At 49.3% G+C, this 115,343-nt stretch carries 82 protein-coding genes and 1 riboswitch (1 of these 83 running past the window's edge); of the genes, 47 read left to right on the top strand and 35 right to left on the bottom strand.

The features are described from left to right. Nucleotides 1–1,601 carry the 3' portion of a cytochrome P450 gene (locus LCH85_00410; protein ID MCA0350430.1) on the top strand. Its footprint begins 1,561 nt before the window's first position, so 1,601 of the gene's 3,162 nt are visible here — the last part of the coding sequence; the start codon falls outside the window, past its left edge; the stop codon is at nt 1,599–1,601. 1,202 nt (nt 1,602–2,803) lie between these two features. Then, nucleotides 2,804–3,085, top strand: coding sequence for a transposase (locus LCH85_00405; protein ID MCA0350429.1), 282 nt, complete (start codon nt 2,804–2,806; stop codon nt 3,083–3,085). 210 nt (nt 3,086–3,295) lie between these two features. On the opposite strand, the gene LCH85_00400 is transcribed toward LCH85_00405, so the two are convergent. Both LCH85_00400 and LCH85_00395 read right to left on the bottom strand, forming a co-directional pair. Continuing rightward, nucleotides 3,296–3,916 carry a hypothetical protein gene (locus tag LCH85_00400; protein MCA0350428.1) on the bottom strand — a complete coding sequence of 207 codons (621 nt, stop codon included), beginning with the start codon at nt 3,914–3,916 and terminating at the stop codon, nt 3,296–3,298. Between the two features lie 16 nt (nt 3,917–3,932). Beyond that, nucleotides 3,933–5,012, bottom strand: coding sequence for a DUF262 domain-containing protein (locus LCH85_00395; GenBank protein ID MCA0350427.1), 1,080 nt, complete (start codon nt 5,010–5,012; stop codon nt 3,933–3,935). A 224-nt stretch (nt 5,013–5,236) separates the two neighbouring features. Here LCH85_00395 and LCH85_00390 point away from each other — a divergent pair, with 224 nt between their 5' ends. Together LCH85_00390 and LCH85_00385 are read left to right on the top strand one after the other, a co-directional pair. Next, the gene (locus LCH85_00390) at nt 5,237–6,562 is read left to right on the top strand and encodes a cytochrome ubiquinol oxidase subunit I (GenBank protein ID MCA0350426.1); all 1,326 of its coding nucleotides are present in this window, start codon (nt 5,237–5,239) and stop codon (nt 6,560–6,562) included. Further along, complete coding sequence (locus tag LCH85_00385) at nt 6,552–7,562, top strand: cytochrome d ubiquinol oxidase subunit II (protein ID MCA0350425.1); 1,011 nt, start codon at nt 6,552–6,554, stop codon at nt 7,560–7,562. The genes LCH85_00390 and LCH85_00385 overlap by 11 nt, the downstream gene beginning before the upstream one ends. 92 nt (nt 7,563–7,654) lie before the next feature. Here LCH85_00385 and LCH85_00380 read toward each other — a convergent pair whose 3' ends face one another. Then, the gene (locus LCH85_00380; protein MCA0350424.1) at nt 7,655–8,152 is read right to left on the bottom strand and encodes a hypothetical protein; all 498 of its coding nucleotides are present in this window, start codon (nt 8,150–8,152) and stop codon (nt 7,655–7,657) included. Nucleotides 8,153–8,378: 226 nt separating this feature from the next. Between LCH85_00380 and LCH85_00375 the strand changes: the two genes are divergently transcribed. Continuing rightward, nucleotides 8,379–20,078: a hypothetical protein gene (locus LCH85_00375; GenBank protein ID MCA0350423.1), complete on the top strand. Its 11,700-nt coding sequence runs from the start codon at nt 8,379–8,381 to the stop codon at nt 20,076–20,078. Nucleotides 20,079–20,159: 81 nt separating this feature from the next. On the opposite strand, the gene LCH85_00370 is transcribed toward LCH85_00375, so the two are convergent. The 3 genes from LCH85_00370 to fabZ form a co-directional block, all read right to left on the bottom strand. Continuing rightward, on the bottom strand, nt 20,160–20,723 hold the full coding sequence (locus LCH85_00370; GenBank protein ID MCA0350422.1) for a hypothetical protein: 564 nt from the start codon (nt 20,721–20,723) through the stop codon (nt 20,160–20,162). A gap of 65 nt (nt 20,724–20,788) precedes the next feature. Further along, on the bottom strand, nt 20,789–21,520 hold the full coding sequence (locus LCH85_00365) for a response regulator transcription factor (protein MCA0350421.1): 732 nt from the start codon (nt 21,518–21,520) through the stop codon (nt 20,789–20,791). 38 nt (nt 21,521–21,558) lie between these two features. After that, a complete protein-coding gene (gene fabZ, locus LCH85_00360; protein ID MCA0350420.1) occupies nt 21,559–21,984 on the bottom strand; it encodes a 3-hydroxyacyl-ACP dehydratase FabZ in 426 nt (141 codons plus the stop codon). A gap of 174 nt (nt 21,985–22,158) precedes the next feature. Here fabZ and LCH85_00355 point away from each other — a divergent pair, with 174 nt between their 5' ends. The 14 genes from LCH85_00355 (at nt 22,159) to LCH85_00290 (ending at nt 38,137) form a co-directional block, all read left to right on the top strand. Next, a complete protein-coding gene (locus LCH85_00355) occupies nt 22,159–23,139 on the top strand; it encodes a polyprenyl synthetase family protein (GenBank protein ID MCA0350419.1) in 981 nt (326 codons plus the stop codon). A gap of 186 nt (nt 23,140–23,325) precedes the next feature. After that, nucleotides 23,326–23,709 carry a hypothetical protein gene (locus LCH85_00350; GenBank protein ID MCA0350418.1) on the top strand — a complete coding sequence of 128 codons (384 nt, stop codon included), beginning with the start codon at nt 23,326–23,328 and terminating at the stop codon, nt 23,707–23,709. Between the two features lie 425 nt (nt 23,710–24,134). Then, the gene (locus LCH85_00345) at nt 24,135–25,784 is read left to right on the top strand and encodes an FAD-dependent oxidoreductase (GenBank protein MCA0350417.1); all 1,650 of its coding nucleotides are present in this window, start codon (nt 24,135–24,137) and stop codon (nt 25,782–25,784) included. Nucleotides 25,785–25,850: 66 nt separating this feature from the next. Next, nucleotides 25,851–27,056, top strand: a complete 1,206-nt coding sequence (locus LCH85_00340; GenBank protein ID MCA0350416.1) for an FAD-binding oxidoreductase — start codon at nt 25,851–25,853, stop codon at nt 27,054–27,056. 106 nt (nt 27,057–27,162) lie between these two features. Continuing rightward, nucleotides 27,163–27,261: riboswitch (SAM riboswitch) on the top strand. A gap of 48 nt (nt 27,262–27,309) precedes the next feature. Continuing rightward, nucleotides 27,310–28,377, top strand: coding sequence for an S-methyl-5-thioribose-1-phosphate isomerase (gene mtnA, locus LCH85_00335; GenBank protein ID MCA0350415.1), 1,068 nt, complete (start codon nt 27,310–27,312; stop codon nt 28,375–28,377). After that, nucleotides 28,355–29,374, top strand: a complete 1,020-nt coding sequence (locus LCH85_00330) for a hypothetical protein (protein ID MCA0350414.1) — start codon at nt 28,355–28,357, stop codon at nt 29,372–29,374. Before mtnA ends, LCH85_00330 begins: the two co-directional genes overlap by 23 nt. Nucleotides 29,375–29,429: 55 nt before the next feature. Next, entirely contained in the window at nt 29,430–30,386 is a 957-nt protein-coding gene (locus LCH85_00325) for a carbohydrate kinase family protein (protein ID MCA0350413.1), read from the top strand. 113 nt (nt 30,387–30,499) lie between these two features. Next, nucleotides 30,500–31,762, top strand: a complete 1,263-nt coding sequence (gene ahcY / locus LCH85_00320; protein MCA0350412.1) for an adenosylhomocysteinase — start codon at nt 30,500–30,502, stop codon at nt 31,760–31,762. Nucleotides 31,763–31,872: 110 nt separating this feature from the next. After that, nucleotides 31,873–32,022, top strand: coding sequence for a hypothetical protein (locus LCH85_00315; GenBank protein ID MCA0350411.1), 150 nt, complete (start codon nt 31,873–31,875; stop codon nt 32,020–32,022). A gap of 68 nt (nt 32,023–32,090) precedes the next feature. Then, nucleotides 32,091–33,308: a methionine adenosyltransferase gene (gene metK, locus LCH85_00310; protein ID MCA0350410.1), complete on the top strand. Its 1,218-nt coding sequence runs from the start codon at nt 32,091–32,093 to the stop codon at nt 33,306–33,308. A gap of 66 nt (nt 33,309–33,374) precedes the next feature. Continuing rightward, complete coding sequence (locus tag LCH85_00305; GenBank protein ID MCA0350409.1) at nt 33,375–33,812, top strand: N-acetyltransferase; 438 nt, start codon at nt 33,375–33,377, stop codon at nt 33,810–33,812. Nucleotides 33,813–33,934: 122 nt separating this feature from the next. Beyond that, nucleotides 33,935–34,309, top strand: a complete 375-nt coding sequence (locus LCH85_00300) for a hypothetical protein (GenBank protein ID MCA0350408.1) — start codon at nt 33,935–33,937, stop codon at nt 34,307–34,309. A gap of 124 nt (nt 34,310–34,433) precedes the next feature. Beyond that, a complete protein-coding gene (locus LCH85_00295) occupies nt 34,434–36,620 on the top strand; it encodes a M12 family metallo-peptidase (protein ID MCA0350407.1) in 2,187 nt (728 codons plus the stop codon). 56 nt (nt 36,621–36,676) lie between these two features. Next, complete coding sequence (locus tag LCH85_00290; protein ID MCA0350406.1) at nt 36,677–38,137, top strand: DNA photolyase family protein; 1,461 nt, start codon at nt 36,677–36,679, stop codon at nt 38,135–38,137. A gap of 2 nt (nt 38,138–38,139) precedes the next feature. Here LCH85_00290 and LCH85_00285 read toward each other — a convergent pair whose 3' ends face one another. From LCH85_00285 to LCH85_00270, 4 genes are all read right to left on the bottom strand, one after another. Then, the gene (locus tag LCH85_00285; protein MCA0350405.1) at nt 38,140–39,621 is read right to left on the bottom strand and encodes an NAD(P)/FAD-dependent oxidoreductase; all 1,482 of its coding nucleotides are present in this window, start codon (nt 39,619–39,621) and stop codon (nt 38,140–38,142) included. 53 nt (nt 39,622–39,674) lie between these two features. After that, nucleotides 39,675–40,910 (bottom strand): cytochrome P450, encoded by a 1,236-nt coding sequence (locus LCH85_00280; protein ID MCA0350404.1) that lies wholly within the window; start codon nt 40,908–40,910, stop codon nt 39,675–39,677. Beyond that, complete coding sequence (locus LCH85_00275) at nt 40,903–41,523, bottom strand: TetR/AcrR family transcriptional regulator (GenBank protein MCA0350403.1); 621 nt, start codon at nt 41,521–41,523, stop codon at nt 40,903–40,905. Before LCH85_00275 ends, LCH85_00280 begins: the two co-directional genes overlap by 8 nt. Before the next feature lie 138 nt (nt 41,524–41,661). After that, nucleotides 41,662–42,117 (bottom strand): MarR family transcriptional regulator, encoded by a 456-nt coding sequence (locus LCH85_00270; protein MCA0350402.1) that lies wholly within the window; start codon nt 42,115–42,117, stop codon nt 41,662–41,664. Between the two features lie 220 nt (nt 42,118–42,337). On the opposite strand from LCH85_00270, the gene LCH85_00265 reads away from it, so the two are divergent. Continuing rightward, nucleotides 42,338–42,907 (top strand): hypothetical protein, encoded by a 570-nt coding sequence (locus tag LCH85_00265; GenBank protein ID MCA0350401.1) that lies wholly within the window; start codon nt 42,338–42,340, stop codon nt 42,905–42,907. Beyond that, a complete protein-coding gene (locus LCH85_00260) occupies nt 42,897–44,951 on the top strand; it encodes a cation:proton antiporter (GenBank protein ID MCA0350400.1) in 2,055 nt (684 codons plus the stop codon). The genes LCH85_00265 and LCH85_00260 overlap by 11 nt, the downstream gene beginning before the upstream one ends. A gap of 82 nt (nt 44,952–45,033) precedes the next feature. Here LCH85_00260 and LCH85_00255 read toward each other — a convergent pair whose 3' ends face one another. Together LCH85_00255 and LCH85_00250 are read right to left on the bottom strand one after the other, a co-directional pair. Then, nucleotides 45,034–47,238, bottom strand: coding sequence for a coagulation factor 5/8 type domain-containing protein (locus tag LCH85_00255; protein MCA0350399.1), 2,205 nt, complete (start codon nt 47,236–47,238; stop codon nt 45,034–45,036). Nucleotides 47,239–47,447: 209 nt separating this feature from the next. After that, on the bottom strand, nt 47,448–48,104 hold the full coding sequence (locus tag LCH85_00250; GenBank protein MCA0350398.1) for a winged helix-turn-helix transcriptional regulator: 657 nt from the start codon (nt 48,102–48,104) through the stop codon (nt 47,448–47,450). Nucleotides 48,105–48,232: 128 nt separating this feature from the next. On the opposite strand from LCH85_00250, the gene LCH85_00245 reads away from it, so the two are divergent. Together LCH85_00245 and LCH85_00240 are read left to right on the top strand one after the other, a co-directional pair. After that, on the top strand, nt 48,233–48,769 hold the full coding sequence (locus tag LCH85_00245) for a dihydrofolate reductase family protein (GenBank protein ID MCA0350397.1): 537 nt from the start codon (nt 48,233–48,235) through the stop codon (nt 48,767–48,769). Between the two features lie 6 nt (nt 48,770–48,775). Continuing rightward, nucleotides 48,776–49,045: a DUF2277 domain-containing protein gene (locus LCH85_00240; GenBank protein ID MCA0350396.1), complete on the top strand. Its 270-nt coding sequence runs from the start codon at nt 48,776–48,778 to the stop codon at nt 49,043–49,045. A 48-nt stretch (nt 49,046–49,093) separates the two neighbouring features. Here the strand turns inward: LCH85_00240 and LCH85_00235 are convergent, their stop codons facing one another. Further along, nucleotides 49,094–49,654 (bottom strand): SH3 domain-containing protein, encoded by a 561-nt coding sequence (locus LCH85_00235; GenBank protein ID MCA0350395.1) that lies wholly within the window; start codon nt 49,652–49,654, stop codon nt 49,094–49,096. 238 nt (nt 49,655–49,892) lie between these two features. On the opposite strand from LCH85_00235, the gene LCH85_00230 reads away from it, so the two are divergent. From LCH85_00230 to ruvA, 4 genes are all read left to right on the top strand, one after another. Then, entirely contained in the window at nt 49,893–50,951 is a 1,059-nt protein-coding gene (locus tag LCH85_00230; GenBank protein ID MCA0350394.1) for an LLM class flavin-dependent oxidoreductase, read from the top strand. A 150-nt stretch (nt 50,952–51,101) separates the two neighbouring features. Then, a complete protein-coding gene (locus LCH85_00225) occupies nt 51,102–54,305 on the top strand; it encodes a hypothetical protein (protein ID MCA0350393.1) in 3,204 nt (1,067 codons plus the stop codon). A gap of 104 nt (nt 54,306–54,409) precedes the next feature. Next, nucleotides 54,410–55,747 (top strand): hypothetical protein, encoded by a 1,338-nt coding sequence (locus LCH85_00220; protein ID MCA0350392.1) that lies wholly within the window; start codon nt 54,410–54,412, stop codon nt 55,745–55,747. A gap of 100 nt (nt 55,748–55,847) precedes the next feature. Then, nucleotides 55,848–56,441: a Holliday junction branch migration protein RuvA gene (gene ruvA, locus LCH85_00215; protein MCA0350391.1), complete on the top strand. Its 594-nt coding sequence runs from the start codon at nt 55,848–55,850 to the stop codon at nt 56,439–56,441. Between the two features lie 112 nt (nt 56,442–56,553). On the opposite strand, the gene LCH85_00210 is transcribed toward ruvA, so the two are convergent. From LCH85_00210 to LCH85_00180, 7 genes are all read right to left on the bottom strand, one after another. Continuing rightward, complete coding sequence (locus LCH85_00210) at nt 56,554–57,684, bottom strand: SGNH/GDSL hydrolase family protein (GenBank protein MCA0350390.1); 1,131 nt, start codon at nt 57,682–57,684, stop codon at nt 56,554–56,556. Between the two features lie 198 nt (nt 57,685–57,882). Further along, nucleotides 57,883–59,766 carry a hypothetical protein gene (locus LCH85_00205; GenBank protein MCA0350389.1) on the bottom strand — a complete coding sequence of 628 codons (1,884 nt, stop codon included), beginning with the start codon at nt 59,764–59,766 and terminating at the stop codon, nt 57,883–57,885. 17 nt (nt 59,767–59,783) lie between these two features. Then, nucleotides 59,784–64,109 carry a hypothetical protein gene (locus LCH85_00200; GenBank protein ID MCA0350388.1) on the bottom strand — a complete coding sequence of 1,442 codons (4,326 nt, stop codon included), beginning with the start codon at nt 64,107–64,109 and terminating at the stop codon, nt 59,784–59,786. An 11-nt stretch (nt 64,110–64,120) separates the two neighbouring features. Further along, nucleotides 64,121–66,397 (bottom strand): MBL fold metallo-hydrolase, encoded by a 2,277-nt coding sequence (locus LCH85_00195; GenBank protein MCA0350387.1) that lies wholly within the window; start codon nt 66,395–66,397, stop codon nt 64,121–64,123. Nucleotides 66,398–66,408: 11 nt separating this feature from the next. After that, the gene (locus LCH85_00190) at nt 66,409–69,243 is read right to left on the bottom strand and encodes a hypothetical protein (protein ID MCA0350386.1); all 2,835 of its coding nucleotides are present in this window, start codon (nt 69,241–69,243) and stop codon (nt 66,409–66,411) included. A gap of 17 nt (nt 69,244–69,260) precedes the next feature. Continuing rightward, nucleotides 69,261–72,719 (bottom strand): hypothetical protein, encoded by a 3,459-nt coding sequence (locus tag LCH85_00185; protein MCA0350385.1) that lies wholly within the window; start codon nt 72,717–72,719, stop codon nt 69,261–69,263. A 179-nt stretch (nt 72,720–72,898) separates the two neighbouring features. Further along, nucleotides 72,899–73,459 (bottom strand): hypothetical protein, encoded by a 561-nt coding sequence (locus tag LCH85_00180; GenBank protein MCA0350384.1) that lies wholly within the window; start codon nt 73,457–73,459, stop codon nt 72,899–72,901. Nucleotides 73,460–73,510: 51 nt separating this feature from the next. Between LCH85_00180 and LCH85_00175 the strand changes: the two genes are divergently transcribed. From LCH85_00175 to LCH85_00160, 4 genes are all read left to right on the top strand, one after another. Next, nucleotides 73,511–74,170, top strand: coding sequence for a cyclase family protein (locus tag LCH85_00175; protein MCA0350383.1), 660 nt, complete (start codon nt 73,511–73,513; stop codon nt 74,168–74,170). A gap of 14 nt (nt 74,171–74,184) precedes the next feature. Then, on the top strand, nt 74,185–74,622 hold the full coding sequence (locus LCH85_00170) for a gamma-glutamylcyclotransferase (protein MCA0350382.1): 438 nt from the start codon (nt 74,185–74,187) through the stop codon (nt 74,620–74,622). A gap of 401 nt (nt 74,623–75,023) precedes the next feature. After that, complete coding sequence (locus LCH85_00165; protein MCA0350381.1) at nt 75,024–75,824, top strand: hypothetical protein; 801 nt, start codon at nt 75,024–75,026, stop codon at nt 75,822–75,824. Nucleotides 75,825–75,840: 16 nt separating this feature from the next. Next, complete coding sequence (locus tag LCH85_00160) at nt 75,841–76,176, top strand: hypothetical protein (GenBank protein ID MCA0350380.1); 336 nt, start codon at nt 75,841–75,843, stop codon at nt 76,174–76,176. Here LCH85_00160 and LCH85_00155 read toward each other — a convergent pair. The 3 genes from LCH85_00155 to LCH85_00145 are packed head-to-tail and all read right to left on the bottom strand — an operon-like array spanning nt 76,173 to nt 82,343. Next, a complete protein-coding gene (locus tag LCH85_00155; protein MCA0350379.1) occupies nt 76,173–77,870 on the bottom strand; it encodes a cellulase family glycosylhydrolase in 1,698 nt (565 codons plus the stop codon). The genes LCH85_00160 and LCH85_00155 overlap by 4 nt on opposite strands. Before the next feature lie 19 nt (nt 77,871–77,889). After that, entirely contained in the window at nt 77,890–79,110 is a 1,221-nt protein-coding gene (locus LCH85_00150; protein ID MCA0350378.1) for a hypothetical protein, read from the bottom strand. A gap of 2 nt (nt 79,111–79,112) precedes the next feature. Continuing rightward, on the bottom strand, nt 79,113–82,343 hold the full coding sequence (locus tag LCH85_00145) for a hypothetical protein (protein ID MCA0350377.1): 3,231 nt from the start codon (nt 82,341–82,343) through the stop codon (nt 79,113–79,115). 211 nt (nt 82,344–82,554) lie between these two features. Here LCH85_00145 and LCH85_00140 point away from each other — a divergent pair, with 211 nt between their 5' ends. From LCH85_00140 to LCH85_00095, 10 genes are all read left to right on the top strand, one after another. After that, nucleotides 82,555–83,379: a glycosyltransferase family 2 protein gene (locus LCH85_00140; GenBank protein MCA0350376.1), complete on the top strand. Its 825-nt coding sequence runs from the start codon at nt 82,555–82,557 to the stop codon at nt 83,377–83,379. After that, nucleotides 83,312–84,538 (top strand): glycosyltransferase, encoded by a 1,227-nt coding sequence (locus LCH85_00135; protein MCA0350375.1) that lies wholly within the window; start codon nt 83,312–83,314, stop codon nt 84,536–84,538. The genes LCH85_00140 and LCH85_00135 overlap by 68 nt, the downstream gene beginning before the upstream one ends. Continuing rightward, entirely contained in the window at nt 84,535–84,867 is a 333-nt protein-coding gene (locus LCH85_00130) for an STAS domain-containing protein (protein ID MCA0350374.1), read from the top strand. Before LCH85_00135 ends, LCH85_00130 begins: the two co-directional genes overlap by 4 nt. A 15-nt stretch (nt 84,868–84,882) precedes the next feature. After that, the gene (locus tag LCH85_00125; GenBank protein MCA0350373.1) at nt 84,883–86,370 is read left to right on the top strand and encodes a SpoIIE family protein phosphatase; all 1,488 of its coding nucleotides are present in this window, start codon (nt 84,883–84,885) and stop codon (nt 86,368–86,370) included. An 8-nt stretch (nt 86,371–86,378) separates the two neighbouring features. Beyond that, nucleotides 86,379–86,816: an ATP-binding protein gene (locus LCH85_00120; protein ID MCA0350372.1), complete on the top strand. Its 438-nt coding sequence runs from the start codon at nt 86,379–86,381 to the stop codon at nt 86,814–86,816. After that, entirely contained in the window at nt 86,794–87,129 is a 336-nt protein-coding gene (locus tag LCH85_00115; protein MCA0350371.1) for an STAS domain-containing protein, read from the top strand. Before LCH85_00120 ends, LCH85_00115 begins: the two co-directional genes overlap by 23 nt. A gap of 50 nt (nt 87,130–87,179) precedes the next feature. Beyond that, nucleotides 87,180–88,454 (top strand): hypothetical protein, encoded by a 1,275-nt coding sequence (locus LCH85_00110; GenBank protein ID MCA0350370.1) that lies wholly within the window; start codon nt 87,180–87,182, stop codon nt 88,452–88,454. Between the two features lie 351 nt (nt 88,455–88,805). Then, nucleotides 88,806–90,152 (top strand): DUF3344 domain-containing protein, encoded by a 1,347-nt coding sequence (locus LCH85_00105; protein MCA0350369.1) that lies wholly within the window; start codon nt 88,806–88,808, stop codon nt 90,150–90,152. Nucleotides 90,153–90,411: 259 nt separating this feature from the next. Then, a complete protein-coding gene (locus LCH85_00100; protein MCA0350368.1) occupies nt 90,412–90,993 on the top strand; it encodes a dihydrofolate reductase family protein in 582 nt (193 codons plus the stop codon). Nucleotides 90,994–91,041: 48 nt separating this feature from the next. Next, nucleotides 91,042–92,493, top strand: coding sequence for a DHA2 family efflux MFS transporter permease subunit (locus LCH85_00095; protein ID MCA0350367.1), 1,452 nt, complete (start codon nt 91,042–91,044; stop codon nt 92,491–92,493). Between the two features lie 81 nt (nt 92,494–92,574). Here LCH85_00095 and LCH85_00090 read toward each other — a convergent pair whose 3' ends face one another. After that, nucleotides 92,575–96,390 (bottom strand): tetratricopeptide repeat protein, encoded by a 3,816-nt coding sequence (locus LCH85_00090; GenBank protein ID MCA0350366.1) that lies wholly within the window; start codon nt 96,388–96,390, stop codon nt 92,575–92,577. Nucleotides 96,391–96,512: 122 nt separating this feature from the next. Continuing rightward, complete coding sequence (locus LCH85_00085) at nt 96,513–97,172, bottom strand: SOS response-associated peptidase (protein MCA0350365.1); 660 nt, start codon at nt 97,170–97,172, stop codon at nt 96,513–96,515. Nucleotides 97,173–97,368: 196 nt separating this feature from the next. Between LCH85_00085 and LCH85_00080 the strand changes: the two genes are divergently transcribed. Both LCH85_00080 and LCH85_00075 read left to right on the top strand, forming a co-directional pair. Then, nucleotides 97,369–98,094: a glycosyltransferase family 2 protein gene (locus LCH85_00080; protein MCA0350364.1), complete on the top strand. Its 726-nt coding sequence runs from the start codon at nt 97,369–97,371 to the stop codon at nt 98,092–98,094. Between the two features lie 149 nt (nt 98,095–98,243). Continuing rightward, complete coding sequence (locus tag LCH85_00075) at nt 98,244–98,735, top strand: DinB family protein (GenBank protein ID MCA0350363.1); 492 nt, start codon at nt 98,244–98,246, stop codon at nt 98,733–98,735. A 44-nt stretch (nt 98,736–98,779) separates the two neighbouring features. Here the strand turns inward: LCH85_00075 and LCH85_00070 are convergent, their stop codons facing one another. The 7 genes from LCH85_00070 to LCH85_00040 form a co-directional block, all read right to left on the bottom strand. After that, complete coding sequence (locus LCH85_00070) at nt 98,780–99,973, bottom strand: MFS transporter (GenBank protein MCA0350362.1); 1,194 nt, start codon at nt 99,971–99,973, stop codon at nt 98,780–98,782. 16 nt (nt 99,974–99,989) lie between these two features. Beyond that, the gene (locus LCH85_00065) at nt 99,990–100,220 is read right to left on the bottom strand and encodes a hypothetical protein (protein ID MCA0350361.1); all 231 of its coding nucleotides are present in this window, start codon (nt 100,218–100,220) and stop codon (nt 99,990–99,992) included. Beyond that, nucleotides 100,217–100,762 (bottom strand): Rieske (2Fe-2S) protein, encoded by a 546-nt coding sequence (locus tag LCH85_00060; protein ID MCA0350360.1) that lies wholly within the window; start codon nt 100,760–100,762, stop codon nt 100,217–100,219. The genes LCH85_00065 and LCH85_00060 overlap by 4 nt, the downstream gene beginning before the upstream one ends. 50 nt (nt 100,763–100,812) lie before the next feature. Then, nucleotides 100,813–101,433: a 4Fe-4S binding protein gene (locus LCH85_00055; protein ID MCA0350359.1), complete on the bottom strand. Its 621-nt coding sequence runs from the start codon at nt 101,431–101,433 to the stop codon at nt 100,813–100,815. Between the two features lie 9 nt (nt 101,434–101,442). Then, nucleotides 101,443–103,689 (bottom strand): molybdopterin oxidoreductase family protein, encoded by a 2,247-nt coding sequence (locus LCH85_00050; GenBank protein ID MCA0350358.1) that lies wholly within the window; start codon nt 103,687–103,689, stop codon nt 101,443–101,445. 20 nt (nt 103,690–103,709) lie between these two features. After that, a complete protein-coding gene (locus tag LCH85_00045) occupies nt 103,710–104,864 on the bottom strand; it encodes an MFS transporter (GenBank protein MCA0350357.1) in 1,155 nt (384 codons plus the stop codon). A 127-nt stretch (nt 104,865–104,991) separates the two neighbouring features. After that, a complete protein-coding gene (locus tag LCH85_00040) occupies nt 104,992–105,768 on the bottom strand; it encodes a DUF2249 domain-containing protein (GenBank protein MCA0350356.1) in 777 nt (258 codons plus the stop codon). A 166-nt stretch (nt 105,769–105,934) separates the two neighbouring features. On the opposite strand from LCH85_00040, the gene LCH85_00035 reads away from it, so the two are divergent. Beyond that, entirely contained in the window at nt 105,935–107,218 is a 1,284-nt protein-coding gene (locus LCH85_00035; protein MCA0350355.1) for a hypothetical protein, read from the top strand. Between the two features lie 64 nt (nt 107,219–107,282). Here LCH85_00035 and LCH85_00030 read toward each other — a convergent pair whose 3' ends face one another. Then, nucleotides 107,283–108,617, bottom strand: a complete 1,335-nt coding sequence (locus tag LCH85_00030; protein MCA0350354.1) for a cytochrome P450 — start codon at nt 108,615–108,617, stop codon at nt 107,283–107,285. Nucleotides 108,618–108,810: 193 nt separating this feature from the next. On the opposite strand from LCH85_00030, the gene LCH85_00025 reads away from it, so the two are divergent. Continuing rightward, the gene (locus LCH85_00025; protein MCA0350353.1) at nt 108,811–109,794 is read left to right on the top strand and encodes a Gfo/Idh/MocA family oxidoreductase; all 984 of its coding nucleotides are present in this window, start codon (nt 108,811–108,813) and stop codon (nt 109,792–109,794) included. A 90-nt stretch (nt 109,795–109,884) separates the two neighbouring features. On the opposite strand, the gene LCH85_00020 is transcribed toward LCH85_00025, so the two are convergent. Then, nucleotides 109,885–110,814 (bottom strand): hypothetical protein, encoded by a 930-nt coding sequence (locus LCH85_00020; protein ID MCA0350352.1) that lies wholly within the window; start codon nt 110,812–110,814, stop codon nt 109,885–109,887. A gap of 778 nt (nt 110,815–111,592) precedes the next feature. Continuing rightward, entirely contained in the window at nt 111,593–112,849 is a 1,257-nt protein-coding gene (locus tag LCH85_00015) for a GAF domain-containing sensor histidine kinase (GenBank protein MCA0350351.1), read from the bottom strand. 309 nt (nt 112,850–113,158) lie between these two features. On the opposite strand from LCH85_00015, the gene fabF reads away from it, so the two are divergent. After that, nucleotides 113,159–114,427: a beta-ketoacyl-ACP synthase II gene (gene fabF / locus LCH85_00010; protein MCA0350350.1), complete on the top strand. Its 1,269-nt coding sequence runs from the start codon at nt 113,159–113,161 to the stop codon at nt 114,425–114,427. 81 nt (nt 114,428–114,508) lie between these two features. Beyond that, nucleotides 114,509–114,883 (top strand): hypothetical protein, encoded by a 375-nt coding sequence (locus LCH85_00005; protein MCA0350349.1) that lies wholly within the window; start codon nt 114,509–114,511, stop codon nt 114,881–114,883. The last annotated feature ends 460 nt before the right edge of the window (nt 114,884–115,343 follow it).

The raw sequence follows: 115,343 nt of genomic DNA, 5'->3' as shown, positions 1-115,343 counted from the left end.
TCAATGATTATGTCAATAAATTACCAACCACTGGAGCAGTTAGCATCGTAGCCGCCTCATACAACGGCCAGCCTGCCGATAATGCTCAAGCCTTCTGTCAATGGTTGGCTAACGTTGCACCAAACTCGCTCAAAGGCGTGCGCTATAGCGTTTTTGGCTGTGGCAACCGCGATTGGCAGAGCACCTACCAAGCTGTGCCAACTCAAATTGATCAGCACTTGCAGGCCGCTGGAGCCGAACGTTTGCTTGAACGCGGCGCCGCCGATGCCCGCAGTGATTTCTTTGGCGATTTTGAGCGTTGGTATGCGCCGTTTTGGCAAACCCACAACCAAACATTTGCAATCGCAAGCGCTGAAATTAGCAGCAAACCACTGTACCAGGTTGAATTACTGCCATCAAGCAGCGATCAATTGGCCCAACAAACGGGCTTCGGGTTTGCTAGCGTGCTCGAAAATCGTGAATTAGTTGATCTTAGTTCGCCTTTGGGTCGTTCAAAACGCCACATCGAACTGCGTTTGCCAAGCGAGCTGCAATACCAAGCTGGCGATTATTTAGCGATCTTGCCGCAAAATCACCCCAGCCTGATCGAGCGGGCTTGCAAACATTTTGGGCTAAAACCTGAACAAACGGTGATTTTGCACGCTACACGCGGAGCTGCTAACCTGCCAATTGATCGACCAATCAGTTTGGGCGAATTGCTGAGCAGCCACGTCGAATTAGCCACTCCCGCAACCCAACGCGATTTGGAGTTGCTGGCGCAGAAGAATGTTTGTCCACCGCACCAAATTCATTTAGCTGCATTGGCCGCCGATCACGAGCGTTATACTAGCGAGATTTTGCAAAAACGCCTGAGCCTGTTGGATTTGCTTGAGCAATATCCATCATCAGTGCTTGATTTTGGCGAATTTTTAGAGCTATTGCCAGCGATGCGAGTGCGTCAATACTCAATTTCGTCATCGTCGTTGCTCAATTCAAACCAAGCTAGCCTAACCGTGGCGGTGGTCGATGCCCCAGCATGGTCGGGTAAGGGCCAGTTTTATGGCACATGTTCAAGTTATTTGGCCCGTTTGCAGGTTGGCGATCAAATTGCGGTGAGCTTGCGTCAACCACATATTCCGTTTCGCCCACCGAGCGCCAACAGCACACCATTGTTGATGATTTGTGCAGGCACTGGTTTAGCGCCATTCCGTGGTTTTATCCAAGAGCGCGTTGCTCGCCAAGCCCAAGGCGAAGCACTTGGCCCGAATGCCCTGTTTTTTGGCTGCGACCATCCTGAGGTTGATCTACTTTATCACGAGCAGATTCAGGCTTGGCAGCAAGCTGGAGTGCTAAAATTTTCCCCAGCATTCTATCGCCAGCCGATTGGTGAGGTCAGCTTTGTGCAACATCGGCTCTGGCAAGAACGCCAGTATGTGTGGAGCTTAATCGAACAGGGCGCGGTAATAGCTGTTTGTGGCGATGGCCGCTCCATGGCTCCAGCCGTGCGTGAAACTTTGGCGCGAATCTATGCCGAAGCAACTGGGAGCGAACAAGCAGCAGGCATGGCATGGATTGCCGAAATCGAGCAAGCAGGCCGCTACGTCGCCGATGTTTTCGGCTAAAAAGCCCTATTAATGGCAGATAAAAGCCGTTGGAAACAAAACCACGATAACGATCTGCTAGATTGGGGTTTGGCGAAGAATGGAATCACCCTGATCGCACACATCGGCGAAACCGCAAAGTGTCGGCTCAATTGCACCGCTCCGCAGGGCTTTGGCCAGTTGGGCCGCGCTTTATGTGGTTACAGAAAACCTAGAGTGAACCAGTTTCAGTATCCTCTATGCGGATCGAAGTAATGAAATGCGTGACATGAGCGGCGGCTGCGCCGCGCTACCGTATTTCAGTATCCCCTCTGGGTGGATCGAATTCTTGAAATACCCGTGGTTTTGGTGCGCTGCATTTCGATAACGTTTCAGTATCCTCTGGGCGGATCGAAGTATTGAAATTTTATAAAAGCTACAGCGATGTAGCCCCCGACTGTTTCAGTATCCTCTATGCGGATCGAATTGAAATTGAATGTTGTAGATAAAATCAAAGGCTGCCGTCATGTTTCAGTATCCTCTGAGCGGATCGAAGTATTGAAATTCGGTTATTCCCCCAAGAGCCATACAACGGCTGGGAGTTTCAGTATCCTCTGAGCGGATCGAAGTATTGAAATTTTATAAAAGCTACAGCGATGTAGCCCTCGACTGTTTCAGTATCCTCTGGGCGGATCGAATTAGGCTCTATCTGATAATTCTATGGTAGCCTCTGCGGCAGAAGGTGTCTATGGCTCGCCATGAATTGACCGATGCGCAGTTTGCATTAATTGTACCGCTCTTACCGACCGGAACTCGTCGTGGCCGCTCGTGGAATAACCATCGTCGCGTCGTGAACGGCATCGTGTGAAAGCTCAATACCGGCGTTCCTTGGCGCGATATTCCCGATCATTATGGGTCGTGGAAAACCTCTCTGATCGGTTTGTCTTGTGGTGATGCGATGGCATGTGGGAACGCATCCTCGCCACACTGCACGTGACATTGGATACCGATGGTCAGCTCGATTAGCAGCAATGGAACATCGATGGCACGCTCATTCACGCCAGTCGTGCGACAGCGGGCGCACGCAAAAAAGGTTTTGACGACCATGAACCCACCGATCATGCTCTCGGATGCTCCTGCGGCGGATTCGGCACAAACTCCACCTCCTTAGTCGATAATTGCGGCCACCCATTATCCGCCTGTCTTACGCCCGGTAGACCCACGAAAGTACGGCGTTCGAAACCGTGATGCGGCAGATCGTCGTGCCCCAGCAACGCGGTCGTCCGCGCAGCCGACTACGCCAACTGGCTGGTGATCGCGGCTACGATACCCAGCGTATTCGCCAATGGCTGCAGCATCGGTCGGTGATTCCGCCACGCCACCGCCGCAGGATGCGCAAGGCGGGTTGTCCGGTCGGTTACGACCCACGAGCCTATTGTACCCGCACTGTGGTCGAATACACCATTAGGTGGCTTAAGGAGTGCCATTCAGTCGCCATGCGGTTTGAGAAATTAGTGCTGAACTAGCGCGGATTTGTCCATCTGGCGATGATTCAACGATTGGTTCGTACCCTTGCACCATTAATACCGCTATCCTGAATTATCAGACAGAACCTAAATTAATTTAATATGCTTATTGAGGCAATATTCTTGGCGATTTTCATGTCCTTAATTATATTCCAAGCCTTTCTATGAAGGGCTTCAGGCTTATCAGAGAGAACCTAGTCTAATTTGTATTTATTTTTTATATGATACCTTTTCTATGGCATTTAAAATATTTCCAGCTAATTCATCCATCGATTTTATTACTAACTCACTTAATTTTAATATAATTTCATCATTTAAATATGAATTCAATGAATCTCCATGAGCAATAGAGTTCCTTTTCATTAACAATAAATTAAAGTCATTAGACTTACTTTCATCAATGTTCATCACACATAATTTCCGTAATATATTATTCATTATTTTTACTGTTGTATTAGACTTAACATCTATTTGCTTAGGAATTTCGATAAACCCATTATTTATTATTTTCATCAATGATTTCGATAAATCCATATGTTTATTAAAATCTGTTACATTTTTCTCTAATTCCATTGCATTTGATATACAATAAGCAAATAAACAATCATGAAAATCAAAAATCGATATATTAAGGCTATTAATATATTCTATATATAATCCTAGTGATTCACAAAAAAAACCCTCCCATAATGAATAGAACATAACAACACTATATTTTTCCATTAATTTTTTAAGATTATCACTTTTTTGATTATGTATATTCTTTTTAATGATTGCAATTTCATGGACTCTTACATCTACTAATTCATTTAATTTAATTTTTATATTCATAAAATCACCTTAAAAATTAAATATTAAATAATCTTTCAGCAATTTCAATTCTCTTATTGATACGGGCTTTATTATTTGATGCGGTTCCCATTGCAGAAATAAATTCTCTATCATTATAGAGTTCTCTAATTTTATCGTTTATTACATTTATTTCTACTTTCTCATATCCATCGATATACTTTGCTATACCAATAGTTACAACGTCATATATAGACGCTGAAAATCCGCCGTTTTTTCCTTTAAAAACATCAGGTCCTATTTTTGATAGTACATCAACAACTCTCATTAGTAATTTCTCATATTTATCAAAATCAAATTCCGTATTCTCAACAGAATTTTTCATAAACTCTGTCATATGTTCTGATATATTCTTCTTAACTCCTAATTCGTTATCAAAAAGAGATGTAAATCTTAATACTAATTCTTCTAAATATAGTTCAGATTCTTGCTTTTCTGTAGGCTGAATGAGATTGATAAATCTTATATCTTCAGCAATTCTCTTTAGATAGTTATTAAAAGTAACAGATTTCCCTCTAAAAATACAATTTCTAATCTCTTGATCTGTTAAAATTGATCCACCAGTATTTAAACGATTAAATAATTCATACCTCATATCTAATTCACTATTCCATCGTATAATTTCAATACGACACACGGCTCTTTTTAAACTTAATGATAATTTTAGAGGTAAAGTATCAGAAGTAAACCCATCCAATTCTTCAATAAGATCACCCTTCAATAAAGGCCAGTTATTTTTCTCATCATCGGGCTTTGTATCTTTTTTTCTTAATATACCAAAAAATGATAATATAGTGGATACTCTTTGAAGTCCATCGACTAATTCCCACTGTCCTTTTTCATTCTCAGCTACAAATATCGGGGGAATGGGAATGCCCAATAATATCGACTCCACAAATCTGGTCTTTTGTTCATCAGACCAGCGAAAAAGGCGTTGAAACTCTGGATCAATAATTAACTCGTAGTTTGTGTAGAGACTCATAACTTCGCCAAATGACATATCCAATCTATCAGTTGACAAACTATTGCGTTTTTCTTGGATAGCAGCTTCAATATCTTTTTGTGGAGACTTATTCATCTTTGCATGTACCTCATTAAAATCATTCGGTTGACTGTAAACAAAAGTATACCATAATATAGCATTTATCATCGCAATTGAAACCATCCAAAATACCACTATCATCAAACCCATTCTAAGGTTTAGACCTGAGAATCATTCCAATCATGGCCTGATGGCTGATTGACCAATTCTGGGTACGCTTATGGCTAGGGGGTTCTCCAAATTTTTGCGGAGGAATACAGATGGATACCTTGACCGCAGCACGAGCGCAGATGGAGGTCTCGCTCGCGTTTCACATGGTCTTTGCGGCGTTGGGCATTGGATTTCCCTTGCTTATGGTCATTAGCGAAGGCTTGGGCTTGAAAACGGGGCAAGCTCACTATCTTGCGCTAGCCAAAAAATGGGCCAAAGCCACCGCCCTCACCTTTGCAATTGGCGCTGTTTCAGGCACGGCGCTCGCCTTTGAGTTGGGTTTGCTTTGGCCAACATTTATGGGTTTTGCGGGCAGTATTATTGGCTCAGCCTTCACGCTTGAGGGCTTTGCCTTTTTTATTGAGGCGATTTTTCTTGGCCTCTATCTCTATGGTTGGAAACGGCTCTCGCCACTGGCTCACTGGTTGACTGGAATTCCGGTGGCAATCAGCGGGATGCTTTCAGGCGCATTAGTCGTGGCGGCCAATGCTTGGATGCAAACGCCTGTTGGTTTTGATTTGGTGGATGGCAAGGCGGTGAATGTTAATCCGTTGGCCCCGTTTCTCTCACCGGCGTGGCTCGATATGGCCTTGCACTCAACCTTGTCGTGCTATATCGCCACTGGATTTGCCGTCGCAGGCGTGTATGCCATGGGCTTGCTCAAAGGCCGCAACGACCGTTATCATCGCTCGGCCTTGACAATTAGCTTGGGCTTGGCGACCGTAACCGCCTTGTTACAGCCAATTAGCGGCCATATTAGTGCTCAACGCGTCGCCAAAGATCAGCCAGCCAAGTTAGCAGCAATGGAAGCTTTGTTTGAAACTCAGGCTGGTGCACCTTTATTGATCGGCGGGATTCCCGACCCTGAGACTGGCGAAATTCACTTTGGGATCGAAATTCCCAAGGCGCTGAGTTTTATGGCCACCAACGATTTCAACGCCGAATTACGGGGCTTAAATAGCTTTCCACCCGACGAACGCCCAAACGTGGTCATCACCCATATCGCCTTTCAGGTGATGGTTGGCGCTGGCTTTGGCTTGATTGGCTTAGGCTTGTGGTTTTGGTGGCGGCGCTGGCGAGGTAATTTCACTCTGAGTCGCAGACTATTATGGGCATTAGTCCTTGGTTCACCCTTGGGCTTTATTGCCTTGCAAGCAGGTTGGATCGTGACCGAGGTTGGCCGCCAGCCCTGGATTATTTATGGGGTGATGCGGACTCGCGACGCAGTTACCACGGTCGCTGGCGTACCACAGGTGTTTTATCTGTTTAGTTTGCTCTATATTGGCCTTGCAACGGTGCTGATTTATTTGTTACGTCAACTTGCCACAGGCTATCCTGTCGAAGCCAGCGAAAGCGAGGCAACCCATGCCGCTTGAGGTTGTTGTAGCCGCGATTGGCTTATTGGGCGTGATTACCTATACGATTCTGGCAGGCGCTGATTTTGGTGGCGGCATTTGGGATCTATTGGCGTGGGGGCCGCGACGTAGCCAACAACGGGAGGCAATTGCCCATGCAGTTGGCCCAGTCTGGGAGGCCAACCATGTTTGGCTGATTTTTATTATCGTCGTGCTGTTTACCGGCTTTCCGACCGCGTTTGCCGCGTTGAGTGTTGGGCTATTCGCGCCATTCCATCTCGCGCTGTTGGGGATTATTCTGCGCGGCGCGGCTTTTGTGTTTCGGGCCTACAGCCCTCAATCTGAGCAAAAACCTAGTCAAAGCAGCCAGCGTTGGGGCACGATTTTTGGGGCGGCCAGTGTCATCACGCCAGTGATTTTAGGCATGGCGCTCAGTGCAGTTTCGGCAGGCCAATTGCGGGTAATCGATGGAGTTGTGCAAAGCGATGGCATTGTTTGGCTTACACCCTTGGCAATCGCCATGGGGTTATTAGCCTTAGCGTTATGCGCCTACCTCGCCGCCGTCTACATGACGCTTGAAACCCGCGACGAATTACAAGCCGATTTTCGCCAACGGGCCTTGCTGGCGGGTACGGCAGTAGTTGGTTTATCGTTATTAAGCTTGCCATTACTCTATTTCACAGCCCAACATTTGTGGGAAGGTTTGATTAGTGTTCGGGCTGCACCAGTGTTGACAATTGGCGTGCTTGCGGCGCTACTTTCAGGCTGGGCCTTGTTGCGTTGGCGCTTTCAACTTGCGCGAGGCGCAGCAATCGTCCAAATTAGCTGCTTATTAGCAGGCTGGGGCATCGCCCAATACCCATACATCATTTATCCCGATGTGACTTTAGCGGCAGCCGCAGCACCTCGGGCAACGCTGGTGTTCATTTTGGTAGCGTTACCCTTGGGATTGTTAATCCTGTTACCGTCGTTGTGGTTTTTGTTCAAGGTGTTTAAAAGTGCGCCAATCGAAGATCTATAAGCTGTGCTTTATGTCATAGTTTATTTTCAGATTTGGATAGGCAACGCCCTGCGGCTAGGAGCTGTAGGACGTTGCCTATCGCCCATTGCCGCTTAATCGATTGGTTCAATTAATGGATATAGTTCAGGATAGGCTGCCCGAATCGCTGGATCATTCCAGATCTGCGCAAGCGTAGCAGCATTTTGTTGAACATCAGTCACAAATTGCCACAGAAAATCCATATTAAAATCAAATTCTCCATTAGCCTCAAGCAATTCATGTTCAGTTGCATCGAGCGCATATATCACACGAATATCACCCCGTCCGCCAAGTACTTGCAATTTCAAACTAAAATTATTAATTTCTTCATAATCAAAATCGCTGATTAATACCACATCAGTTGTCCGAACCCTCAGCCAAGCACCAACCTGCGCAGCAAACGTTTCCAGGGTTGCTCGCGCAAACCAACACCGAAAATCTTCGACCTGCAACCAGCGATCCTTAACTGTGAGGCTAACCAAAACCCGTTGCTCCCGCAGATCAAGTTCAACAAAATGCAAAACCAGTCGTCGCTCTGTGCCCAAGCCGATCACCAACGGTTTAATCTCCATAGCTGTTCTCCTATCAGGTTGCGCCTGTATCCTAGCATAATGCTGCTTGACAAGCCCACAACTGATCTTTATAATTCGACACACCATGTGTCTTAAATAAAATCAATCTTGTTTCAGCAGGTTGATATTTTCCCATCAAAATAAAGACACACTATGTGTCATAAAACTAATTCTACTAGACCTTTGACGTTGTAATCTGCAATTTATTCCTAGGAAAGGGTGCATTATGCGCTGGTTGAACACGCTTACGCCATGGCGAATCGTCGGTTTATTAACGCTGCTTTGTCTCGGGTTGGCTGGGCTAGCCCGTTCGCCACAAGCTCAACCAACCAGCGCTGATCCCATTCAGCGAGCATGGCAATTGGCGCAAATCAGCGGCAGTTATCGCTATAGCATTGATCTGGCCCAAACGACCACCGCCGCACCCAGCCTCGCCAATGCTGGAGCCAATCCGCAACGCAGCGAGCGTTTAAGCATCAATGGCGCGATCGATCAGGCCGCTGATCGCATGGAAATGACGATTGCTAACAACGCCGAGCAAAATGTCAGCAATAGTTTCGCCCTGAAAATTGAGCAAGGCCGCAGCTTTGGGCGTTATGGCACTGGCAATTGGCAGCCAATCGAGCAATCCAGCGATCTCTTTGCACCAGCTGGCGATCCCTTGGGCTTTTTAGCGGGGCTTGAGCAGGTAACCAGCCTTGGCAAAGAAACTCGTAGCGTTGGTACTCTACGCTTGGAGTTTCAACATTACAGGTTTAATTTCAACGGCGAGCAATTTGCCAATTATTTGCAACCCAAACTCGAAGCCCAATTGCGCCAACGTGGCGAGTTACCAGCTGGCATGAGCCTCGATACCAGCACCAGCTATGCCCAAATGAGTGGCACAGGCGAAGTCTGGCTGGATCAGCATGGCTTGCCCAGCCGTTTGAGCCTGAATTTGAATTTGCCAGCCCAAGCCGATGGTTCAAATGTCAGTGCAACTATTCGCTCCGATTTCTTCGATTTTGATCAGCGTCGTTTGGCTTTAGCGAGTAGCTCGTTTTGGCAACAGCCTGATCGCTGGTTGGGCTATCGCCTTGATCAAGCCCAACGCCAATTGCAACCACTCGCCCAAATTGCCTTGATTCCATGTTTAGAAATATTGCTTTTGGCCTTGGCTGTAGCATTTTGGCGTAAGCGTCGCACCCAAACAATTATGGCTGCCAGCGTGATTAGCGCCATGTTGATCACGCCCATGCTGCAAGCCGAAAATGTTGCTGCCACCCGCAGCAAGCAACTCGCCAAACAGGCCGAACAAACTGAACAACAAGCCCAAGCCGAGTTACAGCAACAGGCAATTACCAAAACTCAAAACCTTTGGCAACCCAACACCAAACCTGAAGCCCAAACGCTCAGCCCCAAGCAACTCGCCAGCAACGGCAGCGATAGCGATGGCGATGGCTTGAGCGATGCCGATGAAGACGATTGGTATAGCTGCGCCACAATTGGCTCAAGCACTGGCTATTGTGCTGGCGTGAGCAACGCCAAAGATTACGATGGCGATGGCTTGAGCGATGGTGCGGAAGTCAATCAACTTGGCACATTGCCACGCAACAGCGATAGCGATGGCGATTCGATTCCCGATGGTTTGGAAGTTAAGGGGTTTCGCTACCAAGGCCAACAATGGTATCTCGACCCACTGAGCAACGATAGCAACCAAGATGGCTTGCTCGATAGCGTCGATTGTGGCATTTGGTCGCAAACCTCAAACGCCTACAATCCCAACGCAACCTGCCCTGATACTGATGGCGACGGCCAACCTGATCTGTTTGATCGCGATAACGACAACGATGGGATTAATGATGATGTTGATCTTTCACCCAATTTGCTGAGCAATGCAGTTTTTGATGATCAAAATCCGCTCAAGTTGCAAATTGATAACCTCAAAACCAATCGCCCAGTTTTTGTTGATTTTCAGTTACGGCCAACCGATCTTGAGCATTTGAGCTATTCTTCGCGCATTTTGGATTGGCCTGCCAACGATAATCAAGGCCAAATTCAGCGGGTGCTGGATACGACCTTTGCCACCAGCACCAACAGCGATATTCGGATCAATGCGATCAACGCCGATTATGGCGATGTGATGATGGTGCCGATGCTGGAAATTACCATGCCCTACAGCACTGGTCATTATGCCAACTTGCCAATTACCACCACCTACCAAAATAATCAGCGCCAACTTGGTGTGGGCGTTGAGCAATGGCTCGATTCAAGCGAGCTTGATCCCTATGGCATTACGGTGCGCGATCTCGATACGAATTCGGGGAATTTGCTCGCCTATGTGCCAGTTGTGCGGGTTAGCAATAGCATGGGTGGTAATCCAGCGGCCTTTGCTGCTCGCATGCTCTATTATCCCGAACAAGGCAGCAACGGCACGGCCAATTGGGGTGCGGCCCAACAAGTGCGTTTGGTTTGGCTGGTGCAGATGATCACCGATGAATGTGTTGACGCTGAAGCCGACCCCAGCACCTGCGCCCGCCAAGAAAACCTGAGTATCGTGCAGATTTACGACGAAACGTGGTCGCTCGCAGGTATGAGCGTCAGCGAAGATCATGGCGCAAAAACCGCAATCATGTACGAGCAACCAAGCAGCGACAGCAATTTACAACTTGACGACGAGCTGTGGATGGTTGCCTGGAATCTTAATAACACGTTTATTCGTGGCCGCGATTGCGATACACTCAACGGAACTACCTGTCAAGGCAACGGCCAACGCGATGTGCGCATCAACAATCTGGCCAGCCAAATCGCAAACTGGTCGAGCAATAGCAGCAACGTAGCAGTGCAAACCAGCAATTTCTTGCACGAAGGCTATGTCTCGCAAGTATCGATGCAGCAAATTAGAGACCTGCTTGAAACTCAATTTAATAGTTATAGCAGCCAAACCAACCCAAGCTTGCTCATTGCCCAAGAAAAAAGCAATCGTAGCCTGAATTTACAAGATGGCGCTGGTTTAAGTAATGGCCTAGCTCGCTTTGATCTTAACCCCAACACAATTAAATTAACCACAATTGCGGGCATGAGTTGGGCCACCTATCAATTTATTAATGGTGCTTGGCAAAATTATGCAGTTGATGATTATCTGACCTTGTTGGAAACGACGCTGCGTACCAACCAAACCTTTATTCAAAATGAAGTTGGCGAAGAATTATCAGGTAAATTAATTTGGGCGCAACTGTTTTATGCCAGCATCAATCAAGGCTTTTTGGGGCTGGCTGAGATCGATAATGTGCCAGTTTGGAAACCAAGCGCCGATGCATTGACCGAACAGGATTATCAAGCAACATGGTTTGTGAACCCTAGCCCCAGCGGTGGACATGGCTTTGCGGCAACCGCGAATCTTTACGCTGAACAATTACAAAAAGTCTATAAAAATCTGCGCAAAGCCCAATCAACCGCCAATAAATGGGCCAAATTCGACCGCACGCTCAGCCACGACAAGATCGATCCGACAACCTTGCAAGGTCTCAAAACAGTTCGCGCCGCCACCAATTATGCGATTGGGGTGTCGATTGGCTTGACTTTGCTGGGCGGAACCTTGCTGCTAATTGGCTTGACCACCAATAACGCCGCACTGATTAAGACCAGCCAAATTATCCTGACCGCAGCATCAATGTTGCTAGTGGTGACTCGCATTACGATGATCGTCAGCCAAATGACGGCGGTTGTGCGGGCTGGTTCAACATTAATTTCCACCTTGAGCATGCTGCAATCGGTGGCCAAGGCCAATCGTTCGCTGGGCACAGTTAATTTGGTGATTGCCCTAACCATGATTTGGGGGGTATTTATCTTCCAACTGGCCAGCGGCCAATTTAGCTGGGGTTCGCATAGCGCCAATTTGGCCTTAGCCCAGGCAATCGCTGCCACAATTATGATTTTTGTGATGTTGGTAATTGCCTTTATTCCGATTATCGGGCCGTTGATTGTGGCAATTATTTCGTTGGTCGATTTGATCTTGCGGCTGTTCAATATTCGTGGCTTTAGCGATTGGATGAGCCAATTTATTGCCGACCAACTCTACGAAGCCAATAATCTGCTCGATAACCTGAGCGATCCCAATCGGCTCAAAATCACCAGCAAAACAATCGATTTGCTATATCCTGAATTGGGTTTTGTGCGCTCGAATGCCTTGAGCATGACCTTCGCCGTCACTAACACGCTTAAATATAATGATCATTTTGACGTAGGCGATGCTCGCCGTTCGACCTTCCGTTATTGGTTGCAAACCAGCGCCACCGATCAACACGCGGCGCTTGATCAAAATCAAATGCGCAACGAATGGGATGCGATCGGCAATCGCCAAATTCAAACCAGCACTGAGATTAGTTTGCCCCAAGCCTTGCCATTTAGCGATGTTGGAACAGGCATCAATCGCTCACTTGATCAGCAGTTATTTATTACCGAAGCTTCGGTCGCACCCTATGAAGGCTGTTGGTTGCTCGTCACCTTTGAAGTCGATTGCACATGGTATGACACCAAGGGTTCGAGCCATTCCAACATTGGCGAATTTCAATATTTCGATATTTTGCCCGATACGATCGAACAATTTGCCAACCTCGATTGGAATATGAACCCCGATCTGCGTTTTAACCAAATTAAAGATGCTGACGGCGATGGCTTGATCAGCCAAGCCTTGGGCGGCGTAGACCCCGATGACACGCGCTTCGATAGTGATAACGATGGCTTATCAGATTATGTTGAGTTGAGCAACGGCACAAATCCCCAGAATGCCGACAGCGATCAAGATCAATTGAGCGATTTTGAGGAGCATGCCTACCATAGCAACCCGCTCAACCGCGATAGCGACAGCGATGGTCTGGTTGATTATGTTGAGTTCAAACAGGGTTGGCTGGTTGCCTACAGCGATCTTAGCAGCACGCAAACCAAGCTCGCGCGGATTTGGTCGGGCAATAGCAGTGATGCTGATAACGACTCGCTCAGCGATTTAGAAGAATATACCTTTGGCTTCAACCCGTGGGTCGCCACCGATCCTTCGTTGATTGATAATTTGGTGGAGATCGAACGACTCACCGTCAACGAGCAAAACGCCCCGCGTTTGTTGGCGCAATTTGGCGAGCGCGAACAAAGCCAAGCCTTTGCCGATAGCTCAGGCGCAAATCACACGCTGCGTTGTAGCCCAAGCCAATGCCCAAGTTTGGCGATTGGGCGCTATGCCAACGGCGTTAAATTCGATGGCACCAACGATCAACTCAATAGCAATGTTGGTATGCTCGAATTAGCCCAAGCTAGCTTTACGTTGGCTGCGTGGGTCAAAACGACCAGCACCAAACAGGCGATCATCACCAAAAACGATGGCGATAGCACGTGGGAACGCGGCGAAAAATCGTTCTACATTAACGCCAACGGTCAACCAACCTTTGTCGGTTTTGGCAACAACTACATCACCAGCAACCAAAGTGTCAACGACGATCGCTGGCATCATGTGGCAGTCGAATGGGATTACCCCAATTTGACTGGCACGATCTACATCGACGGCGTTGACCGCACCAATCGAGCTAGCACCAACTATCGCAGCAACAACCGCGATAACGCCAACGATACATTAAAAGTTGGTCGCAACAACTCGAATAGCAACGAAGCCGCCAATAATTTCAAAGGCCTGCTCGATGAAGTTGCCGTGTTTGATCGCACGCTTGGCACAGCCCAAATCAACGATCTCATGCAAGGGCGCTACAATCCCAATGATCGGTTGTTGGCTCCAGGCGCAGCGTTGAGCTATCAAGCCACGATTTCCAACACCTTGCCTGCCCAAAGTGTCAATGGTCAACTGACTGCCAGCAACCAAACCAGCGATCCTGATCTGGCGAACCCAAATATTGCTTTGCGCATGGAAACGCTCGATCGCCAACAAAGCTATCGCAATAGTGCTAGCTCGAATGAAACTGCCTCTTGCCTTGGTCAACGTTGCCCCACCAGCGAATTGCTCGGAGGTCGCGATTATGCTGTGCGTTTCGATGGCGTTGATGATCAATTGATTATCCCGATGCAGCTCGATGCCGATATTGCAACTGGCGAGATGCTGCGTTCGCTCAAATTCTCAATCAAGCTTGAGCAATTACCTGCTGCTGGCCAAACCGCCACAATTTATAGCAGCGTTGTTAGTGCAACCAGCGATTTGCAGCTTGCGATTAATAGTGCTGGCAATTTGGTTATCAGCGTTGGCGGCAGTACCAGTAGCAGTTATTACAATGGCAGCACCACCGATAGCACATGGCGCAAACCGCACTATAGCGTTTATTCGTTCGCCAATAATCTTAATACATGGGTCGAAGTGCAGCTTGATTATCGCAATTTCAGCGATACCACAGGCCGCACGACGCTTTCGATCAACGGAACCCAAGATAGTCGGCTGGATTATAGTTATTGGCCACGCTTGAATATTGGCAATGCAAGGTTGGGCGCGAACGCCATCAGCAAAGCCTTTCAAGGCAGTTTGGGCTATCTCTGGGCAACCAACGAAAAAAATGTGCGCTTGCTCGACCTCAATTTCAACGAAGATTATGGCTATACTGGCAATTACTATCACAACACGGCGGGCAACCAACAGGCGCTCAGTTGTGGCACGAGCAGCACCTGCCCAAGCTATCTGTTGCAAGGCTACAACGGCCAAGCGATTCGGCTTGATGGCAACGATGATTATCTCAATTTGCCCAACAATGCCAGCTTTACGCCTGGCGAGCGCACATTGCGCATGGCGGTCAAACTTGAGCAACTACCAGCCAGCGGCCAAGTTGTCAGCTTGCTCGATACGGTTTGTGCCAACAGCAACAGCTATTGTTTGGATCTGACGATTAATTCCAGCGGCCAGTTGGTTATGCACATTTCGCCAGGCACGACTTTGACCTCAAGCACGATTTTCAGCCAAGCCAACCTTAACACCTGGGTGCAACTTGAGTTCGATTTCGTGATTGGCTTCAATTCAAGCAGCCGCTCCAGCGTGATGGTCTATGCCAACGGCAGCCTAGTGCTGATCGACAGCCAATTTAGCATTGGCCCATTGGAGCTAGCGCCCAGCCGCATCGGTCGCTCGGTTGCTAATACCAATCCGCTCAAGGCCTCGATCGATGATCTGTTTATTCAAGGAAGCTATAATCTAAGCTTCGATGCGCCGCCGTTTGATAGCGAAATGCGCAATCATGTCAACCAAGCTCGGGTTGCTAGCTGTGAGTTTGTGCTAACCTGCCCTGCGTTTGAGCAAAATGGGCGCTATGATCAAGCGCTTAGCTTCGATGGCCTCAACGATAGTTTGCTGCTTGATCGCAGTATCAGCGAAGATTTTAGCGTTGGATTCTGGCTGCGTAGCAACCAAACCAGTGGCGCAGCCAGCAATTGGTGGCAAGGTGCAGGCTTAATCGATGCCAATGTGCTTAGCCCAAGCAACGACTTCGGCATCAGCCTTGGCAATAATGGCCAAGTGATGTTTGGCCTTGGCAATAGCAACGGCACAAGTACCACGATCAAAACAGGGGCGGTCAACGATAATCAATGGCATCATGTCGTTGCCACTCGCCACAAACAAACTGGCGCGATCAAGCTTTATCTCGATGGCACCTTGACAATCAGTGGCACTGGGCATCTCAATCGGCTTGATATTCCGCATTTACGCATTGGCGCAGCCCTGAATAACAGCAACTTCTACCAAGGTCAGCTTGATGAGTTGGTCGTTATTCCAGCAGTGATCGAGCGTGATGCGGTGCAATTCTTGATGCAAAGCACCTATCCAGCAATCAAGATCGATGCCGATTTTGCGCCATTCCACTTGCCAGCCCAAACCAGCATGGTTGTCAGCAGCACCACTCAGGTTAATGCCAACATTATCAGCAGCCAACAACGCTTTGAGCAAGCAGCCGAAGCTGCGATCGCGCTACAACAGAATATTGGCTATCCCGTTACCGACCTCAACGCCAACAAACTGCCAATCTTCTTGCCCTTTGAAGATGTGCCAGGCTCACAAATCTTCAAAAATGTTGGCAATGTCAGCTATTGGTCAAATTTGGGCTACGATAAAACCAACCTTGATTGTAGCAATCCCGATTGTCCGAGCGCTGGCTTGCGTGGCTATGTTGAGCGAGCGGCCTATTTCGATGGCAATGGCGATCATCTGCGTTTCAGCGACCAATGTTGTAGCCCCGAAGCCACAACGATTGCCGCATGGGTCAATGGCAATAGCGGCACAATCGTCGATTTGCGCAACCCCAACAACGCCACTGGATTACGCCTTGCCTATGACAACTTCTTGATCACCATCGATCTTGATGGCTCGACCGCCAGCGGTGGTAATGCGAGCTTTGTCGTGCCATTTGAGTTGCCAGAAGGCCAGTGGAGCCATGTCGTCGCCAATTACGATAAAGCCAACCAACTAGCAACCGTCTATATCAACGGTCAGTTGGCCGCCAGCACCGCCTTGCCCGGAGCCAACGGAACCCACGCTAACATGAGTTCGCAATTTCCAACGATTGGCGCAAATCAAGGCGATGGCGGCGATTTCTATCGGGGCTACTTGGATGATCTGCGGATTTATCAGGTAGTCTTGAGCGCGAGCCAAATTCAAACCTTATACACAACATCAGCGCCAATGTTGAAATTTGAATTCGACGAGGAACAAAACGCCAGCGAATTTCACGATCGTTCGCAATCTGGCTATTTGGGTAAACCAATTACGACCCAATGTGCCACACTCGATCTTGAGAGCATTCGCGCGAATCAATTGGCTACCAGTCCGAGCACCCTGTATGTCGACAAAGCCAACGATCGGCTAGCCAGCATTCGATTAAATACTCAAGTTACCCAACCGCTCTCAGCCAGCAGCGTGCTTTGTGCAGGCGATCAACTGAGTGTTGGTTTGATCAACAGCAATGGCAGCACCAGCCTGATCGCCAATAAAACAATTGATGTAAAAGCTGTGGGTAATGGTAGCGCCATTTTCCAACAGGGCAGCAATCGCATCACCCTGCGCTGGACAATTGATGATCAGCCACTGTATCGCCATAACCCAGCACCTGGCACCGATGGCAAAATTGGCCGCACCGTGTTGTTCGATGGCAAAGGCGCAATTCAGGTTGATCAAGCCAACGCAATCAACAATTTGCAAAATCAATTCACAATTTTGGCATGGGTCAAGCCCGATACCATCACCGACACCACCTCGTTGCAACGTTTTATTGCCGCAGGTCGCGATAACTCAGTCAATGGCTTTGGCTTTGGCTTGAGCGGTTCAGCCTTGAATTTTGGCATCTTTGGCGGCTTCAAATATAGCAGCAGCGCCACGGTTGCCCCACGAGTTTGGCAGCAAGTCGCGGTCGTATTCGATGCCAGCAATGATGCCAAGTTCTACCTCGATGGCGAGTATATCGACACAATCGCAGGCAGTAGCGCCGTACCAATCAACAACGACGACCCGCTGTTTATTGGCGCAAGCACCGATCAACAGGGCTTGTTCAACGACCAATTCCGCGGTCAACTCGATGAACTTACAATCTATCAACGCGAATTGAGCACTGCCGAAATCTACAACCTCTATTTGCGCGATTTACGCTGGTATCGAGCGCGATCAACCAGCTATCTGACGATTGATAACGATCAGCCAATCGTCAGTTTATTGGCGAGCAATAATTATCGTGCCAATGCACCATTCCAACTCGCGGTTTCGGCCACCGACCCCAGCTCAAGTATCCGCTTGGTCGATATGGGCGTGCGTGGACCAAACGCCAGCACCTACGAATGGACGAGCGTCGCCGTATGTGCCGAAGCCCAAGCCAACAACGCTGCTTGGTGTCCAGTGATTGATCCCAGCAAATTTGGCGGAGCAGGAAGCTATCAAGTAATCTTCCGCGCGGTTGATGCCGTTGGCCATGAAACCACCAGTGCAACAACAACCCTGTATGTCGATGGCGCTGGGCCAACCGCAACCCTAGAGCATAACCAAAACTGGCGTGCATTACAGCCTGTTGCTAACCATGAGCTGCAATGGACGCTGGCATTATCGGGAACGATCAGCGATCCCCAGTTTGGCAATGGCATCGCAGGCAGCGGCCTTGAGCAAACCAAGGTCTTGATTGGCTTGTTCGATCAACAAAATCGCTTGATTGGCAGCGAAAGTTGGCAACAAGCGCAGGTTGTCGGCGAACGTTGGTCAATCGAGTATCACATTAGTGGCAGTCGGCCAAGTGGTAGCTATCGGGTCGAAATGAGCGCGGTTGATCAGGTGGGCAACCAATTAACCACCGCTTTACGAGCAAACCAACAGCAAACATTGCTGCTCGATGCCCGTCCACCAAGCGTCGATTTGTTCCAAACGATCGCAGCAACACCATTAATGAGCGAAACATGGCAGATTAGCGGTACACTCAACGAGCTACCAAGCTGGCATGGAGCCGTCGCCAGCTATCACTTTGAAACAGCCGCAGCACGCAACGATAGCAGCGGCAACAACTATCATGCAAGCTGTGATGCTTGCCCCAGCAGTGCAACTGGCCAATTTGGCATGGCCGCCAGTTTCAACCCAGCCAACCAACAACGCCTGACCGTGGCGGCAACCGCAAGTTTGAACCTTAGCCAAGCCAGCTTCAGCGCCTGGATTAAGCCAAATTGGAATAGCAGCTCTGGTTCAGCCTATAGCATTTTGGCTTTGGCTGATAGCAGCAACACCCGCTACAACTGGCAAGTTGCCAGCGACTATCGCAGCATTCGCTTGTTCAACGGCAGCACGACTAGCAGCATCAGCGCTACGATCACGCCAAATCAATGGCAACATGTCGCTTTAGTACAAACTGGCAGCGAATGGACGGCCTATTTGAATGGCACAAATTTGGGCAGCGTTGAACAAAGCTTTGGCACTGCCAGCAACCTGCCGTTACAGATTGGCTCGGCCAAGCCAAATAGCGGCTTCTTCAATGGTCAACTTGATGAAGTGCAAATCTATCAGCGAGCCTTGTCGGCGCGTGAAATTTATGGTTTGGCCCAAAGCGAGCATGCGGGCGTGAACCAAGCCCAAATCTGGCTTGAAGCCTATCATTTTGATGGCAGCCCTAGCAGCGAAATTTGGCAATCAGCGCCAATTCAAGCCCAGGGCACGGATCTGGCAACCTGGAGCTACAACCCACCAGCCGCTAGCGAAGGCTTTTATCAATTGCATGTTCGCGGCAACGATGCTTTTGCTAACACCAACGACGAACGAATTATCTGGCGTGGCAGCATCGACACCCAAGCCCCACGGGTCAGCATCAACGCAACCCAAGGCGGCAGCGGTGCAAATAGCTACACCGATTATGTAATCAGCGCCGAGGATTTATTTATTGATGAAAACTCGTTGCTCTCGCCATGCGCTGGCAGCCCAATCAGCTATGGCTACTACCCAAATCCAGCGCGGATCAATCGGCTCAGCGTCAGTTGTCGGGTCAACGGGCATAGCCAAAGCGTAGTGATTGCCAAGGCCTGTGATTATGCAGGCCACTGTAGCACCAGCAGCGTTGATCCCTTGCCAACACCCACGCCAACCGCGACCGCCATTCCATCGTCCACGCCGATTGCTAGCGCAACACCAACCGCCAGCGCAACCGCCATTCCATCAGCTACGCCAAGTGCGACGACAGTTCCTTCGGTAACTGCCACTGGCGTTCCATCGGCCACACCAACTGCAATTGCGACAACAACTGCGACTGCCAGCGCCACAGCCATTGCTTCGCTGACCGCAACCGCCACCGCCACGCTGACGGCTACACCAACCAAAACCGCGACGGCTACGGTGACGGCAACTGCGACGACTACACCAACCAAAACTGCAACGGCCACGGCAGTTCCTCCGATCACACCATCGCCGACCCCAACCATCGTGCTCTGGTATTTCCCTTGGGTGACAGTTCAATAATCACTAGCATCAGTTAAATTAGGTCAGGGATGGAACTACAACCATCCCTGAGTTTGTTTATTGCGATAGCTGTCAGAGATGTTAAATTTTTCGTGCTTGGAGCCTTGCCTGCTCGCGCAAACGCTTGAGTGTAGCCACAAATGGATGATCATTCTTTTTAATATTGAGTGGGAAGACATACTGGCTCAAGATATCCGGTTTAATCGACCATGGCTGAGCATGCAGCATCCATGAAACCCCAGTATGTTGCTGTAACCAGTAAGATAAGCGCTGTTCACCTTCACCAAACGTTAAATAGTTATTGGCTCCATGGGCAACTAGGCGTAAATTCAGTTGCTCACTCAACAAACAGCCTAAACTCATGCGTAAGGTCGAACGGTTGGCCTTACCCGATACATGATCGGCCAAACGCTTACGCAAATGACGGGTACTGGTAGGATTATGGCCAGAGGGAGAAATTCCGATGTGCAGCAATGTCCAACCATCAACTTGCAAACAGCCTGCACCGGAAACTTGGGGCGGAAGCGTTTTGAACCACCAGCCATACAGCCCTGATTCTGCTGGAATGGCATCGGGTTGATCGATGAACGTTGCTACAGGCATAATCGTTGTAGGCTGCAACAATGGGAGCAATTGATCGTCCATACATCCTCACGTCATAAAAAATGCTCAATGCTTGGTCAAGGCATTGAGCATTTAATCAAAAGCTATTACTCGTCGTTCTTTTTCTTGAAATCGACGAAGCGATAGCCAACCCCACGTTCAGTCAAAATATAGTGTGGGTTAGCTGGATCTTCTTCGATTTTTTGGCGCAGATAGGTGACATACAGGCGTAAATAATGACTTTCGTCGCGATATTCTGGCCCCCAAACTTTGGCTAGCAAGGTTTCGTGGGGCATCACAAAGCCAGCATTTTGCACCAAATGATAGAGCAAACGGTATTCGGTTGGCCGCAAGCTGATCCGCTCACCATTGACCAAAACCTCGCGCCGATCAAAATCGACGGTCAAACGGTCGTCGATTTTGGTGGTCGAAACCGCTTGAGTTGGGGTCACATAATGGCGACGCAAGACCGCTCGCAAGCGGCTGACCAGCTCGCGATGGCTAAATGGCTTGCCAATATAATCATCAGCGCCAAGCTCCAAACCGCGAATCCGATCATCCTCTTCGTCTTTGGCAGTCAGAAAAATCACTGGAATCGACGAAAATTCACGTAAGCGGCGCAGGGTTTCATAGCCATCCAAGCCAGGCATCATAATATCCAGCAGCACCGCATCAGGCATATCTTCGCGCACTTTTTCCAGCGCTTTGCGGCCATTTTCGGCGCTAATTACGCGGCAACCCTCGGCTTCGAGATTAACGCGCATAAATGTGACTAAACGTGGTTCATCATCAACCACCAGAATGAGCTTATCTCGTAGCTCAACATTGAACGTATCCACAACAGACTCCTTCTGTAGGCGAATGTTTACGGCAATGCTTAATCAACAATTGCAAACATTAGCCCACCTTCGGCAACCACTGTGCCATCAACTGTGGCCTTGGCTTGGCCTTTGCCAATGCGGCGGCGCATTTTATCAAGGCTTACTTCTAATTTAAGTGTATCACCAGGCGTAACTGGGCGCTTGAAACGAAAATCATCGATCCCAGCAAACATCACAATTTTGCCAACATACTCGGGCTGACGCAAAATGATTACTGCACCGACTTGCGCCAGCGCTTCAACAATCAACACGCCTGGCATTACAGGCCGACCTGGAAAATGGCCCACGAAAAATGGCTCGTTCATCGTGACGTTTTTCAAACCCACTGCTCGCAGGCCATCTTCGATCTCTAAAATGCGGTCAACCAACAGAAATGGCGGGCGATGGGGCAAAATTGCCAAAATATCTTCAACGGTCAGCATTGCGTATACTCCTAGCGGCTTTCAAAACCTCTCACAAAGCTCTCAGATAGCCTAGGCCTTAGTGTAACCGAGCCTAAAGCCAGCGGCAAATCCGTTGACGCTAGGATCGTTTTCGGGTATGCTTTGCTGTACGCGATAACTTTCACAAAGACCGAATTTATTAGGAAGCGTGCTATGACGCACACATTAAAACAATTGGAAATCCCAAGCACGTTACGCCATGATCTGCAAGCCGTCGAAGATCGCATTATGCAGCGAGTCGAATCGCAATCGGCGCTGATCACGGCTGCTGGTCAACACATTGTTAGCTCTGGTGGCAAGCGTTTACGAGCCATGATGGTTCTGCTTGCATCGCAATTAGGGCGCTACCGTTTGAGCGATAGCTTGCATGCGGCAACTGCTGTCGAGTTGATTCATGCAGCCAGTTTGGTTCACGACGATTTAGTCGATGATGCCGACCGCCGCCGCGGCAAAGTTACCGTCCATGCCAAATGGGATCAAGGCGTAGCATTGATGGTTGGTGATTACCTGTTTGCGGTGGCTGCTGGCGAAATGGCACTAGCTCCCGATCCACGTGTAATTCAGATTTTCGCCGAATCGGTTATGACGATTTCAGCCTCTGAATTACACCCCGTCATGGCCACGCTCCCAACGGCAACAGCCCTCGAACAATATTATGCCAAAATTGGTGGCAAAACTGCCGCCCTATTTGAAGCCGCTGCCGCCGCTGGGGTGGTTTGTGGTGGTGGCAGCCCCGAAGAAATTGAGGCCGCCGCGCGTTATGGCTACGATATTGGCTTAGCCTTCCAAATTGTCGATGATATTCTCGATTTCGTCAGCACCGAGGAAACCCTCGGCAAGCCTGCCGGCAACGATTTACGCGAAGGCACCATTACCTTGCCTTTGATCTTGGCAGTCAAAGATCATCATGAGCATCCTTTGGTCAACTTGCTTGATCAATATGAACAACTCAGTGATGAGCAAGTTGTTCAAGCAATTAGTCAAGTGAAGCAGCTTGGTGGCATCGATCAAGCGATTGCCCAAGCCCGTGAGATTACCCAACGTGGCTTAGCAGCACTCGATATCTTCCCGCCATCAGCCGCTAAAGAGCTGCTGCGTGAAATCGCCGATTACGTGCTCGATCGTCACTTCTAAAATTCATCACGATTCCTTGCTCCTCGAAACCCTGTTGCATTGCAGCAGGGTTTTGTAGTACTCAAAATGTTTGTCTCAAATAGTGCTCGGAAGATCCATTTCTCATCCATTTTGATGTTATATGCTATCGATATGGATATGAAATTAAGATCCAGTGCTGAATCATCCTAGCATGTTGGAACCTCAATGAACAAACAAATACTGTGGCGTGGAATCGCGATACTTTTATTACTCAACGCATGTTCAACGCGTGAACCAATGCGGACAACAATGCCCAAAATTATCTATCCAAACTCAGCCGAGTTCGCTATGGATGTTACACCGCTTGCTTTAAACGAGCATGGTCGGATAATTAGCTATATAACTGACCTTAGCAATGCTGAAATTATTCAATATTATGTAAATGAATCAGATGCTGCAGGGTGGAATCATTTGGTCATTATGGAGCCAAATCGGAGTATAGAGTTAGCCTCATTGAAATGTCCAGTTCTGGGGATGAGCGTGCTGATTACACCAACGGTAACCTTCACACAGGTTTCGCTTCAATTCAGCGAAGAAGATTGTATTTAATTTGGGCAGCATATTAATTACTTTGGATACATTGGATAACCTACTAAACCTTCTATGCTTTACTTTAGGAACCAGTAGCATGAACTTGATATGGGTGACCCATATCAAGTTCCGTCTATGAATTCGGGGCTTTTTCACAAGATTCTCATTGATAGAATTTCTGATGCTACTGATTAAAATGCCAATCTCAATCAAAATATTCTCCCTTGCTTCGTTATAAATGAGATGCTCTAAGTAGCGAATTGGTACGCTTTCGCCAACCATCTAATCACCTATTTTAGCGGCAAACGTTTTATGATTGAATTTGATGCTGGCTTGCTCATCCGCTGCCCACAACCTGTTGTGAAGAATGTAACAAAATCGCTGCAAGCTGCATCAATTAATTAAGTAGCAATCGATGTTGCCATTTAAATTTGAGGCTTGTGATGAAAATTGTGATTATCGGCGGGGTCGCTGCTGGCATGAGTGCCGCCACCCGCCTGCGTCGGCTCGACGAACATGCCGAGATTGTGGTGTTGGAACGCGGTGAGTATGTTTCGTATGCCAATTGTGGTTTGCCCTACCATATCGCTGGCACAATCGCCGAGCGCGAAAAGCTCTTAGTTGCCAGTCCTGAATATCTGCGCCAAACCTTTAATCTCGATCTACGCTTACAACACGAAGTGATCGCCATCGATCCTCAGCAAAAAACCGTGACGATCAAAACACCGCAACAGCCCACGCCAATTCAAGAGCGCTACGATAAATTGTTGATTGCGGTTGGCAGCCAAGCCCTGCAATTGCCGATTCCTGGCAGCGATTTGCCGCAAATTCACACAGTTCGCACAATACCTGATGTTGATCAAATCAATCAATTATTGGCTGATGGCGCACGCCATGCAGTGGTCATTGGTGCTGGCTACATTGGGCTCGAAATGATCGAGGCGTTGCAACAACGTGGCCTAACCGTCGAGTTAGTTGAGCTGGCCAAACAAGTTTTGCCCTTATTCGATCATGAGATGGTCAGTGAAGTTGCTGATTTGCTGCAACAACATGGGGTTAAATTGCACCTTGGGGCCAGTGCTCAACGCTTTGTGCCAACCAATCAGCAAATCGCTGTACATCTCAGCGATGGGCGGCAAATTAAAACCGATCTGGTGATTATGGCGGTTGGCGTGCGGCCATCCAGTCAATTAGCCCAAGCCGCAGGCCTGACGCTTGGCGAACGTGGTGGCATTGCCGTCAACCAGTATCTGCAAACCTCCGACTCAGCGATTTATGCTGCTGGCGATGTGATTGAAGTGCAAGATACCGTGTTGCAACAACCAGCCTTGATTGCGCTGGCAGGGCCGGCTAACCGCCAAGGCCGCATCGTGGCGGAGCATATGCTTGGGCGCAGCAGTCGCTATCATTCCAGCCAAGGCACGGCGATCGTCAAAGTGCATACAACCACTTGTGCCATGACCGGAGCCTCGGAAAAGAGCCTGCAACGCGCCCAACGCGCCTATCACAAAATCTATTTGCACCCCAATGATCACGCGGGCTACTACCCCGATGCCCAACAAATGCATCTTAAATTGTTGTTTGCCCCTGCCGATGGCAGAATTTTAGGGGCACAAATTGTTGGTGGCGCTGGCGTGGATAAACGCATCGATGTATTAGCGACGGCAATTCGCGCCAAAATGAGTGTCCACGATTTGACCGAGCTTGAATTGGCCTATGCGCCGCCCTATGGCTCGGCCAAAGATCCCATTAACATGGCCGGATTTTTGGCTAGCAACCTGCTCGATGGCACGGTGAAATTCTGGTATGCCGAGGAATATCCCGCGATCACCGAGCATGCGCTGATAGTTGATGTGCGCAACCCTGATGAATATGCAGCGTGGCACATTCCGCAAGCAATAAATCTGCCGCTGGCTGAACTTCGCGCCGCGATTCCGAGCCTCAAAGCTCAAGCCGAAGGGCGGCCAATTCGCTTACACTGTATGGTTGGCATGCGCAGCTACATCGCCTACCGGATTTTGCGCCAAAGCGGCTTTGCGAATGTCGCGACATTGGCTGGTGGCGCACTGACATTGAAGGCATTTGGTCATTAGCCGTTTCAGCGGCATAACCCTTGCTCAAAACTTGCCCAAAGCGCACATATCAGGAGCAGCCAAACAATGGATTTACATAGCGGGTATCCATTTTGGGCAGTTAAAAATGGTTTATTAAATATCTACCCTCGTTTGCAGAACGATTTAACTTGTGAGGTTGTGGTGATTGGCGGCGGCATTAGCGGAGCGCTGATCGCTCACTACCTCAGCGAGGCCAATATCGATACGGTGGTGCTGGAAAAACGCGAGCTTGCTGGGGGCAGCACCAGCGCCAGCACCGCCTTATTGCAATATGAAATCGATACACCATTGACTGAATTGGTCAATTTGGTTGGCGAGCAACAGGCAGTTCGCGCCTATCACCTATGTCGCGAGGCAATTGATAAGGTTGCCGATCTAGCTCAAAAGGTCGGTGTAGCAGACCATTTTTCATACAAAACTAGTTTATATCTCGCTAGTAGTCGCTGGCATGTTAAACAATTGCGCCAAGAATTTGAATTACGTCAAGCCAATGGCTTCAAACTCGATTTGCTCGACAAAGCCGCAATTGGCGAACGGTTTAGTTTTACTGCTCCGGCGGCGCTATATTCCTACAATGCTGGCGAGGTTGATGCCTTTCAACTAGCCCATGCACTTTTCAAGCAGTCAGCGCAACGTGGCGTACAAATTTTTGATCGTACAGCAGCCAAAGAATGGCAAAGCAACAGCGATGGTGTAACCGTCACCACCGAAACAGGCTATCGCATTCATGCCAAATATCTGATTTTGGCGGCGGGTTATGAAGCGCAACACTATATCAAGCCCAAGTTGGTGAAATTTCGCAGCAGCTATGCGCTGGCAAGCGAGCCATTAACCGATTTTAGTGGCTGGTATGAACGATGCTTGATTTGGGAAAGCGCCCGCCCATATGTCTACTTGCGCACCACCAGCGAAGGCCGCGCCATCATCGGCGGCGAAGATGATCAGATTGATCTGCCTGCCAAGCGCGATGCATTACTCGAACGCAAAGCCGCCAAATTAACCAAGCGCTTTAATCAATTTTTTCCGCATATCCCCTTACATGTCGATTATCGCTGGGCTGGTACCTTTGGCGAAACCAAGGATGGCCTGCCCTACATCGATAATTTGCCCGATCAGCCCCGGATTTTGCTGGCGCTGGGTTATGGCGGCAATGGCATCACCTATAGCGTGGTCGCCGCCGAACTGTTGCGCGATCGCATCTGTCAACGAGCCAATCCCGATGCAGCGATCTTTCGGCTTGATCGCAATTGAGCCAACTTGGGCAACCTGCCCAAACCGCGCTAAAAGCCATTTGTCACAAGCAATTGACTATGCTATAATCGCCTACCGAACTGTGGAATATCAGTGAATAAGCGATCTCTCATCGAGATGGGCAGAGGGACTGGCCCGACGAAGCCCGGCAACCCCATTATTTGGAAGGTGCCAAATCCTGCAGGTTCGGCCTGATAGATGAGTTTGAGCATGCGGGCCTCTCTCTGAGAGGTTTTTTTGTGTAATGCAACCAATGGCTGAAGTACTCAAAACTGTTTGGTGGGATGAAGTTCCCTGTTTGATCGACCAACGTCTTTTGCCAGCAACGCTGGATATTGTGCGTTGTGAGGATTTAAATAGCGTAATTGAGGCGATTCGCTCAATGCAAGTGCGAGGCGCTCCAGCAATCGGCATCACGGCAGCCTATGGCATGGCCTTGGCCGCTCAACGTAGCACAGCCCAAACCAGCAGTAAATTGCTCGAAAAACTAGCTAAAGCCAAAGCGCTGCTTGATGCCGCTCGACCTACGGCCATCAATTTAGCTTGGGCCACGCAGCGCATGCTCAACGTAGCGCAGGCCAATCAAACGCTTGAGATTGATCAATTACGCCAGCGTTTGTTGGCTGAAGCCGAGGCAATTCGCGACCAAGACGAGGCTATGTGTCGGGCAATCGGCCAGCATGGCAAAGCACTCTTGGCGCAATCGCACAATGTGCTGACCCACTGTAACGCTGGTGGTTTAGCCACGGCAGCCTATGGCACGGCGCTCGCACCAATTCGCGCAGTCCATGAGGATGGTCAGCCAATTCATGTTTGGGTCGATGAAACACGGCCCTTTTTGCAAGGGGCACGCCTCACCGCGTGGGAATTGCAACAGGCAGGCATCGATTTAACTTTAATCACTGATAACATGGCCGCTTATTTTATGCAGCAAGGCCAGGTTGATTGTATTATTGTTGGCTCGGATCGGATTGCGGCGAATGGCGATGTTGCCAACAAAATTGGCACCTATGGGCTAGCAGTGTTGGCCAAAGCGCACAATATTCCACTGTATGTTGCTGCGCCGACATCAACCATTGATTTGCAGACCGCCGATGGCGCGGCAATTCCAATCGAACAACGTTCAACCCAAGAAGTAACCCATATTGGGCAACAGGCAATTGCGGCAGCAGGCATTAAGGTGGCGCATCCGGCTTTTGATGTGACTCCAGCCCATTTGGTAACGGCAATTATTACCGAACAAGGCATTGCGTACCCGCCCTTTGCCGAACAATTACAAACCATGGTTGAGGCTGCCAATGCCGCCAACACTGGCAAGTGAGTTTCGCTGTCAAGCGATTGCACCATTTGATCTGCCCTATACCAATCAGGCAAGTGCATGGGCGGCCCAAATGCGTTGGACTCAGGGCTATCCGATTGCCCCAACCTTTGTTGCGCAGCCCTTATGGCGCTTGAGCACCCATGGTTTTCCTGGCTTGAACAGCGACCCACACTTCGATCTAGCCCAGCTCGAACGCCAGCTTGAAGCCCATCAATTGGCCTATCTCGAAAATACGGTTGGGCATGTGGCAGTTGACAGCGTTGAACAATTGCTTGATCATACGCCATGGCTTAATGATCGTCAGTTGTTGCCGCAAGCTTTAGGTTTTGGTTTATATGGGCCGTTGAGTTTAGGCCTAACGCTTATCGATGACCAAGAACGCCCTTTATTGGCCGATCAACGCTTGCGCGAGGTCTTGACACAACATTTACACTTACGGATTGGTTGGCTAGCACGCGAATTGCGCATCCACGATATCCAAGGTTGGGTCTGTTTGATTGAGCCATTTTGGAATGCCCAAGCGCACCCATTTAGCTCGATCAGCCAAGCTGAAGCCTATAGTTTGCTGGCTGAAACCATTCAACATAGCCCAATTGCTTGTGGCATTGCGCCAACTGGTTCAGCTGTCGATTGGCCTTTGTTGATCAATAGCGGCATGCGGGTGTTGGTGTGCAGCAAAGAGCAACGCCAAGATTTGCTGGCTTGTGGCAAGTGTATCAATGATTATTTAGAAAGTGGCGGAGCGATTATTTGGGAATGTTTGCCCAGTGATCCCGCCCAACTGGCTGAAATTCAGGTCAGTGATGTCGTCAACGAATGGACTGAATTATTACGTGAAGCACTCGATCACGATATACTCAACAGTCGCATGCTTGATGGCTCGTTATTAACTATCGCGCATGGTCTCGCTCAACACGAGCCAAGCCATGCCGATCACGCACTTGGCCTGTTGGCCGAGGTTAGCCGCGTCATTCGGACGCACTATAAATTGCAGTGAGCGCTGCTATCCACGTAGCATAGCAGCGGTATCGTTCTCATATAGGAGTTTGTTCGTGCGGATTGTTGTAGCTGGATCAATTGCCTACGATTACATCATGGTGTTTCCTGGGCAATTCAAAGATCATATTTTGGCCGATAAAGTTCACGTGTTAAGCGTGAGCTTCTTGGTAGAATCAATGAAGCGCATGCGTGGCGGCACTGGGCCAAATATTGCCTATAACTTGGCTTTGCTTGGCGAACGCCCCACGGTTATGGGCACAGTTGGCGAAGATTTCAGCGAATATCGCACTTGGCTCGAAAACGCTGGGGTCGATACCGGTTTGATCAAAGTGATCGAAGGTGATTTTACGGCTTCGTGCTTTATCAACACCGACCTTTCCGATAACCAAATTACCGCCTTCTACCCTGGTGCGATGGCGCAAGCTCATCGCCAACGCTTGCCACTCGACGGGCATCGCCCCGATTTCGTGATTATCGCTCCAAACGATCCGGCTGCCATGGCGCAACTAGTGATCGAATGCCAAACCAACAATATTCCCTACTTGTATGACCCAAGCATGCAAGCACCCCGCATGAACGGCCCAGAATTGCTGGCAGGCTGTCGCAGCGCCGCAGCGTTGATCGGCAACGATTATGAATTTGCCATGATGGCAGAAAAAATTGGCTGCACTGAGGAAGAATTGCATCAAGTCGTTGGCCTAACGGTTGTTACCAAAGGCGGCGAAGGTGCTACAATCTACCAAAATGGCCAAGTTTATGAGATTCCAGCGGCTAAGCCCACAATTGTGGCTGACCCGACTGGAGCAGGCGATGCATTCCGCGCCGGATTTGTGCGAGGTTACTTGGCAGGCTTGCCGATGCCAGTTACCGGTCGGATCGCCAGCTTGACGGCTTGTTATGCCATCGAGCATCACGGTACGCAAGAACATCGCCACACCAAAGCCGAATTCATGGCTCGCTATGAAGCAAACTTTGGAGCCGAACCACTCTTAGCTGAATTATTTGGCTAAGTTCAACTATGGTCATGTCAGTAATGCTGCTTCGGTAGCTTACGATTCAGGTATTCAGGGGTGCGGTTCATCCTTCATCCCTCTGCCTTCATACTTTTATTAAGGAGTTTTTCGTGGCTAAGGATTTCGATATTAAGGATATTAAGCTGGCCGACGAAGGCATGCGCCGCATCGCCTGGGCCGAGCAAGAAATGCCAGTCTTGCGCCAATTGCGCGAACGGTTCAGCAAAGAACGTCCACTTGAAGGCATCAAAATGTCGGCATGTTTGCACGTTACCGCTGAAACCGCTAACTTGATGCGTGCGCTCCAAGCTGGTGGCGCTGATATTGTGTTGGCAGCTTCAAACCCACTTTCAACCCAAGACGATGTTGCCGCAGCGCTGGTGCAATACGACGAAATCCCCGTCTATGCCATCAAGGGAGAAGATAACGCAACCTATTACAATCACTTAAAAGCTGCTCTCGACCACGCTCCTCACATCACCATGGATGATGGTGCCGACCTCGTGAGCGCCGTGTTGAAAGATCGCCGCGAATTGTTGCCAAACTTGATTGGCTCAACCGAAGAAACCACCACCGGTGTGATTCGCTTGCGGGCTATGGCCAACCAAGGCGTGCTCGAATTCCCAGTGATCGCAGTCAACGACAGCCAAACCAAGCACTTGTTTGACAACCGCTATGGCACTGGCCAATCAACCCTCGACGGGATCATCCGCGCAACCAATGTGTTGATCGCTGGTAAAACCGTGGTTGTGGCTGGTTACGGCTGGTGTTCAAAAGGCATCGCAATGCGTGCCCATGGTCTCGGCGCGAACGTGATTGTTACCGAAATCGATTCAATCAAGGCGCTCGAAGCTGCAATGGACGGCTTCCGCGTGATGCCAATGGTTGATGCAGCTCGCATTGGCGACATCTTCATCACCGCAACTGGCGATATTCACGTGCTTGACGGCGAAGATTTCGCTGCAATGAAAGATGGCGCGATTGTTTGTAACTCAGGCCACTTCAATGTTGAAATCGATATTCCAGCTTTGGAAAAAATGGCAGTTGAAAAGAAACAACCTCGCCAATTCATCGATCAATACGTTATGGCCGATGGTCGCCGCATCAACTTGTTGGGCGAAGGCCGCTTGATCAACTTGGCTTCGGCTGAAGGTCACCCAAGCGCCGTGATGGATCAATCATTCGCCAACCAAGCTTTGGCCAGCGAATATCTCTTGACCAACAAAGGCAAGTTGGAAAACAAAGTATATGCCTTGCCAGTAGAAGTTGACCAAGAAATTGCTCGTTTGAAGCTTGCAGCAATGGGTATCAGCATCGATATCTTGACCGAAGCTCAAGTAACCTACCTCAACTCATGGGAAGAAGGCACCTAGTCTAATCCCGCCGTTGCGGTATAAACCTGAAGTATCAACTGCGATACAATCCAGTAGCAGAATTGGGTTTAGTAATCAACCCAATTCTGCTACATCACAATAGAGAACTTATGAAAGAATTTCCATCCGAATCTGAGGTCAGCGAATCTGAAAATGTTTGGAATATTTTACAAACATTGATTGGTAGCTTAACTATGCCCGAGGATTGGTCAGAAAATCATCAACAGTACCTCTATGGTGATCCAGAATATACTGATTAAACCCCTATTTACTTTTGAAGAGTGTTTGGATACAACCTGCACATATTGCTGCTAGGAGATAAAACTCAATGGATGCAACAACATTTATGCGTGCTCCACAGTTCTTCTTCACCTCAGAATCGGTGACTGAAGGACACCCCGATAAAATTTGTGACCAAGTTTCTGATGCGATCTTGGATGAATTGTTGGCCCAAGACCCAATGTCGCGGGTGGCTTGCGAAACCGCTACCACCACGGGTTTGATCGTCGTTCTCGGTGAAGTTACCACCAAGGGCTACGTCGAAGTCCAAGATATTGTGCGCAAAGTCGTCAGCGATATCGGCTACACCCGTGGTAAGTTTGGCTTCGATGCCGAAACCTGTGGGATTATCGTCGCCTTGCACGGTCAATCGCCCGACATCGCTCAAGGCGTTGACGTGGCTTTGGAAGTGCGCGATGATCAAGCTAGCCGCGAAGCTGAAATCGAAAAAGTTGGCGCTGGTGATCAAGGTATGGTGTTTGGGTTCGCTTGTAACGAAACCGATGAATTTATGCCTTTGACGATTTCATTGGCGCACCAATTGACCCGCCGCTTGGCCAAAGTGCGCAAAACTGGCGAAGTTGGCTACTTACGCCCCGACGGCAAGAGCCAAGTAACCGTCGAATATAGCCACGGCAAGCCTGTGCGCGTCGATACCGTGTTGATCTCAACCCAGCACGATCCCAACGTCGATAACGAGCGGATTCACAAGGATGTGATCGAATTAGTGATCAAGCCTGTAATTCCTGAAGGCATGCTTGACGAAAACACCAAGATTTTCATCAACCCAACTGGGCGCTTTGTCACTGGTGGCCCAATGGGCGATTCAGGTTTGACTGGCCGCAAAATCATCGTTGACACCTACGGCGGGGTTGCTCGCCACGGTGGCGGCGCTTTCTCAGGCAAAGATTCAACCAAGGTTGACCGCTCAGCTGCCTATGCTGCTCGCTACGTTGCCAAAAACATCGTGGCTGCTGGCTTGGCAGAACGCTTTGAATTGCAAGTCAGCTATGCAATCGGCGTTTCAAAGCCGCTTTCAATCTCGTTTGAAACCTTTGGTACCGCCAAAGTCAGCGACGAAAAATTGTTGGAACTGATCAACAAACACTTTGATTTGCGCCCAGGTGCGATCATCCGTGATCTTGATCTGCGCCGCCCAATCTATCGCCAAACCGCTGCCTACGGTCACTTTGGCCGTGCTGACATCGATTTGCCATGGGAACGCACCGACAAAGCCGAATTGCTTCGCGCTGAAGCTGGCCTGTAAATTTTATCAATATCTACCGAGAGCTACCTGCAAAATGGTAGCTCTTGGCATTTTAGGAGCCGAAAGATGCAGATTCGACCTGAAACCAGCGCCGATTTGGCCGCCATTACGAAAATCAATCAAGCAGCCTTTGGGCGTGATGGCGAGGCCGATTTAGTTATTGCATTACGTCAAGCAACTACCACAATCTCGTTAGTAGCTGAGCTTGATGGCCAGCTTGTTGGGCATATTCTGTTTAGCCCTGTACAATATGATCAAGCGCCAAGCTACATCAAGATTTGGGGTTTGGGGCCATTAGCGGTGTTACCAAGCCACCAACGCACAGGTATTGGCGCGGCTTTGGTCAAGGCTGGGCTTGAGGTTTGTCGTCAGGCAGCAATTCAGGCCTTGGTTGTCTTGGGCGGGCCAGAGTATTATCAACGGTTTGGCTTTCAGCCTGCTGCCAACTGGCACTTACGCTGCCATTATCCCGTCGATGTCAAGTTTTTATGGCGATGGAATTAGTTGATAGGACATTAGTAGATTTAGATGGTACAATTTCATATCATCCAGCCTTTGACGCAGTATAACTTGTAACCTTGAGCCAACACTACCGTAGCAAATCCAAACAATATGGGAGAATGTTTATGGAGACAGCTTTTTTAGGCATCATGCTGGCAATTATTGGCCTGATCATCGCAAGTCAATTAGCCTATCTATCAAAAAAGGATGAGGCTAAACAGCAGTCAAAACAACGCTACCAACAAGCATTGCACCAAGCGCGTAAAAATCCTCAAGATCCAAGATCAGAAAACACAGCCAGCTTGTATAGAAAGCGTTACATAGAACTGCTTGAAGCAGAACAACGCCAACGATTGCGTAATGAGCAGCCAATTTCTAAAGATATTGAAACTGAAATCGCTCAGGTTAAACAACTTGCAGCGATCACGAGCCGCAAACCTAACCAAAACCCAACTTCATATGCTGAATGGCAACAGCAAAACCAGCCTAACAATCATTAAATAAACTCCTGAAACCATCCGTTGTGGGTGGTTTTATTGTTTAACAGCATCTTGGCTCAGCTTGCTTTAACACCTATTAATTAATTGTATAATGGGCCATGCTGTTTTGTGGAAAGGAATACCTATGCGTCTTGGTCGTTCATGGATGATCATCGTTGCAGTTATGATCATTGCGCTGCTCAGTGTAATCACTGCAACCGCCATGGTCAGCCCCAGCGTCAGCTCATCGGATGGGCTTTGGCAGAATGTTGATCAACAGGACATTCAACAAAAAGGCTCACGCGAAATCATTCCAGTAGTGTATCGCACGGTCGCCTTGGATCTTGATTTATTACAACAACACTTACGTCAAGTGCCGCAAGAAACCCAAACCAAGGTACAAAAATCTGGCTTCATGTTAGATTTACCGCTACCAGATGGCCAATTTGGCAAATTTCGCGTTGTCGAATCACCAATTATGGCCCCTGAATTAGCCGCCAAGTTTCCCGAAATTCGCACCTTCTTGGCCCAATCAGTCGATCAGCCGTCAACCAGCGCTCGGCTTGATATTACGCCACGCGGCTTTCATGGCATGATCTTGAGCGAATCAGGTCGGATCTTTATCGATCCCTATAGCCGCAATGATACGGCTAACTATATTGTGTACGATGCTCGCAATTTTGTGGCCGACCCCAGCAAATTGGCCGAACGCACTGGCAACGATTATGAGCCAAATCCATTGGGGAACCCATCATCGATCATTCCTGAACGCTACTCGATTGGCGAAACCTTGCGCACCTATCGCTTGGCCATGGCCGCAACTGGCGAATACACCACCTTCCACGGTGGCACGGTCAACGGCGCGATGGCGGCAATCGTCACCAGCATGAATCGGGTTAACGGGATCTACGAACGAGATCTTTCAGTACGTATGCAATTAATCGCCAACAATGATCTGATCGTCTATACCAATGGCAGCACCGACCCCTACACCAACAACAGTGGTGGCACGATGCTTGGCCAAAACCAAACCAACTTGACCAATGTGATTGGCGGGGCCAACTATGATATTGGCCACGTATTCAGCACTGGCGGTGGTGGGGTTGCTACCTTACAATCAGTCTGTTCATCAGGCAGCAAAGCACGTGGGGTAACTGGCTCAGGCTCACCAGTCGGCGATGCCTTCGATGTCGATTATGTCGCGCACGAAATCGGTCACCAATTTGGTGGTCTTCACACCTTCAACGGCACAACTGGCAGTTGTGGCGGCAGTAATCGCTCCAGTAGCGCTGCTTACGAGCCAGGTAGTGGCACAACCATTATGGCCTATGCCGGGATTTGTGGCTCGGAAAACTTGCAACCAAACAGCGACTTCGACTTCCACGTCAAGAGCTTAGAAGAAATTTCAGCCTTCATCACGACTGGCGGCGGCGCAACCTGTGGCACAACTCAATCCACTGGCAATACCCCACCGGTGGCCAATGCAGGCAGCGATTACACTATCCCAGCCAATACGCCATTCGAATTGACTGCCAGTGCTAACGATACTGAAGATAACGGCCTAACCTACGATTGGGAACAATACGATTTGGGAGCGGCCTCACCACCGAACACCGATAATGGCAATCGCCCCATCTTCCGTAGCTTCAATTCAACCGCCAGCAATGTGCGTACCTTGCCAAAACTGAGCGATATTTTGAACAATACCACGACGATTGGCGAATCGTTGCCAACTACTAACCGTAACCTGACCTTCCGCTTGACCGTGCGTGATAACCACGCTGGAGCTGGTGGTTATGGCTTGGATACGGCAGTGCTGACCGTCAACAACACTGCTGGACCATTCTTGGTAACTGCACCCAATACGGCGATTGCTTGGACAGGTGGCGCGAACGAGTCGGTCACGTGGAATGTGGCCAATACCACCGCTGCGCCAATTAGCTGTGCCAATGTTGATATTTTGCTCTCAAAAGATGGCGGCACGAGCTTTGAAACCTTGCTCAGCAACACACCCAACGATGGCGATGAAACGGTGGTTGCGCCAAATGTGAATGCTGCTGCGGCGCGGATCAAAGTGCGCTGTGCTAACAATATCTTCTTTGATATTTCTAACGCCAACTTTACGATCAACGGGGTTAACATCACGCCAACCCCAGTTACCCCGACTAACACGCCAACCAATACCCCCACTCGCACGCCAACCAATACCCCAACTCAAACCGCAACGGCGACCCCAACAGCTAGCCCAACTGTCAGTGTTACGCCAACGGCGAGCGTTACGCCAACCCCTGAGAACTATAGCGTTTATCTGCCTGTCGCAATCAAAAATTAAACCATCCATTGCCCCAGTTGTACGTAGTATGCTGCGTACAACTGGGGAGTTTTTTTATGCCTGTGATTTGTTGGTTCCGCCGCGACTTACGATTAACCGATCATCGCGCCTTGTATGCCGCTGCCGAAGCCAGTGCTGGGGCGGTTATTCCAGTCTTTATTTTGGATGATGCGATTCTGCACGATGGCTATGTTGGAGCAGCCCTGACCGCCGTAACTCTTGCCATGCTCGAAGCGCTCGATCACGATTTGCAGCAGCGAGGCAGTCGTTTGATTGTGCGCCATGGCCAGCCGCTAGCCGAATTGCAACGCCTCGTGAGCGAAACCCACGCCAGCGGCGTATATTGGAATCGCGATTATTTGCCTTATGCGATCAAGCGTGATAGCGCAGTTAAGCACTGGTTGCGCGAACAAGGCTTGCAAGCCCATTCGTTTCACGATAGCGTTTTAGTTGAGCCAGAGGGGCTAAAAACCAAAACCGAGCAAAAGCCCTATTTGGTCTATGGATCATATGTCAAGCGCTGGAGTGAATTAGCCTATCACCAAGCTGAGCAACTTGTGCCTGCCCCAAGTAAACTTGTAGCGCCGCCAAGCGATTTGGCGAGTTTGCCAATTCCAACCGTTGCTGATTTGGGCTTCGATTTGCAGCAAACGATTCCACAGGTTGGCGAACCAATTGCCCAGCAACGCTTGGCGCAGTTTTTTGACCGTCGGCGGAAGCTTTCGGTGCTCAAGTATGCCGAAGCCCGCGAAGTACCTGCCGAGGCCGGAACCTCGCAAATTTCGGTTGATTTGCGCATGGGCACGATTTCGATTCGCCAATGTTTGAAACAGGCTGTCGATCTGCTGACCGAGCCATTAACCGCTGAACAGCGCCAAGGAGTCGATACCTGGATCAAAGAATTAGCTTGGCGCGATTACTACACCCAATTGATCTACCACAACCCGCATATGCTCAACGGCTCGCTCGATCCACGCTACGATCAGATTGAATGGCGCAATGATCCCGCTGAATTTGCGGCGTGGCAACAAGGCCAAACCGGTTATCCAATTGTTGATGCAGGCCAGCGCCAACTCAACCAAATGGCGTGGATGCATAATCGAGTGCGCATGATCAGCGCCTCATTTTTGATCAAAGATTTACTGATTGATTGGCGTTGGGGTGAGCGCTATTTTATGCAGCAGCTCTGCGATGGCGACCCGACCGCCAATAATGGTGGTTGGCAGTGGGCAGCAGGTTCAAGTGGACCATCCGCCCAACCCTATTTTCGCATTTTCAATCCAATTGCCCAGAGCAAAAAGCACGACCCAAACGGCCAGTATATTCGGCGATTTGTGCCCGAATTGGCTAACGTGCCCAATCGCTATATTCATGAGCCATGGACGATGCCACCAGCCTTGCAAGAACATGTTGGCTGTGTGATTGGGCGCGATTATCCTGCGCCGCTGGTTGAACATAGTTTCGCCCGTGAACGCACACTGGCAGCCTATCGCACAGCCCTGCAAACCAACGATTAAGGTTATTCAATCTGACGTTGGCTGGGCCAAGCGCGAAAAAACTCCATATTGCCATCATCGAGCGAGCCAAGCCGCAACATCAACAAATCAAGTAGGTAGTTTTGGTAGAGCCGCCATGGGCGTTGGCGGCCTTGGCGCGGCAAATGTTTGAGCACCCGTTGAACATAGCTTGAGGTGAAACTAAGCGCCGGCTCAGTCGCCATAGTGGGGTTAAAATTCTTGGGCATACAACTGGTGTAGCCATGGCGATCCATATAATTCAATAAACGACAAACATACATCGAGGTTAATTCGCATTTGAGCGTCCAAGAAGCGTTGGTATAGCCAAAAGCCAAGGCCAAATTGGGCACATCGCTGAGCATCATACCTTTGTAATTCAAGCTTGTGCCCAATTCAATCTTACGGCCATCAACCACAATTTCAATTCCGCTGAGCAAGCGCAAATTCAAGCCAGTTGCTGTGACAATCAGATCAGCTGCCACATGCTGGCCCGATTGCAGTTGAATACCTGTGGCGGTGAAATGGGCAATTTGGTCAGTTATAACGCTGGCTTGGCCCGATTTGAGCGCCTTAAAAAAATCGCCATCGGGCGCTAAACAAAGTCGTTGATCCCACGGGTTATAGCTTGGGCTAAAGTGGATGTTGGCATCATAGCTAGCGCCAAGTTCTTGCTGAGCCATGTTCACCAAGGCGCGTTTGGCAACTTTGGGCAGCGTTCGCATCAACAGATAATAGATAATGCCTTGGATAATTGCTCGCCAGCGGATCACTTGAAAGGCCAATTTGGCAGGCAACCAACGCCGCAACTGCTCGGCACGAGCATCACTGGCAGGTTGGGCCACCACATACGTTGGCGAACGTTGCAACATCGTCACATGCTGCGCTTGCTCGGCCATGGCCGGAACCAAGGTAATGGCCGTCGCACCGCTACCAATCACCACCACCCGTTGATCGCGATAATCAAGATGTTGCGGCCAAGCTTGGGGATGCACAACCCGCCCTTGAAATTGGCGCAAGCTCGGCCATTCAGGGGTGTAGCCTTGGGCATAATCGTAATAACCGCCGCACATATATAAAAAATTACAGCGATATTGCACCCAGTCACCCTCAGCCAAGCGCTCAACTTCAACCGTCCAGCGTGCTTGCTCCGATGACCAACTGATCCGGCGAACCATATGCTCAAAGCAAATTTGTTGATCGATGCCATAGATTTGGGCAGTTTCGCGAATATACTGCAAAATTGATGCGCCATCGGCGATTGCCTGCGAGCTATGCCACGGGCGAAAAGCATAGCCCAGCGTGTACATATCCGAATCCGAGCGAATGCCGGGATAGCGAAACAGATCCCATGTACCACCAATCGCCTTGCGGCCTTCGAGAATCGTATAGCGTTTGTGTGGGCAGCGGCTTTGCAGATAATAAGCTGCACTAATGCCCGACAAACCAGCGCCCACAATCAGCACATCACGATCGATCGCTTGCATCGCTCACCTCATAACCAAGTCAATGGCTCATTATAGCAAGCTTCAAGCGCTATTTACCATTCCACGGGCAGGGCAGTTAAGCCGCGCACCACTGCGGTCGAGCGCCAACGCAACTGCTCGGCGGGCACGGCAAGGCGCAAGTTTGGGCGCAGATCAGTCAATAATTGCAGGCCAATTTGGGCTTCCATGCGGGCTAAAGGCGCACCTAAGCAATAGTGAATGCCCAAACCAAAACCAACATGGCGATTCTTTTCGCGGGTTATGTCGAGTTGATCAGGGTTAGTAAATTGACGTTCATCACGGTTGGCTGAGGCCAGCGCGACCAAAACCATTTCGCCTTTGGCAATCTTGGTGTCGGCAATAATCACATCTTCAGCAGCATAGCGCTCGGTCGCGGTTTCAACTGGCGCAGTAAACCGCACCAATTCCTCAACTGCCGATTTGATCAACTCTGGCGAACGTCGCAACAAGGCCAACTGCTCAGGATGTTGCAATAAGGCTAGAGTTCCCGATGAAATCAGATTGACCGTGGTTTCGTGGCCTGCGAGCATCAGCAAAAAGACCATGGCTACTAATTCAGCTTCACTGAAACGATTACCATCGGCCTCAGCTTGCACCAACGCCGTTAGCAAATCGTCTTGGGGGTTGCTGCGACGCTTGGCAAAAAGTTGTTTGAGATACTTCATCTGAGCCATACTCGCGGGAATTGCCAACATCACATTCAGCATGGTTGGGCTGTTCAGTACATATTTGGCCCAACGATGAAATTTTTGGCGATCCTCAGTTGGGATGCCGAGCAATTCGACAATCACAGTCAAGGGCAAGGGTAGGGCAAAATCGGCAATTAAATCGCCGCGACCACGTTGTTGGGTGCTGATTAATAATGATTCAGCAATCGATTGAATGCGTGGTCGCATTTCTTCCATGCGCTGAGGGGTAAAAGCTTTGTGGACCAATGAACGTAAGCGCAGATGGTCAGGGTTATCTTGATCGAGCATATTGCTTTCGAGTGCTCGAAACGATTCGGGCATCCATGGGCGTTTGCGTTGTTGCTCCAACGATTGGGCGTTTTTATAGTTTTTGACAAAAGCGCGATCATTTTTCAAAATATCAACGACATCATCGTAGCGGGTAACAATCCACGTCGGCATCGAGCCAAGTTTGGCTTTAGCAACGGGATTATCACGGCGTAACTGAGCATAAATACGAAACGGATCAGCCTTGAACCGACGATCAGTCAAATTTAAGACTGGTTGAGTGGGCTTGGTTTCACGCGATAAACTACTCATGCGGTGGCTCCCGGAGAATGCCATACAACACCAAATTGATGGTGGTACGGGCTAATTCAGGCCATTGATTGATAGCAACCTCATCACCCAGCATGCGCAAGAGCACCAAACCAAGGATGCTGCTTGACAACGAGCGGGTCAATAATTCAGCTTGGGCTGGCCGCAAAATCCCCTGATCAATCCATAACTGCACAACTGGATTGGCAAGCTCAAAGGTTGGGCCAAAAATTTCGCGAAAATAACGCTCGCGCAGACTTACATCGCTCAGCACCGCTGGCAGAGCTGCCTGTAAATCAGTCATTTGCTCCATCAGTCGTCCCACCCGTTCTTCGAAATAGCTGGCAATAAAACCACTGGGCCGACTATCAAGTGCTTGGGTGAAATCAATTTCTCGTTGTTCGCGGTCGTTTAAACGCTCCAAAATCCCTAATAGTAACTCGTGTTTGCTGGCAAAATAGAGATAAATTGTGCCATCGGCGATGCCCGCGGCCTTGGCAACTTGGCGAATCGTGGTTTGATGAAAACCTTGCTGAGCAAACACCTGGGCAGCAGCATCAAGAATTTGGCTTCGACGGCGTTGGTTAAGCGATGCTTCAGGGTTTTGGGTTGCCATACAGGTTCCTATAAAAATGAATGAACATTCATTCATTTTGCTATGAGTATAGAATTAAGTATATCGATTGTCAATCAGTTCTTGATCCATGTTATTTTTAGCCACGAATTACACGAATTGCACGAAAGTTTTCATCCCTCATCCCTCATCGGCGCGTTTAGCCAAATCGAGCAAGCGCTGCAAGGCAGGCAAAGCCGCCGCGACGATGCTCAACTCAAGCTCACTCAGGCCGGCAATATGGGCAGTCAGCTGTTTGTGGGCTTGGGTTTGGGCTTGACGAACTGCATCCAAGCCTGCGTTGGTTAATTGTAAAAGCTGTTGTCGCCGATCTTGCGGGTGCGGAATGCGCTCGATCCAACCGCGCTCAACCAGCGCTGGCAGCAGTTCGCTGATCGCTTGCGGGCTAACATGCTGTTGACGCGCCAAACTACTCAGCGATTGTGGGCCATGCTGAAGCTCGTTCAACATCCGCAATTGGGCGGCGCTGGTAGCCCCATCGAGCTGCCGCCGCACCTCAAGATCAACCAAACGATGCAGTTGGGGCGCAAGTGTGAATAAATCTTCGACCAGTCGATCAATATGATGCCGCTGCATAATTATCCTTATTCTTCAAGCTACTTGATGATTTCTATAAATATAGGCTTTATTTTTCGGCATAAAACTATAATAACAAAAAAATATTTTCAAGCAGATTGAACTTGACAACGCCCATAAAGCTCCTTATTATAGTGCTAGATACTCATTCATCAAGCAGCACCCGTCTCGCCAGCAGCTTCGGCTTTGGAGGCAGCTCGTGTGCTTTATGGAGGTGTTGATGCCTAGATATTCGTTATCGCCACCATTGGTTTTGCTCGATCGAGTGCTCCGCTGGTGTTTTATGATGAGTACTGGCTTAACTATGCTCCTGCTGTTTGCTGAGCTTGCCCCGCGTTGGAGCTACGTTGGGATTGCAATTCAGTTGATTAGCCTTGGCTTGTTAATTGTCTTGCTACCGCTCAAACGCCCACGCCATCTGTTTCTTTACCCGCTCCTGCTTGCAATTGCGATTAGCATTTGCGAACCAACCCTACCACCCTATCAACTACCAAACATCGTTAGCCAAGTAGCGCCGTTCGCGGTTGTTACGCTGATTTTGGGCGATCTGATTCAGCGACGAGCTGTACCGATCTGGCGGCCACAACGCTTGGTCGTTTGGAATGGCAAGGTTGATCTGATTGAGGCGGCATGTTTTTTCCAGCTCGACCCAGTTCAACTGCGGCAACAGCTTGAGCAACAGGGCTGCCAATTACGCACCGCCAGCGATGGCGGAACCTTGGTCAAATTAGCGCCTATTCTAACATTCTTAACCACAACAACTCATTCAGGAGGTGCCGATGCCCCATGATATATCGTTGATCACCAATATTTCGGTCGCGTTGGTCGTGGCTTTCGCTGGCGGTTTGCTGGCTCGCCGCTTAGGCCTACCCACAATTGTCGGCTATCTTTTAGCGGGAATGCTGATCGGGCCATTTACGCCTGGCTTCGTCGGCGATATTGGCGATATTAGCCAGCTTGCAGAAATTGGCGTAATCTTCCTCATGTTTGGGGTTGGTTTACACTTCTCGCTCAAGGATCTATGGTCGGTGCGCAAAGTGGCGATTCCAGGCGCAGCCCTGCAAATGCTCTTGGCGACTGGCTTGGGCTTCGGCCTAACTCGTTTGTGGGGTTGGACAACCGCCGCAGGGTTGGTCGTCGGCTTAGCGATTTCAATTGCGAGTACGGTGGTGTTGCTGCGCGGATTGATGGATGCAGGCCAACTCAATACACCTGCTGGTCAAACCGCAGTTGGCTGGTTGGTGCTCGAAGATTTAGCCACCGTGCTGATTTTGGTCTTGTTACCAGCCTTGTTCGGCAGCGAGGGCGGTAATCCCTTAGTAACTGGCGGCTTGGCCCTACTCAAAACTGCTGCCTTTGTATTGATTATTCTGTTCGTTGGCGGGCGTTTCTTGCCATGGCTACTGACCTCGATTGCCCATTCACGCTCACGCGAACTGTTTATTTTGGCAGCCGTGGCCGTAGCGCTCGGCACAGCCTTTGCCGCAACCGCCGCCTTCGGTGTTTCGTTAGCACTAGGCGCATTCTTGGCTGGCGTAGTGTTGGGCGAATCGGAAATTAGCCATCAAGTGGGCGATGAAGTCTTGCCCTTTCGTGAAATCTTTGCGGTGATCTTCTTTGTTTCGGTGGGCATGTTGGTTAACCCGCAATACCTGTGGGATCACATCGGCCAAGTCGTGGCCTTAACCGCGTTGATCGTGGTTGGCAAGGCTATTTTCACGCTCTTTTTGGGCTTGATTCTACCTTCAACTGGCCGCACGATGATTGTGGTAGCTGCTGGCCTCAGCCAAATTGGTGAATTCTCGTTTATCGTTGGGCAGGCTGGCGTTGGTTTGGGCGTGTTGACCCAAGATCAATATTCGTTGGTGTTGGCGGGGGCAATGTTCTCGATTATGCTCAACCCAGTGATGTTTTGGTCGATTCCGCATGTCGAAACATGGCTCAAGCGTTATCCAACATTATGGGCACGTTTTGAGCGCCACGCCACAACTGAGCCGCAACCAACCACATTGCCTCAGACCGAACATGTCGTTGTCGTCGGCTATGGGCGGGTTGGCGAGCACATTGGCACGGTCTTAAATCGGCTGCAAATTCCTTTTTTGGTGGTCGAAGCCGACAATCATCGCGCCGACGATTTTATGACCAAGAATATTCCAACGTTGATCGGCGATGCTGCCAACTCCGATGTGCTCACCCACGCCAAACTTGAGCAAGCCAAAGCCTTGGTAGTAACCTTGCCTAACGAGGCGGCTAGTGAATTGGTCGTGGCAGCAGCGCGTGATCTCGCGCCAAATTTGCCGATTATTGCGCGGGCTGCAACCAATTCAGGGGTACAACGGCTCGCCGATTTGGGCGCACAAGATGTGATTCATCCAGAATTAGAGGGTGGTTTGGAAATTATTCGGCATACCTTGTTGCGCTTGGGCTATGCTGCAACTCAAGTTCAAGGCTATACCGATGCAGTTCGGCGTGATCAATACCATACGAACATTACGCCGACCGAGCATCTCATTCTTGAGCAATTGATTCAAAGTGTGCGCGGCTTTGAGATTGCTTGGCGCGGCATTGCCGCCAGCAGCACGATGATCGGCCAAAGTTTGGCAGCCCTCAACTTCCGTGCCCAAACCGGCGCTTCCGTGATCGCAGTCATTCGCGATCAGCAATTGATTAGCAACCCTGAATCGCAATTAACCCTTGCGCCCGGCGATTTGCTAGGCTTGATCGGCGACGAAAGCCAAATTAATGCCGCCGATGCGTTGATCAACCGGAGCCAAACGAGCAATCAAGCATCCAACTCGCCGCAGGCTGGCAAATTTGCGCCCAGCGCAGCCTAAACAATTCACTGAAGCGCGATCTTGGAGCCATCGCTGGTTGCAAGATCGCGCTTTTGAATCCGCTGAATTTAACCAACCCAGATTAATTAGGGTAATTGGTTACTTTCGGCGTGTAGGTGACATTGGGTTGGGTCGAGCCACCAGTATTATTAATCACGTTGCTAATACCACCATTGGCTCCAATTGCCACTGAAATCATGTTGTGAAAGCGTACATTGGGGTTGTTTGGCGCTTCGATCGCCCGAGTTAGCCAGATGTTAGGGTTGGTGAAAACGCTGTAAATGCCCAAACCCCAAGCTTCGTGGCTGGTCACATTATCGGCAACTTTGTATGAGGCCCAACCGTTGACTCCCGCTGCACTACGCCAGCTATCTTGAGTTGGCGGGTCGTAGGGAATTTCCGATTGATAGAAGTAGACGCGGCCACCATTGCCCTGCCAAAGCACCTGATATTGTTGGTAGTGCTCGACAAATAGGCCGTAGATCGTCACATTATTGCCGTTGACAATCACGCCATTTGCACCTGTATTGCTATTCCAGGCCACGCCGTCGCCGTGGTCGGCCCGCCAAACCCAAGTATGGTCAACAATCGTGTCGTGGCTATTGATTCGGAAGCTGGTTGAGGCTTTGCCAGCAGCAGCTCCACCAACGCGGAAAATCACGTCGTGCAGCACAATTGGGTTAGCAGCATGGCTAGCATTACTGCCATTTGGTCCAACTTCCAACAAAACTGGTGAGTTAATCAGGCCAGCATCAAACAACACGCCAGCGATCGTCACGCCATCAACATCAGCGACGGTCATCGCGGCCAAGCCCGTGGTTGGGCGCAAGGTTGCAAAGCCCAAGCCCAACACCACGGTATTGGGGTTATTCACGCGAATCGTATCATTTAATGCATAGATCCCAGGCGTAAACAACAGATGTTTGCCTGCGGCCAATTGGGCGTTAATTGTTGCGGCACTATCGCTTGGTTTGGCGATAAAGAATTGGCTCATGGCGATGGTCGTGCCTGGCGTTGAGCCACCAGCCCATGTGATGCCCGTGCTGTTGGTGCGCAGCGAGGGAACCCGCACGCCCCAATTGCCAGCAGCATCGACAGTAACAAAGGGCTTTTCGCGCACAATTGGGGTTTGAGCAACTTTGGTGTATGGTGGGTTGGGCCAACTGCCTGCTGGTGGGTTGGTCACGCCAACAAACACCATATTCCAGTTTGAACCAGTCCAGCTGCCCCATTGGGTATTGCGCGAAATCCATTGTTGCTGGGTGCCAGAGTTGACGTTGCCATCAACTAACACATCCGACATCCAGCCGCCGCTCGACCAACCATTATTTTGATTGAGCTTCATGTTGCCGCGAATGTGCATTCGGCGGAATGGCACAGCCTGCGAGACTGCCCATTGCATCGTGCCATTCGAAGGAGTAATCGCAAGGCCTTCAGCACCGCGCCAGAAATTACAGGTAGCATTATCGTTGCCTAGATAGGCATTTGAATAGACACTACCGTTGATGTTGACGCTATCGGGCGACGTGCCAACGCCCAGCAATTGGGTATAAAAGCCAACCGGAATGTTCAAGCCGTTATAGGTGCCAGGTTTGAACATCAAGGTATAGCGAGCTGAGCCAAATTGGCTATTTTGCTGAATGCTATACACATTGTTGATTTGAGTTTGGATCGAGGCAGTTGACATTGAGGGATCAAACATCAATACATTCGGGCCAAAATCGGGGGTTGTGCCAGGCGGAGTGGTTGGATTGGGAGTTGGATTTACGCCGACCACGCCCCAATTGAAGGTTTCCCAGCCCGAAGCTGTTGGTCGGTTGGCAACCAACGGTGCGTAGGTGCCAAGATTAAGATCGCTGGAAACGAAATTATTATTGCCAATCGAGCGCAATTGGACTTGACCAGCCGTAACATCGACCCATTGAAATTGTTCCCAACCGCTCATCGTGTTACGGTCGGCAACGAGTGGTGTGTTAGCAAAATTTTGATCGGCTGAAACAAACTTGCCAGTTGCCAACGCCCGCAGGCCAACATAGCCATTGCCAGCATCAACGACTTGAAACTGCTCCCAACCATTGGCGGCATCACGATCAGCCACCAAGGGCGAGTTGGCTCCGCGATTGACATCGGCTGAAACGTATTTCCCGCTTGAAATTGCTCGCAGCCAAATCGTTTGGCCAAGCGGGGCAGCGGCAAACGCCGCTTGAGGAGCCGCCGTGATAAAGGTAAACAAAATGCTACATGCTAAGCCAACTGCGGCCAATTTACGCCAAAAATGAGTATCCATTCAATTCGTTCCTCCGTGGATAGAACCCAGTTTCATCCTTGAAAACAGCTATCCGACACTATGCTAGGGCGAACTTGTGGAACGGTGACCTGATCACTGGCAAATAAACAACGATAAAAAATCGGTATCGTTTCCGGAAACGATACCGATTATATTAATGAAATTTAAAGGTTTGTCAAGCCCTTAAATTTGTTAATAGTTATCCAAATTTAAGCTGGAGCGTTAATTGCACAGCAGGCGAGGAAGCGTTCAAGCGCAACCAGCTGCCCTTGGATGTGCAGCAAACCTTGATCAACGGCTTGTTGCGGGCCGATTGCGCCTTGCAAGAGCTGCAAATAAAGCTCAATTGTCGTGTGGATAATCGCATCAGGTTGCTGGCTTGGGCCTTGCTGAATATATAATCGACCATGATCGATTGTGATGCTCAGCAATTCGCCATCGACATGCCATTGATAACTTGCGCGAAATTGAGCCAACTCAGGGCGAAAAAAGGTTTTGAGGGTCAAGGCATAAGAACCAATCGTCAAAATATGCACATGCTCGCTGCTTGCAGGCACAAATTGGCTGCCCCATTTGCCAAACTCGATCAAGCTTGGTTCAAGTCCACGACCCAAATCGGTCAGGCCATAGACGGTCGAGCCTGCTGGGGGAGCCAGTACTTGGCGCACGATCAAACTATGCTGTTCGAGATGTTTAAGTCGTTCAGTCAAGAGGTTGGTGCTAATACCGGGCAAGCCATTCAGCAAATCTTTAAAGCGGCGTGGCCCAGCTACCAACTCACGAATGAGCAGAATCGTCCAACGTTCGCCGAGCAGTTCAAGGGCATAGGCTAGCCCGCAATATTGGTTATAGCTGCGATTATTCATAAACGTACTGCTAATCTGCTTCAAAAAAAGAATTCTCGATTAAGTATACCTGAAATTCAGGCTTGACTTTTTGAAGTAAGGCTTATAAAATAGCAAATGTGTTCTACTACTGTAAAGGGAATGTACGAATGGGTAAGATTGTATTAGCAATGTTTGTTTCGCTCGATGGTGTGGTCGAAAATCCAGGTTGGTCGATGCCCTATTGGTCTGATGATATTTCGGCTTTCAAAGCTGAAGAATCGGCTGAATGCACAGCGCTGCTTTTGGGCCGCGTGACCTACGAGGGTTTTGCTAAAGCTTGGCCCGAATCCAAAGATGAAGGTGCTGAGCATATGAATAACTTGGTGAAATATGTGGCAACCAACACGCTTGAGCAACCTGAGTGGAATGCGACTTTTTTGAAGGGCGATGTCATTGAGCAAATTCGCCAGTTGCGCGAAGAACAAAATTTGTTGATTTATGGCAGCACGGTTTTGGCCGATAGCCTGATTAAACACAATTTGATCGACGAATATCGCCTGTTGATCTATCCAGTCGTGATCGGCGAAGGCCAGCGTTTATTCCACCCAGGCACAACCGCAACCCTCAAACTCGTAGAAACCCGCACCATGAGCACTGGCGTGGCGATGTTAAAATATCAGCGGATTGAGCAGCCTGCAGAGTGAGGCTATATGTGTCGTAATATTCGCCCGTTGTTTAACTTTGAGCCACCAGCAACCGAGGCCGAAATTGAAGCCGCTGCACTGCAATTTGTGCGTAAAATTAGCGGCTTCAACCAGCCTTCGGCAGCAAATCGCGAAGCCTTTGAAGCGGCAGTTACGGCAATTACCGCTAATGCCCAAACGTTGTTGGCTGCATTACAAACGAGTACCCCCGCCAAAGATCGCGAAACTGAAAAAGCTAAGGCTCAAGCTCGCAATATACAGCGCTTCAACAAATAATCATTAGGCGAAGCATGCAACGTTAAGTCCAGTTTTGATTAACTGGGCTTAACGGCGTGGCCGTGGCTTGCTGGTTGTTGGCGGTTTGGGTTGCGTTGGCCGACTCGTCGCCGCTGGTCGCGATGGACGGCTCGGTTTGGCGGTAGCTCTTGGGCGACTAATTGCTGGCCGCTGAGTTGCATATGGTCGATTGGTCGGCTGAATCATCGGCGATGGCGCGATCATTGCCTGTTCCCAAGGTATTAGTGCTTGTTGTTGGGCCGATAGATTGAACAAACTGGCATGCATCCAACCGTGATAATCATTGACTCGCACTCGATACCAGAGCTGATCAGCATCGTTACGCTGGGCCACAATAATGATCGCGGCTTGAGCATCAACTGTGGTAATAATATCGGCATTCAGGTTTGGCTCGCTACGCAAGTTTGATACAGCACCAACTGAGCCAACCAAAGGTGTTGCTGCTGGCGGAATTGAGGTTGGTCGCGGAGTATTCTGAATAATTACCGCTTGAGAAACCGAGGTTGAAACTGGACGCAACGGAGCCTTGGTCTGCCCACAACCAACCAAGATCAGTAAACCAATCCCCAGAAAAACATAGTGACGCATAAACCCTCTTATTCTCTAAATATGCGATTGCTGGAGGCTGTACGCCTGTGTTGTAAGAATGTTGCTGAGTTGACCGCTGAATTTGGGCTATAGTGCTTTGCGGCTCCTGTGCATAATCATTTTTTATCGAAAAATTATCTAGCAATTACTAGATTAATCAACCAGACTGGGGGTACAATATTACTAGAATAATGCTGGCCCAACTAATTCCAGCATTTTAGCAATAGATGGAGTATTCATGGAAGCCATGGTTGGTCAAACAAGCCCGGCCCACAGCCAAACCACCCGCGAAATCGCCTTTTCGGTGCTCGATTTAGCCACAATTTTCGAGGGCGGCAGCCCTGCCACAGCCTTTAAGAATAGCCTTGCGCTTGCCCAACATGCCGAGCAACTTAACTTTAAGCGCTTCTGGCTAGCCGAACATCATAATATGGCCAATGTTGCCAGTGCGGCTACTGCTGTCGTGATTGGCCATGTCGCCGCTGGCACCAAACGAATTCGAGTTGGATCAGGTGGGGTGATGCTGCCCAATCATTCGCCCTTAGTGATTGCCGAACAATTTGGCACACTCGAATCGCTCTACCCAGGCCGAATCGACTTAGGTTTGGGGCGGGCACCTGGCACTGATGGACGCACCGCCATGGCCTTGCGCCGCGATCTGATGGCGAGCGCCGAACGCTTCCCCGAAGATGTGCGCGAGCTTCAAGCCTATTTTGCCGAGCCAAGCCCAGGCCAATATTTACGGGCAATCCCAGGGGCTGGCTTGCACATACCGTTATGGTTGCTTGGTTCAAGCACATTTAGCGCTCAGTTGGCGGCTAAATTAGGCTTGCCGTTTGCCTTTGCGGCCCACTTTGCCCCAACCCACTTGTTTGATGCGCTGCAACTGTATCATCAACACTTCCAGCCATCAGCCCAACTTGCCAAACCCTATACTATGGTGGCAATTAATGTGATTGGAGCCGAAACTGATGCCGAAGCCCAATATTTATTTACCAGCATTCAACAAGCTTTTTTAGATATTCAACGCGGCACGCCACGCCCAATTCCTGCGCCAACCAATGATCCGGCTAAACGCCAAGCCCTGGATTTTGCCTTTGCCCAAAGCCCAATGCTAGCCTACACCGCGATTGGTACAGTCGATACCTTGGAGCAACGGTTGAGCGAAATTATCAAAGCCACCGCCGCCGATGAAATTATGGTCAGCGCCAATATTTATGATCAAGCGGCGCGTATCCGTTCATTTGAAATTGTCGCCGCCGCACGCGACCGAATTAATGCCAAACGGATCGCCTAATAACCCATTACTAGGCCTCAATCTTCCATTATTCAGGGAAGATTGAGGCCTTTTTGCATTCTCGTATGATTAATCAACGCATTGTTATGGTATGATGATTGAACTTCTGAGCAGAAGAATCGACATCCACTTATCCTTGAGAGAAATACCATGCATGGTTATAATCGGATCGACGTTGAAGTCTGTCTTCACAGCGATTTTTGCGAAAGATTTGCTAATCTTTTTCCTTTTAGTGGTAGTTCACGGCTTTTTTTCGCCCAAAATCAGCATTGGTCTTGTTATTTTGTTAAAGAAGGCCAAGGATTTTTGTTTCCAGGCGAGACAACCACCGGGGCATTGATTTTTTTATGCCTTGAAGAACAAGCTAGTCGCATGTCAGTTGGCATGACATTGCAACTTTTTGTGGCTGGTACACCATGCGGCCACGCAACCATTCTGCACATCGTCAACCCCGATTTGTTTAAACCAATTATAAGTTACCCTCAATATCTTACGCTTGATCAGGTGCAACAGCATCCAGCATTATTACCAAGCCAACGCAGCTGGGTCGAGGCTGCGCTCGCCAAACAAGCTCAGGATTATGGCCTGCGTTTGTACCACGAGCATATCAATGACCTGTGCAAGGACTATACTTCACCCTCGATCTTCAATACTTTGACCCGCGTTGCAGACGAAGCCTACTCGATCGAACAACGCCACTGGCTTGATCTCTATCGTTCGCGTTATAGACATAGTTCTGCTCAGCAAACTATCCTGCAAGATAAAATAGCAGGATTAAGGGAAACCGGGGGTTATCTCTTGCTGCGCGGGTCAACTGGCAGCGAGGCTGGCACGCTGATCGCCAATTTAATCGATCCTAACAATCCAGATTTATATTATTTTCTCGCCCCACAAATACATCAGCTCGGAGCACGCAAAATTCTGCGCACGTTGATCGCTCAATTGACGTTAAAGTATGGGCTGCCGATGAACTGGAATTCTGATAGCGATTACCATAGACTTCGCGCAACCTTCAAGAAGCTCCTGTATATGCTGGCCCAAAAGGGTTTTGAAGCAACAATCTATATAGCAGGTCTAGAACATCTATCAGCCGAAGATTGGTCATTGTTCTTGCCAATTGTGCCTAGTGGTTTTGTATTTGTGTTGGGAATGGCAGCAGATACAAGCTATTCAGGCATCAACCAATTGCAAATCAATGAATATCGTTTACCAAACCAAGCGCAGCCGACCCAAGTGAGTCTTGGAGCTATTAACCAGGTTGAACAGCCAACCCCATTAACGACTACCTGTTTGGCTATTTTAGCAGTATGCCAAAGCCCAATCAGTCGCACTATGCTCGAAACATTGCTTAACGTCGATTCCCAGACAATTGATTCAGTCATTTCAATGATCAACGATTTGCTCTGGCAACCAGCTGATCATACCCTTATTTGGCTAGATCCCAGCATCAGAACAGCTATTTTAGCGTCCTTTGATGCGCCAATTCTAAAACAGGCAGATCAACAAGTAGCGACTTGGTGTAGTGACCAGTTGACAGCCCAAGCATCAGTGGTCGAACAAGCCCAACTTGCCTACGCCCGAACCCACTATGCAACCCATCTTGGGCAGAGCGAGCAATGGTCAAGGCTTTGGCAAATTCTTGATACAGATGTTTATCCTAAGGCTCAACGTCAATTCGACCATAGCAACAACCTCGTTATCAATCAGCTTATTTGGGGCCAAGTGGGAATTCTCGCAACAACGCTAACAACTGAACAAAAGATCCAGAGCTTGCCCCAACTTTGGCGCTACAGTCTCCTACGGATTAGTTTGCTTGAAGATAGCACGCCCGATCACAGCGCAATGGTCGGTTGTTTACTAGAGTTAGGCGCTGAACAAGTGGTGCTTGATTGGATTCAAGCGGTGCGTGACCCATTAGAAAGAATTCGATTGTATGAGCATAGCCTGAAATACCAATTAAAAACCCCGCGCACAACGATATTTAACGTGATGGCACAGGCAGCAAAGAGCCTAAGCGAACCTGAGCATCAATCGTCCAAACTACGCCAAATTGTCGAAACAGCAATTCAATATGCTGAGTTTACAATTGCTTGGCAGCTTATTCAAAGCATTCCCAACAATTGGTGTCGGATTGTTGGATTAACCAAACTTGCTGCAAATGTAGCCCAACAAATAAACCTTGAACAAGCTCAAGCTTATCTGGCCGAAGCCATAGCAATTGCCCAAACGCTGCAAGAACCTATAAGCCGTAATGGAAGTCTGGAATTCATTGGAGAATTTGCGATTGAACAGGCCCATTCCGCAGCAATTCAGACAATTCTAGAGCTTATCGATGATGATGGTGCGAAAGCTGTATTATTTGCCAAACAAGCAAAGTTGGCAAGCCTACAAGGTGATTTAGCTCAAGCTCAACGATTGATTGAGCAAATTCCAATTAAAAATTCGCAATATGAAGCGTATTTAAGTTTGATCGAATACTATACCGATCAAGCTGATTTAACGACTGCCCATTATTTATTTAACTATGTTTATCCACATCAGAGCACAAAAATGCTCTATATTAATCGCGATTTAGCAAAACTGGCGATTCAGCAAGCTGATTTGGTTAAGGCTCAGCAGATTGCCGAAAGCATTACAGACGAAACTGTTGCTGACGATCTATGTGGTTTAATTGGCCAAGCGTATGCTGACAAGCAAGATTATGCAATGGCGCAAACGATCAATCAATTGATCCATGATCAATATAAACAAAACGATCTGCTCAGGTATATCGCCAATATTGCGGCAACTTATGGGCTTTATGCAACCGCCACAGCAATCGTTCAAACGATTAGTATTCCAACGGCGATACCCTTTGCAATCATCGAAATTGCCAAAATTGCGGCTCGCCAGGGCGATCAAGCCCAAGCTCGCGAGCTGTTCTTCAAGGCTGGAAGTACAATCGAAGCAGATCAAGGCAATTGGGATGAACATACATTTGCAAGAATTGCCGAAACTGCCGCCCAATGTGGTGATATTGAAACGGCACTCACAATTGCCAGAATGTGCAAACAACCAGGGTTTCGTTCAAATGCCTTTGAACATGTCGTGAAGGCCTGCGAAGCTCAACAATCACAAACCAGCAACTCGATCAAGTTCAACCCAGCCAGCGAATTTGAATTAGCAACCTTGCAACAGTTATGGCATCAATGCTCAAACAGTGATGAATTTTGGCAACTTATACCGCAGCTCAAACGCTGGATTAGCCTATATCCGTGGTTAGGCCAAGCGCTTCTCGCAACCGTAGCCGTGGTCAACCGCCAATTGAACCAATCATTACCCAACGATCCAACCGATAATCCATCAAACGAATGATTAACCCGCTGGACTGATAGCTTTATAATGAGGTTATCGGTTTGGCAATTGCCGACTGTTAAACTGATGATCGCAGCACATGAAAGAATGAGAAAGGGAACCCAATGAACAACTGGTGGAAAATCCGCAGTTTCGGCGTGCTCGTACTTTTGGGCTTGACTTTTGGCTTGGCTCCGCAACCTTCGCAAGCAGGTGGGATAGTTTATGTTGTACCAGGTGGCGCTGGTAGCCAAACTGGCAACGATTGGGCCAATGCCAAAGATCTTCAAGCAGCCATTCAAACCTCGACAACTGGCACAGAAATTTGGGTCAAGCAGGGAATTTATCGCCCAACCACTGGCACTACTCGCACCGCTGCCTTTACGCTTACCAATGGCATTCAACTTTTCGGCGGCTTTGCTGGCGATGAGACCTCGCGCCAAGCCCGTAATCCCAGCCAAAACCCCACAATTCTCAGTGGCGATTTGCTGGGTAACGACGTTGGAGCAGCCAATGATAGCAATCCAACCCGCAGCGACAATAGCTATCACGTGCTTTATTGTGTTTCAAAGCCTGAGCCAATCGTCCTCGATGGCTTTGTGATTAGCGGCGGCCAAGCGATAAGCCCAATGTTTCCACACAATATGGGCGGGGGTGGCTTATTTGATCAGTGCAACTTAACGATATTAAATAGTCGTTTTATCAGCAATGCAGCCCAATTTGGCAGCGGGATTCTCAATTTCAACAATAGCTTAACTGTTGACCAAAGTATTTTTGCTGGCAATTGGGCACTGAGCACTGGTGGCGGGCTTGAAAACCAACAAAATGGAGTTGTTAACTTACGCTCAACCACATTTGTCGGCAATATTTCCCAGCACAATGTAGTGAGTGCCATTGCCAACGCTAGTGGCACACTTAATCTGCATAACAGTATCGTTTGGGGGAATAATGGCACCACGCCCGTCAACGGTTCCAATAATAATCTCAACCTCACCGTGAGTTATTCAATTGTCCAAGGTGGCTTTATTGGCACTGGCAATAGCGCCCTTGATCCTCAGTTTGTTGATGCAAATGGAATTGATAATATCATGGGGACGCTTGACGATAATTTGCAGTTGCAAGCGAATTCAGCCGCCCGCAATACTGCTAATGCCAGCTTACTGCCCAATGATCAAACTGATCTCGACGGTGATAACGACGTTAACGAAGCAATTCCCTTGACGATCGATTATCTACCACGGATCAACGAAGGACTCGTTGATATGGGGCCATACGAATATCAAGGCAATGAGCCAACGCCAACTCCAACAGCAACGATTACGCCCAGTCCAACCCCGACGGCAACGGCTACTCCCAGCCCAACCCCGACGGCAACCGTTATGCCAAGCGAAACGCCAACCCCGACGGCAACGGCTGAAATTCCCCCAACAACCAAAATCTATCTACCAGCCGTTATACGCTAGCCCATCAGTGGCTGCTTTGGGTCAAACCAAGGCAGCCACTTTGAGCGCGACTCCCTGCAACCTTGTATAATAGGCGCAAGTTTAGCTAGGGAGATCTGGAATGATCGCATCGGTACGGGGTGTTGTGCAGTTGATTGGTCAAGATCAAGTGGTAATTGACGTGCATGGTGTAGGTCTGGCCATCGCCGTACCACGCACAGTTTTAGCAACGATTGGCGCGATTGGCGATACCGCCCAGTTGTATACCCATTTGCATGTGCGTGAAGATATGCTGGCCTTGTTTGGCTTCAGTTCGCCAGCCCAACGCGCATTGTTTGAGCTATTACTTGGGGTGAGCGGAATTGGCCCCAAAGTTGCCTTAGCACTGCTCTCGGCGGCTACCCCTGAAGAATTGCAACATGCGATCGCCCGCGAGGATATCACCATGCTCTCCAAAGTACCAGGCATTGGCAAAAAAACCGCTGCCCGTTTGGTGCTCGAACTCAAAGGCAAATTTGGAGTCGCTACAATTAGCCCGCAACTCAGTACCAACCCAGGCCTACTAGCACTCAATACCGAACTGATCGATATTTTGACCAGCCTTGGTTATAGCACCACCGAAGCCCAAGCAGCCCTGAATGCACTCCCCGCTGATGCTCCCGCCGATACTGAAGAACGCCTACGCTTGGCCTTGCAATATTTTGGTGGAGTATAGATTTAGGAATGCCCTCAGCCTAAATCCTATTCGCCTGAGAATGTCCATCGCAAGTATGCACAGACATTCCCAGGCGAGTAAATTATGTCAATCGACTAGGAACTCAGTGTAATTATTGATTAAGCGTGACAAATGGCATAAACACCACGCTTGGGGGTTCATTATTGGCTGGGGCCGTCCAAGCGCGAGAACCTTCGGTATTACCATTAATATCAACTGCTCGCACGATAATTGTTGTTTCAGGCGCTACTTCAAATGGTTGGCTATAGCGCGTCCAAGTTGTTTGGCTAGGCAATCGATACTCCAAGCCGCGCATACTGCGATTATCGGTAGCACTCAGGGTTGCTAGCCACATAAGATTAGCTTGAGTAAAACCAACTGTCGAAACAGGCGCTTGCTGATCGGTAAAATCAAATGAAGCCTGCGCTAAATTGTTTGCTAAAGCTTGTTGTCCCGCAATTGAAGGATGATAGTAATCGGCGGTGATCAGGGTTGGCGAAATTGGCGAATTAAACAACAGGTTTTGGTCAAAACGGCAGCGCAAATAATTGCTACAAACTTCACTCAATTGGGTGTTGTAATCGACAATCCGTTGGCGAACCCGTTGGCGACGCTCTACATCGGCAGGCGCAGTCGATTCAGGGTTGGCAAACATCGATTGACAAACGCTAAATTGGCCCCAAATAAACCGCGCGGTCGAATTATCCTTAAACGTCTGCCAAACTTGAAAGATATCAGGAACGCTGGCAACGAAAACCCGAACCTCTGGTTCATTGGTGGTTAATTGATTTAAGCCACTAGTGATCTGGGTGCGATAATCAGTTACACTAGTCATGGCTCCTTCGTTTGAACGACAAATATCGTTTGCGCCCATCAAGATTGTGGCATATTGGGCGTTGGCTGGCTCAGCGCCATTGACTTGGCCGACCAAGGCAGTCATGCTGGCTCCACTCACCGCAGCATTGGTCGCGGTAACATTGCCCGTTGCCGTGCGAATCCGCTCAGTCAAACTATTAACTTCTGGGCTCGTGCCAGTAGCCCAGCTATATTGGGGCTTATCACCTATCTCGGCAACATTGCCATCAGCCAAAAAAGCTCTGGTAATCGAATCACCAAAGGCAACCACCCGTTGGGGATAGCCCACAACCGCTGGATCAATCACATCACCCGACGGCTGGGCATACGTTTGACCAATACTGGCGATCACCAAACCTACCAATAATCCGATCGTTATTCGACGCATACAGAATCCTCATTTCCAACTCAGAATTGAGTTGTCTAGCTAGTACTTTAGCAAGCTTTTGGATCTTCAAGTAGCAAATTGAAGGCAAATTAACGGCAAACTTGCAGCAGATTAACTGCAACTAGCCAAATAGGGCGTACATCCCAAGTGTTGGAGGCTTGGAATATACGCCCTATTTGGCATCATTAATGGATCAAGCTAGCCGTGTTTGAAACAGACGCTTTCACTACCTTCGATCATTTGCAAGGCAAATTGGGCTGAGGTAAACGAAGCTTGCGGCACAAGTTGTTGCATCGCAGTGGCTAGTTGAGCCAAACCCACAACTGCATAGGCTTCGTTCTGCCAAGGAATGCTCGTAACAACTTGGTTGGTTTCGGCTCCATTAGCATCACGCAATTGCTTATGCAAATTTGGATATTGCTGGGTCGCTGGGTCAAAGCCAAAATGCATAGTTTCAGCATGCAGTTTGAAGCTAATACTGGCTAAATCACCAGCAAACAAACCAATCAGCACACTATCAGCCAAGGTTTCTAGCCGAATTTGATCGATTTTTGCCTCAGCTGCATCGAATGCTTCGATAATGATATTTGGCCAGCCTGCCACAACTGCCGAGCGCATAATAAAGCCAGTTACGGTAGGCAGCCCACCGAGCAAGGTCGGTAGATCAAGCGCTTGCTCATGGGTCAAATCGCCCGTGGTCGCGCGGCCAATGCTGAGCGCTCCATCAAATAAGCAGGCCATCCAATTTGGGTCGAGTCGAAAGAAGCGAATTGACTCATTTGGCAGCATGGTTTCATCGGGCACAAGGTAGTTGAACGGCACGCCTTGCAATTGGGCTAGCCCTTTAAACCACGTTTGAACATCAGCAGGAGCAGCGGTTGCCAAGCTGCGGCTTTGTAAACGTTGCGGTTGAAAACGGGCAGTTGGCGTATTTTGACTCTTCTTTTGTTGAATTTGCCCACGCTTCCAAGCATACAAACTGGTTGAAATTTGCTTGGTCTGCAACACCATCAAGCGCCCTAATTCCCACGCCGCTGCATACGAAACATCAAACATTCCCGTGGTTGAATCATAGGCCAGTAAACTATCGGCGGCTAAGGCTGGCAAAGCCAGTTGGGTCGTATGTTGGCCAACTCCCAACGGCCCGCGATACCACGAGATCGATTGGTTGGCTTGGCGCATGCTGTGCGGTAATAAGGCATAGCCTTGGGCAGCATAACGTTCGGCCAAAGGATTAGCATTGGTCGCCAGTCGGAGATTACTGGGGCTATGATTCAAGCCGAGCATGAGATCAGCAAATTGCTGTTGGGCTGCTGGTGGCGAGGCAAAACGCCAACTGCTCAGCACCACCAACCGAATCAAATCTGAATCGCCGGCTTGTTGGAAATCGAAGCCAGCACTGGTATAGCGATTTTCCAACGAAACCAGAAATACCGTATTAATCTGATTCGGGCCAGGCAGGCGATTGCCCAGAATCACCGCTCGCTCCTGTCCGGTTGGTGTGCCATCGTCGGCAATCGCTTGGCGAATATGGGCTTGGTAACCCAAATCGGCATTGCTGGGTAAGAGATCAGCCAATAATTGCTTGGCTACATCGATTACTAATACGCGATCATTGGTGGTTTGGCCTGGCTCAAGCGTGAAGCTGGGAAATTTCACCCCAGCATTGGCCGATTGCTGCAACTCACCCAAGGTCATGGTTTGGGCAAGCGGAGTTTGATCGGCGGTAAACATCAATAAGCTTAGCCACGGCAAATCTTCATTGCTGGGGTCGGCTTGACGCTCCCACGGCAAGGTCGAACGATTCAAAATCAGGTGCGGCAAAATCGTCGAGTGATCGCTCAAGCTGCCGTCGGGTGGGTAGACTGCATAAATATCCTTAGGATCAAGGCTAAATCGCTCGCCAGCAACCTGAAAATTGCGCGTTGTGCTAAACACTGTCTGCGGAATTTTAGGCTGTGATGGCTCGTTGGTCGAAATTTGATGAGTTACGACAACCTGATACAAACCAGTTTTGAGGCTGGGCTGATGAAATTGGCTAAATTGCAGTTTGTCGTTAGTTGCTTCTATTGGGTCTGCCATCGATATATCCTCAGCAATTACAGTTGTTCATCGGCATAAGTACCAACTTGCGGCGCAACGACATAACTTTGAGCCAAACTTGCTTGCAGATTGAGCGGGCAATCCAGCCCAAAGGCCGCCAGTAAGCTCTCACGGGTAGCACTTGGTTCTGAAGCATTGATGGTTGTGCTAATCGTGGTGCGCCGTTGGGCATCATCAGCCGATTCGGCTACAAATGGCCGATCAGCTTGCCAAGCAAAACCATCGGCTACCGTTTGGGTGTTATATTCCAAGTAGCTTTGGTTGATTGCGCTGGTGCTGCCAGGTGCTGGTGGTTGCTGAGGCCGAATTTCAAAGCCAGCAATTGCATTCGGCAAAATTGGGGCACTCTTCAAATTGGGTTGAAATTCCGTACCCCACAAGGCATTGGGCATACCTTTGGCAATTGGCGTAAGCGCAAAATCGTGCTCAAACGATGCACCATTATGGGTAATTCGAATAATCTGATGCGAGGTTAGGCTACTGGGTGCTACTGCCATTGGCGCAACCCCCACATTCAAATCGTAGCTTGAACCTAAGCTGACGCTAGCTTGGCCAAAATTGGCACTAGTGATCGGAATCAGGCTGTTGGTTGTGAGCAAAAAGCTCGCTGGATTGATCACCCAATCGCAGGTTGGATCGCCTTGGGGCGTTTGGACAAGCCCAGCACCAACTGCAACCCCACAAACCGCTGTTGGATCAGGCAAGAACGAACTGCTAAAGCTCGACCAATCGATTGGTTTAGGAGTTTTGGACGCAGCGGCTCCAAAGCTAATATCAAAGCTAATAATATCGAGATCGATCCGCGCTGTGCCCGAGAAATCTGGCCCCCAAATGTGCAAATCGGCTCCAACATCGGCAGTAATATGGTGAGTTCCAAATAAATGGAAGGTATACGATACCCCAATATCAACGCTCAAACGGGCATCATAATGATAGGGCTTCCAGCCAAGCAAGAAATCAGCAGCAGCATTGAACCAAGCTTTCAGGTTGCCACTCTGCCAAGTTGCTTGCAAACTACCACCCGCCATCAACAATGAGCCAGTCAAGGCAAAATACATCCCGCCTTTGAGAATCAACGAGCTATCAATTTGCCAATTAAAGCCAAGCCGTGGCACTTGGGGATAATGCGGCGGAATTGTAAAGCTGGGATGGTAACCACCCAAGGTCAGCACAAAATCGCCAGCATGCTCTTTGGCAAACCATGCATAGAAGGCAAATCCACCAGTCAGATGGCAACTACGCGAGAGCAAATACGACGCTGAGGTGAGTTGTGCTCGCACGCCCAAAAAGCCCTGATCGGGGATGAAACTCGCCACCAAGGCCATTTGAATCTCAGCCAAGGGGCTGATGGTGCTAGCCAGATCAGGCGTAGGAATAATCGCGGTTGAAAGCCCGAGCAAATCAACTTCGAAATGTTGGCCAAACGAGACCGTCAGCAAGGCAAATGAATCGATCAAGCGGAATGAGTTGAAGCGAATGCCAGCGGTCAAGAACATTTCGCCTATGGAAGGCGGAATATACTGGCGCAGCAGGGCCAACTCGGTTTGGATCGTTTGTTGCGGATCGCTATTGACCGTCGATGGCGGCCCGCTGATCGCCTCGGCCACCAATGGAAAACTGGCAATTTGCTCTATCGGCGGCACAATCAGGCTACGATTATAGCCAAAACCTGCACTTAACCCCGTGACAAAGAAGAAGGCTGGGCCGCCCAGTGGGAAATCCAGCACCGCATAAACAAACAACGAAGGATGATCATCAAGATAGGCATACGAGCCAATTGCCCCAAGGCTGAATTGCTTGACTCGCAGCGTCGCCATGCCATCATATTCATCGTAGGTTTTGCCTTGATTGGAAACCGTAGTATGGACAAATGCGCCACCAATTTCCACCGCTGCATTACGATAATCCAAGCCTAAGCCTTGAATGCGGAAACTTGGGCTAAATACATTCAACGGCGAGCCAAAGCCCAAGCCTTCAACCGTGAGGGTTAAGCCAGCCGCCGTGAGCGAGGCATCAAGCAAAAACCACAAGGCTGAATCTTGATATTGCACCCCAATTCGTTCAAAGTAGACTGGCCCAAAGCCTTTTTTAACATCGAACCACTTGGCGCTGGCATTGCTAGTCACCACGCTGGTGGTGCTGGTTGGTGGGGTTGGCGGCGTAACCGTGCTGCTATCACCAGCCAGCGGCATACTCAAGGCTTGGGTTGAAGTACCAAAATCGATCAAGGCCGAGACGGTAATACCTTCGACCAACGGGCTAGGCAACGCCAAAATGTGCTGGGTAGTCAGCACAGTATTCAACTGGGTTACGACAGTAGCGGGGAAGTCCAGCGAGGCGATTAGCACTTGGAGATCTTGCACTGCCAAGGTTTGATTGCTGGGGAAGGCCTTGCCAACCAACGGCAAATCGGAGAGATTCAGGCTAGCAGCTAAATCGAAGCCAAAGGCAAAGCGGGTTTGGGTATCTTGTTGGTAGGCAAACAGCACATCCTTGAGGTCAATCGTGAGACTTTCGGGAATGTAGGCGGCCACATCTGTCGAAACTGCCCCAATCAAATCCTTGACGCTGATACTAGCTTGATCGCTGGTATGGCTATAGGTCGCGATAAACAAGTTTGAGTTGGGATCGCTGGCAAATTGCAGCATAAAGATTAAGCTGCCGATTTTCAGCGTACCACCAAATTTGGTGGTATAGCCTTGTTCAGTATGAATCACATCAATTGTGACGGTTATGTCGAGTTCCTGATCGTTGATTGGAAATTTAGCTTCACATGCAAAGTTGAAATCATAGGTATCGCTAGCAAAGCGAATATAAATTTTCTCAAGGGTTAGTTCGGCAATTGGCTGAGGAATTGTGGATGGCGCACCGCTGAATGATTCAACGATTGCGCTAATCAAATGGCCAATTTGCATTGGCTTAATCGTTGAATCATCGATATACAACAGACTATTACTATCGTTCGCGTCAAGCGTTCGGCCTGTAAATACCCATGCACCAGCTTCGTATTCAACACTAATATCAAACGGCGCATCAGCAAAAATCAGCAAAGTCTCGCCAAACCCAGTCACCGAATCAGTTTTTTGGGTAACTTGCAATGCAATGCCACGCAAGCCCAAGGCGACCGTTCCGATATGCATTGTCCAATCGGTATCGATCTCCATGAAAAAATCATAGTAGCCTTGGCTTGGTACAGTGCTAACTTTCAGTTTGCTAATGGCTAATGCAGGAAAACTTGCAGGATTACCAAAATACAGCGTGATTAAGGCTGCCAAGTCGATTGGCGTGCTCGAATCAAGCTGGCCAAAGAAACCAAAATCAGGCAAAAAGACTTGGAGATTAAAGCGCAAACCTTGAATTGTAATATGCCCAAGCATGGCAACTGCCCGCAAGCGTAAGGCATAGGGGTTGAACTGAACTGAGACCTGATCGATTGCAACTTCGCTTAAATCCAAGGCATTCAGGCCTGATTGAATACTTGCTTGTAAGCTGCTCCCACCAACAATTCCGGCCATCGTATCGAGGCTTGGCACAAGGTTGCCATTATTTGGCACAACTAATAGTTGCCAATTTTCTTGCCCCAACAGCCCAACTTCAATTCGGTAGGGCTGATCAAGCACCAATGTGCCATGGATATTGCCCTGCAGTTGATAGGCCCAACCAAGCCGTGGATCAAGCACCGTAGTGGTTTGAAGGGTGATCCCAACCCCGGTAATCGCCACCCATCCTTCAATAATTGTCCAGGTTGTATTAAGATCGGAACTAATCGTAAAGGTTGTTGGCACAGCCAGATTTGGGCCAAGCGACAGATTGGTGGTCGAAAGTGGCCCTGATTGAAATTGATCAAGCAATGGCAGGAAGGGCGTTAATTGACCACCACTCACCACATTCGCCAAGGTTGCTAGCGCCACAACACTATTAGCATTGGCTGCTTGTTGCCAATCGATTTGCAAGGTAGCAGGGTTGAATGTGCCTTCAAGTGCTAATTGCAATGATTGATCAATCGTTAAAACTCCATTGGCGGTGAGGGTTGCCGTAATCGTTGTCGCTTGGGTATAGGTAATCAGCACATGCTGCACATGCACAAGTTCACCGTTTGTGCCAGGTACAGGCCAATCGAGTGCGACGTTACCTGTCACCGTTAACGTTGTAGTAGGATCGTCTGGTGCAACAACTGGCTGGGTTATTAACAATTGCCCTGATGGCAACAGACTAATAAATGTTGCGAGACTTGGATCAGTTGCCAAGGCTGGAGTCAGAGCAAGCTGATCAGCTTGGACCGCAGCTAAGAGACTGCTGCGCAATTCACTAAGGGTTGTCATCAGCATGGCTCCTAATAGCTTTTCGCTCGATTAACATTGCGGTAGACCACGTTATAGAAACCAGCAACAAACGGAACGGCATCCACAACAGCTTGCGCTGCCACTCCAACATTACCAGCATAAGCTGCCAAGGTTAACGTTTTGCGTGCAATTGCCCGAATACTAAAGATACTGCCATCCATATAAATCATCGCCGCAATCCCCGCCGCCAAAGCAGCATCGGGAGCATTCATTCCATTCGCAGTTGCAACATTAAACAGCCAATCCATCAATGGGTCTGATTGAATGCTGGCTGCTAAGGGACCCAGCAGGCCATTAGCTTGCAGTGGGACAGTGCTAATACTTTGGGCAACCGCCATCATTGCCGCTTGGGCAACGGTCGCGGTATTGGCCTTCCTAGCCCCAAAGGCTGCTGCAATCGCATAGCCAACATTCGGCAAAACAATCGCATTGGCAATCGTAGCCGCGCCATTGCGCATGGCAACCGCCGCCTGAGCCGCCGCCTGAGCCGTCGGCTGGGTAGCTCCACCATTAGCACCATTAATTGCAGCTTGTTCAATTTGAGCAGCCCCAAGATTCGTAAAGGCTGCCCCGATAGCCTCAGCACTCCCATAGCCAATCTCTCTGATCCGATCGCCATTGTCAATCAGGCTGATCGCTTGGGCAATCGCGGCGGCATTGTTGCCAAGTTGCGCTTGGGCAATTGCTGTTTCAATCACCCCAACTCCGCCATGATCAGGACCAGCCCAAGCGATGGCAGAGGCAATATCAAACCATGTTTCATTCGACAACGCCGAGGTTTGACTGACTGGATCGGAATCAATTTGGATTGTGGCGTTTAATCCAAAGGCCGTCGCTAGCGCAGCCGATATGCCATAAACGGTGCCAGCATCGGCAATGGTTGCAGCTTGTAATCCATTAATATTCAGTAATGGAGCAAGCGTGGTAACAAGCGCATCAACAGCGCGATAACCATCGCCCATCACCGAGTAGCCAGATTGAGCTTGACTAACCTGAATTCGGGTATGGCCTGGTACCGCAGCAGGCACAGCTGGCGGATTAGCAGCCAATGATGTTACAACCCCAGCATTAAAAAGATAGGGTGAGAGTAACATCAAATAGCTTGGAATCGCTTTTTGAGGAGCCAACGGCGGCTGTGGTGGATGCTGTGGTTGATTGTTTTGGTTAATCGTATCGGCATATAAAATTGGCTGCGATTCGTAGCCATCAAGCACATTTGCTACCCGTGCCGCCGGGTGTTCAAAGCGATTACTACCGCCACTACCCGAATTGGAAATTAACACCGAACCTGGCCGCAGGGTATTTAAAAAGAGCCGCGAGGTCGATTTAGCCGAACCATGGTGGCTGGCTTTCATCACCTGCACCCGATTTTGCATCGTATCGGTTTGGTTTAGATACGTAAGAATTCCATCATAAAAGGGCTGCGGATTTTGAGTCGATTTTCGATTAACTGAGCCATCTTCTTGGCTTGATTCGATATCACCGCCGATGTAATACCGAAAATTACCAAATTGAATTAAAAAGGCTAAGCTTTTGGTATTGTCATTAGCATTTTCATCGCGGGCGGTTTGGTTTTTGCCAATCCCAAGAAATCGATTTTTCTCTGAAACAAAATTCATACCCACGGCCTGTTGGACGTACTTATTAGCGGCAATACAATGAATGGTTGGGGCATTCAAATCAGGCGGATTCGACTGATACGCATTCCCAACTTGATCATTGCCCCACATGATTTCTTTGCCAACTAACCAATTAGCAGGCCAATAGTTATGACCCCCAAAGGCTTGTTGGTTGGCCTGAACCGGGATAATTGGGTCCCAATTATTGTCGAATGAGGTAATTTGAAAACTATTTACGTCGGCAGTCAGCCGATGAACATTCGGCAAACCCGCCAATTTGGCAAGATACCGTGGATAGAGTTGCTTGAGTTCGCCATTCGCATTGGTTTTGCGTGAGGTGAATTTATCGGTATCTGGTGGTTTACCCTGATCGAAAATGGTTGCATGATCATAGCGTCCAGCCACAGTGGTTAGCGAAAGTAAGCCCACAATGCCGCCAAAGTGGTCATCATCATAGTGGGTTACCACAATCACATCAACGGTTGGTACGGTCAAGCCAGCAATATAGGCATTAACATCATTCGTACAAGAATTTCTGCCACCATCAATCAGCACCGTTTTGGTGGTAGCACCATCAGTTGCAACCACCACGGTTGAATCACCGTTGCTCCCAAGATCAATATGGTGAATAGTTAAACTCCATGGCATAAACAACCCTCCTATTGTTTCATAATGTAGCAAAGGGCATAGAAGGGCGGGCGATTTTCGTGGGCTTGGTTGCCACCATTTTCATTGATCACGAGCGAGTGCGAGTGATTGCCAGTCGTATCGGTATTCACACTACCGCGCCAGCGTTCATCATTTGGGTCAGCATTTCTGCCGCCACCAAAGCCCATATCAACGGTTGTATCACCCCAAATTCGTCGCCGACGTTTGGATAAACCATCAGCATCAGTGCCTTCCATCCAGTGGTTATGATCACCAGTAACATTGGTCGAGCCACTATGGTTATGACGGGGCATTTGGTCGGTGGTCAGCGTTACCGCATCACTACCCCCAGTCGTGCCAACAGCATAGGTAGCGCCAGCTCCAACCACAAAGCGATTGCGCAAATCGGGCGTGCCATTTTGACCATTGCACAGCACCCAACCACCAGGCAGCGCATTATCTGCCCCCGACCACATATTAATTGTGCCCGAAGGAATTGGGCTGCCATTCAGCGAGCTAGCTCCAGGGTTGAGCACGAGACCATTGGCCAAACGAATCGTCCCATCATCGCCATTAACCACCGCAACCAGCAGCCAATTACTGGGCACAAAGAACGATGCTTTGGTGTAACAGGTGATCTGGTAGCTGACGGCATTTTCGTTGCCACCAACCGTATGCACTGCATATAAGGCTTCCCATGCCTTGAGTACAATGCCTTCGGCATTACACGAACGCACTTGGTTATCGTAAACTTGATCGGCAGGAATATCGCTGGTTGGTTGGTTCACATTGACGTGGCCGGAAGCAAAAGAAATTGAGCGCTCCATCGAAATTGCAATAAAACGTTGGCTCCACTTCAAGCGATTATTAATCCCGTTCCAGGTTACGCGTCCGCCGCCAGTAAAGGCAAATTGAGCCTTGGTATAGTCGTTGGCCGCGCCACTTAATACCCCAGTGCCAGTATCTAAGCCAGTTCGCGGCGCAGTTGTGCCAATCCCAGTGTTGCCACCAGCCTGCAAAAATAGTCGGCCATCTTTTACGCCCGTTTCAGCGATGTTAAAGCCAGCTTTCCCGCCCCATTTCTGGTTAAAATGCCACTTGGTTGCCCCATTCACATCTTCAAAGCTGACTAATTCTTCCGACGAGGCAATGCCACGCACCGCTAAGGCACGAGTTGGGGTATTTGTGCCCACGCCAACCCGCTGATTATTCGTCACGATCAACGGAGTTTTGTCGATTGATACCACAAAGTAGCCATCACGATAACCTGGCAAATTTTCATAGAGCAAGTAGAGATTGGCCGCGCCGCTGGGCAGCGATGAAATGATGTTACTCAGGTTCATTTGAATAAAGGCTTCTGCTGCCAACGACGTTTGGGTCGTGGTGAAAATCCACTCTGCCGCTTCAGGAGCTTTGCCACCAGTCCAGCCCTCAAGCGTGATCGCAATCGCATTGACTTGACTGGTTGTGCCCAAGGCCCAATCGCGATGATTTTGGTTATCTTGGCTATCAAAGGCTACGATGAAGGTGGTGGGGCTATTACTAGTGCTTGGGCTAAGCGCCAGCGCCGCATCATCAAGTAGGTTGGTAATATGTAACGTTAGTTGATTCGCCGCGCTACCATTATTCAACACCATATTTGGGCCAACAAAGCCCACATGCAATGGCGGTGTATGCGCACCTTGAGCATTCAGCACCACCAGATTTTGCAAACGGCTGCCAATTAATGGGGTGAGGCTGTTGGCATATTGCAATTGTTGGTAGCTTAATTCGACCCGGGTGTTGCGTGCGCCGCTGCTCGCCGAGGCACTAATCGATTGCAAAGCCAAATTCAGGCTTTGGTTGGGAGTCAAACTCCGTGCCTGAGTGCTCAACAAATACAAACTTGTTGTGCCATCAACAGCTTGCCCAGTGCTCAGTTTCCAGGTTTGGTCGGTCAGCTTAACTTGGCTCAGCGTCGCCGTCGAAAGCGTGCCAGGTCGAAAATTCAGCACAAAATGGTGATTGCTTGCCGAGGGTGTTTGATCGCTCGGGGCAACCAGATTAATTGTGCGGGGCGAGTTGTTGCTGATCGTCAAAAAGAGGTTGTAGCCTTGGGGATTATCGTCGATGTACAGAATTGAATGGCCATCATCATCGAGCAAATTAAAACCAACTGGATACAAACTATCGAAGGTTGCTGCTGCCGCTGGATCAGCCGCCATCACTTGCAGAATTTCATCGCCCGATAATGCCCGATTGTAGATCCGTAGGCTGGAAAGCTTGCCGTAGTAGGGCGTTGTATTAGGGCTATACGCGCCAAAGGTCGCTTGACTCGCGGCCTTAATCGGCAAGGTTTTGCCGGTGGCTTGTGCCCACAAGGTGCCATTGGCATAAATTTGCATCGTGCCGGTGGCAACATCTTTGGTAAACGCCCAATAGGTCCATGTACCTTTGTAATCGCTAGCATTGGCTGCTTGATTCATCCGATCCCAGGTATTACCTTCGGCTCCACAATCGAAATAAACTTGGCCATCGCTCCATGGCAAATGCACATTCAGCGAACGCTCATCAGCGGCGGTCAAGGCAGCAATCGCCGAAACGCCTGCACCAGGCAAATTTTCTGCCCCACAGGCCCAAAAACTCACAGTGATCGCATTACCAGCCGGAATGCTGGCTGGATTCAATTCGAGATAGCTGCTGCCATCGAAATCAAGCACACTACCAAACACATCATCGGAAACCAGTTGGACTAAGCCATGAGCCACAGCGTTGTTATTGTTGCCCGAAATATCTAAAACGGTTTGACCCGCGCTTAACGCATCTAGTTGCAAATAAACGATTAATCCATCATCAATTGTTGTCATCGTTAGCGTTCCTTTTATTAATTCTCGTTGGTTGGGCTTAGTTTGAGCCAACCATCGTGCAAGGTTTGCGGTGCTTCAAAGGTGGCTTTGGGGCTAACTTGGCCGATCTCGCTGGTTTCTTGCCATTCGCTGGTTGGCTGTTCGAGCCAACTCCAGCGATAGCCCGCCTCAACTGGCAATGGCAAATTGATCGCTCCCTGATTGGTCAAAATTGGCGCAGTCAGGAAGGTAATCGCAATTGCGCCCAAGGCATCAGCATATTGATCAGCAGGAATCGTAATTGCCTTGACTGGCTGGATACCGCTGGTCGCATGCACACTGCCACGTGGGTCAAACAGCATCGTCAGATAGCGCGGAGCAGCATTGACCGTTTGCATAATCGCCATATCCGCTTGGTCGTGAGTCCGAATTAGCGGATCGTCAACTGGCAAATCGCTACTTTGCGGCGCATAGAACATATCATCAGCATAACTACCATCGCTGAGTTCTTGCCAATAGCCCACCACGCCATCATTTAATTGTTGATATTCGCCAATCCGAATGGGGAATTCGACTTCGGCAAAGCCATCGTCGTCGCGGCTAGTTTGCTGCAAATCGAGGCGTAGGGCGCTCCAACTTTGGTGAATTGCTGGCGCTCCTTGCAACTCCAAATCAAGCGAGGTGCGTACCAAGGCAATCGGGCGGCCAAGTAGCAAGGCCAAATCGGTGTGAGCGGCAGCATTTTCGGGGTCGATGGTGTCAAGCGCATTGTCGATTGTTACAATAAAATCGCGTAAAAAGTCGCTAGTGCGTTGCAAAAGATAGTGCACCATTTGGCGTAAATAGCGATTTTCGATCGCCGTAGGCTCGACATTTGGCCCGCCTGGCACATATTGCCAACGCACTTGGGCATCGATAAAACCCAGCGCTGCGCCCGATGTTGCATAGATCATCAAACTGCCATCGAGATTATTTGGCACGACCCAGCCACAAATTGGCGTGGTAATCGGTGCGTCGTTCATCTCCATATCGCCTTGATTGGCCGAAAGCCAGCGCAAATTCACACGAGCCGGTTGCATCAAGCGTGGCGGCAACCAAATCAGATAATCGCTGCCAGCAGTGGTCATTTGCTGGGTACGAATAATTTGCTCGGCTGCGACATCGCGCAATTGACCAAAACTATCAACCAATCGCAAGCGATTGAGGCGCATGGCTCCGCTGCGAATCGGGTTGAAATCGCTGAACATACGCGGCGCACTCCGATTATGATTGGCCACTGCCGAGGCAACTTGGTTAGTCCAAGCTTGATAATCGCTAAAACCCAAGGGATCGGCCATGGCCAATTGATAGGTTTGTTTGCGCATCAGCAAGGCTTGATTGAAACCACCTAATGACTGAGCCAAACAGTGAAAACTAGGGTCGTTGACCAAGGCGGCGGCCTGTTGCACCGTCGTATCATCGGGATATTGGGCTAAATAGCCGTTGAGTTGTTGTTGATATTGCGTTTCAGCCCGCGATGAAAGAATGCTCCAGCCACTGTACAAGTTGGCAGCTGGGGCAATCGCAACTTGGCTGGGCAAGATCGCCAAATCAACGGCATTCTCGGCCAAGCTGTAGTTACTGAAAATAAAATCAGGGTTGTAGGCGCTGGTGTTGGGGTCGAGATTGCTATGATGATCCAAGGGAAAGACCTCAACGCCCCATTCCAGCAAAATTGGATTCCACGGCGCTTGATCGTAGCTGAAAAAGCCCACTTGCTGCGGCGTAGCATTGGCTTTGATCGCCGCCACAGCATTAGCCAATTGCTCAACGACACTCGCATTCATGGGATGCAAGCTCAGGTTGGCGGCATACTGACAGGCTAATTGACCATCGCTACCATGACGATCGGTTGGCTCAAGCGCGGCCCCCGAGAGCAACAGCACAGGCTCGTTGGGCTGCCAATAGCGTGGCCCGCCAGTAATCAACAACAGATATCGTTGATCAACCGCCTGAACATCGGCGCTCGCATTAAAATCGGCGACTGCTTGCAACACCAGATTAATTTGCTGAGCCAAACCGCTGGCAACTGCATTGCTCGCCGAATTACCAGCCGAGGCCGCAATCACATTGCCAACCTCATCCCACTGCAAACTGAGTGCGCCAGCACTATTCAGTAAATTTGCCAGCGGCACAAGATCTTTTTGTTCAACAAAATAGCGCACCAAATCGACATCAGGAAAATCATCGCGGCTCTCGGCTGGCGGATAGGCCGCCAACATATATTTATACCAATCAAAAAACAACTGTTCACGTTGCTGCTCGATCAGTTCAAGCGCCCGATCATAGTCGTGCTGTAGGCTATTTAATTGATTGAGTTGATGTGCCAAGCTCTCAGGCAAGCTCACCAAAACCGTGGCATTGGCCGAATCGGCGCTGCCGCTGGTTGATTGCGGGCGAACCGACCACAACGAACCGCTTGGAATTGCATTAAAACTTTTTTCATGACGGGCGGCTAAAAAGCTTGCTCCCACATCAAGATATTGTTGATCAAGAAACGAGGCCATCAGCACAGCCTCTAAATGATCTTCAATCGCGGCTGGCTGGCTAGGGTTGATCGTGTTGGCTAAAAATGCCGAAAGCGCTTCTGTGCCAGTATTGCCAACCGCAATTTGCAATGGGGTTGTTGGAATGGGCGCAGCAGCAGGATTGCTCAATTGAATTTGGCAATAACAGCACAGCGCATCAGGGAAATCGCTCCCATCAGGCACATTCACTGCCCAGCCCAATTGGGTCAACAACGCTGCGCTTAAATCAGCATTGCTCGATCCTTGCAGGCTATTGACCAAGTTATGCACAACATCTTGATTAATATCGTTGTACCAACCAAGCACAAGGTATTGCAAATCGCTGGGCACATCGTCGGTGTAGCTATCGTCGTAGAAGCCAAACACACTGTAACAATTGGGGTAAAACGCCGCAAAAGTTGGCTCGCCATAGCCCACCGCCGTGAGTTGCGCCAAATATTCAGCCTGCGGATCGTGCTCTTGCCACATTGAAAAGGGCATGCGCCGCCCCAAATAGCGAAACGGCTGTTGATTGCCCTCAGCAGCAACCGGGGTCGTCACACTACTAGCAAATTGCCCAGCAGGATAAAGATAATCGCTTTCGACAATCCATTGTTCTTCAATTTGCAAGGGCGTATTACCACCACCCCGCGCTCGCAACACCAACCAACGATTGGGCACACTCGGAAAATTGGTGGTTGTACCAACTTGCGTCCCACGCGTCAGACTATCGGGCAACGCCCAGTGCAAGTGCACCCCCGCCTTGAGGGTCGATTGAGCAAATGGCTGACGCACGATCTCTTCGCTAACATTGGCCACATCAGCATTAATATCGCGCTGACCATTACTATAGGGCAAACGACTAAAATCGGTCATTGCTTGAGCGACGGCCTGCTCAGTCGGCAGCACCAACGCATCAAGATACAGCGGAATCATCAACACACTATTCATTATCCCATCCCCGAAATTATGGCAGGAACTTGCCCTACCAAACTTGTTGTGACGCAATCACGGGCAAATTACGGGTTACAAGCAGCCGCTTGAAATAGCCTAGAGGGTAGCTACGCAGCCATTGCTATTACTAAAACGTTGGAATAATCGAATTGCTGAATTTTTGGAGCTGATTGGGGTTAATTTGGCTGGTTTAGCTGGTGTAGTAAGCGCAACAGCGCCGCAAGGCCATCATTTGGCGGCAATTTGGCAATTGGGCTAAGTTGCAACCACATCGTGCGCACCCGATTGATCAATTGCAGATCAAACAAATCGCCACCATACCAACGCTGCCAAACCATTATCGCATAAGCTGAACGCAACACCGGAGCACGCACGCGAACACTCAACGGGCTATAGCGAGCAGGATGCAAATGCACCCGCTGCTGGTCAATTTCGCCCCAGCGTAGCACCCATTCCGAGCCATCATCAAGATTCAACAATTGATAGTGATCATTGCTCGCCAACCATTCGGCATAGGTGGCAGGCTCATCAATCCCACGCCGTTGGAGCTGGGCAATAATTTGGCTATCGATAGCTACTAGGCTTCGATCGCCAAGATACAAATCCATCTGCGAATTGCCGATTTTTTGCAAAGCTGCCAACAAGTGGGTTTGATCATCAGGTTGGAGCGTGATCAAAGCCTGGAGTGCCCAACGAGCATGATGTTTCCAGCAATTTAAACTCGTCTTAAGTGTCATCGTTCACCCATGCTATACTCAAATCGTTCAAGGTTTTGCGAGGATAATTCCATGGCCCAATTTATCGATCTTAGCCATATTATCGAAGCTGGCATGATTACCTACAAGGGTATTCCAGCGCCAATTATCTGCGATTTTCTCAGTCGCGAGGCATCGCGCAACAACTACGCCGAGGGAACTGAATTTCATATTGGCAAAATTGAGCTGGTTGCCAATACCGGAACCTATCTTGATAGCCCGTTTCATCGTTTTGCTGATGGCAAGGATTTATCGGAATTAACGTTAACTCAAATTGCCGAGCTTGAGGCTGTGCTCATTCGCCATGATCTGGCTAATGGACGAGCGATCGAGGCTGCGGCCTTTGCTGGCTTGGATCTCAAAGGTAAGGCCGTTTTAGTTAATACCAACTGGTCGCAACACTGGCGCACAGACCAGTATTTCGAAGGCCATCCCTACCTCACGGCAGCAGCAGCAGAATATTTGGTGCAGGCCCAAGCGACGCTGGTTGGCATCGATTCTTATAATATTGATAACACCGATACTGGCACACGACCTGTACATACAATATTATTAGGCAACAATATTCCGATTGTTGAACATCTTTGCCAGCTTGATCAGCTACCAATCAGCGGCTTTCATTTCTCAGCAGTTCCAGTTAAAGTTAAACAATTTGGCACATTTCCAGTTCGAGCCTATGCTCGGATTGATTAAGTAAGGATATAACAATGAGCGACCAACCAGCTTACGAGACACCCTTGCCATTGTTTGTCTATGGCACATTACGCACTGGCGAGTACAACTGGAAAATCTACCTCGAAGGCAAAACCCGCAGCGAAACCCCCGCGATCGTGCAGCAACATCAGCTCTATGCCAATCGCTACCCCTATATGATTGTCGGCGAAGGTAGCGTCGTCGGTACATTGGTTGAAATTGAGCCAGCACTGTATGAAACTGTCATGCGTGAAATCGACGAACTTGAGCAATTTCGCCCTGATGGCAATAGTTGGTATTTACGCGTTGCACGTTATGTTAACGTTGGCGAGCAACAAATACTAGCCTGGATGTATTATGCCAGCGAACGGGTCACCCAACATTTAACCAACGATCATCAGATTACCCACGGCGATTGGGTGCGCTGGAATCAAGAGCAAGCAAATATCTAGCAATAAGCAAGGGCTACGTTTTCAAACGCAGATCAGCGCATCCTTAGAAATAGCTCCGAATGATCTGTGGCGAACCCCCCAAAAGCCACAGATCATTCGGGTATAAATGATTGGTTCCCCGTGCGGCGAAGAAAAAGTGCCCAGTACCAACCCAAGCATAGCCCTGCCAGATGCCACCTCGAACACCTTCTGAATGCCATTAGTCAAACCATCTGCGGTGATTTCGATTATGCCAAAAATTTATGCTTAGGTTCAACCCGTAACCGCTGGGATTAGGGCACAAGTCCTAAAGCGTGTAATTATTGAGAACCATCATAACAGGAGTAAAAACCTATATAGCCCTAGATCGTATCTAACTATACTCCTCATAGTATCCAAATCATCGCAGATACGAGGCCGCTATGGATCGCAAACAATTTCTCAAGCTTCTTGGCACCAGTGTCGCAACCGGTTTTTTAGTTCGGTCTTTCGAACCCAAACAAGCCGCTGCGATGGGACTCACAGCGCTACAATTTAGTGGTACAACGCTCGCTGACTGGAAAACCGTGCTTGGTGATGGTTTATGGACAGCACCAAATCAAGTACCGGTCAATAATGCTGATATTCAAACCGATCAAACATCCGCCAAAAGCATTCTGCGAGCAAATATCAGCCAACGTGGAGTCATGGCGCATAATATTACCTATAAATCACTGATTGATCAGGATCTGTTTGAGTATATTCATACGACCAGCTATGAATTTCGCTTACCATATATTCCTCAGACAAATTCAGGAATCCAAAACGCTCAAACCTTTGAAGGTGGTTTTTTTATCTGGGATGGCAGCCAAACCCAACTAGATTATGGCTGTGCCTTTCAATGGGTGCTCAACCCATGGATGAGTACATTCGGGACAGTCTATAGCTGGTCAAGCGATGGCGCTACACAAGGCTGGATACCGTGTGGATTCCTCCAACCTGATACGAATTGGCATCAATACGAAATGATGGTTGATTATCATAACCAAACCTGCCGGCTCACGATTGATCAAACTAGCATCCCCATTTGTTTTACGGCAACACCCAAAGTCGGCTGGGGGACGGAAACTGCGGCGCGATTTCAAACTGAAATTATTAGTATCTGGCCTGGTAATACTAGTATTGCACCATCACATGCTGTTGAAATTCGTAATTGGAATTGGAATTTGCAACCATATACCTAAGCAATAGGGGATGATCATGCGAAATATTCGTCTTGAAACAAGCAGTATCGAGAATCAAGCGACATTAAGTAGTGCCTTGGATCGGTTAATGGCTTATCCTGGCTGGTATCAGCGCGAATGTGAGCCATGGCTAGATTTGGTGAGTTATTTTGATAGCCAACATAGCCTACAGCCCCATAAAACACGCAAAGCTGGGTTCGAGCAATTTATGATCGAGATTGTTGGCGCTGAATCATTTTGGACAAAATACCCAAAATTAGCAAATCTTTTAATTAAATGGATTGCCGATGTAAACAAACGGGCGATGCAGCGCTCAGGGCATGCGATTATCCGATTAACCCTTTTGCCCTAAACCTTTAGGCGTTTTTTGCGTTTCCTGCGGCGAAAGAATCTCCATCCTCCGATTAATCCAAGCATGCTTAGCGTAATCAGCGTTATTCGAAACGGCTTGAGCCACGCCTCCCACCAGCGAATAAACGGGACAGGCTCAAGCCCTAACAACACTTTGCTGATTAATTTTGGTTCATAGGTCTCAGTATAGAGTCCTAATTGGGTTTGCGGGCCACGTTGCCATGGCCAAAATCCAGCGATTGTGCTTGGAACCTCAGGAATATCAAAGAGTGTCCAGATCAAAAAACCATTATAGGCTTCGGCTTGCTGGATTAATCCCGTTAAGTAGTTTGCTTGCTCACGCTGGCTGTGGCCATGAGGAAAAAATGGGCTATTCCAGGTTGGCAACCCAATCTCAGTTAGCAGGAGCGGTTTCTCGCCAACTATCTGCCTGAGGCGTTGATAGTGGGTTGCCAACAGTTCAGTTGATCCATAGTAATGAAACGAGACCAAATCAACATCTTGATATAACCGTTCAGCAGCTTCAGGCGTAGACCAGCCAATCGTAATCAGATGATGTGGATCAAGCCGACGAAGCTGGCGGATGCTATGCTGGAGCCATGCCTCAACCACTATTTGACTAGCAGTCGCATAATCGCGATCTGGTTCATTTTTTACATCCCAGGCCATAATAGCTGGGTGTTCCTTTAATGCAGTCACCACAGTTGTTAAATAGCTATCGGTTTGTTGCCAACGGGCCAGTTGATAATCGCCTAAAAAATCGAATAAGGTGACGATGACCTTGATGTTCGCTTGATCAGCCTGATCCAGAAAATCGGTCACGGAACGGAGATAAAGGCTTGTACTATAGGGTTCGGTAAATTGTTCAAACGGAATGAAAATCCGCACACTATTCAAGTTTAGTTGTTGAACTAACGCGAGATCTGTTGTTGTTTGTTGAGGTTGATAGCCAGGCCAAAATTGTAGCCATGGAGCTTTAGAAGGATAATAATTAACGCCTCGCGCGATAAAAGCCTGATCGTGAAGTTGTAACTGTTGCTGATTAACCTGCAAAAGTTGCGGCTTTGGTTGATACGATGGTTCTAGAGGGGTTGGCAGTTCATGGCGCACCCAATGCCGAATTCGCCATGTGCCATCTTGCAACAGCAGCACAATCTCATATCGCGCATAGAGCCATTGGGCCGATACGATTTTCCCGTTAGCATCATAGATTATCTGGTAGACCTCGGCTTGGGTATCGGTCATTGCTACAATAGAGCCATCTGCTGCATAGAAATGCAGTTGTAATTGGTGCGCTGTATCAATTTGGTCTATCTGGAGATTGGCAGTTGCACTGATGCTTGTCGTAAGATAATGCAAGGCTGGTCCACTAAAACTAGTGCGTAAATTGTAGGGGCGGCCAATCTTCAAGGAAAGATTCCATTGGAGCCACGCCCGACCATAATCGCTGGTCAGTTGTTGGCGAGTAAAATCTTCCATCACGCGACCAGTGTCGGGGTCGTCAGGCAGCCACTGGGTCGCGCTTGCGGCTTCAGGTGGCAACATGGGTGGCAATTTTAGGGCACTAGCAGGGTCGGCACCTTGCTGGAAGCTAGCGACAAGCCGCGCAACTTGACCAACACCCCACCAGCCACATTGACCAAGGATGAGCAAAAAGAAGAGCCATATAATAATTTTGAAGCGCCGCTGACTCATGAACCACATCTCATTTGTATCAAGGAATTACCAGCAATAATTTGGCTTGTTTATCGCCAACCCGGCAGATCAGGGTATAACGACCTGCTGGCAACAACGATCGCCTGATCGTCGTTTGGATATAACCCGCCACAACATCGCTCGTTTGTTCAAACCTTGTGGGTCCAGTGACTTGTAGGACTGCAATCGTCCCATCGGGAACATATTGCTGTAAACTCCCACTAATTGGCCCTGCGGTAATGCTAATTACATCGGTCGCAACCACTGCCTGCAACGCAAAATCAAACCCACCATTCGGCGGAACATCAACTATAAGTGGCTCGCTGGATACCCGAAAAATGCGCGCTTGGATCGTCAAGGTGGTTGCTTGATTGGGTGATAGAATTTGGGCTTCGGCAACGCCCCGAATCGTCACACTATTGATCATCCGTTTCAGACCAGTCCCATCATTAACCTCAAATACTACGCTTGTACCATCGGGCATCACATTGCCAAATGCGTCGCGAATAAGGTTTGTTTGAATCGGAATAAAGCTATTTCCATCAGCGCTAATCCAGGTTGGTAACTGACCAAGCTGAACACTGATATCGACTGGCCAACCAGCAACTTCAAGCAACTCGGCTTGAGGCCCAAGTCGGTCTTGGCTTGTGGTACTAATCAATGTTTTTCCAGCAACGGTTTGACTGTAAAGTCGTTGCCAGGCTAGGAGATGGGCGGTCTTGGCCGTAAGTCGCGTTAGCTGTTGATTTGGGCGTTGAGCTGTAATATCTACCGCCGAGGCATCAGCAATCGGGTTGCCAAATTGATCATGGGGAATCACCACAACCATACTCCAGGTTGCACCATTAGCAATAATCGAACGTGCCCCAACTAAAGGGCGAAGTGGTTCAACCACCATTCCTGGCTGCAAACTGGTTGTCGCGCGAGCCTGTACTTGGCCTACCTGGGCGACGATCGTCACATCACCACGTTGCTCATTCCATGGGGAAATCAAGGAGGTTGTTGCTTGCCCATTCACAATCGTTACTGCTTGACTATGCACGGCATAACTTGTTTGTATTGTGAGGGTCACAAGGCCATTCCAGTTTGACTCAACCTCAAGCAAAATTGGGAGATCAGCTCCAACCACACTAGTTGGAGCCACGCCAATCGTGATCCGAGTTGGAGCCGATAGAGGCGCTTGTTGCGGTTGACAGGCGATGAACCAGCAAGCGCTAAGCAGGAGTAGCATCCAGCGCATGATCAATTCTCCGCAAAATAGCCATGAATACTGATGCGAACCGCAGCATAACCTGTTGTTGCAGGCAAGCTTAAAAGATAGCTCGGCTCAGCATCAGGAATCCCTGCTTCAACCAAGGCGTTGACCACCGTATCGCCATCAGTTTTAATAATCTGAATTGCTGATACAGGAATAATGGGAATACTTACCGCTGTTGAGCGTTGCGGACGAATCGAACTTGCCACAAAAGCGTGATCAACCCATGCCACGTCACCATTTGCATCGTAATAGGTTAGCAAAATATGCGGAATAGTGGCTTCTTCCGTACCATTATTGATCGCAGTCAAGTGAATCTGCTGCTGTTCTGCATCCGCAGTTACAATAACATCTTGCACTGCTAACCCCCGATTAAGATCGCGATTGGTCACAACTGCTTTGGCGTAGACCGTAAAATGGTCAATTGGTGAGGTGAAGGATACTGGTGAGAATGCATTGGGGTTGAATTCGCCAGCGGTTAATGTATCGCTCAGCACCGCCCCAGCTACTCCTTCAAAGTCAATTCGAAAGGGAGTTACTTCTTTCGGCAAAATCTTATGATTGATCACCGATTGGGCATTATAGCGGGTCAGTTCTCGATCGTTCTCATCAAAGAGGATTCCAGTTACGGTCAGATCAGCGGGATCAACATCGAGATTCAACACCTCGCCAACAATACTAGTACGCCCTTGATAGGAAACCAATCGCGATGAAAGGACAGAAAGTTTAGGCCGATCTTGGACATCAGCAAACGAGGTTATCGTCGTGGTGACTCGTCGTCGTCCAGCCGCAAACCAATCAATCGCAGCTTGTCGAATAAATGTATCAGGCGGAACCCGTACATCTACTTTGGCAGTCGGGATATACCATTGACCATCACGCTTAACCAAGATCAACCGTTCTCTGGTTGGGTATTCGTTGAGTGCCGTGACCCAGCGTGTTTCTACATCGACGATCCGTGTTGTTTGGTCACCCCCCAAATCGTTAACAATGACCGAATCTAATTTGCCATATGAAGCCACTAAGCCCCCTTGAACTGAAAGTTCAAGTAGATATTGGTCATAGGTCGGGCGGGTTTGTGGATCAAGCCGGGCATAAGCTGCTGAAAACCGTCGAAAATCAAGATCATCGTAATATGCCAAGACAACAGTTTCGGGGCTTTGTTGCACTTGAGTATAATGCCGCCAGCTGGTAAAAGCTCCAGCAAGCAGAATCAAGCCTAGTAATCCATTTCGAACTGCATATGCCGATGGCGGAGCAGGCTTAAGCTTTGGTAGCTTTTGCCACAAAGTCCGCCAAATTTGCCAACGCGTTCGGCGTTGATCGTTAGTAGCTGGCACAACTGACCAACGTTTAAGCAATTGATCAAACGTATGCCACCAGCGTTCATAGGGAATGATTGGAATACGAGGCGGCAACAATGGCCGAAGCATCCGTCGCAGGCGTGGTCCCCATAGGCCCGCACTCAAGGCCAAAATTCCTAAGCCTAGGGCGGTAGGTGGCACTATTCCCCACATAATCCGTTGAAACCAGGGAATTTCCCGCCGAGGCAAGATCTCAGGTAAGGGTGGAATATCTTCCCGTTCCCACACCACCAACCCGTTTTCGAGGCGTTGAACCCGATGCCAACCTGAAAAATAGAGTAGCGGATCGTAAAATTGATCATTGGAAAATACATATTTGAGGTTGTATTTATCGGGAACTGCCAAAAATTGCTGTAACGAACCAATCCCGGGAATCCCACGGAATTTAGCTCCCTCAAGCCGCTCAACTGGGGTTGTGGTTAATTCTGGCAAGCGACGGGCTGAATGATAATTGCCATCGACCGTCGTCGCGGTCGTTTGCGCCGAGACCCATGCCATCTGATCACCAAACCCCAGCATGAGATAGCGCCAGCGCCAATGTTCATCTTTTTCAAGAAAGGCAACTAACGGCGCAGGATCAATCGGATCAGGCTGAAAGCGGCGGAATTGGGTAAAGTTTGAGGTAAACACTGCCACCCCAACATATATCAACACACAACAAACTTGGGTCGTGCGCCACATGCTTCGTCCGAATTGTTCACGCAGATAGCGCGCAAGGTTGCCACGGCGCATGCTCACCACAAATTCCCCAAGCAAGGGCGTGAATAAAATTGTTGCCCAAAAGGTAAAGCGATCAAGGGTTAAAATATCAAACGCGCCACCCAACAAGGCCTTTGGAATCGGGGTTGTACCGCCAGTACCAAGCAGAAACAACAGACTAATCGAGAGCGCCATGGGCCATGCCCGACTAAAAAACCCTTTATAAAAGAGATACGGCAGCACCAACAAGGTCGAGCCATAGGGCAATAACCAAAAGACAATCCCTGCATTTGGATTTTCTAAAAAAGAGTCTCGCGATGCATGCGGAATCGGCACTTGGCTAATTGGATCGCTGCTACTCCAGAGCCAATAGGGTAAGACCACCAGTACCAAGGCCGCAATCAAGCCAGGCCCATAGATCGCCGTGCGGATGAATGGCGGAGCAATTCGGCGTAAGCGGCGAACAATGAGTGGTCGAATATTCGAACGGCTAATCTGAGCAGGATGCAGCACATCCTCATCGGCTTTTGGCTGACGAAATGCCTCAACCAGCGCCAACAGAATTACTGGGCCAGCAAAAAAGACTGCCCCAAATAATGTGGTCACATGATGACCCGCCGTGGTTGCTGCATGCAGTAACCACGCTCGGATCAGATCACGCCAATCACCCTGACTTAACCAGCGCTTGACAAATGGCAGGGTATTCAACAAAAATCCCAACGAAAAGGTTGTGGGTAGCTGCCCAAACACATGCACCGTTTCGCAGATACTCGAACTGAACACAATTAATAGCGCAGCATAGCCTGCTGCTTCCTCCGAAACCCACAGTTTGGCAAACCGATACATGCCGAGGGTTAAATTGAGCAATGCCGCTACTTGCACTACCACAAACGCTGGCAGTAAGCCAATCGCCATCCCCAACAACCCAATTGATTGTTGTGAGCCTGGTGGATAGCTAATCAGCGGAAAGCCGGTATACCAACGATAATCCCAATGATCAAACCACGTTCGCCGATAGTGATCCGCAAAAAAAATATGCACATAGGCATCATAGGTGCGCTTAAAATTCCCTGATACCAGCAAGATGCCATGAAAAGCAATCACCAATATCAAGGCCGTCAGTAGATAGGGATTAATTGGAACACGACGCTGCATACACTTGTACCTCATCGATTCCTCTCAGCATACCGATGTATCTCAACAAACATAGCAATCCATCCTGACAGCATGATGACATACGCTACGAAGCATCATAGCACCAAGCAAAAGGGCTATCGTCATGGTGGACTGTTAGACCATACGCAGATGAGCAGCAAGTCCGTATGCTCAACGTATCGTATTTTTTAACTAGGACGGGGATCATTCCATGGCAGACATACGCTATGACCTATGGAAAACAGAGCCACTTACCGAAACACCCCATATCTCGGTGGTGATTCCCTGTTTCAATGAACAAGAACGGATTTTACCCACTATCGGAGCGATTATTGCCTGTTTTTGTGCGCTAGGCCGTCCATGGGAATTAATTATTAGCGATGATGGCTCAACCGATCAGACCGTTGCCCTGCTTGAAGAACTCCATTTTGCTAACCTTAGTGTGTTGCGAACCCCCACTAACTGTGGCAAAGGTCATGCTGTTCGGCAAGGCATCCTCGCTGCGCGTGGTGATTTTATTCTCTTTGCAGATGCTGATAACTCAACCCCGATTGAGCAGATTCATCAGCTGTTGCCACTGCTCGAAGCGGGGGCATACGATCTCGCGATTGGGTCGCGGGCAACCACCGCCGCCGATACCCAACATCGGAATCTGATTCGCCGGGTAATGAGTGCAACCTTACGAGCCATCGTCCACTATGGCTTACAGTTGGATGTTCTTGATAGTCAATGTGGCTTCAAAGTCTTTCACCAGAGTGTTGCCAAACACTTAGCCCAGCTCCAAACAATGCCCGGCTTTGCCTTTGACCTTGAATTATTGTTTCTCGCAAAAAAATACCACTACCAAACCATTGAAATTCCGGTCGAATGGATTGATGCCCCGGGTTCAAAAGTCCATCCTATCCGCGATACCTACCGCTTTGTCCGCGATATTCTGACCATTCAATTTAATAACCTACGAGGTCGTTATGTCAAACCCCAGCTTAAGGCTCGTGATTGTAACAACCTTCCCACCAAGCACGGGTACGCTCAATGAATATGCATGGCACTTTGTGCGGGCTTTTCAACAAAAACGCGACCTTGCGGAACTGATTATTTTAGCCGATCAACTTCCCTCAGATCAGGTCGAACTACCAAACCAGATTGATGGAATTCCGCTCCGAATTATCCGCTGTTGGGCATTTAATCGCTGGGATACCCCCTATCGGCTGCTGCGGGCGATTGAATCGCTTAACCCCGATGCGGTGCTGTTTAATCTTCAGTTTGCCACCTTTGGCAATCGGCGGATTCCAGCAGCACTCGCCCTGTTAACTCCAGCGTTCGTCCGCCAAAAAGCAATTCCGAGTGTCGTTCTTCTGCACAATATTATGGAGACTGTTGATCTTAACCAAGCAGGCTTCGCTGGAAATCGCGTCATCAATTGGCTGACCAAGATGGCAGGACGGATCATAACTCGCCAACTCTTACGAGCTGATCTGGTGGCCGTCACAATTCCGCGCTATGTCGATATTTTAGAGCATGGATATGGCGCAACGAATGTGCTCCTTGCACCGCATGGAGCATTTGAAACCCCACCACCACCCACCCCTCCAACCAGCGATTGCTGCCGATTTTTGGCCTTTGGCAAGTTTGGCACGTATAAAAAGGTGGAAACCCTGATTGAAGCCTTTGCGCAGGTTCAATCCAAACACCAGCAGCCGATGGAATTAGTAATTGCAGGATCAGATAGCCCCAATGCAACTGGCTACTTAGAAACAGTTCAGCGCCAGTATCAGCACATCCCGAATGTTCGTTTTACCGGCTATGTGCCCGAAGCTGCGGTCGCAGACCTCTTTCAATCGGCAACCGCTGTCGTCTTTCCCTATACCAGTACGACCGGAAGTTCAGGGGTCTTGCATCAAACAGGCTCATATGGTCGCGCCGCAATCTTACCAAACCTTGGTGATCTGGCCGATGTCGTGGAAGAAGAAGGCTTTACTGGCGTTTTTTTTGAGCCTGAAAACGTTACCAGCCTTGCGCAAGCCTTAGAACAGCTTTTGCTCGATCCCGCTACCAGCCATCGTTTGGGTTTGCAAAATTATGCAGCGGCATGTGGCTTGCCAATTAGTGATGTCGCTGATTGGTATCTCTTACACTTGCAAACGTTACGACCCTTGACCCCAATCATAACCCATCTCCAACAGGAGCTTTTATGATCAATCGACACGTGAACCCAGCCAAGCAAGCCGAAATTCTCTATCTTGAAGGCCGCTTTGATGTCCATAGTCTGATTCACTTACGCTCATGGCAACCATCACTAACGCTGCCGCATATTATTTTGGAGCTAAGTCGGGTCAATTTTGTCGATTCGGCAGCCTTAGCGTGGATGGTACGCTTAAGCAAACAGGTGTCCATGCTGAACGGGAGTCTACAGATTTGTGGTTTACAACAGCCAGTTCAAATTATTCTAGAACTGACGAGGCTTGATCGGGTTTTAGCACTGACCAACAGCCTTGATGAAGCGCTAGCAAAGGTTCCAGCCTAAAGGTAGTAGAAACGTATGACAATGATCGTACACCATATTCCAGCTTTTGAAACCATTGCCCATGCTTGGATCAAAACGGGTATGCAGGCATTTGGTGTATGGATTGATGATCGATACCAACACCTATGGCCGGCCCAGAGCAGCATCACTAGCGTTAGCTATCGATCGCCGTTAATTGTCAATGGACAGGTTATTGGTGAATTGCATCTTGTTGGTAGTCAACAACCAGGCTGGCAAGAACGACTGAATACTGATGCTGGATTACTCGCAGCACTCCTCCAGTATCAGCAGAATGTCCAGTTATTAACGGATGAATTAATCGATTGCCAAGATCAATTAATAACGTTATATGATATTTGGGCTTCGATGGGGCAATCCGCAGATCTGCCAACGTTAATGCAATCGCTCATGCGCGAAGTTGTGCGTTTAACCAAAACCACCAATGCTTGGATCAGTTTTGGCGCAGGCTTAGGATTCCAACATAGCATTATCCACGGGGTTGTGCCAATCTCGGAAGGACTCCTTCAATCAATTAAAACGAACCAACTGACCCTGTTTAGCCACCACGATCCGATTTGTCAATCCTTAGGAGTTACCAATCTTTTATGGGTCCCGATTACCATTCGTTCGGTCATTATTGCTGGTGGACTCGGTATTTGTCATCAAGAAGGTGAGTTCAGCGCAACCGATATCAAATTTGTTCAGGCGATTTGTGAGCACATTAGTCATCATCTTGAACAACAGATGCTCTATCAAGAAAGTTTGGCCAAAATCCAAATCGAGGCCGATCTCGCTTTAGCCCAACGTGTCCAACAACGCCTCCTGAATACACCACTGCCGCAGATTGCTGATATCGAACTCACTGCGTATGCCAAGCCAGCTCGCAGCGTCGGGGGTGATTTCTATGATGTCCTACAGCGGCCTGATGGAAGCGTTGCCATTATGGTTGGTGATGTTGTTGGGAAAGGTGTTGCAGCAGCATTACTCATGATGCTGAGTCGAACTGCCCTAAGAACTGCGGCCCTTGCAACCCATGATCCGGCAGCAATTCTTGAACGCATGAATATAGATCTTTATGACGACTTAACAACCGTTGGAGTATTTATCACTGTTTTTGTGGCGATTTATCACCCCAAAACCCACATGCTTTGGTACGCCAATGCGGGCCATGCGCCTGTATTGCTCTATAGCAACGAGCAAACCCAGTTGCTTGAAGCTGATTGCCCGCCAATTGGTGTATTACCACAACTTTGTGCTGGTAGCCATGCCCAAATTCTGAATGCAGGCGATATTTTGATTGGAGCAACTGATGGTTTTAATGAGACCCACAACCAACAACAAGAGATGTTTGGCTATCAGCGAATCTGCCAGCTCCTAGCCCATCATCATGGATTATCAGCACCAGCCTTATGCAACCTGTTCTTTCAGCAAGTTGAGGCCTTTGGCAATGGGTGTGTTCAAGAAGATGATCGAACAATGATTATATTAAAAACCAACTCATGAGGCATTGTATGGTTAATATGGTTATTGCAGCCAGAATCGATTTGCTCGTAGATATTAATACTGCGATCCGTCGATTTCTCCAAACATTACCGGTGATTGAACAAAATTCACAGGCGATCTATAACATCGAGCTGGCGATTCATGAAATTTGCACCAATATTATCTCCCATGCTTATGCATCTGACGATGAAGGTTCAATTGCAATTAATGTATATTTTCATCCCCTGTCGAATCAACTTGAAATTAATATTTACGATTGGGGTAGACCATTTCTGGCTGAACAACGCACGCTCCCCGATCTTGAGCATGGCCAAGAAGGTGGTTATGGGTTATTTATTGTCGAACAAATTGTAGATTCGCTTGATTATCGTCGGACTCCAACCGGCAATCATTGGCAGTTAATCAAATTATTAGGAGCACCCCATGAGCATTACGAGTCAAACTAAAGCAATTAATATTGGCATTTTAACGCTCAGTGAGCGCTTTGATATTGCCGCAGTAGCAACCTTTCGCCAAATAGCCGATCAGATTCTTGCTCAAACGAACTATCTTGTGATTGATCTGAGTGCGGTCACGTTTTTCGATAGCGCGGGAATGGCCGCTTTAGTTAATGTGCTTAAACGTGTTCGGGAACACGCTGGTGATATCCGAGTTCTTTGGCCAACATCTGAGGCGGCACGACGCATTGTGAGTCTCACCAAATTTGATCGCGTTTTCACCAGCAGTCCATCGCTTGAATCGGCACTATGTATTTGGTAGGTTCGCGCATACCCACGATACCGAACCATGACCCATATTAAGGATGCCCTATGCACATCGTATCCCAACCAACGCACCAATCGATCACGACCATCATCAGTGCACAATTCACAAAAAGGCCCGGATTCTGGCTCTTTATCAGCATGATGCTGGTCAATGCAGGAAATTATGGGTTCAATGTCTTCATGGGACGGTGGCTTGGACCAGCGGCCTATGCTGAAATTAATTTAATCGTCACCCTCTTTCTGGTTGCAACCTTTATTACCAGCGGGCTACAGATGGGAGCAGCACGTGCTATCGTTGGTGCAAATAACCAGCATATGATCACCACGCTACGGCGTATTGCGTGGGCGTGCGGATGGCTCAGTCTCTTTGGTTTGGGGCTTTTTGCATCCTTTTGGCAAACCCTCTTTCAGACAGCAAGTCCACTTCCATTTATCATCTTAGGAATTGGGTTAACGTGCTATTATGCCCTTGGGGTTGAGCGTGGTATCGCGCAAGGATGTACCCGTTTTGGACGGCTAGCCTGGAATTTCCAACTTGAGATGGGCATCCGGCTTATCGGAGCATTACTGCTCGTCACGATGGGGATGGGGGTGATTGGGGCTACCATCGCCTTCAGTAGTTCGATTATCCTTGCATGGGTCAGTATGAGGAAATATCAGCCCGCTCCTGCGGTTCTGGCAACAACGCAAGCCATACAAATGACCACGCTGATTCCCATTATGATCCATCTTTTGGGACAGGTCTTTATTAATAATAGTGATGTCTTATTGGTGAAAGTATGGTTTCCGGCACATAGTGCGGGACAGTATGCCGCATTAGCCCTGATTGGTCGGGTTGTGTTTTTTGCCACCGCCACGATCGGCACAATTCTCTTTCCGCGCGTGTTACAGTCCTCGCACCCCCGGGAACAACAACGACTGTTCTGGAACAGTATGCTGATAACCGTTGGTATTTCGGGACTCATCACCGCTGTCTGTAAGGCGATTCCTGAGCTAATCCTTGTCTGGCTCTTTGGTGCAGCGTATCTCCCAATGGCCAATGTGTTATGGTTGTATGGAGCTGCAACAAGCTGTTATGCGCTCGCCAATATTATCATTACCTATCAACTTGCCCACGATCGGTCGTTTGGGGCATGGATAACTATGATCGCAGGGATAACCCAAATAGGCGTGATTGCTTGGATGCATCAGAGCATTATTCAGATCGTCTATGGTCAAATCGCCGTGATGCTCGGTTTCCTTGGACTACTCATCATAGATGAAATCCGAAGAACAATCATACAAGTATCCTTTCCCCATACATCCACGACACCGCGATAAAGTGGGGCTATATGCTTGATACCAGTTAACAAGCACATAGCCTCTTGCTTATCGGCCATATGGACAGCCCGTCCACTTTTCTCCGCCAGTCTAGGCATTTTCACTTGCTGGTCATGCGCTACCCAAGCAGGGTTATATTGATCCGTATTTTTGCCTGTCAGGTTTTGGTTTATTTGCTGCTATATTTTCATTTAAGACCGATTGTTAGTGATGGAAAAACCCACCATAGACAAGGATTTAGGTGAACGTGCTTGGCATAAATTTCACCTGAGCTATGGTAATTAATCACCGTTTGAGCCATAATAAGCGATACTAGCTATCCAGATATTGGGTCTATTAGGAGTTTCGTTGATGCAAGCAACTCAATATTCATCAAATCGATTAATTCGGCTCATTGGCGGCTTGTTGCTACTTAGTACGTTTGGGCTAACGAGTAGTTTACTCAAGCCTTCGGCGGCCATGGAAGGAGTGCCAGCAATTGAACCACGGCTCAATCTGACCCAACGAGGCGGGGTCATCACGATTGGCAATACGCTAAGCCACGATTGTGCGGCGGGCGTTCCCGCCCCAGTCGTGGGCGTAGTCGGGGCATGTGGCACAAATACGAGCGATTCAGGCGTTGACATTTATTGGCGGGCCGATTCGCCTGCTGTCAGCCAAGCCGAAGCGAATACCAGCCTCAATAATGCCCAGGCTCGCAGTAGTGCAATGCTCAATATTCCAGTCGGGGCCAGCGTAACCCATGCTTACTTCTATTGGGGAGCACGTTGGGGTGGCGTAACACCAACTGGTGCTACGCTTGAATTTAATCGGGGTAATAGCCAGAACGTCACACCAATCAGTACAGTTATCAATCCAAATTCATTTTATCAAGCGGTCGCAGATGTTACCAGCTATGTTCAAACGCATGGCTCAGGAGCCTATCGTGCCAGTGGGATTCTCGCCAATCCGTTTATTAACACCAATGATACCAACGCTTTTGCCGCTTGGTGGCTAGTAGTAATTTACAGCGATACCAACCAACCTAATCGAACGATCATTCTCCACGATGGGCTGGATCAAGTATTACTTGGCGGCTCAATTACCAATACATTGAGTGGATTCAATATTCCCAGCAGCAGCACAACCAACCTTACAATTGTTGGCTACGAGGGCGATAATGCAAGCGCAGGTGACCAATTGCTGTTTAATGGCAATAGCGTTAGCAATGCGCAAAACCCTGCCGATAATGTTATGAATAGCACTCGCTCCTATTTAGGTAATTCAGTTTCAACCACAGGCGATTTGCCACAACTAACCGGAGCAGCCAACAGTATGGGTGGGTTTGACCTTGATACCTTCGATGTTTCAGCATGGACTAGCCCAGGCCAAACCACAGCCAGCATAACTACTGGCTCCACTAGCGATATGTATTTTGTTGGGGGAGTTATTTTAGCGATCACTTCGTTGGTTGCTGATACCCCAACCCCCAGCATTACGCCCAGCAATACCCCCACCAATACTGCAACCAGCACCCCAACCAACACACCGACCAATACCCCGACCAACACACCGACCAATACCCCGACCAACACACCGACCAATACCCCGACCGCAACCAGTAGCCCAACTAATACGCCAACCAGCACCACGACCAATACTCCCACGCCAAGCCTATGGCGAGCCTTCTTACCAATCGCAATTCGTTCAGCTGAATAAGTATATTGGAGCTAAAAGCCAACAGCCGAGGTTTTGCCTCGGCTGTTGTGGTTAACATCCAACTGCGCTGACACAAATATTCAGCGACGCGCTATTCTATCGCTCCATGCCCAATTGAGCATAAATTCAGATCAATTGAGCTAATATCGACCCCGAGACTGATGGCTTGCGAGTTGCTTGATGGTAGCATGCAAGTCTGCATCGTGCGGCAGATAATGCTACTTATCCAGCAGATGAATAGCCTAAGGAGCGTAACTATATGCGTCAGTTAATTTATTTCATCGCCTGCACGGCTGATGGGTTTATTGCTCGTGAGGATGGCAGCTTCGATTTCTTCCCCATGCAGGGTGGGCATATGCAATATCTACAACAAGAGTATCCAGAAACTATGCCTACGCATTTGCATGCGCTGCTAGGAATTACGGCTGAGCCACGCCATTTTGATACCGTCGTGATGGGTCGGTACACCTATGCAGTTGGCTTGAGCGAAGGTGTTACCAGTCCGTATGCCCATTTGCGGCAATATGTGGTGTCGCAATCAATCAGCACCAGCCCAAGCCCAGAGGTAACCTTAGTTGCCAATGACCCAGTTGGCTTGGTACGCAGACTCAAACAAGAGCTAGGGCAGAATATCTGGTTGTGTGGCGGCGGTTCATTAGCTAGTGCCTTAATCGGCGAGATTGATCAACTGATTCTGAAAGTCAATCCCGTCATCCTTGGTCAAGGGATTCGGCTTTTTGATCAGCTTAATGCTCCAGTTCAGCTCGAATTGCTTGAGCAGCAAACCTTTGATGGCGGCGTTGCGCTGCATCGCTATGCCGTAGCTCATCACCATGATTAAATTCAGCTCATCCGCTAAGCTTTATGGCGGGTTATCAAAAGGAATTCTATGCGCGTAGAGACAACCCATGCCAGCGCCGTTGCAACCAGCACCCGCGAAAAAGGCATTATTTTAACCTTATTGATTGCGACCTTTGTCGTGATTCTGAACGAAACGATTATGGGTGTGGCTTTACCCCGCTTGAAGGACGAATTCCAAGTCGAAGCAAGCACCGTGCAATGGCTGACCACAGCCTATCTGTTAGTTATGGCGGTCTTGATTCCAACAACCGGCTTTCTGATTCAACGGTTTAGCACACGAACGCTGTTTCTTACGGCCATGGGTTTATTTACCATGGGAACCGTGGCAGCAGCAGCGGCTCCTGGGTTTGAGGTGCTCTTGGTTGGTCGGGTATTCCAAGCAGCGGGCACAGCGCTAATGCTGCCATTGCTCATGACGGTTATTTTGGTGCTGGTGCCGATGGAGCGGCGCGGAGCCATGATGAGCACGGCCAGTATGGTGATTTCGGTCGCTCCAGCGATTGGCCCAGCTCTATCAGGATTAATCATTCAAGCGCTTTCGTGGCGCTTTATGTTTATTTTCGTGATTCCGATTGCCCTAGCGGTGCTGGCATATGGCTACCTGCGGTTGGTGAATGTGGGCAAACTTCAAGCAGCCAGCCTTGATCGTACCTCGATTCTGCTGGCTGCAATTGGCTTCGGCGGGCTAGTCTACGGATTTAGTCGGGCTGGCGAGCCTGGCAGTAGCCTAACTGAGCCAATTGTTTTGGCGGCGATCGGAATGGGCTTAGTTGGGATCGCATTGTTTGCCTGGCGACAAACCCGACTTTCCAGTCCATTGCTTGACCTGCGCGTCTTTCGCTTTCCCATGTTCAGCTTGAGCGTCGTATTAATGATGGTGGTGATGGTAACGTTATTTGCCTCAGCGATTCTATTGCCCTTCTATTTCCAGCAAATTCGCCAGTTTAATACCCTACAAACCGGGCTTTTTTTGCTACCTGGTGGGGCATTGATGGGATTTAGTGGACTATTCGTGGGTCGGATCTTTGATCGCTCAGGGCCACGAATGCTGGTTATGGGAGGAATGGTGCTGGTTGTAGTAGCACTTTGGCAATGGACTTTCTTGAATGCCACGACCTCTGTGATCTGGCTGCTGAGTCTTCATGTGATTTTCAGTTTAGGCCTTGCCTGTTTGTTCACGCCCATTCTCACAACTGGACTTAATCAATTACCCCAAGCGCTGCACTCGCATGGCACAGCGATCTCCAACACGCTTCAGCAAGTTGCTGGAGCAATAGGAACAGCATTATTAATTACGATTATGAGTGCTGGTCAAGCTCAGCCTGCACAAACCGTCGCGCCTAATCCTTTAGCTGATTTGACCGTTGGCATCCAAAACGCCTTTGTGGTGGCAGCTGGAATAGCCGTAGTTGGTTTGGTGCTAGCGCTTTTTCTGCGCCGCACCGGCGAACCAACCGGAGAGCCAACATTTATTCATTAACGGCACTGAATAGGCATGTTGGAGCTAAAAATCAACAGCCGAGGCAAAAACCTCGGCTGTTGTGGTTAACATCTGCTTGCGCTAGCTCAAATATTGGGCTACCCGTTGTTGCAGCGCATCCATGCCCAATTGGCCATAGATTGTATACGCTTGCTGCCAAGCCGCTTGGGCTTTGGTTGTTTGTTGTTGACGCTGCCAATGCTCGGCCAAGGCCAGCTGAATCGCAGCAACCTCAGCTTGCGAACCACTAGCCTCGGCCATGCTCAAGGCCTGTTCAAAGCAGCTCAGTGGGGTAGTTGGCAAGCTTGGTGGCAAGAGGATTGGTGCATTCAATTGGCTCAAGGCACTGCCCAAAACCCGCAGTGCAGCGCATAATTCGAGGGTTTGTTGGCGTTCGCGAGCAGCATGATGCGCTTGGATAATATGGCGAATTGCCTCATCAGGATAGCCCAAGCCAATCGCAGCCTCAGCCCGAAAACGATAGGTTTCCGCGATCCCATACCACGTGGTCGAACGCGCAAGTTCAAAAGCCTCGTTCAAGGTGGCAATCGCGGTTTCATACGTGCCAAGCCCCACCAATGCCCCCCCCAAATTGCTCAAAAACATGATTAACCGTTCAGGATTGCGCAACTCGCGGCCAATGACCAAGGCTTGTTGATACAGCTCGACGGCATGCTGAAAATCGCCGCGATGGCGGGCAGCCTCACCCATCACATTCAGCATACGGCCTTCATCTTCGCGCTGGCCGAGTTGGCGGTGCAATCCGAGGCCTTCAGCAAATAGCTGCTCGGCAAGCGCAAATTGGCCTTGTAAGACATTCATATAGCCATGGGTTTTCAGTGCCAAGGCCAAACTATGGGCATCATTGGCTTCACGGGCGATCGCCACCGCCGCTTGACTGGTTTGCCAAGCCTGCTGCAGTTGGCCTTGATAGCTGGCAATCCAACTCATGCGCATCAAAATTTTGCAATGGGTACGCTGATCCCGCGCTTGTTGGGCATATTCCAAAGCTGGTTGAATGCTTTGTAATGCATCGTTATGCAAACCTTGACTGCTTTGAACATCGGCAATTTCACACCACACGCGGGCCAAAGCTGAAAGTTGCTGTTGCTGTTGGGCTTGGTTCAACAAACGCCGATAAATTGCATCGGCCTCGTGCCAACGCCCAGTATGTTTGTAGATTTCGCCCATCGCGAAGAAAATATCAAGCGTTTCATGGGCTTCAAGCAAGGGCAAACAGCGTTCGTAATAGCTCAAAGCCACATCAGTAGCATATCGCGCCGCCGCCGCATCGCCAGCCTTGCGAAAATAGTTGCGCCGTTTATCAAGATTATTGCTCATGCCATAGTGGTGCGCCAACAAATCGGCAGCGCCTTCCACGCCATAGGTTTCAACCAAATAATCGCCAACCTGCTCGTGGAGCGCAGCACGAGTTGCTAAGGGCAAGCTTTGGTAGGCAACTTCTTGGGTGACCACATGTTTAAACAGGTATTCAAGCTCAGGCTCATCACGATCAAGCGGCGTAAGATCCATACGACTCAGGGTGTTGAGTTGCTGTTTTACTTGCTCGGCACTGCCCAGTTGCGGGTATGCGCCCCACAGCCAATTAGCTTTGAATAGACGACCAATTACGCTGGCAACTTTGAGTGTATGCTTGGTTGCTTCTTCAAGCTGGTCAATTCGGCTGATGATCAAGCGGTGTAAGCTATCAGGCAAATCCAGTTGGGCCACGGCCTTGGGGTCGCTCAAATCGGGCTGGCGTTCAACCACCAAATTAATCAATTCTTCAATATAAAATGGGTTGCCTTGGGCCCGATCGGTCAATTTGCTAACCAACTGCTCGGATGGTGCTTGGCGATTGCCGAGCAGTTGTTTGATTTTGAGCCGCACCAATTCGGCAGTTTCTTCGAGCGTAAATTCTTGTAATTCGATTTCGTGCCAATGTTCAAGCTGGCGTAACTCGTGCCACATCGTTTGATCACGCTCGGCGGAAGGTCGATAGGCCAGCACAATCAGCACAGGCACATCGCGAATCGCCTTAGTAATCCGCGCCAGCAAATCATTCGAGAGCGAATCGATCCAATGGCAATCTTCGAGCACCAGCAACAATGGCGTTTCGTTGGCACGATAACGCAAACAATCCACCAGCAGCGATTCAAGTAGCATCTTGCGCGACTTAATATCCAGCAATTTGGTCAAGGATTGATCGGGAATTGGCAGGCGTAGTGCACTGGCCAGCAGCGGCATCCAATCTAATAAATCTTGATCGATCAGGGCTAATTGCGCCCGCAACTGCAACATTTGCAAATCGAGCGGCCACTCAGGATCAACATTGAAAAACGAGCGCCACAAGTTATGCCAGAGCAAATAGCTAATGGTTGTGCCATACGAAAGGCACTCGCCGCTATACACCGCCACCCGTTGCGCCCGCGCAATCCGGCGAATTTCGGCCACCAGCCGCGATTTGCCCATGCCAGCTTCGCCCGTAATCCCCAAAACTTGGCCATGGCCCTGCTTGATGCTACTAAGTAATTCGCCGACAGATTGTAACTCTTGGCTGCGCCCGACCATTGGCAAAGCATAAATTGGCTCTTGGCCACGAATCGCGGTCTGGCGCAAATCGGTTAATTCGTGTAATTCGACCAATTCACTACGACCTTTGACCCGAACGGCTGGCAATGGCGCAGTTAAAAAGGTTGAACTAAGGGTTTCTTGGGTGGCTTCAGTCAGCAAAATTTGGCCTTGGCTGGCTTGCTGCATCAACCGCGCCGCCAAATTGACCGTATCGCCAATCACGGTATATTCTTGACGACGCTCCGAGCCAATCAAGCCACAAAAGACAAATCCAGTGTTGATGCCGATGCGAGCCTCAAATTCAGGCAAAGCGCGAAGCTCTAAAGCACAATGCGCCGCCCGATCACTATCATTTTCGTGGGCAACTGGTGCACCAAACAGCACCAAAAAACTACTACCTTTATCGCCAATTTCAACTTTATTCAGATAGCCATCGTAGCGCTCGACGATCCGTAGCACCTCGCGAAAGTAATGGTTGAGCCGTTCGGCGGCAAATGGATCGCGATCATAATCGGGGGCATCGAAATTAACAAACAACAGCGTAACCGAACGGCGCTCGTTGATAAACGCGGTACGACCTTCACGCACTTGTTGGGCAATTGTTGGGTGCAAGTAGGCATCGAATTGGGCAGGTGGATGCGGGGTGATTGGTTCAGGCCAGCGAATTGGCTGCGCCCGCACACTTTGCTCAAGCCCAAGCACCTTGGCAAAACGCTGATCGAGCGTCTCACGCTTGAACTGCTCGCAATCCAACGAGGCATAATCAATAATCACATCGCCAGAACGAGCCTGATTTTCGGCCTCGGCAGAGCGTAACAATGCCGAACCACCAACCACCGCAACACAGCGCTTCGTCGGATCGCCGACCGTGGTATAGAGCACATGGCCTGCGGCAATGCCAATTTTGAGGGTCAAACGCCATTTGGTTGCTTGAATTTCGATTGCGCCCAATTGCTCCATCAGGCTTTGCATTTCGAGGGCACAACGGACGGCGCGGGCGGCGACGCGTTGGGTGCGTTGTGGTTGATTAATCGGAAATAACGCGGTAATTGCATCGCCGCCAAATGTGCTAATCATGCCGCCAAAGCGCTCGATCACATCAATTAATGGGGCAAAACAGCGATTTAATAGGCGGGTTAGGGTTTCAGTTCCATGCGAATCGTGTTGGCCAAGCGCCTCACTGAGCGGCGTAAAGCCTGCGATATCGGCGAAAAGCACCACGGCTTGGCCATGTTTCGTTGTTTGAGTTGCAGAAGAGGCCCGTTGATCAAGCAATCGTGGGACAAGATACGGCGGCACATAAGCAAACCAGCGTGCTTGCATGGAGCAACTCCTAGGCCCGTGAAATCATCGCGCGAATTACGCTTGCTCCTAGTATAGCCCGTACCATAGTCCTACGCAAATGCTTAGGCCAGTATTTTAGCGCCAATCAGCCTTCAATCCACTTAAATTGCAGATCTCGCAATTAAGCTTGAGTCATCGTTGCTTGGTGAATTTAGGCGGGTCGAAACTGGATAAACCTGCATTTTTTCACCAGCAAACGGCGTTAACAACGGCAGCAGATCAGCCACATCAGCAGCAGGATTGAGCCACTCACGCTCGGTTTCCGGCTCAAGGATCACTGGCATACGATTATGCACCGCTGCCGCCATGGGATTGGCCGAGGTCGTAATAACCGTAAATGTGGCTAAGGGAGTTGTGCCAGCATTCCATTCTTCCCACAAACCCGCCATGGCAAATGGCTGAGTATCTTCGAGCACAAAGCGCATTGGTTGCTTGCCATTGGGAGTTGCCTGCCATTCATAGTAGCCATCGGCCAACACCAAACAGCGACGTTTCCGCAGTGGCTCACGAAAACTGGGTTTTTCTAGGAGTGTTTCGGCTCGAGCATTAATCATTTTATGGCCAATATTTGGATCTTTGGCCCAATGGGGCACTAAACCCCAACGTAACCATTGCACGCTTTGCGGATCACGATTGAGAATGACTGGTAAATTCTGGCTTGGCGCTGCATTATAGTGAGCTTGCCAATCGCCTGCCACTTGAACCCCAAAACGTAAAGCAATTTGCTGCCCATTGGCAGTGATCGAATAGCGTCCACACATCGCTTTAACTCCTTTGTAATCACCCAAAAGCTACTATCAGTTACCCTAAACTTAAGTATACCTTTAAAAACCTTAAAAGCAAACACATTTGTTCGCTTTTATCGCAATAAAAGGCTTTATGCTACAATAGTTGCTTGCAAGCCCATGCGTGGAGGGCTGCACTTAACCCTATCTGCGAACAATGGGAGTTCTCAACGTGAAAAGCATCACGGTGGCCTTACCCGCCTATAACGAAGCTGAAAATATTCCGGCCATGGTTGAGGAAGTGGTCAATACCCTCGAAAGCCTTGGTCGCGCCTATGAAGTTATTGTCGTCAACGATGGGAGCCGCGATAATACTGCGGCGGTTGTGCGTGACCTAGAAGCTCGCTATCCGCATGTTCGTTTGGTCGATCATGCGGTGAACCAAGGCTATGGCGCTGCGGTTTGGACAGGTCTGACTAGCGCAAAAACCGATTTGGTCTTTTTTACCGATGCTGATCGCCAATTTGACCTTGGCGAGTTGCCAAAATTGCTGGCCAAAATTGATCAAGCCGATTTGGTGGTTGGCTATCGCTCACCACGCCGCGACCCGCTGATGCGGCGATTGAATGGCTGGGGCTGGAGCCGCTTGGTTACCTTGTTGTTTGGCTATACCGCTCGTGATATTGATTGCGCCTTCAAATTGATGCAACGCCATGTGGTCGATACGCTCAAAACTGAAGTTCAATCACGCGGGGCCACGTTTAGCGCCGAATTTTTGGTTCGCGCCAAACGGGCTGGCTTTCGCTTTGAAGAAGTTGCGATCAATGGTCATCGCCCACGGGTAGCCGGCAATCCGACCGGAGCCAAACTGAGCGTCATTCTGCGAGCCTTCCGGGAATTAATTGCTGTGCGCAGCGAATTAGCACGCCAAGAGCAAACCAAGGCCAAACATATTTAACTTGTCAGTTTGATTGCAAAATCAACACCGCCTACAGGAATTGAGGGCGGTGTTGCTATTTTAGCAGCTTGATAGGCCAAATTCCTCATCTCCAATAAAACAAATGTGCTATCATAAGAAAAGATTGTGGTTTAATCTAGGAGGTTGGAATGAATGTCGTCGCATTTCGTCATTTTTACAATTATCACTTTGCTCAAAATCGCCAGCTTTTAGATGATTATGTCGCGCAATTATCTGCTGAGCAATTTGTGCAAGCTGTCGATTATTCGCTTGGCTCGGTGCGTAACCAACTGGTGCACATAATCAGCGTTGATCAAGCATGGTTTAGCGGCTTACGTGGTGTAGAATTCCTAGAAATGCTCGATCCCAATCAGTTCCCTGATCTGGCAACGCTGCGGGCTTATTGGGCGAACATCGAGGCTACGATGCGCGAATATCTGGCCAATTTGCAGGATGCCGATTTGCAAACCAAGCCGCTTGATGGCGAGGATGAAAATTTAATTGTTTGGCAGGTATTACTGCAAGTGGTGAATCATGGCACCGACCATCGTGCTCAAATCTTGCGCTTGTGCCACGATTTTGGCATAAAAACCAGTTCACAAGATTATATTTTTTATGTCTATGAGCATCCCGAAGCTTAAAAAAACAGCGACCCACTCCGTTTTTGAGTGGGTCGCCAACATCATTAAGCCAATTGAGGAGTTGGGCGGCGAGGGCGATTATTGTAGTAGAGCACAAACCAGCAAACAAGCGTAAACATCGCCAAAGCCACAAAACCATAGCTAAACGAGCCAGTTTGTTGGCGAATGTAGCCCAGCAGCAAAGGCGGGAAGAAGCCGCCTAAACCACCAGCCGCACCCACCAAGCCGGTCACAATCCCCACCGATTGCGGGAAATATTCGGGCACGAGTTTGAACACCGCCCCATTGCCTAAACCAATTGCCGCTGCCATGCCCAAGGCTCCAATCGTAAATGGCATAACATTGCTGAAAGCCATCAAGCCTGCCATACAGGTGGTGATTGGAAAAACCCATTTCAAAATCGTCGTACCGCCAATTTTATCGGCCAACACGCCGCCAAATGGCCGTGCGGCGGTGGCAACCAACACAAAGCCAGCAGTTCGCAAGCCAGCATCGGTTTTGCTGATACGAAATAAATCGGTCAGCAAGGTTGGCAGATAAACCGTCATCGCCACAAACCCACCAAAGGTCAAAAAGTAGTAGAGGCTCAAAATCCAGCTTTTGGGGCTGCTCATCGGCTGTAAAATTTGGCTCAAGCTTTTGGCTGGCCCTTGGCGCGGTGCATTGCGGGCAAAGAGCATAAAGCAAATTAGCCAAACCACGGTCAAAGCCGAAAAAACCCAAAAGCCCCATTGATAGCCTAAATTGGCGGCTAGCACTGGTGCGCCAAACGCGGCCAACGATTGCCCAGCATTGCCAGCACCATACACGCCTAGGGCAAAGCCTTGACGTTGCGGCGGATACCAGCCACTCACAAAGCCGACCCCAACCGAAAAGCTAGCTAAAGCCAAGCCACAACCAAACGCCGCAATCAAGAGTTGGTTGTACGTTTCGACCCAGCCCATACCGAGTGATGGAATAATCGAGCCAGCCATCACCGCGCTAAACACCACCCGCCCACCATAGCGGTCAGTCAGCATCCCCAAGGGAATCCGGCCCAAACTACCGAGCAGCACGGGCAAGGCTAGCGCAACGCTTACCTGAACTGGAGTAAGATTCAAATCAGTTTTAATAGTTGGCATCATGGCCGAAACCGAGCCGAAAATCGCAAAACAGATGGCAAATGCGCCAGTTGCGAGGATTAATTGGCCCAAATTGCCACGGGCTTGGCCGCCATTGGCCGTTGCTTGAGCAGTCATTGCAAGGCTCCTAAAATCAGTTGGCAGTTCGATCAAGCTTGTAGAGAAATCTCAGCAAGCCAAGGTTGAGCAATAAACAGATGCAGCTAAAGATTAAGGCTGGCAGTGGCACACCGCTATCGCCACCAAGATACGAGTTCATGGTAGCGGTCAACAACCAAAGCTGCACAATATCGATGATTAGCACGATACTTAAAATGCCATGGACGATGGTCATTTTTTGATGACGTGGAAAGCGTTGTTTCATATGCTGCGTAACTCCACCGAGGTTGCAAACACCTCATCGCCTTGCACCTCAACATGAATGCGTGGCAATGGGCGTTGCGGTGGCCCCGCTAATGGTCGGCCTTCATCCAAGCTGAAGTAGCCTTGGTGGCATGGGCAGACGATTTTATTTTCGGCGACGTTGGGAATCACTGCACATGAAAGATGGGTGCATTTTTGGCTATAGGCAACCAAGGTATGCTCATCAGGTCGCACCAAAATGCATGGCTCATGCTCGTTGGGGTAACGAAATAGCAGCGTTCCACCAACCGGAATATCAGCTAAATTGGCGATTTTTTGGGCTGGCGGCGCGGCGGCTTGGTTGCGCTGCCAATTTTTAAACAAAATCCAAAATTGGCCAGCACTAAACGCCGAGCTAATCAACACCAAAAATTTAGCAAATTCACGCCGTGAAACATAGTTATCTTGAGCCACATCGATTGGAAAATCTTGCCGCCATTGTGGTTGTTGGCACAATGGCAGGCCATCGGGGGACAACGAAAGTTCATCGTGATCGTGGGTCATAATTCAGCAAGTCCTTTCTGATAGAGCTTCAACGAGAACAAGCGACGGCGTTAATCCTCATGCATCATCAAGAAAATATCTTGGCCGCTGGTGTGATCATGCATGGCCGAAAGCACGTCGATGTGTTCTGGTTGGGCGGTTCGGGGCACCATCATATGGACTTTTGTGCTGATAACTTGCTGACCAAATTGAAATTGATTCACAGGCATCGAGCGGGGACGTTGGGCTTCAATTTGCTCGCGCGTCCCGTAGTATAAAGCACCACTTGGGCAGACCGAGGCACACATCGGCGCTTTGCCTATCGAAGTTCGGTCATAACACATATCGCATTTCATCATCAGTTCGGCTTCGCTATTCATCTTGGGCACACCAAACGGGCAGGCCAGCACACAGTTATTACAGGCAATACAGCGGGGTTTGCGGGCGGTTTGCACTACCCCATCAGGCGTTTTCTTAATCGCATCCGCCGGACAAACCTCGGCACAGGTTGGCGAATTGCAGTGCATACACACCACTGGCGCAGTTTGAGTCGAATACTGGCGATTCACAAATTCAAGGTGAATCATTGCGCGGCCTTTGTGGGTATCGCACTCGCTACAGGCTTGCACACACGATTGGCAGCCAATACAGCGGCTGGGATCGATAAAAAATTCATATTGGGCTTCAGGCATGGCAGGCTCCTATTGCTGTGGCTCAAGTTGGCTGGCATAAGCAGGCGCTTGGGTCGCTTTGGCAATCCGCACCGCACAAACCTTATACTCAGGAATTTTCGAGATTGGGTCTTGGGCGGCGATTGTTAAGCGATTGATGCTCTTTTGGCCAGCCCAGTGATAGGGCACAAAGATCGTATCGGGGCGAATTGTGCGAACCAACTGTGCCCGCAGGGTAATTTCGCCGCGCCGCGTTTGAGCCGTCACCCAATCACCTTCTTGGATGTTGTGGCGCATGGCCAGTTGTGGGTGAATTTCAATCCGTGGCTCTGCATATTGATCAACCAAGGGACCGATCCGGCGGGTTTGCGTGCCCGAAAGGAAGTGGCTAATCACCCGTCCGGTCGTCAACATTAAAGGATATTCGGCATCAACATCTTCGGCGGGCGGGGTGTAGGGCGAAACATTAAAGCGGGCTTTACCATCGGGGAAGTAGAACGGCCCAGCACCTCTGGCAACTGGATTCCACGAATTTGGCTCGAATAAGCGCGGCGTACCGGGATGATCATCGCTGGGACATGGCCAGAAAACCCCGCCTTGGGCTTCGATTTTCTCGTAGCTAATGCCTGAATAATCGGCAACGCCACCTTTGGAAGCTCGGCGCAATTCATCGAAAATCTCGCGTGGCTCGTTAAATGTAAAGCCCTTGCTGCGCCCCAAAGCCTTAGCAATATCCTGAATAATTCGCCAATCTTGGCGAGCAGCCCCAGGCGACTGAATTGCCTGATTGATTTTGATCACCCGACCTTCGGCTTGGGTCACCGTGCCTTCATCTTCCTCTTGCAGCGAGCCAGGCAAGACAATATCGGCATGGCGGGCACTATCATTCAAGAAAAAATCAATCGAGCTATAAAATTCCAGTTTGTCGAGCATCGCGCTGACATATTCGCTATCGGGCAGCGAAACCTTGGGATTGAAGCACAAACTGAGCAAGCCTTTGATCTCGCCAGTTTCGATTTTGCGAAAAATTTCGTAGGCATCAACCCCAGGTTGCGGCATATCTTCGACTGGCATATCCCAAATATTGGCGATATGTTGGCGATGTTCGGGGTTAGCCAAATCGCGCCAGCCTGGCAATTGGTCGCATTTTTGGCCATGCTCGCGGCCACCTTGGCCATTGGCTTGCCCCGTAATCGTCGCATAGCCACAATTTGGTCGCCCGATGCGGCCCGAAGCGAGCACCAAACTGATTGCACCCATAACATTTTGCACGCCATGGGTATGGTGTTCAATGCCACGGGCATGGGTCATAAACGAAGTTTTGGCCGTGCCCCAAATTTCGGCGGCTTGTTGAATGCCTTTTTCGGCAATACCCGTAACTTCGGCAGTGCGCTTAGGTGTCCAAGCGGCAACATGCTCGGCTACGGCCTCAAAGCCAACTGTATGATTGTTGATAAAGTCATGATCCAGCCAATCGTTTTTGATCATCAGGTGCAAAATGCCGTTGAACAGGGCAATATCGCGGCCTGGCTTAATTGGCAAATACAAGTCGCAAGTACGGGCAATTGGTGTGATGCGCGGGTCAACCACGATAATTTTGGCTCCGTTTTCGCGTGCTCGCCACACATAGCTGGTAGTAATTGGCGCACATTCGGACACATTCGCCCCGCTAATCCAGACCACATCGGTATGTAGCATGTCGTCCCAGGCATTGGCGGCGCGGTCGATGCCAAACGATTTTTTGTTGGCAGCGCCAGCACTAACCATGCATAAGCGTCCGTTGTAATCGATATAAGGTGTTTTGAGGCACATACGGGCAAATTTGCCCATGAGATAGGTTTTTTCGGTGGTCAAACTAGCGCCTGAGAGAATGCCAAAGGCGCTGTTGCCATATTTTTCTTGGATGCGGGCAATCTCGCCAGCAACCCGCTGAATTGCCGCAGCATACTCAATTGGCCGAAAACCGCCGCTACTAGCAGGATCACGCTCCAAGGCAGTCAGCAAGCGGTCGGGATGCGCTCCTTGTAAGTAGCGTTTCACGCCTTTGGGGCAGAGCATGCCTTGGTTAAATGGAAAGTCGTACCACGGCTCAAAGCCAATCACGGTGTTATCTTTGACTTTGAGTTGAATACCGCATTGCTGACCACAAAAGCAACAATGGGTTTTGACCAAGCGATCTGGCTCCACTCCAGCTTCAAGCCGTTGACCTTGGGCATGAGCGAGGTGCGGGCCAAATGCTGCAATAATATCGAGTTCAGAACGGGGTAGCTGTGCCATAATTGAAACTCCTCATAAACCTAAAAATGCAGATTGGCCTGATCCTCATGGCCAAGTGGGCCTTCGCTGATCACGGCGTTGCCAAAACGCGGCGCGGTCGGCTGCTCGCTGATGCTCGAAAACATTTGATCGCCAAAATTGCCTTGCCACTGTTTAGTTTGGGCTAAAACCAACATTGCCCGCCGACAGGGTGGGCAAATCCATTGATAATGTTCGATTTCGCCCTCAACCTCGTAGCGAAAACCCAATTGCTTTTGCACGGTAATCAAATCTTCGATGTGCATGCGCGAGGAATAGGCCTCGCCACAACGGCGGCAATGCGCTTGCTCGCTGACAGCGCCTGCATCTTTGTAGAAGGTTGCCCCAAGTTGGGCGGGCCGTTGGAAAATGTGAAAAAACTTACCAAACGGCATATACAGCAAGGTAAAAATCACCGTGATCGCGTGCAGAATTGCGATAAAATCGAAGGCATAGCCACGCATCCACGTGTAGCTAGCAGTCAGCATCACGCCGGTCACGCTAATGGCAAACAGCAAAATCAGCGGCAAAATATCTTCAACAAATTGCTGAACTGAGGCCGCGCCATGGTCGCGCATGCGTCGCCACATCGCCAGCATCACCCCAAAAATCACCGCAAACGACGACCAAACCAAGCCATGAAACATTAAGAAGGCAAACATCGAATGCACAGGGAAATCGAAGAGCGCAAAGCCAAAAATATAAGCCCGATATGACTCTAACGAGCCTGGTACGCTCTCGAAGTGCAGCCAACCAAACACCAAGGGAAAAGTAATCGCGAGGGCAATAATACAGCCCCACATAATGAACCAGTGGGCCAGCCAGCGCAATTTGCCACGCTTCCAAATAAAGCGATTGGCGGCAAAATCGCTGGTTGTGCGGGTAAATAAATTGCGGGTGTTGGTTAATAAGCGCTGAGGTTTAAAAAACATTTGCCAGCCGCGTTTCCAATACATGGCGGTTGGCGGGCGTTGCAGCCACATCGTATAGCGGTAGGTAATGCCGAAGGTGGCAAAAAGCGTGGCAAAGGTATAGGCGACGAGGGCTGCATCAAAATGCGCCAGATCACGCGAACCAACCGCAATCATGATCGCAAGACTAAAAGTGGTAATGCAACCCCAAATAATCGCTTTCCGAACGGGGCGAGGTTTGACCATCGGGTGCTCCTTGAACCTATAACGACACTGTTGTTTTCACTTGGCACATGGAGGGGAATAGCAAATAGGCTATTCGCTAGCAACTCACAACAATGGAATCAGCTAAATAGCTTTGGTTGAAAACTCCTTACCCAGCAGTGATCAGGGTCAGATAGCTTTGTTGAATCTGGCCTAACGACTCAAACGTGTAGCCTTCGTCGCTCAGCGTTTCGTGCAATATCACCGGGATTCGGTCGGTAACGCCGATTAAATAGCTCATGGGCGGCAACTTTTTGAGCGTTGTAATCGTGCGCACCATCGGTTCGGGTGGTTTGAGGCCGCGATTATCCAAAACCACACATGGCTTGGCGGAGTTGGGCTGGTCGCTTGGCTGAGTTTCAGTGCTGGCAAGTCGTCCGATCAACACCAACCAATCGTCGCTGGTATGTTGGTGCGCCCAAGCTTGGTAGCCGCGCCGAGCGAGCCACTGATACAACGGCACTGGCTCGAAGCTGCTGCGTAAAAGCAACAGTTGATCATCGGCAAGCGCTAGCGTGGCGGGAGTAATCAGCGCCAAGGGATTTTGGGCAGTTGCTTGGGCTTCACGTACATCGAGTAAATAGCTGATATGGCTAAATTGCAGCCAAGCTGGTGGAATCGTTGGATCAAGCTGTGGGCTGGAAGGCTCAGCCAGCGGCGTAACCGCAACGGGTTCGCCATTAGCCTGATTCAGTGCTTGCACTAAACTGGCTGGCTCAATTTGAGCAATTTGGGCGGCCTGTTCAAGCGTAACCATGCGGGCAAATACCCGCCGCAACAGCGGATTGCGCAGCCGTTGAAAGGCCTGATGTTGAGCCACAAAAACCTCAAGCAAATTGGGATAACGCTTGAGAATGTCAGCGACCGTCATAGTAGCGGTAATCATGGATACCTCGTTGCGCTAATAGCTCACTATGCTGAGTCTAGCGCCAGCAGGTCGATTGAGCAGCGACTTTTCTCACAACCAAGCTATGTGAGAAAAGTCACGCCATCGCTAGCCGAAATTTGCTAGGCTGAAGCATCGGTTAATTGCTTGCTGAAACGAGGATGCGATGCATGTGCCCAGCCAAACCTATAATCACGCTCGCAATGTGTTGATTCTGCTGCTAATTGCCCAAGGATTTTTGCTGGCTTGGGCCAGTTTGCAAGGGCTGATTGCGCCGCAGTTGATTGGCTTCCCCTATAGCCCCAACATCTTAAGTTTGACCCACTTGATCACACTTGGCTGGGCTAGCTTAATTTGTTTGGCGGCCTTATATCAACTCTTGCCAGTGCTGTTACAGCAACCGTTGGCTTGGCGCAGCATGGTCGATTGGAGCTTTGGCGCGTTTGTGGTTGGCAGCGGCCTGTTTAGTTGGGCATTTAGTCAAGCGGCAGCTCATTGGCTGATTAGCGGGGCTGGATTGATGAGTCTTGGCTTGTTGGGCATTTTGGCGAGCTATGGCCGCACCTTATGGGTTGCGCAACAGTGGGATGTGACGACGATTGGAATCAGTTTAGGATTAACGACCTTAACAATTCAACTCCTAATTGGTATCGCCTTGGTCATCAATCGCTCAATCCTCGTTTGGCCGAGTTTGGTGGCCTATGGTCCGTTGGGGCATGCCACGTTGGGCGTTTTGGGTTGGTTTAGCACGCTCACCTTGGCGCTTAGTTATCGTTTGTTGCCAATGTTTACTTTAGCTCACGGCTATCTTTGCCGTTGGCGCTGGGTCGCGATGCTTGGAATGAACCTTGCGGCCTATGCGACTGGTTTAGCCCTGTGGCATCAAGCTTCACAATCAATTATGTTGAGTTGCACAGGTTTAATTGTGCTCAGTATCGGTGCATGGTTGGCTGATGTACGAACTATCCTCAAGCATCGGATTCGCCGCCACGTTGAAAGCCCAATCAAAGTGTTTATTACGGCGGGAGCTTGGCTATTAATTTGTAGTAGCTGGGCGGTTGCAGCCAGTCTAGGTTGGTTGCCAAGCAGTGGCGTTAAGCAATTTCAGGTGTTATTTATGGCAGCCATGCAAGGCTGGATTGGCCTTGCAATCATGACCATGCTGCACAAAATTATTCCATTTTTGATTTGGATAGCCCGTGCCAATAATCCCAAACAACCTGTTCCAAGCACTGCCCGCGAGCTATTTTGGCCGCAATTGAGCAGCATCGCGATTGCAAGTTATGGCTTGGGCAGTGGCTTGGTGGTTGTTGCAGTGGTGATAAATAATGTTTGGCTTTTGCGCTTGGGCAGTGGGTTGATTGCTGCTAGCGCGATTGCCCTATTGCTCAACTGCTGGCATGGGCTACGCTTAGAACAAAGCACAAGGCAGATGGGGATGAGACTATAGGCGATCAGAGACTGGTCAAATATCAAACGCTAATAGCTGCAAGCCAGTGCGTATCCACGATCATTTAGCGGGCAACCGCGACCATCTTAATCCCATGGCGTGGCCGTAGGGTAATGACAGGTTGTAGAGCCACTGGATGCTCAGGCACAAGCTTTAAGCGCCAGCGCTGGCCAATCGTTGCCAGCAATAAAATGCCTTCCATCCAAGCAAATTGTTCGCCGATGCAAATTCGCGAGCCACCACCAAACGGAATATAGCTCCACTTGGGGCGTTGAGCAATTTGCTCAGCCGTCCAACGGTCAGGATTAAATTGATAAGCATTGGGGAACCAACGTTCATCATGATGCACCACAAACGGCGAAACGGTCAGGCCAATCCCAGCGGGAAAAACATACTCGCCAACCTGATATTCGGCCAAGGCTTCACGCCCCATAATCCACGCTGGGGGATACATACGAATCGATTCGGATAGAATCATGCGCGTATAGCTCAAGTTTTGAACATCATCCATGGTTGGAATGCGCCCTGCCAGCACCTCGTCGAGTTCGCGATACCAACGTTCAGCAACTGCCGGATGTTGGCTAAGCAAATACCATGTCCAACTCAAAGCATTCGCAGTAGTTTCATGGCCCGCCAAAAACAGCGTAATCGCCTCATCGCGCACTTGTTGATTGTCCATCCCTGTACCATCGCCCTCGGTATCTTGGGCCAACAGCAGCATCGAGAGCAAATCGCCGTGGTCGCGTTGATCGTGGCGGCGTTCTTCAATCACCCGAAACATCAATTGATCGAGATATTGAATGCTCGCTTGAACCCGCCGATTCGAGGCTAGTGGCAAGCGTTCGATCAACTCAGCAAAGGGCAAAATCATCACATTAAAGCGATTGAGCAAATGTTCAAGCGCCTCGCCAACCGCCTGGGCATCACGCTCAACATCGGCATCAAACAAGGTTTTAGCTACAATCCGCAAGGTCAAGCGCATCATCTCGGCATGCACATCAAAAACTTGGTTTGGTTGCCATTGTTCGCGCATTTCGGCAGCATAGATGGCCATCACCTCAGCATAGCCCGCGATCCGTTTGCGATGAAAAGCGGGCTGTACCAAACGGCGCTGGCGCATGTGTTGCTCGCCTTCGCTGGTCAACAAGCCATTGCCTAATAAACGTTTGGAGCGTTGCAAAACTATACTTTTGGCCAAAATCTTCTGATTTGTCACCAACATCGCATGAATATCATCAGGGTGATTTAACAAAATTAATTCGCGTGGCCCAAATTTCAACCGCACTACATCGCCATATTCACGCGCGGCTTGGGTTAAAAAAAGCAAAGGATTACGCCGAAATCGCATCAACAAATTGGGAAAACGCGGGGTTGGCCCAGGTGGTTGCTGTCGTAACATGTGGCTACTCCTTAGTACGAATAACCCCGATCATACGCCGAACGATCAGGCTTGTCGAGAGCAATTGATCAATGTTCACACCCTGATCACAAATAGACCACGATTATGATCAAGTATTAATCGCCTGTTTAAACGTCGTTGACCAATTACGTGGTAGCATGAGACCGGATTCATCGACTGTTGGAGAACATTCATGCAACAACTAAAATGGGGGCTACTCGGAACAGGCTGGATCGCTGAACAATTTGCCAACGCCTTAGCCGATTTGCCAAATGCCCAACGTTGGAGCGTGCTTTCGCGCAACCAAGCCTCGGCTGAAAGCTTTGCCCAAACCCATCAATTTGCCCATGCCTATAGCGATCAGGCAGCCTTTTTGGCCGACCCCGAATTGGATGTGGTGATTATTGGTTCGCCGCACCCACGCCATGCTGAACAAACCATCGCCTGTTTGAATGCTGGTAAACATGTGCTGTGCGAAAAACCAATGGGTATCAACAGCCAACAAGTTGAAGCGATGATCGCCGCAGCCCAAGCCAACCAACGCTTTTTGATGGAAGCCATGTGGATGTGGTTTCACCCCAGCACAATCAAGGCTAAACAATTGATCGAGGCTGGGGCAATTGGCAAGCCACACTTGTTCCATGCCGATTTCAGTGTGCACTTCCCGTTCGATCCAAGCCATCGCATGTATGATCCGGCGCTTGGTGGTGGGGCGTTGCTTGATATTGGAATTTACCCCTTGGCCTTGGCCTTGTATCTGTTTGGTGCGCCAACCAGCGTTTATGGTCAAGCTCAAATTGGGCAAACTGGAGTTGATGAACAAGAAAGCATCATTTTGGAATATGGCGATGATCGCCAAGCCAACTGTGTTGCCAGCGTGCGAGCGGCAGGGCCATGCGAAGCAACGATCACCGGCAGCAGCGGCTATATTCGCTTTCAACGCAATTTTTGGCACTCACAACAATTAGTCGTGCAAAGCAACGGCCAACCAAGCGAAACCCTCGATCTGCCATTCATCGGCAATGGCTATGTGACCGAAGTTGCCCATGTGGCCGAATGTATTCAAGCAGGCTTAATCGAAAGCCCAATTGTTACGTGGGCAGCCTCGCGCAGCCTGATCAATACCATGGATCAATTACGTCAAAGCTGGGGTGTAACCTACCCCGACGAGCTTTAGGATTGAGCAACAACAGCCGTGATCAAGCCTACACGTTACACTTGATCACGGCGATTGTTACCGATGAATGATGATTTGAGGGAAGTAAGGTCAAGATTCCATTGTACCCCGAGCCATCCCTGCGGCAATCAGCCACCTCATTGGGTGATGGGTTGCCAGCGCGACCGTATGTGCTCGCTGTTGCGCCTCAGCATACCACATCGCTGCCATCGGATAATCCAAGGCGAATTCGGCCACTAACGCACGATGATACGCTGCTTCCAGCCAGAGCCTTGGCCCATCAGGCTGCGTAAACAGGCTATCCTTGTGCATGTCCACGAATGCCACCAGCGTCATCGCTGCCTCGGCAGCATTCATAGCATCCGCTTGACGGAGCCAACATTGGATCATTAATTCCCATAGTTGCGCATAGGTAACGTGATCTGCCGCGCTTGCTCCATCCGTCCAAAGTGCTATTGCCACCTTTGCCTCCCACAGCGCTTCGGGCACATTGTCATAGGCGAGCCAGATAAGACTCCATAATCGTCGCAGTTCGATTGCTTGCCCAATCGTCCAGCTCTGTTGTAGGAGAACCTTATCGGACCATGCAAAAGCTTTTTGGAGATCATCAGTGCCAACCTGTGAAAGCATCGTTCGCACGGCGATCAACCAATCCTTGTTTTGAGAATGCATATCCATGGCGTGGATCAGCGCCAAGACCGCAATCACTTCGGCATTGACAATCGTTGCTTGCGTTATCGTGGTCAATACTCTATCAAGCTGTTGTTGCATCTGTTTGGTCGGATTAATTTGCTGCCAGCGCCGACCTTGTTCCGCATAGATCGTTAAACCATATGTTTGTGCTTCATCGATTCCAGCAGCTTGTACAATTGCATCCGGATGAACTAACCCATGCGATTGGATCGCCGCATACAGCATTACCCATTGATTCTGTATCTCGGTTAAAGCCGCATCAACCGCCAGTTCGAAGATTGACAGCCTGCTGATAGATAGCGGTTGCCACATTAGGCTGTATTCCATATGGATATCCTTGAATATAATCATGAATATGCCTATCTTTGACCACGGTAAATGTGAATACATCGATCACAAACCGTGCTCTTAAGACGGCTTTCAAGACCAGATGGGGCACTTTTGTTACAATTGCAGGTCACCAACCCTTCCACGGTTTTGGCCAACAGGCGTTCGACCCGGCATTGGTAATCTGGTCGAGAATTTTGTCCGCTACGTCAACGCTGGGGTGTAACCTACCTCGACGAGCTTTAGAATTGAGCAACAACAGCCGTGCTTAAGCGTAATGTGTAGGCTTGATCACGGCGATTGTTGCCGATGAATGATGATTTGAGGGAAGTATGGACGATCCAATTTTTCTGTTTATGCTGTTTCTTTTTGGGTTTGGGCTTGTTTTGATTATCACAATGAGCCTATCCTTTTTTAGAGCAACTGCATCGAAGGCTACAATTACAGCCATTCAAACCAACGGAAGATTGCTGTATAAGAAAAAATCAAGCTTGAAGCAAAATGGAACATGGGCAAGGGCCAAGTATTGCCGATCGAAATCTATAGCACTGGGATCATTATCTATCCATTATTTGTGCGGGCAATTCCGATTGATCGAGCTGAAATTCAACGGATAGTCTTGGAGCGTCCTTTTATTTTTCAAAGAATCAAACTTATCCATAGCTCGAAATTCACCCATAGTCCTTCGTACTTTAAATATAATCCTGAGCTATGGGATGTGCTGCAGCATTATGGTGATCCGTACGAACAAAGCCTAGCCCCAGCTAATACTTAAGCGCTACGAACGCCAAGGCTGATAATCGACCAAGGCTGGTTCAGGCCGAGCTAAAGGGAAAATTACCCAAAAACAGCTACCTTGACCTACGGTACTGGTCATGCCAACTTGGCCACCCAAGGCCAGCACCAGTGCCCGCACAATTGCTAAACCCAAGCCCCAGCCTTGGGCGATCGTACTAGCACGCGTGTGGCGTTCCCAAATCCGCACACTATCAGTGGGGCTGATGCCAGGCCCAGTATCTTCAATTTCAATGTTCAACATGTGTTTTTCGCTGGTATACGCACGAATCGTAATCGTGCCTGCTTCAGTGTAACGCACAGCATTGCTGACTAAATTGTGTACAATTTGCCAAACCCGATCACGATCGCTAATCAACGCTGGCAAATTTGGATCAAGCTCCAGATGAATGCGACAGGTCGAACGCAGCATTGTGCTAGCGACTGCCACAATCTCAGGAATTAATGTGCTTAGATCAATTGTATGGCGCACAAATGAGAGCGTTCCAGTCATCAATGCTGTACCATCGACCAAATCGCGCACAAGTCGCTGAATATGCAACACCGAGTTATAGGCCTGTGGCAACAACGAACCCAGTGCATGATCGGCTGGTAAGAGCGGATCACCCTGCAATAATTCTAAAGTTCCCTGCAAAAAATGCAACGGATTGCGAATATCGTGGGCGACGATTTGGTTAAGCTCAGCCACACTCAGATTCGTCAGCGCAACAGGTGGCTCATCTGTAGCGGGCGCACGCAGCAATGGCATCCAGCGGGCAATTTGGTGGGCCAAAAGTTTAAGCGCTGCTACATGAATCGGTGTAAAACAATGCGCTTGTGGATCAAAGGCACACAGAGTTGGAGTAAGCATGGCAGTTGATGCCGGAATTGGCACACCCAAATAAGCGCGAATGGGCGTTTCCAACCGCTCAAGCAAGCGTTGAACCCGTAAATCAATCTCAGCATCATCAACAACTAAGGGCTGTGAAGTCACATCAATATACTGACAAAAAGTATCTTCGCGAGCAAGGGTGCTGCCTGCTGCCAAATTGCCAGTCGTCGCTGGATAAATCGCCCGAATATATTGATGCGTTCGATTTAAGTCGCCAATCAAGGCCGTTGTTGTCCCAGTTACCTCGCATGCAACTGCCAGATAAGTTTGGATTGCGCGATCAACGTCATCAAATTGCATCGTGCTGAGGGTTGCCAAGCGCTCCAATATTTCCTGCTCGGCAGCACGATCATCATCATGCAAATTCATTGGTAACTCTCTTTCTAGCACCATTGCTCAAACCATAAATCTGCCTTCTATGCCTAGCGCATGGTAGTATACAACTTGAATGAGGGCGACAACAAGAGCCAATCTTTTGAGGCAAAAAACCACCAATTACATTTTGTTGATAGCAGAATCTATTCCATCCTATGATACAGATTGATTACCAATCCATCGCCATCTTGTAATCCCAAACTCGATACACGTTATTCGAACCCCAACCTACAGCCCGATAAAACTGCGGTATAGTGATGCTGCGGTTGCTGCAGATCGTAGCAGCCTAGTTAAGGAAGCACTATGCGTCGTGTTGTCATTACCGGAATGGGAATTGTTTCACCGTTGGGTTGTGGGGTTGAGGTCGTTTGGCAACGCTTGTTGGCTGGGCAATCGGGTATTGGTCAATTGCCAGAGCAAATTAGCGCAGGTTTAGCCAGCACAATCGGCGGAATGGTGCCAAGTTTGGCCGATGATCCGCAGGCTGGTTTTGAACCAAGTGCCGTTGCCAATAGCAAAGAGCTACGCAAAATGGATCGCTTTATCGTGCTTGGTTTGGCGGCGGCTGCCGAGGCACTTCAACAAGCTCAATGGCAACCACAAACTGCGGAAGCCCAAGAGCGCACTGCAACCTTAATCGCCTCGTGCGTTGGTGGATTTTCGACCATTACCCAAGCGGTACGCACTTTAGATAGCAAAGGCCCGCAACGGCTCTCACCGTTTACCGTACCAGCCTTTTTGATCAACTTGGCAGCAGGCCATATTTCAATTCGCTATGGTTTTCGAGGGCCAATCGCCGCTCCGGTCACCGCATGCGCCGCTAGTTTGCAAGCGATTGGCGATGGTGCCCGCTTAATTCATAGTGGCGAAGCCGATGTCGCGGTTTGTGGTGGTACTGAGGCAGCGCTTGATCCAGTCAGTCTAGGCGGGTTTGCTGCCGCCCGCGCCTTAGCTACCGAGTTCAACGATCGGCCAACTTTAGCCTCACGCCCATTCGATCAAGCCCGTGATGGCTTTGTGATGAGCGAGGGTGCGGGTGTTTTGATTTTGGAAGATTTAGACCATGCCTTAGCCCGAGGCGCAACGCCATTGGTTGAGGTCGTTGGCTATGGAACAACTGCTGATGCCTACCACATCACCTCTGGCCCCGAAGATGGATCGGGCGCGGCACGAGCAATGCGCTTAGCCTTGCGCCAAGCCCAAATCTCTGCTGAAGATATTCAACATCTCAATGCCCATGCCACCTCAACCCAAGTTGGCGATCGCGGCGAACTTGCGGCAATTAAACAAGTATTTGGCGAGAACTCTGGATTAGCCGTGAGCGCTACCAAATCTTCAACTGGCCACTTGCTAGGAGCAGCGGGAGCAGTTGAGGCAATTTTCACGGCCTTGGCCATTCGCGACCAAATTGCCCCAGCCACATTAAACTTAGAAGATCCTGATCCAGCGAGTGCGGGCATTGATTTGGTAGCCAAGCAACCACGCTCAATGCCAATTGAATATGCCTTATCGAATGGCTTTGGCTTTGGTGGAGTCAACGCTAGCGTAATTCTCAAACGCTGGCAAGGCTAAGTTAAAGTCAAAAATCAAAAGGCAGAAGGCAAAAATGAGAATAGAAGAGGGGAAGGGGTTATCAATCGCGAAGGATGAGGGATGAGTATTTATCTTTGGCATAATCAAATAAACCTCGACCCTTGTTTGAATTATAATTATCAAGCACAGATTACCGACTACTTTAATGGTTCAAATCTGCATAATCGTAAAATGTTACCCGCCTATGCCTTAGAATTTAGCCCAGCAACCTTTTTAGAACAGCTATTTGAGTTAGTACTGACTATAAACCATCAATTATTCCATTTTCAGCAATTTAAAATTTTTGAATATGGCGAAATTCCTTTGGAGTACCCACATGGGTTGATCGCTTATCAGCTAGTCGTGCAAGCCAAAGAGTTTCCTCGTGGCGAATGGATGCATATTTTCATTGATGCCTATTTCCAAATTTTTGGTATTCGAATTGCGATTGATTAACAAACCGAAATCATTAGTAAGATCAAGTTTCAACTCGGTGGTGCAGAATGATTAAACAATAAAAAATCCCACTGGATTGTTGTCCAGTGGGATTTCTATGGAGCGGTACGCATCCCCCTACGTTCCCACAGCGGGTGCTGCAGTAGCCTCGGTGTGTGTCGCGTTCACGGCCTGGTTCGGGATGGAGCAGCGTGGGGCACAACCACCTCGACACGTACCAATCTTGGTTGCCCTCACTCCAACCACCCATCCTCCGACGACTTCATCACTCGCATTCACGCGCATCATTCCCAGTTCTGCCTGCCCTCCGCCATCCGTTGCCCTCCCGCGTCCTGCCGACGCGCGGCAACCGATGATCGCTCGGCTGTCTGTTGTTGTCTGCTCTACCGTTCACACGGCCTCCACAGCAACCCAGTTCCCGTCTCGTCTCGACGGTGCCTCTCATACATTTCTGCACTCG

The organism is Chloroflexota bacterium, assembly GCA_020161265.1.
In the GTDB taxonomy this organism is placed as follows: Bacteria; Chloroflexota; Chloroflexia; order Chloroflexales; family Herpetosiphonaceae; genus Herpetosiphon.
Note: the sequence above shows the minus strand (reverse complement) of the source record. Positions and strands in the feature narration are given on the sequence as shown.

What these genes read in the sequence shown, in the direction of transcription:
- LCH85_00390 (MCA0350426.1), top strand. Translation starts at nt 5,237, where the DNA reads ATGGATACCTTGACCGCAGCACGAGCGCAGATGGAGGTCTCGCTCGCG.
- LCH85_00165 (MCA0350381.1), top strand. Translation starts at nt 75,024, where the DNA reads ATGGATCGCAAACAATTTCTCAAGCTTCTTGGCACCAGTGTCGCAACC.
- LCH85_00255 (MCA0350399.1), bottom strand. Translation starts at nt 47,238, where the DNA reads ATGGATACTCATTTTTGGCGTAAATTGGCCGCAGTTGGCTTAGCATGT.
- LCH85_00400 (MCA0350428.1), bottom strand. Translation starts at nt 3,916, where the DNA reads ATGAATATAAAAATTAAATTAAATGAATTAGTAGATGTAAGAGTCCAT.
- LCH85_00020 (MCA0350352.1), bottom strand. Translation starts at nt 110,814, where the DNA reads ATGGAATACAGCCTAATGTGGCAACCGCTATCTATCAGCAGGCTGTCA.
- LCH85_00235 (MCA0350395.1), bottom strand. Translation starts at nt 49,654, where the DNA reads ATGCGTCACTATGTTTTTCTGGGGATTGGTTTACTGATCTTGGTTGGT.
- LCH85_00090 (MCA0350366.1), bottom strand. Translation starts at nt 96,390, where the DNA reads ATGCAAGCACGCTGGTTTGCTTATGTGCCGCCGTATCTTGTCCCACGA.
- LCH85_00225 (MCA0350393.1), top strand. Translation starts at nt 51,102, where the DNA reads ATGCATGGTTATAATCGGATCGACGTTGAAGTCTGTCTTCACAGCGAT.
- LCH85_00375 (MCA0350423.1), top strand. Translation starts at nt 8,379, where the DNA reads ATGCGCTGGTTGAACACGCTTACGCCATGGCGAATCGTCGGTTTATTA.
- LCH85_00315 (MCA0350411.1), top strand. Translation starts at nt 31,873, where the DNA reads ATGAAAGAATTTCCATCCGAATCTGAGGTCAGCGAATCTGAAAATGTT.
- LCH85_00005 (MCA0350349.1), top strand. Translation starts at nt 114,509, where the DNA reads ATGAGTATTTATCTTTGGCATAATCAAATAAACCTCGACCCTTGTTTG.
- LCH85_00015 (MCA0350351.1), bottom strand. Translation starts at nt 112,849, where the DNA reads ATGAATTTGCATGATGATGATCGTGCTGCCGAGCAGGAAATATTGGAG.
- LCH85_00075 (MCA0350363.1), top strand. Translation starts at nt 98,244, where the DNA reads ATGAATGTCGTCGCATTTCGTCATTTTTACAATTATCACTTTGCTCAA.
- LCH85_00245 (MCA0350397.1), top strand. Translation starts at nt 48,233, where the DNA reads ATGGGTAAGATTGTATTAGCAATGTTTGTTTCGCTCGATGGTGTGGTC.
- LCH85_00330 (MCA0350414.1), top strand. Translation starts at nt 28,355, where the DNA reads ATGCCGCCAACACTGGCAAGTGAGTTTCGCTGTCAAGCGATTGCACCA.
- LCH85_00135 (MCA0350375.1), top strand. Translation starts at nt 83,312, where the DNA reads ATGTCAAACCCCAGCTTAAGGCTCGTGATTGTAACAACCTTCCCACCA.
- LCH85_00055 (MCA0350359.1), bottom strand. Translation starts at nt 101,433, where the DNA reads ATGCCTGAAGCCCAATATGAATTTTTTATCGATCCCAGCCGCTGTATT.
- LCH85_00265 (MCA0350401.1), top strand. Translation starts at nt 42,338, where the DNA reads ATGCCTAGATATTCGTTATCGCCACCATTGGTTTTGCTCGATCGAGTG.
- LCH85_00340 (MCA0350416.1), top strand. Translation starts at nt 25,851, where the DNA reads ATGGATTTACATAGCGGGTATCCATTTTGGGCAGTTAAAAATGGTTTA.
- LCH85_00095 (MCA0350367.1), top strand. Translation starts at nt 91,042, where the DNA reads ATGCGCGTAGAGACAACCCATGCCAGCGCCGTTGCAACCAGCACCCGC.
- LCH85_00150 (MCA0350378.1), bottom strand. Translation starts at nt 79,110, where the DNA reads ATGCGCTGGATGCTACTCCTGCTTAGCGCTTGCTGGTTCATCGCCTGT.
- LCH85_00300 (MCA0350408.1), top strand. Translation starts at nt 33,935, where the DNA reads ATGGAGACAGCTTTTTTAGGCATCATGCTGGCAATTATTGGCCTGATC.
- LCH85_00170 (MCA0350382.1), top strand. Translation starts at nt 74,185, where the DNA reads ATGAGCGACCAACCAGCTTACGAGACACCCTTGCCATTGTTTGTCTAT.
- LCH85_00155 (MCA0350379.1), bottom strand. Translation starts at nt 77,870, where the DNA reads ATGAGTCAGCGGCGCTTCAAAATTATTATATGGCTCTTCTTTTTGCTC.
- LCH85_00130 (MCA0350374.1), top strand. Translation starts at nt 84,535, where the DNA reads ATGATCAATCGACACGTGAACCCAGCCAAGCAAGCCGAAATTCTCTAT.
- LCH85_00175 (MCA0350383.1), top strand. Translation starts at nt 73,511, where the DNA reads ATGGCCCAATTTATCGATCTTAGCCATATTATCGAAGCTGGCATGATT.
- LCH85_00085 (MCA0350365.1), bottom strand. Translation starts at nt 97,172, where the DNA reads ATGTGTGGACGCTATTCGATCACTGCCAATGGGCAGCAAATTGCTTTA.
- LCH85_00285 (MCA0350405.1), bottom strand. Translation starts at nt 39,621, where the DNA reads ATGCAAGCGATCGATCGTGATGTGCTGATTGTGGGCGCTGGTTTGTCG.
- LCH85_00145 (MCA0350377.1), bottom strand. Translation starts at nt 82,343, where the DNA reads ATGCAGCGTCGTGTTCCAATTAATCCCTATCTACTGACGGCCTTGATA.
- LCH85_00180 (MCA0350384.1), bottom strand. Translation starts at nt 73,459, where the DNA reads ATGACACTTAAGACGAGTTTAAATTGCTGGAAACATCATGCTCGTTGG.
- LCH85_00120 (MCA0350372.1), top strand. Translation starts at nt 86,379, where the DNA reads ATGGTTAATATGGTTATTGCAGCCAGAATCGATTTGCTCGTAGATATT.
- LCH85_00230 (MCA0350394.1), top strand. Translation starts at nt 49,893, where the DNA reads ATGGAAGCCATGGTTGGTCAAACAAGCCCGGCCCACAGCCAAACCACC.
- LCH85_00250 (MCA0350398.1), bottom strand. Translation starts at nt 48,104, where the DNA reads ATGAATAATCGCAGCTATAACCAATATTGCGGGCTAGCCTATGCCCTT.
- LCH85_00190 (MCA0350386.1), bottom strand. Translation starts at nt 69,243, where the DNA reads ATGACAACAATTGATGATGGATTAATCGTTTATTTGCAACTAGATGCG.
- LCH85_00355 (MCA0350419.1), top strand. Translation starts at nt 22,159, where the DNA reads ATGACGCACACATTAAAACAATTGGAAATCCCAAGCACGTTACGCCAT.
- LCH85_00160 (MCA0350380.1), top strand. Translation starts at nt 75,841, where the DNA reads ATGCGAAATATTCGTCTTGAAACAAGCAGTATCGAGAATCAAGCGACA.
- LCH85_00200 (MCA0350388.1), bottom strand. Translation starts at nt 64,109, where the DNA reads ATGACAACCCTTAGTGAATTGCGCAGCAGTCTCTTAGCTGCGGTCCAA.
- LCH85_00280 (MCA0350404.1), bottom strand. Translation starts at nt 40,910, where the DNA reads ATGAGTAGTTTATCGCGTGAAACCAAGCCCACTCAACCAGTCTTAAAT.
- LCH85_00025 (MCA0350353.1), top strand. Translation starts at nt 108,811, where the DNA reads ATGCAACAACTAAAATGGGGGCTACTCGGAACAGGCTGGATCGCTGAA.
- LCH85_00260 (MCA0350400.1), top strand. Translation starts at nt 42,897, where the DNA reads ATGCCCCATGATATATCGTTGATCACCAATATTTCGGTCGCGTTGGTC.
- LCH85_00045 (MCA0350357.1), bottom strand. Translation starts at nt 104,864, where the DNA reads ATGGTCAAACCTCGCCCCGTTCGGAAAGCGATTATTTGGGGTTGCATT.
- LCH85_00295 (MCA0350407.1), top strand. Translation starts at nt 34,434, where the DNA reads ATGCGTCTTGGTCGTTCATGGATGATCATCGTTGCAGTTATGATCATT.
- LCH85_00140 (MCA0350376.1), top strand. Translation starts at nt 82,555, where the DNA reads ATGGCAGACATACGCTATGACCTATGGAAAACAGAGCCACTTACCGAA.
- LCH85_00125 (MCA0350373.1), top strand. Translation starts at nt 84,883, where the DNA reads ATGACAATGATCGTACACCATATTCCAGCTTTTGAAACCATTGCCCAT.
- LCH85_00040 (MCA0350356.1), bottom strand. Translation starts at nt 105,768, where the DNA reads ATGATTACCGCTACTATGACGGTCGCTGACATTCTCAAGCGTTATCCC.
- LCH85_00065 (MCA0350361.1), bottom strand. Translation starts at nt 100,220, where the DNA reads ATGAAACAACGCTTTCCACGTCATCAAAAAATGACCATCGTCCATGGC.
- LCH85_00240 (MCA0350396.1), top strand. Translation starts at nt 48,776, where the DNA reads ATGTGTCGTAATATTCGCCCGTTGTTTAACTTTGAGCCACCAGCAACC.
- LCH85_00270 (MCA0350402.1), bottom strand. Translation starts at nt 42,117, where the DNA reads ATGCAGCGGCATCATATTGATCGACTGGTCGAAGATTTATTCACACTT.
- LCH85_00035 (MCA0350355.1), top strand. Translation starts at nt 105,935, where the DNA reads ATGCATGTGCCCAGCCAAACCTATAATCACGCTCGCAATGTGTTGATT.
- LCH85_00060 (MCA0350360.1), bottom strand. Translation starts at nt 100,762, where the DNA reads ATGACCCACGATCACGATGAACTTTCGTTGTCCCCCGATGGCCTGCCA.
- LCH85_00290 (MCA0350406.1), top strand. Translation starts at nt 36,677, where the DNA reads ATGCCTGTGATTTGTTGGTTCCGCCGCGACTTACGATTAACCGATCAT.
- LCH85_00100 (MCA0350368.1), top strand. Translation starts at nt 90,412, where the DNA reads ATGCGTCAGTTAATTTATTTCATCGCCTGCACGGCTGATGGGTTTATT.
- LCH85_00185 (MCA0350385.1), bottom strand. Translation starts at nt 72,719, where the DNA reads ATGAATAGTGTGTTGATGATTCCGCTGTATCTTGATGCGTTGGTGCTG.
- metK (MCA0350410.1), top strand. Translation starts at nt 32,091, where the DNA reads ATGGATGCAACAACATTTATGCGTGCTCCACAGTTCTTCTTCACCTCA.
- LCH85_00385 (MCA0350425.1), top strand. Translation starts at nt 6,552, where the DNA reads ATGCCGCTTGAGGTTGTTGTAGCCGCGATTGGCTTATTGGGCGTGATT.
- LCH85_00205 (MCA0350389.1), bottom strand. Translation starts at nt 59,766, where the DNA reads ATGGCAGACCCAATAGAAGCAACTAACGACAAACTGCAATTTAGCCAA.
- mtnA (MCA0350415.1), top strand. Translation starts at nt 27,310, where the DNA reads ATGGCTGAAGTACTCAAAACTGTTTGGTGGGATGAAGTTCCCTGTTTG.
- LCH85_00370 (MCA0350422.1), bottom strand. Translation starts at nt 20,723, where the DNA reads ATGGACGATCAATTGCTCCCATTGTTGCAGCCTACAACGATTATGCCT.
- LCH85_00210 (MCA0350390.1), bottom strand. Translation starts at nt 57,684, where the DNA reads ATGCGTCGAATAACGATCGGATTATTGGTAGGTTTGGTGATCGCCAGT.
- LCH85_00220 (MCA0350392.1), top strand. Translation starts at nt 54,410, where the DNA reads ATGAACAACTGGTGGAAAATCCGCAGTTTCGGCGTGCTCGTACTTTTG.
- LCH85_00070 (MCA0350362.1), bottom strand. Translation starts at nt 99,973, where the DNA reads ATGACTGCTCAAGCAACGGCCAATGGCGGCCAAGCCCGTGGCAATTTG.
- LCH85_00345 (MCA0350417.1), top strand. Translation starts at nt 24,135, where the DNA reads ATGAAAATTGTGATTATCGGCGGGGTCGCTGCTGGCATGAGTGCCGCC.
- ruvA (MCA0350391.1), top strand. Translation starts at nt 55,848, where the DNA reads ATGATCGCATCGGTACGGGGTGTTGTGCAGTTGATTGGTCAAGATCAA.
- LCH85_00030 (MCA0350354.1), bottom strand. Translation starts at nt 108,617, where the DNA reads ATGTTACGACAGCAACCACCTGGGCCAACCCCGCGTTTTCCCAATTTG.
- LCH85_00380 (MCA0350424.1), bottom strand. Translation starts at nt 8,152, where the DNA reads ATGGAGATTAAACCGTTGGTGATCGGCTTGGGCACAGAGCGACGACTG.
- LCH85_00105 (MCA0350369.1), top strand. Translation starts at nt 88,806, where the DNA reads ATGCAAGCAACTCAATATTCATCAAATCGATTAATTCGGCTCATTGGC.
- LCH85_00050 (MCA0350358.1), bottom strand. Translation starts at nt 103,689, where the DNA reads ATGGCACAGCTACCCCGTTCTGAACTCGATATTATTGCAGCATTTGGC.
- LCH85_00115 (MCA0350371.1), top strand. Translation starts at nt 86,794, where the DNA reads ATGAGCATTACGAGTCAAACTAAAGCAATTAATATTGGCATTTTAACG.
- LCH85_00350 (MCA0350418.1), top strand. Translation starts at nt 23,326, where the DNA reads ATGAACAAACAAATACTGTGGCGTGGAATCGCGATACTTTTATTACTC.
- LCH85_00395 (MCA0350427.1), bottom strand. Translation starts at nt 5,012, where the DNA reads ATGAATAAGTCTCCACAAAAAGATATTGAAGCTGCTATCCAAGAAAAA.
- fabF (MCA0350350.1), top strand. Translation starts at nt 113,159, where the DNA reads ATGCGTCGTGTTGTCATTACCGGAATGGGAATTGTTTCACCGTTGGGT.
- LCH85_00110 (MCA0350370.1), top strand. Translation starts at nt 87,180, where the DNA reads ATGCACATCGTATCCCAACCAACGCACCAATCGATCACGACCATCATC.
- LCH85_00275 (MCA0350403.1), bottom strand. Translation starts at nt 41,523, where the DNA reads ATGGCAACCCAAAACCCTGAAGCATCGCTTAACCAACGCCGTCGAAGC.
- fabZ (MCA0350420.1), bottom strand. Translation starts at nt 21,984, where the DNA reads ATGCTGACCGTTGAAGATATTTTGGCAATTTTGCCCCATCGCCCGCCA.
- LCH85_00195 (MCA0350387.1), bottom strand. Translation starts at nt 66,397, where the DNA reads ATGCCATGGAGTTTAACTATTCACCATATTGATCTTGGGAGCAACGGT.
- LCH85_00305 (MCA0350409.1), top strand. Translation starts at nt 33,375, where the DNA reads ATGCAGATTCGACCTGAAACCAGCGCCGATTTGGCCGCCATTACGAAA.